This is a genomic window from Streptomyces humi, from assembly GCF_001005085.2.
GTDB classification, from domain to species: Bacteria; Actinomycetota; Actinomycetes; order Streptomycetales; family Streptomycetaceae; genus Streptomyces; species Streptomyces humi.
The window spans coordinates 1-113,935 of the sequence record NZ_LBMU02000003.1; the positions used below are offsets into that span (position 1 = coordinate 1).

Sequence of the window (113,935 nt, forward strand, 5' to 3'; positions counted from 1 at the left end):
GGGTGGGGTGGGCTCCGGGGAGGGCGGATGGGTGTCGGGGGGCGGGGGGCGGTGGCCGAGGAGGATCGACTGGTGGGTCGTGTGCAGGGCCGGGCCGGGGGGCGTGCCCAGTTCCTCCGCGAGCCATCGTCGTACCGTGGCGAAGCAGTCCAGGGCCTCCGCGCCGCGCCCGGCGTCGTACAGGGCCCGCATCAGCATGTCGGCCAGCGGCTCCACCAGCGGGTACTCGGCGAGCAGGTCGGTGAGCGGGCCGATGACGGCGTCGGGATCACCGCGGCGCAGCTCGATCCGGGCCCAGCCGACCGCGGCGTCCACCCGCTGCCGCCGCCAGGCCTCGCGCATCCGCGCCGCCCACTGCCCGTGCAGTCCGCTGAGCGGCTCCCCGCGCCACAGCCCGAGCGCCTGGCGCAGCAGCGCGGACCTGGTGTCGTCCGGCTGCTCCGCCGCCTGGGCACGGTCGACGAGCTTGCGGAACCGGTGCACGTCGACCTGTTCGGGATCGGCGTCCAGCACGTAGCCGCTCGACCGGCGCAGCAGCGGCAACGGCCGCGTACCGCGGTCCCCGGCCTCCGCGCAGACCCGCCGGATGCCGGCGATGTGGGCGTGCACCGCCCGGCGTGCCGCGTCCGGCGGGCCGGCGTCCCAGACCCGGTCGATGAGCGCGGCCACCGTGACGGGCCGGCCGGTCTCCACGGCCAGTACGGCCAGCACCGTACGACGCTGCGGGGGCCCCACCTCCACCGTGCGCCCCCCGGCCGACAGTTCCACGGGCCCCAGTAAGTGCACCTGCACCATGCTGTTCGCTCCCCCCTGCCCCGCCCCCGCCCCCGCGGTCGACCCCATCTTTCACCGTCCCCCCTTATTTCCGACAAGCAATCGACAACGTTTCTGCACATGACCTGATGCGAACCTGCTGGCGTACTGGCCGAGCAGACGCCCGATGCGGGGACCCGGCACGGGCGACGGGGGTGAACGGCTTGAACGGACCAGGTGGGACAGGTACGGCCGCGGCGACCATGACCTCGTCGCCGGGGGCCGCGGGCCGCAGCGTGCTGGAGGGCGCCTTCGGTCTCCTCGAAGCGGTGGAACGGGCCGGGGAGGCGGGGCTGACGAGGCTGGCGGCGGAGTGCGGGCTGCCCAAGTCGACCGCCCACCGGCTCCTCGAACAGCTGGCCGAGCTGGGGGCGGTGGAACGGCATCGCGGCGGCTACCGGATGGGACCGCAGATGTACCGGCTCGGACACCGGTGGCAACCGAACCCGGGGCTGCGGTCCGCCGCCCGGCGGCCGATGCACGAGCTGGCCGAACTGACGGGCGCCGCGGTGGGGATCTGCGTGCTGTGGAAGGGGCAGGCCCTGGTCCTGGAATGGGTGCCCGGCAAGGGGGCCGGGCCGGCTGTCGTGGCCCGCCGCGGGACCACCTGGCCGTGGCGCGCGGCGGCCGGCAAGGTCCTGATGGCCACGGCCGGACCCGTCACCCTGCCCTGCCCGCCGCCCAGGTCCTGGGCGCGGGAGGCCGCCGGCATCCGGGCCCGCGGCGCCGCCTTCGACCGGGAGGAACTGGTACCGGGGGTGTGCTGCGCGGCCGTACCGCTACCGGGCCGGCCGGGGCGGGCGCCGCTGACGTCCCTGTGTGTGGTGACCGATCCCGCACACCGTCTGGAGCGGATCGCCGACGCCGCCGCGCGCACCGCCCAGGTCATCGGCAACGGGCTGCGCGGCCGGTGACCGACGGGGCGCGGGGTGTCCCGGAGCAGGACCCCCCGTCGTTGTGGCGGAACCGGGACTACAACCTGTGGTGGTCGGGCACCGCCGTGTCCGCGCTGGGCACCGGCGTCTCCAGGCTGGCGCTCCCGCTGCTGATGCTGGCCGTCACCGGTTCCGCGGCGGCGGCCGGCGTGGTCGGCACGTGCGCGAGCGCCGGTCTCACCGCGGGCCTGCTCCCGGCGGGCGTGGCCGCCGACCGCTGCTCACGCCGGGCGCTGCTGACGGGGGCCTCGCTGACCCAGCTCGCCACGACGGGAACGGTCTGCTGGACGGTGGCCGCCGGGCACCCGTGGCTGCCGCTGATCGCCGCCCTGGCGCTGGCGCAGGGCCTGGCGTCGGCGGTGTTCGCGGGCGCGGCGGCCCCGCTGGTGCGGCGGATCGTCCCGCGGGCACAGCTCAGGGCCGCCTTCGCACGCGCCGAAGTACGCGACCACAGTGCGGAGTTGGCCGGGGCGCCGCTCGGCGGGACACTGTTCGCGCTGGCCCGCTGGGTGCCGTTCCTCGCGGACGCCCTGTCGTATGCGGCCGTCACCGTGGCCTGCCTGCTGATCCGTACGCCGCTGGGCCCGGACCCGGCCGAACGGGCCGCCAGGCGACCGCCGTCGGGCCGGGACCTGGGCGCCGGTCTCGCGTTCGTCCGGGGGGTGCCGTTCCTGCGGTACACGCTGGTGTGGTCGGCGCTGATGAACCTGCTCTTCACCGGGGTGGCCTTCATGTTCGTCGTGGCGCTGCGGCACCACGGCGCCTCGTCCGCGCAGATCGGCTCGGCCGAGGGGATCGCGACGGCGTGCGGGCTGGGCGGCGCGCTCGCCTGCGGGTGGGTCGTACGGCGGGTCAGCGGCCGCCGGCTCGTCCTGCTCGTCTCCTGGATGCTGGTGTTCGGCGTCGCCGGGCTCGTCCCGCTGGCCGCGTGGCCGTGGGCGGCGGGCCTCTGCCTCGGCGCGAGCATCGTGTTCGTCACCCCGCTGAACGCCGTGTTCGGGGCGGCGATGGTGGCGGCGGTGCCGGACGCGATGGCCGCGCGGGTGCTGACGTCGGTGAACATGGCCGTGCAGTCCTGCGGCTGGCTCGCCCCCGTGCTCTGCGGGGCACTGGCCGACGCGTTCGGCGTCGCGGTTCCGCTGCTCGCCATCACGGTCGGCCTGGCCCTACTGGCAACCACCCACCATCTGGCCCCGACCGCGGTCCATCTGGACGGACCGCACGAAACCGGCGACGGGATCGGGGACGAGGACATGGCCGGGGCCAGGGCCGAGGCGGAGGTCGAGGCCGACGAATCGGGCGACGGCGCCGGTGCGCGTCACGGTACCGGCCTCGGCACCGCGAAGCCTCGCGTCGAGCCGGACGGACAGCCCGGCGATGACGCATAGCGTCAGGCAGCCGTGCGTGGTGTCACGGGGCTTTGGAGGCCGCCACTATCACGCATGTGTAGTCCGTGCGGATCTCTCCGCCCTCCTCGGCGTCGAGGTGGGCGGCCACCGCGCGGAGCAGCCGGCGCCGGGTGGACCACGGCAGGGCCAGGTGGCGGCTCTCGGTGCCGAGGAGCGCGCAGAACTCCCGGGATGCGAGACGGCTCTGCCAGGGCACCGCGATCTTCGTCACCGCGAACCCGTGGGTGCGCAGCTCGTCGGCGTACGCGTCGGCGTCGGTCTCCGTGAGGTCCTGCCGGCCGCCCTGCCCGACCGGCAGCCCGTCGGGCAGCGCGGCCGCGTAGACCCGGGTCAGGCCCGCCTCGGCGGACGGCGCGTAGGAGCCGAAGTTCCAGGCGAGCAGGATCCGCCCGGCCGGGCGCAGGCACCGCGCCGCCTTGGCCGTGCGGTCCCCGGCGCGCAGCCAGTGCCAGGCCTGACCGCAGGCCACCAGGTCGAATCGGCGGCCGCGCGGGTCCCAGGTCTCGAAGGTGCCGACCTCGACGGCGAGCCCGTGCGCCGCGGCGACGGCCGCCATCCGCGGGTCCGGCTCGACTCCGGTGACCCGGTGGCCGAGGGCGGCCAGCGCGCCGGCGAGTTTGCCGGTCCCGCAGCCGACGTCCAGCGCGGTGCCCGGCGGCCCGCCGCCCAGGGCGGTCCAGGCCTCGGTCAGGGCCCGGCCGGGGTAGCCGGGGCGCAGTCGGTCGTAGTCGCGGGCCCGGGCACCGAAGCTGGTGGGCGCCTTGGCCCGTACCGCACGGTGGATCATGTCCATCCTCCGATCAGGTTCACGAACGTGGACGGCGGCAGGAACAGCACGTAGGTGCCCACCGAGGCGAGACTGAAGGGCACCAGCCGCTTGGGCAGCATCGCGGTGAAGGCGGCGTGGGTGAGCAGTCCGAGCAGCGCCCCCGCGTACCAGGTCGCGGGGACGATCAGCAGGACCGGCAGGGCGGCCTCCACCGCGATCGTCGTCAGCGACGGAAGGCGCCAGCGGCGGGCGACCAGGGACGGCTCACCGGTCGCGAACCGGCGGGTGAACCAGTCGGGGAAGTAGTACTCACGGCGTCCCGCGGGCAGTTCGTCGCGCAGGGCCGCGAGCTGCGCGAAGACCTTGTGCAGGGTGTCCCCGCTGGTGAACTGGCGGGACGCGGCCTTGAACCAGGCGCTGCTCCAGTACAGCTGGAACACCAGGACCACCGCGGCGAACTGCGGCCAGGACAGGCTTTCGCCGCCGTGCGCGCGGGGCGGGTCGAGGAAGCCGGCCGGGGAGCCGGCGTCCAGGAGCGACTGGAGGCTCAGATAGGCGTCGGCACCCCGGGCGAAGACGAACGGCAGGCACATCACCCCGAGGAACACGGTGTTGAACTTGCGGTCGAAGGTGAACTCGAACACGCACCAGGCGGCGACCACCGCCGCCGCGAGCGGGGTGAGGACCCCCGCGCACAGGCACAGTGCCGCCACCGCCCGGGCGACGTAGAACACCTTGTACGCGGCCGGACTCAGCAGCAGCTTCACCGCCATCTCGTCCCGCTCGTAGCGCCAGCGCACCAGGGACTTGGGGCGCTCGTCGAAGAACCGGGCCATGCCGTACACATGGTCGGCGACGATCTTCCACACCAGGGCCGTGCCCAGGATCAGGCGGAAGCAGCACAGTGCGGGGCCGGCCGTGGCACCGTGCACCGACAGCAGGTCAGGCACGGACGACCCGGCCGTTCCTGACCGCGATCCGCAACTGGTCGAAGGGCACCAGGAGCACCCCCTCCCCGGCGACCCGGCAGCCGTGCACCTCGTCGAGGTAGCTCACCAGGGAGCCGAGCGCGTCGGCGGAGCTGAAGTGGTCCTGGCGCAGTTCGTGGTCCCACGGGGAGACCGGCCGGCCGTCACGCACGTCGTACAGCCGGACCCGGTAGGCGCAGATGTGGGAGAACATCGCCCACGAGCCGAACGAGCCCGGCGGGGTGAAGAACCCGCGCCACACCAGCCAGGCCACGGCCGCGCAGGCGAGGATCCCCGCGGCGATGTCATCGACCATCGTGTCTCCCCCTGTTCACAGGACCATGGACGGCACCGGCCACCGGTCCATCAGGTACGGCGCCCACCAGTGCGCGTCGCCGAAGGTGAGGACGAGGCGTTCGGCGCGCAGGGCGGTGAGGACCTCGGGGTCGACCTCGTCCGTCCGCTGCCTCTCCAGCAGGGCCACCGCCTGTGCGTAGACCGGCCGCACCAGGTCGAACCGTTGCAGCACGCCGCCCCGCCGGTCGCGGATCTGCACGAACCCGGGACCTCGGCGCCACACGCAACGGCCCAGGTAGAAACGGGTGTTCCACTGGGCGAGGCGTTCGGCGGACCGGGGACCGTCCAGGGAGACGGGGGGCTGGAGGTGCGACAGGTCGTGCGCCGTCAGGGCGGGCAGGGCCCGGCGGCCGGCGCGCAGGTGCCAGCGCACCAGCAGGCCGCGGGCGGTGGCGACCCGGACGAAGTCGAGGGCGCGCAGGTCGCGCGGGTCCGGGGAGCGCAGCGAGACGGGCTCGTCGAGGGCGGTGCACCGCACCCCGCTCCGGTAGAGGTCGTGCACCTGCTCGCCGACGGGCCCGTACGGCGTGGCCGACGGAACGGGCGGCGTCGGCGGGGCGATCAGGAGATCTTCACGCATGTGGGCTCCTCGGCCAGTTCCAGGGCCAGTTCGGGTCCGCCGGTGTCCTCCGACTCGCGGCGGATCCGGCAGATCAGCTGGTTCTCGTGCTCGGTGGCGACATGGACGGCACGGTCGCCCTCGATGAAGACCAGTCCCAGGCGGCGCCAGTCGGCCAGCAGGGCCTCGACCCGCTCCCGGTCCCAGGCGGTGCCGGACGCCGCCGTGCGGCGGACCAGCTGATCGGCGGACCGGGGGTCGTGCAGCGCCCGGAAGAGCCCGACCTCCGTGGCGTCCCGCAGGGTCATGGTCCGCCAGGCGAAGTGCGGCCGGGAGTTGGTCAGTTCGATGCGGTCGCCGAGGTCGACGTAGGAGAGCCGGCTGTGGATGTAGTTGGCGCCCCACTCGTCCAGCGCCTGCTTGAGCCGCTCCGCCACCTTCGCGTCCACACCTCGCCCGGGAGTCTCGAACACATAGGCCAGATCGGCGAGTTCGGACTCGGGGAGGTCGTAGGTGACGAAGTACTGCTTGTGCGGCCGCCGTTCGGCGAAACCGAGTTCGGGGCGGTCGAAGTACGGGCTGAAGCGTTCGAGCGCGATGCGGTTGACCCCGTTGGACGGATGCAGGTGGTGCAGCGCGGGCAGCTGCTCGATGACCGGCAGGTAGTCCTCGGCGGTCTCGCCCGGGAATCCGTACAGGTAGTTCCAGGCCACGGAGAGGCTGTTGCTCTCGGCGTCCCGCAGGAAGCGCACGTTGTGGGTGCCGCTCACCCCCTTGTCCATGATCCTCAGGACGCGGGTGCTGAGACTCTCGATGCCCGGCTGGACGCTGACCACCCCGGCCCTGCGCATCCGCTCGATCTGCGACAGCTTCATGTTCGACTTGACCTCGTACTGGATGCGCAGGTCGAACGGCGCGTCGGCGAGCCGGTCCAGGACCGAGTCGAGATAGGACATCTCCAGGATGTTGTCCACCGCGTAGAAGTCCAGTACGCGGTGGCGTTCGGCGAGCGTGAGGATCTCGTCCAGGTAGGTGCCCGGGCTCTTGCTGCGGAAGGTCATCGCCGAGCCGTTGAGCCCGCAGAAGGTGCAGTGGTGCTTCTCGCCCCACCAGCAGCCGCGCGCTCCCTCCACGGTGAGCACGGTCTCGTACCAGGACTGCACGCGGGAGCGCCGCAGCCGCTCGAAGTACGGGTCGTAGTCGGGGCAGGGTATCTCGGACGGCGCCAGCAGCCGCTCGGCCGGCGGGTTGCTCACGCTCCTGCCGTCGTCGTCGCGTCGGCACAGGCCGGCGATGCCCGAGGTGTCGCCGTCGCCCTCGACCGCCGCGACGAGTTCGGGGAACGTGCGCTCCGCCTCGCCCCGTACGACGTAGTCGAGGAAACCGAAGTTGCGGTGCAGCGCCTCCCCCTGCGGGCCGTCGCAGTTGGCGCCGCCCATGACGGTCCTCACACCGGGGGCGAGCTCCTTGACGCGGCGCAGCAGCGCGAGGGAGGCCACGTTCTGCTGGAACGTCGAGGTCGCTCCGACGAGGCCGGGGCCGTCGGCCACGATGCGCCGGGCCATCGCGTCGACGAAGTCGGGGACGGTCCGGTGCAGCCGCAGGGACACCTCCATCTGGTCGGCGGTCATCGCCTTCCCGAAGGCGCCGCGGAATGCGTCGACCCGCCAGGACGTGTCGTCGTAGAGAGCGGAGGAGAACACCCAGTCCCCGCATCCGAGGAAGTAACTGTGCAGCGAGAAGAAGCTGAACTCGGCTGCTCCCAGGCCTCCTTGTTCGTGCATCCAGTCGGCGAAGTCGATGTTGGCGTAGACGGTCTCGACCTCGGTCCCCGGACGGGTGTCCGCGATCCTGCGCGAGAGGATTCCGAGCGCCAGCGAAGGGGTCGCCGTGGTGGCCCACGGCATGCAGACCAGGGTGACCTTCATGTGCCCTCCAGTGAGATCCGGCGCTTCACGCGGGCGAAGCGCCGGCCGAAGCACAGGAACAAAGGGAAAGGATCAGTACTTCGTGACGTAGACCATCACCGAGATGAACGTCGACCGGGCGTCTTCCTGGGACGGTGCCTGCGGATCGTTGTTGACGACGACTTTCTCCACGGTTCCTCTTCTCCTGTCCGGGGACGCGCTTCCGGTGCGGTGGTGGCAGCGGACGCACCGGAAGCGCCGGGCGGCCTGTGGCGGAGGAAGGGCGTCAGAACTTGACGGTGATCCCGACCTCGACCTTGACCGACTCCCGCTCGTTGCTCTGCGGGTCACTGGTGACGACGGTCTTCTCCATGGCGTACCTCCCCTCGGCCTTTCCGGGTGCCGGGCACGCCGAGTGCCGCACAGCCGTGCCGGCAGGCGTACATCGTCGTAGTCAGCGTGGTACGCCTCGGGCGCCCTGTCGCGAACCGTCCCGTTCAACGGACCGGACGTTGACGCACGGCACACGTACCGTGAGGCTCATGACCACAGTGACTCTCCTGCACCCCGGCGCCATGGGCGCCAAGGTCGGCGCCGAGGCACGCCGTACCGGCACCCGGGTGCTCCATGTCCCGGCCGGCCGAGGCGCGGCCAGCGTCGGGCGGGCGCGTGCGGCCGGTCTGGAGGCGGCCGAGTCGCTCGGCGCCGCCCTGGACGTCAGCGACCTGGTGCTGTCGATCTGCCCACCGCACGCGGCGGAGGACGTCGCCAGGGAGGTCCTCGGCCACGCGTTCCACGGTGTCTACGTCGACGCGAACGCCATCAGCCCCGACCGGGCCCGCCGTATCTCCGATGCCTGCCTGGACCGTGGCGTCGTCATGGTCGACGGCTCGATCATCGGCGCTCCCCCCGGCGCGGGAGCCCAGCCCCGGCTCCACCTGAGCGGCGACCGGGAGGCGGTCGGCCGGGCCGCCGCGGTGTTCGAGGGCACCGCCGTGCTGGCCAGGCCGCTGGACGCCGGGATCGGTGCCGCGTCGGCCCTGAAGATGGCCTTCGCGTCCTTCCAGAAGTCCGCCCGCGCGCTCGCCGCCGTCTCGCACGCACTCGCCGCGAGCCACGGCGTGGGCGACGAACTGGCCCTGGAAGCCGAGTCGATCACCCAGGGCATCCTCGCCGACGTGGACTACCTGCCCAGCCTCGCGGCCCGCGCCTGGCGCTGGGCCCCCGAGATGGAGGAGATAGCCGCCACCCTGCGCTCCGCCGGCCTGCCGCCCGCCCTGGCCGAGGCCAGCGCCACGGTGATGCGCCACTGGACCTCCGACAAGGACCGCTTCGACCTCCCCCTGAAGGACGTCCTGTCCCACCTCCACACCCCGGACGACCCGGCGCCGGACCGCACGCCGGAGTGAGCGTCTCCCCGGCTCCGGCAGGTCGTCCCCACCGGGCGGCGCGTCCCGGGAAGTCGACCGGCAGCACAACGCGCACGGCGAGCCGGCAGCACAACCCGCACGGCAAGCCGGCAGCACAACCCGCACGGCGGGCCGGCAGGCGCAGCCGACCGGCTCAGGGACGTTCTCCGCCCCGCAGTGGGCGCCACGCGGCAGCAGGGGCCACGGGTCAGCGCCGGACGAGGGACCGGATCTCGTCGGCGATCAGCTCCGGATCCTCCTCGGCCATGAAGTGGCCGCACGAGACCGTACGGTGGCGCAGGTCGTCGGACCAGGCACTCCACAGCCCCTGGGCGTGGTAGCCGAGGGCCGCGCCCCAGTCCTGCTGGAGCACGGTGACCGGCATGGCCAGCCGGCGGCCCGCTTCCCTGTCCGCGGTGTCGTGCGCCACGTCCACGCCGGCCGAGGCCCGGTAGTCGGCGACGACGGAGGGCACGGCCGCGGCGGAGGCGGCGAGGTAGTGGGCACGGACGTCGGCGGGGACGGCGTCCGGGGCGAGGGTCCAGGCGTCGAGGAAGTGGCCGAAGAAGGCGTCGGCGGACGCCTCGATCATCCGCTCCGGCAGGCCCGGGGGCTGGGCCATCAGATAGAGGTGGAAACCGACCGCGCCGGTCACCCCGCGCAGGGCGTCCCACATGTCGAGGGTCGGCAGGACGTCGAGGAACAGGGCGTGGGACACCGCCTCCGGGTGGTCCATCGCGGCCCGGAAGGCGACCAGGGCACCCCGGTCGTGGCCGGCCAGGGCGAAGCGGTCGTGACCCAGCCGGGCCGCGAGACGGACGACGTCCCGGGCCATGGTCCGCTTGGAGTAGGTCTCCGGCCCGTTCTCGGCGGGCTTGTCGCTGGCGCCGTAGCCGCGCAGGTCGGGACAGATCACGGTGTGGTCGGCGGCGAGGCCGGCGGCGACGTGCCGCCACATGAGGTGGGTCTGCGGGAAACCGTGCAGCAGCACGAGGGGGCTGCCGGTGCCGCCGACGGCGGCGTTCAGCGTGACGCCGTCACCGACCGGCACGCGCCGCTCGGTGAATCCGGGAATGCTCGGGTGTGTCACAGCGACTCCTGTGGCTCGTGGCAGAGTGGACATCCCGGACCTCCGGCCTCGGCGGACCGGGGCACCCGGGACGGCACCCAGGTTGTGGCCCCCGGATCAGCGATCGATGAGCGAACACGCGGCACCCCGGCACGGCGCCGCCCACGAAGGGACGACGCCGTGGGCGTGGAGTTCGAACCGGGGGGCGGGGAGCACGGATCGGTGGACGCACGGTCCGAGCCGGAGGACGCACGGTCCGAGCCGGAGGACGCACGGTCCGAGCCGGAGGGCGTGCACTGCGGGCCGGGGGATGGCCGCTACGAACCGGTCGGCGGGCGCCACGAACCGGTCGGTGGGGAGTGCGAGCCGGTCGGCGGGCGCCACGAACCGGTCGACGGACGCCACGAACCGGTCGGTGGGCGCCACGAACCGGTCGGTGGGGAGTGCGAACCGGTCGGCGGTGGCCCTGGGGCTGTCGGCGGAGAGTCCGAGCCGGAAGGTGTGCCGGGGGGTGTGCGGTTCGGGGTGTTGGGGCCGGTCGCCGCGTGGAGGGTCGACGGCGCGCCCCTGCCGCTCGGTGCGCCGCGCCACCGCGAGGTGCTGGGACGGCTGCTGGTCGCCCGGGGCCGGGTGGTGCCCGTCGGCCGGCTCGTGGCCGACCTGTGGGAGGGCGAACCCCCGGCCGCAGCGGTCGGCGCGGTCCGCACCTTCGTCGCGGCCCTGCGCCGCGCCCTGGAACCCGCGCGTCCGGCCCGCCGACCGTCCCGGCTGCTGGTCACCGAAGGCCCCGGCTACGCCCTGCGCGCCGGACGCGACACGGTCGACGCCTGGCGGTTCGAGGACACCACGGCCCGCGCCGCCGCGGCCCCGCCGCACGCGGCGGTCGCCCTGTGGGACGAGGCACTCGCCCAATGGCGCGGGCCGGTCCTCGCCGACTTCGCCGGCGTCGCGTGGGCCGCCGCCGAACAGGCCCGCCTGGAGGCCCTGCGCCTGGACGCCGTCGAGCGCCGTGCCGACGCCCTGCTGGCCACCGGCGCCGCCCGGGACGCCGTCGCCGACCTGCGCGCCCACCTCGCCGCACACCCCGGCCGGGAGGACGGCTGGGTTCTGCTGGCGACCGCGCTGGACCGGTCCGGGCGCCGCGGCGAGGCCCTGGACACGCTGCTCCGCGCCCGCCGGGCCCTCACCGGCGCGTACGGCCCCGGCGGCGCGGCCGCCCTGGCCCGCGCCGAAGCCCGCATCCTCAGCGGCACCACCGTCCCCGTGGCCGAACCGGCCGGAGCGGCGGACGGCGTCTGGGACCGCGCGGCCGCCGCGTGGGACCGCTCGGTGCCGGCCCGGTCCCGGGCCCGGCTGTACGCCACGGCCGGCCTGCTGCGCGACCTCGCGGTGACCGGCGCCGACGGTCTGGAAGAGGCCCGCGAGCACCGCCGGGACCTGGTCGCGGCGGCCGAGACGACCGGCGACACCGAGCTGGCCGCGAGGATCATCGGCAGCTACGACGTCCCCGCCGTGTGGACCCGCGCCGACGACCCCGGGGGCGCGGGCGAACTGGTCCGCGCCGCCGCCCGCGCCGCCGCCCGGCTCGGCCCGGACGGGCCGCCCGCCCTGCGGGCCCGGCTGCTGTCGGTCGTCGCGGTCGAGTCACGCGGCGACGCCGCCGCCGACACGGTTCTGCCCCGGGCGGCCGACGCCCCCGCGGCCGAACCGTGGCGGCTGCGCGCGGAACGGGCCGCCGAGGAGGCCGTCCGTCTCGCCCGGCGCCTCCAGGACCCCGCGCTGCTCGCGTTCGCCCTGAACGGTGCCTTCATGCAGTCCTTCGCCGGCTGCGGATCGGCCGCCCGCCGAGACGTCCTCGGCGCCGAACTGACCCGGCTGGCGACCGACCACCAACTGCCGAACCACGAGGTCCTGGGACGCCTGATCCGGCTTCAGGCGCTCGCCGGACTCGGCGATTTCGCGGCGGCGGACGCGCAGGCCGAGGCGATCGACCGGCTCGCCCACCGCAACGAACGGCCGCTCGCCGGGGTGTTCACCGCCTGGTACCGGGCACTGCGCCGCTGCGAGACCGACGGCAGGCCGGCCGCGCGTACCGCGTACGCCCGGGTCCTGGCGGAGACCGCCGACTGCGGGATGCCCGGCCTCACCCGGGGAGCCGCCGTCCTCGTCACGCTGGTCCCGGTCATGCGGGGTGACGCCCGGCCCGACCCGGACGACTTCGCGGACCTGGACCCGGGCCCGTACCGGCCCTGGCTCGACCCGCTGCTCCTGGCCGCCTCGGGCGCCGCCGAACAGGCCCGCCGGGCACTCACCGAGGTGCCCCGCCCACCGCACGACCTCCTCCAGGAGGCGCTGTGGTGTGTACTCGCCCGTGCCGCCGCGTCCGTCGGCCACCTGCCGGTCCTGCGCCGCGCCCGCGCCGAACTGGCCGCCGCCGCAGCGGAGTCCGCCGGCGCCGGCAGCGGCCTGATCTCCTTCGGCCCGGTCACCCACCACCTGCGGTCCACCGACAGGGCCCTCGCCGCCCACGCCCCCTGAGCCCCGGACGGTCACGCCCCCTGAGCCCCGGTCACGCCTCCTGAGCCCCGCCCACGCACCCGGGCAGCGAACCCGGAACTCGTGATCCGGCGCTGATCCGCACGGCCACCCGGTTTTGACCGTCTCCGGCCGGCCAGCGGACGGACCCGCTCTCGCTCTCACGGATCCGCTCACGCTCAAGGCCGCCGGGTGGCCCGGTGCACGAAGGCGGGTGGCAGATTCGCCCACACCGTCCTCGATCGTTCCAACCGGTCGAAACGGCGTGCCAGTTCGGCGGTGAAGTGACGGGCGGGCGGCGTCCAGGCCGCGTGCAGGTAGGCGAAGGTGGTGAACCAGCCGCCGGGCGCGAGGACTTCGGCCACGGCGTCCAGGACGTACCCGCGCCGGTGCTGCGGCATGACCGTCCACGGCAGCCCGGAGACCACCGCGTCGACCGGTTCGCCTGCCACGACGGCCAGCTCGGCCGCCGATCCGTGCACCACGGTCAGCCGGGTGTCCCGCCGGGTGGCCGACAGCCGGGCGGCGAGCACCGGGTTGAGCTCGACGGCGACCAGCCGTGCGCCGGGGGCCAGCCGGGCGAGGATCGCGTCGGTGAACACCCCCGTCCCCGGGCCGAGTTCGGCAACGGTCCGGGCCCGCTCCAGGCCGATGCCCGCGGTCATCGCGTACGCCAGCCTTCGTGAACTGGGCGCCACGGCACCGGTCATGAGGGGCCGTCTGAGGAACTCGGAGGTGATCGACATGGCGGCCATGCTGGAAGCGCCCGGGGTGGCCGCACGTCGTATCCCCGGCCGCTGCCCGTACGACTGCGGGAGGACCCGGTGACGCCCGCCAGGACGATGCCGGGCAGCGGGCCCCGGCCGTAGCGTGAGGCGGTGCACCGGCTCATCGAGACCCTGCCCCGCCTGCGGCGCGGACATCCGTGGCTGACGGACGTCCTGCTGGTCGTGCTGGTCGCCGTGCCCCCGGTGATCCGCCCGCAGCCGGGCTGGCGACCGGTCTGGGTACAGGCGGTCGTGTACGCCGCCCTGGTACTGCCCCTGCTGTGGCGCCGCCGCCGGCCGGTGCTCGTCGCGGCCCTGGTGACGGCCGCGTTCTGGGCGCAGTACCTCGGACAGGTGTGGGGACGGGAACCGGGACGCGGCGCCGTCGCCCTGGCCGCGGTCCTGGCCACCCTCACGGTACGCGGCCTGCGCCGGGCCGCCGCGGCGACGGTGCTCTGTGCCGCCGGCTGCGTACTGCTGTGGATTCCCGCCTGGCAGCGGGACCACGGGGGCCCGGGTGCCCGCGGTGCCTGGCTCACCCCGCTCGCCGTGGCGCTCCTGCTGGCCGGGGCCTGGGTGTTCGGCGAGTACGTCCGTGCCCGGCGCGCCTATGTCGCCGAGTTCGAGCGGCGGGCCGCGCTCGCCGAGTCGGAACGCCTCGCCCTGGCCCGGTTCGCCGTCGCCGAGGAGCGGGCCCGCATCGCCCGCGAGATCCACGACGTCCTCGCGCACAGCGTGAGCGTGATGGTGCTCAACGCCGAGGGCGGCAGGCTGATGCGGCACACCGACCCCACGGTCGTCGACCGCACCTTCGGCGTCATCAGCGCGACCGGCCGCGACGCGCTGGACGAACTGCGCCGGCTGCTGGAGGTGCTGCGGACCCCCGACGCGGGCTCCTCGTCCGACGCCCCCGGACCTGGGCCGGGCAGGGCCGGCGAGTCCCTCTCGGCCGATCTGCGGCGGCTGGTCGGGCGCCTCGACACGAACGGCACGCGCGCCCGGCTGGACCTGCGCGGAGAGCCGGGCGGCCTTCCGGCGGATCTCACCGTGCAGACGTACCGCATCGTGCAGGAGGCACTCACCAACGTGGTCAAGCACGCCCCGCCGAACGCCTCGATCCACGTACGGGTCGACACCGGTACCGCGGGACCGGGGCGCCTGGTCCGCATCCGGGTGGAGAACTCGGCCGGAACGGGAGCCGGAACGAGGACCGGAACGGGAGCCGAAGCGAAGACCGGAGCGGGAGGCGAAGAGGGAACCAGAACGGGAGCCGGAACCAGGGCCGGAGCCGGAGGGGAAGGGGGAGCCGGAGCCGGAGACGAAGGGAGGGGCGGAGCCGGAGGCGTTCCGGGGCGCCCTGCCCGGCTGGGCGCCCGCGGTCACGGACTCACCGGCATGCGCGAGCGCACCGCCCTGTACGGCGGGAGCGTCGACGCCGGACCCACACCCGACGGGGGCTACCGGGTCACCGCCTGCCTGCGCCCCACCGGGCCCGAACCCACCCCGGCGACCCCATGACCGGCCCGGCCTCCACGCCGTCACCGTCGCGGGTGCTGATCTGCGACGACCAGCAACTGATCCGGATGGGACTGCGCATGGTCGTCGACAGCCAGCCCGACCTCACCGTGGTGGGCGAGGCCGCCGACGGCGACGCGGCGATCGCGGGTGTGGCCGCCCTGGAGCCGGACCTCGTCCTGATGGACGTACGCATGCCGGGCCTTGACGGACTGGCCGCGACCGAACGCCTCTGCGCGGAACCGGATGGCCCCCGGATCCTCGTCGTCACCACCTTCGACCTCGACGAGTACGCCTACGCGGCCCTGCGTGCCGGCGCGAACGGCTTCCTCGTCAAGGACGCCCCCGCCGAGGAGATCCTGGTGACCGTCCGGGCGGTGCTGCGGGGCGAGGTCATGGTGGCGCCGTCCCTCACCCGGCGCCTGGTCGAACGCTTCGTCCTGCGGTCCCCCACGTCCGTGCCCGCCCAGCGCAGCCGCCTGGCCGCGCTCACCGAGCGGGAACGCGAAGTCCTGGCCCTGGTCGCCCGGGGACTGGCCAACGGCGAGATCGCCGACCGCCTCTTCGTCGGCGAGACGACCGTCAAGACCCACCTCGGCCGCGTCCTCACCAAACTCGGCCTACGCGACCGCGTCCACGCGGTGATCTTCGCCTACGAGAGCGGGCTGATACGGGCCGGGGACTGAACGGCGACGGCCCACCGCCGCGTCCGTCCGCGGGTCCTGTCGGTCAGGCCAGGGGGTCCTTCCGGCCGACGTCGAACCTGCGTACCTCATTGCGTATACACGGGCCCCACTTGGTGAGGAGCGCCGTGACCTCCGGTGTGGCCACGTGTCCGCGAGGAAGACAATGGGGCAATTGGGCACTTTCGTCCAGCAGATCGAACCCAGGTGCAAGCTGTCCCCGGCCAACAGACCGACAACGTGAACCGGCTCCAGAAGATCAGGCTCGCACGTCCCGCTGCTGAACTTCCTTGAGCACTTCGGCCACCGTCGCGAAGTCGTCGTCCACGTGGAGAACGGTGTGCCCATGGTGGACAGCTGTCGCACACACCAACAGGTCAATCGCTCCAGCCGCGCGGTGCTGACCCCGCTGGGTCAGCTTGTACTGGGCGGTGTCGACCCAACGCCAGGCGTTCTTCGGAACCGGAGAGAGCGAGCAGAGCGCGTCCAGTTCCTCTGCGAGCTCGTCCCGGTGGGACGGGCTGGTTGCCGAGTAGAGGAATTCGGCCCGCGTCGGCTCGCAGAGGTGGAACACCCCGGCGGCGATGTGTCCCTCCCAGGGGCGCAGCGCACCTGGGGTGCGAAACAGGTGCCACAGAGCCGAGGTGTCCATCAGATACGTGATCACTCGAAGGCCTCGCGTCGCGCACGCTTCTCCGCGTCACGCGCCGCCGCGGCCTGCTCGAACTCACCACGCGCACCCCGCGCGGCCAACTTCTCCGCGGCCTCAAGCCGCTTGATCCGCGCCACATAGTCCCGAAGGGCCGCGTTGACGGTCTCCTTCTTCGTCGTGGCGCCCATGAGCCGCATGGCCTCGGCCAGCGCCTCGTCGTCGAGATCAATCTGCGTGACGGACATCGGACACCTCCAACATCCACGATGTATGCATCCAAGATACATCACCAACATCGAGCGCGGCCATCGATCACAAACAGACCACGCGAGGGAGGCGCGCCGGGCGTCATGACGTTCACACGGGCCCGCTTCTCACTGCGGGGCGAGCCGACAGAGGCCTGCCCGCCACCGACACGAAATACCCCATAAGCGCCATGCCCGACTTAACCGGAATCGGCGTCCAGAATTTGTCCAGATGATCATGAAATCGTGATCACGCCAGGGTCGCCAGGACCCTCATACCCTCGCCCCGACCAAGAAAGTGCTTGGTCAGAACGGTTCTTCTCGCACAGCGAGTGGTGGGGCGGGTGGGACTCGAACCCACGGCCGACGGATTATGAGTCCGCTGCTCTAACCGGCTGAGCTACCGCCCCATAGCGGCGTGTCGCGTACATGTGTGCGCGCCGTCTGCCGCAGCATAGCCGCTCATACGATCTCCTGCCTCGGATGGTCGGCGAACTGCGACGTTCATGACCTTGAGGACATCGTCGCAGGCCCGGCGGTTCCCGGGGACATGAAAAAGGACCCCACAAGGGGTCCTCGTTCAGCATGCTCCCCCGACTGGACTCGAACCAGTAACCTGCCGGTTAACAGCCGGCTGCTCTGCCAATTGAGCTACGGAGGACCGAGCTCCCCCGACTGGACTCGAACCAGTAACCTGCCGGTTAACAGCCGGCTGCTCTGCCAATTGAGCTACGGAGGAATGCCTCGTTGCATCGAACGTACCTACCTGGGTATTCGCCAGGGGGCGGGCGCTCGCTGCGACACATACATTAGCGCAAGCAGGGGGGTGCTCCGCCAATCGGTACTCCCCAACACCGGAAGGGTCGCCGTCATGCGCTACAAGCTCACGTTCGTCGTCGGGCTCGCCCTGGGTTACGTGCTCGGCACGCGTGCCGGACGCGAGCGCTACGAGCAGCTGAAGAAGTCCGCCCGCCAGGTCGCCCAGAACCCGGCCGTCCGCAACACCGCCGAGACCGCCGCCCAACAGGGCCGCGTCTACGCCGGCAAGGCCATCCACTCGGTGAGCGAGAAGGTCGGCGACCGGATGCCCGACTCGGTGACCGCCCGGGTCCGCTCCCTGCGTGAACGCAACCACCCCGACGGATCCGACGACTGGGGCACCAGCAACACGTAGGCCCACTTTCCGGCGCGCCGTGCTGCCACCCCCTGGGGGCGCGGGGAAGTGCGCGACCAGTCACGACGCACCGGCACCCGCACCGCGGTCCGCACCCCGCTGTGGCTCGTCGGCCGAACCACAGCGGAGCGTGCGGCAGAATTTCGGTCATGGGGATAGTCGCCGGGTTGGACAGCTCACCCGATTTCACTCGCATCGTGGTCTGCGACACGGACACCGGTGCGGTGCTCCGCCAGGGATACGCACCGCACCCGCTCGACACGCCGGACGGCGGCGCCGGGCGCCCCAGTGACGTCGACCCGCAGGCCTGGCTGCTGTCCCTCGGGGAGGCGGCCGGCGGCGGTCTCCTGGAGGGCGTGCAGGCCATCGGCGTGTCGGCCCAGCAGAACGCGCTCGTCCCGCTCGACGCCCAGGGCAACACCGTGCGCCCGGCCATGGTCGGCGGCGACAAGCGCGCCCAGGTCGCGGCGGCCGACCTGATCGACGCGCTCGGCGGCCGGGAGGCCTGGGCGCAGGCGGTGGGCTGTGTGCCGCAGGCGGCGCAGCCGGTGACCAAGCTGCGCTGGCTGGCCAAGAGCGAGCCGGAGAACGCCCGGCGTACCGCCGTACTGCTCCAGGCACACGACTGGCTGGTCTGGCAGTTGCTGGGCCGGCCGGTGCGCAGGACCACCGATCGCGGGGGTGCCTCCGGGACCGGGTACTGGTCGGCGGCCACCGGCGGGTACCGGCCCGACCTCGTCGAACTCGCCCTCGGTCACCAGGCCATGCTGCCCGAGGTGATCGGTCCCTCCGACGCGGCCGGTACGACCCCGGAAGGGCTGCTGATCTCCGCGGGGACCGGCGAGACCATGGCCGCCGCGTTCGGGCTGGGGCTCGGGTTCGGGGACGCCGTCGTGTCGCTGGGGGCCTCGGGGTCGGTCATGGCCGTGCATCCGGAGTCGCTCGCCGACACCTCCGGGATGATCACGTCGCTCGCCGACGCCACCGGGATGCACCTGCCGGTGGTGACCACCCTCAACGCCGTCCGGACCCTGCGCGGCACCGCCGAACTGCTCGGGCTGCCCGACCTGGAGAGCCTGTCCGACCTGGCGATGAAGTCGACGCCCGGGTCGCACGGGCTGGTCATGCTGCCGTACCTGGAGGGCGAGCGGACGCCGAACCTGCCGCACACCGCCGGGACGCTGGCCGGGCTGCGCCGGGAGTCCATGAAGGCCGAGCACCTGGCGCGGGCCTCCTTCGAGGGGATGCTGTGCGGGCTCGCCGACGCGCTCGACGTGCTGCGCGGCCGCGGAGTGGAGGTGCGGCGGGTCTTCCTGCTCGGCGGGGCCGCCGAACTGCCCGCCGTCCAGGCGGCGGCACCGATGCTGTTCGGCGCGCAGGTCGTCGTACCGCAGCCGGCGGACTACGCGGCGATCGGGGCGGCCCGGCAGGCCGCCTGGGCGCTCGGCGTGTCGCAGGGCACGCTGGATCCGCGGACCCCGCCGGTGTGGCAGGGCGCGGCGGCCCAGGTGCTGGAGCCGGGTGACGAACTCGCGGTCGGGCAGGCGGTGCGGCAGCAGTACGTGTCGGTGCGGGAGCAGACGCATCCGGGGGCGTTCCGGGCGTGAACCGGCAGCGCGGACCTACGCTCTCGGGTTAATCGGTTGAGGTAACGCGGGTGGAGTGTCGGACGATAGGGGCCTAGGGCAAGCGATCCCGCACGTTCGGGCAAGCGCGACCCCGCCTCCACCGCCGACTCCGAGAGACGTAGCGTGCTCATACGACTTCTGCGGACCTATCTCAGGCCCTACAAGAAACCCATCTCCATCCTGGTGCTGCTGCAATTCCTACAGACCTGCGCCACTCTCTACCTGCCCACGCTCAACGCGCACATCATCGACAACGGCGTGGTGAAGGGTGACACGGATTACATCCTGTCCTTCGGCGCGCTGATGATCGGTATCTCGCTGGCCCAGGTGGTGTGCAACATCGGTGCCGTCTACTACGGCGCCAGGACCGCGTCGGCGCTCGGCCGGGACGTGCGCGCGGCCGTCTTCGACCGGGTGCAGTCCTTCTCCTCGCGTGAGGTGGGTCACTTCGGCGCGCCCTCGCTCATCACCCGTACGACGAACGACGTACAGCAGGTCCAGATGCTGGTCCTGATGACGTTCACGCTGATGGTGTCCGCGCCCATCATGTGCGTCGGCGGCATCGTGCTCGCCCTCGGCCTGGACGTCCCGCTGTCCGGGGTACTGGTGGCGGTCGTACCCGTGCTGGGCGTCTCCGTGACCCTGATCGTGCGCCGGCTGCGGCCGCTGTTCCGGGCGATGCAGGTGCGCCTCGACACGGTGAACCGGGTGCTGCGCGAGCAGATCACCGGCAACCGGGTGATCCGCGCGTTCGTCCGCGACGAGTACGAGCAGGGCCGGTTCGGGAAGGCCAACAAGGACCTGACCGAGATGCAGCTGGCCACCGGCAACATGCTCGCGCTGATGTTCCCGATCGTCATGACGACGGTCAACGTGTCGTCGATCGCCGTGGTCTGGTTCGGCGCGCACCGCATCGACAGCGGCCAGATGGCCATCGGTGACCTGACCGCGTTCCTCGCCTACCTGATGCAGATCGTGATGTCCGTGATGATGGCCACCTTCATGTTCATGATGGTGCCGCGCGCCGAGGTCTGCGCCGAGCGCATCGAGGAGGTCCTGGACACCGAGTCCAGCGTCGTCCCGCCGCTCGCCCCGGTCACCGAACTGCGCCGGCACGGCCACCTGGAGATCCGGGGCGCCGGCTTCTGCTATCCGGGTGCCGAGGAGCCGGTCCTCAAGGCCGTCGACCTGGTCGCCCGGCCCGGCGAGGTGACCGCCGTGATCGGCTCCACCGGCAGCGGCAAGTCCACCCTGCTCGGTCTGGTCTCCCGCCTCTTCGACGCCACGGAGGGTCAGGTCCTCGTGGACGGGGAGAGCGTGTCGGAGCTCGACCCGAAACTGCTCGCGGGGACGGTCGGCCTGGTCCCGCAGAAGCCGTACCTGTTCGCGGGGACCGTGGCCACCAACCTGCGCTACGGCAACCCGGACGCCACCGACGAGGAGCTGTGGCACGCGCTGGAGGTGGCGCAGGCCAAGGGCTTCGTCGAGAAGCTGGAGGGCGGGCTGAACGCCCCCATCGCACAGGGCGGTACGAACGTCTCCGGCGGCCAGCGGCAGCGGCTCGCCATCGCCCGGACGCTCGTGCAGCGCCCGGAGATCTACCTCTTCGACGACTCCTTCTCCGCCCTCGACTACGCGACCGACGCGGCCCTGCGCGCCGCGCTCGGCCGCGAGACCGCCGAGGCGACCGTCGTCATCGTCGCCCAGCGGGTGGCGACCATCAGGGACGCCGACCGGATCGTCGTCCTCGACGAGGGACGGGTCGTCGGCACCGGCCGCCACCGTGAACTCATGGCCGACAACGAGACCTACCGGGAGATCGTGCTCTCCCAGCTGACGGAAGCGGAGGCTGCCTGATGGCCGGGCCCATGGGACGCATGATGGGCGGGGGCGGCCCCGACCAGCGCTCGATGGACTTCAAGAACTCGGGCAAACGGCTGGTCGCCCGGTTCCGACCCGAACGCGTCACGATCTACGTGCTGCTGGTCTGCGTGGTCGCGAGCGTCGCCCTCAACGTGATCGGCCCCAAGATCCTCGGCAGGGCCACCGACCTGGTCTTCGCCGGTGTCATCGGCAAGCAGATGCCCGCCGGCGCCACCAAGGACCAGGTGCTGGCGGGCATGCGCGAGCGCGGCCAGGGCACCGTCGCCGACATGCTGAAGAGCACCGACTTCACCCCGGGCAAGGGCATCGACTTCGGCCAGGTCGGCGACGTCCTGCTCATCGCGCTCTGTACGTACCTGGTCGCCGGCCTGCTGATGGCGGTGGCGACCCGCCTCGTCAACCGGTCCGTGAACCGCACGATGTACCGGATGCGCGAGGAGGTCCAGGGGAAGCTGTCCCGGCTTCCGCTGTCCTACTTCGACAAGCGCCAGCGCGGCGAGGTGCTCTCCCGCGCGACCAACGACATCGACAACATCGGCCAGACGCTCCAGCAGTCGATGGGCCAGCTCATCAACTCGGTGCTGACCATCGTCGGCGTGCTCGCCGTGATGTTCTGGGTGTCCTGGCTGCTGGCCCTGGTCGCGCTGGCGACGGTGCCGCTGTCCTTCCTGGTCGCCACCCGCATCGGCAAGCGTTCCCAGCCGCATTTCGTGCAGCAGTGGCGCTCCACCGGCAAGCTGAACGCGCACGTCGAGGAGATGTACACCGGGCACACCCTGGTGAAGGTCTTCGGCCGGCAGGACGAGTCCGCCCAGCAGTTCGCCGAGCAGAACGACGCGCTGTACGAGGCCGGGTTCAAGGCGCAGTTCAACAGCGGTGTGATGCAGCCGCTGATGATGTTCGTGTCGAACCTGAACTACGTGCTGGTGGCGGTCGTCGGCGGCCTGCGGGTCGCGTCGGGCGCGCTGTCCATCGGTGACGTCCAGGCGTTCATCCAGTACTCCCGGCAGTTCTCGATGCCGCTGACCCAGGTCGCCTCCATGGCCAACCTGGTGCAGTCCGGGGTCGCTTCGGCGGAGCGGATCTTCGAACTCCTCGACGCGGAGGAGCAGGAGGCCGACCCGGTGCCGGGCGAGCGTCCCGCGGAGCTGCGCGGGCGGGTGGCGCTGGAGCATGTCTCCTTCCGCTACGACCCCGAGAAGCCGCTCATCGAGGACCTGTCCCTGACGGTCGAACCCGGGCACACGGTCGCCATCGTCGGCCCGACCGGGGCCGGCAAGACCACCCTGGTGAACCTGCTCATGCGGTTCTACGACGTCTCGGGCGGCCGGATCACCCTGGACGGCGTCGACGTCACCCGCATGTCCCGGGACGAACTCCGGGCCGGCATCGGCATGGTGCTCCAGGACACCTGGCTGTTCGGCGGCACCATCGCGGAGAACATCGCGTACGGCGCCTCCCGCGAGGTCACCCGGGGCGAGATCGAGGAGGCGGCGCGGGCGGCCCACGCGGACCGGTTCGTGCGCACCCTCCCCGACGGCTACGACACCGTGATCGACGACGAGGGCACGGGTGTCAGCGCCGGTGAGAAGCAGCTGATCACCATCGCGCGGGCGTTCCTGTCCGACCCGACGATCCTGGTCCTCGACGAGGCGACGTCGTCGGTCGACACCCGTACCGAGGTCCTGATCCAGAAGGCGATGGCCAAACTGGCGCACGGGCGGACGTCGTTCGTGATCGCACACCGGTTGTCGACGATCCGGGACGCGGACACCATCCTGGTGATGGAGAACGGTTCCATCGTCGAACAGGGTGCCCACACGGACCTGCTGGCGGCGGACGGCGCGTACGCCCGCCTGTACAAGGCCCAGTTCGCGCAGGCGGTGGCTGAAGTGGACTGACGTGGCGTCGGGCACGGGTGGGGACGCTCACCGGCGCTCGCGGGGTGCCTCCCCCAGCCTTCGGCCGGGGGGGGACCCCAGCGCCCACCCGTGCCGCCCCGGCGGCACGGCTGCCCGCGACTGGAGAGAAGCGGCGCCCGCACCCGGCGTCAGTCCAGATACCCCCTCAGCTGATCCGCGAACGCGTGGTCCCGCAGCTTGTTGAGCGTCTTCGACTCGATCTGCCGGATCCGTTCCCGCGTCACCCCGAAGATCCGCCCGATCTCCTCCAGCGTCCGGGGCCGCCCGTCGGCCAGCCCGTACCGCAGCTGAACGACCTTCCGCTCCCGCTCCCCCAGCGTCGACAGCACCGCCTCCAGGTGCTCCCGCAGCAGCAGGAACGCCGCCGACTCCACGGGACTCGCCGCGTCGCCGTCCTCGATGAGGTCCCCGAGGGCGACGTCGTCCTCCTCGCCGACCGGCGCGTGCAGGGACACCGGCTCCTGCGCCAGCCGCAGCACCTCCCCCACCCGCTCCGGCGCCAGCTCCAGATGCGCGGCGACCTCCTCGGGTGTCGGCTCGTACCCCCGCTCCTGGAGCATCCGGCGCTGTACCCGCACCACCCGGTTGATCAGTTCCACCACGTGCACCGGGACGCGTATCGTGCGGGCCTGGTCGGCCAGCGCGCGGGACATGGCCTGGCGGATCCACCAGGTGGCGTAGGTGGAGAACTTGTAGCCGCGGGCGTAGTCGAACTTCTCGACGGCGCGGATGAGGCCGAGGTTTCCCTCCTGGACCAGGTCCAGCATGGTGAGGCCACGGCCGACGTACCGCTTGGCCACCGACACGACGAGCCGCAGGTTCGCCTCGATGAGGCGGCGCTTGGCCATCCGGCCCATCACCACCAGCCGGTCGAGGTCCAGCGCCAGCTCGCTGTCCAGGTCCGAGGCGCCGCTCAGCCTCTCCTCGGCGAACAGACCGGCCTCGACACGCCGGGCGAGTTCGACCTCCTCGGCGGCGGTGAGCAGCGGGATCCGGCCGATCTCCCGCAGGTACTGGCGGAACAGGTCGGAGGAGGGGCCGCCGGTGTCGGCGCGGGCGGCGGGGGGCGGTTCCGCGGGTTCGGGCTCGGCGTCCGCCTCGCCGGCGTCGGCCGTGAGCTCCTCCGGGGGCGGTCCCTCCGGCTCGGCGGCGGGACCGGGCTCCGTCTCCGTCTCCGGGTGGAGCGCGACCCGGCTCTGCGGCGGAACGCCGGCGTAGACGTCGGTATCGGCTTCCGGCCCGTCCGTGAGCGTGCTGCTGTCCGTCTGGGTCAGGGTCTGGGTCTGCACGGGGGCGACCTCCAGGATGATCGCTGCCAGGGGGTGCGGCAGCGGTACTTCGGGGGCGGAGACGACGGCCTCGCCGCTGTCCGTCCCGTGAGCGACGAGGGGAACGGCGGGGGTGTGGGACCCGTCCGGGACGGGCCGGCCGCGCTCCGAGGACTCAGGCACCGCACCCCAGTGTGGGGTAAGACACATCGCCGCCACGAGGGGCGTGCGGTGACTTTTTGCGTCCGGTCCGTGACCGCGCGGTCACCCCGCCGGGAGGGCTCGCCTCAGAGGGCGGCGGGGCCGTGCTCGCGCAACGCCTGTCCGTACTGCTGGAGCACCCACAACTCGTTCTGCACGGCGGCGAGTTGGGCCGGGTCACCGCCGCTGCCGAGGCGGGTGAGGGTGATCTGGATCTCGTGGATGCGGCGGTCGACGGCGCGGCGGCGGACGGTCACGAGTTGTTCGCCGGCGTAGTTCTCGTCGACGGTGCGGCGCATGATCGCCTCGACGGCGAGTTCGGTGACCATGGCGCGCACGGTGTCGTCGGGGGCGATCTCCCGCACCCGCACCAGGTACTCCTGGGGGTCGTGGAGGCCCTGTGCGGCGCCGCCCGCCTCCATGATGGCCTGGCGTACGGCCGCGTAGGGCGCCGCGGTGAACTCGTCGATGCCGTACGCGTCGAACGCCGGGGAGACCAGCTCCGGGCGCTGTAGGGCGAGTTTCAGCAGCTCGCGCTCGGTGGCGTAGACGGCGTTGCGGAGGTTGAGGGCGGGGCCGGGGGCGGCGGGGCGCGCGGCGGTGTCGTACGACGCCTGCTGCGGGCCGCGGGCGGGGCCGGGGCCGGGGCCGCCGCGGCCGCCCTTCTCCCGGGCCCAACGGGCCAGCTGGGCCACCCGCTTGACCACGAACTGGGTGTCGAGGATGCCGAGCATGCCGGCCAGTTCGACGGCGACCTCGTGCTGGGCGCCGCTGTTCTTGATCCGGGCGACGATCGGGGCGGCCTCGTCGAGGGCCGCGGCGCGCCCGGCCGGGGTGTCCAGGTCGTACCGGTTCACCACCTGCCGGAGCGCGAACTCGAAGAGCGGGGTGCGGGGTTCGGCCAGGTCGGCCACCGCCTCGTCGCCCTTGGCGAGCCGCAGCTCGCAGGGGTCCATGCCGTCGGGGGCGATCGCGATGTACGTCTCCGCGGCGAACTTCTGGTCGTCCTCGAAGGCGCGCAGGGCAGCCTTCTGGCCGGCCGCGTCGCCGTCGAAGGTGAAGATCACCCGGGCGCTGCCGTTGTCCATCAGGAGCCGGCGCAGGATCTTGATGTGGTCGCCGCCGAAGGCCGTGCCGCAGGTGGCGATGGCGGTGGTCACCCCGGCCAGGTGGCAGGCCATGACGTCCGTGTAGCCCTCGACGACCACCGCCCGGCTGGACTTGGCGATCTGCTGCTTGGCGAGGTCGATGCCGTACAGGACCTGGGACTTCTTGTAGATCGCGGTGTCGGGCGTGTTGAGGTACTTGGGGCCGTTGTCGCTCTCGTAGAGCTTGCGGGCGCCGAAGCCGACGACCTCGCCGCCGATGTCCCGGATGGGCCACATGAGACGGCCGCGGAACCGGTCGATCGGACCGCGCCGGCCCTCCTGCGAGAGCCCCGACAGCAGGAGTTCCTTGTCGGTGAAGCCCTGGCCGCGCAGATAGCGGGTGAGGTGGTCCCAGCCCTGGGGGCTGTAGCCGACGCCGAAGTGCACGGCCGCGGCCTGGTCGAAGCCGCGCTCGGCGAGGAAGACCCGGCCGGTCTCGGCCTCGGGGCTGGTGGCGAGCTGCTCGGCGTACCAGACGGCGGCGATCTTGTGCGCCTCGACCAGCCGGATCCGCTCGCCGCGCTGGTGGGCCGGGTTGTACCCGCCCTCCTCGTAGCGCAGGGTGATGCCGGCCTGGGCGGCCAGCCGCTCGACCGCCTCCGAGAAGGAGAGGTGATCGACCTTCATCACGAAGGTGAGGGTGTCGCCGCCCTCCTGGCAGCCGAAGCAGTGGAAGAGTCCCTTGCTCGGGCTGACCTGGAAGGACGGCGACTTCTCGTCGTGGAACGGGCACAGGCCCTTCAGGTTCCCGCCGCCCGCGTTGCGCAGCTGGAGGTACTCGGACACGACGGCGTCGATCGGGACCGCGTCCCGTACCGCCTTCACATCCTCGTCATTGATCCGTCCGGCCACGGATGAATTCTACGGGGACGGTCCGACATCACTGAGGCACGTGCGGCGCCCCGTCAGTGGCGCGGGGAACCGCGCGGGTGACCACGCGCCACCCGCGCCCGCGGCCCGGCGGAACCCGGCACCCGGCTAGGCGAGCGAATCCAGCGCCACATGGGGGTCGGCCAGCGCGTCGAGATCCACCGGCGCCCCGGAGCGGATCAGCCTCTGGATCGGCTCTGTGACATCCCACACGTTCACGTTCATCCCGGCCAGCACCCGCCCCTCCTTCGCCCAGAACGCGATGAACTCCCGCTTCCCCGCGTCACCCCGGATGACGACCTGGTCGTACGAACCGGGCGGCGCCCAGCCGCTGTACTCCATGCCGAGGTCGTACTGGTCGGTGAAGAAGTACGGCACCCGGTCGTACACCGCGTCCCGCCCGAGCATCGACCGCGCCGCCGCCGGGCCGCCGTTGAGCGCGTTGGCCCAGTGCTCCACGCGGAGCCTGGTGTCGAACAGGGCGTGCGGGAAGGAGGCCACGTCGCCGGCCGCGTAGATGTCCGGGTCGGACGTGCGCAGCCGGGCGTCGACCACGATGCCGCCGCCGTGCGCCCGGTCGGCGATCTCCAGGCCCGCCGCCTCGGCGAGACCCACCCGGGGCGCCGCGCCGATCGCCGCCAGGACGTCGTGCGCCGGGTGCTCCTCGCCGTCGTCGGTGCGGGCGGCGAGGACCATGCCGTCCTGGCCGATGATCTCGGTGAGGCGCACCCCGAAGTGGAACCGGACGCCGTGCTCCCGGTGCAGCTCGGCGAAGACGTTGCCCAGCTCGGGGCCGAGCACGCCGTGCAGCGGGGTCGGTCCGTGCTCGATGACGGTGACCTCGGCGCCGTACGTCCGCGCCGCCGCCGCGATCTCCAGGCCGATCCAGCCGGCGCCCGCGATCACGAGGTGCCCGTTGTCCCGGCCGAGCGCCCCGAGGACGCCCTTGAGGCGCTCGGCGTGCGCGAGGCGGCGCAGGTGGTGGACGCCGGCCAGGTCGGTGCCGGGGATGTCCAGGCGGCGGGGCTCCGCACCGGTGGCGAGCAGCAGTTTGTCGTAGCGCACCAGGGTGCCGTCGTCACCGAAGCGGACGGTCTTCGCGGCGCGGTCGACGCGGTCCACGGTCTGGCCGAGGTGCAGTTCGACGTCGTTCTGCGCGTACCAGGCGGGCTCGTGGACGAAGACGCTGTCGCGTTCCTCCTTGCCGAGCAGGTACCCCTTGGAGAGCGGCGGCCGCTCGTACGGGTGGTCGCGTTCGTCGCAGATCAGTATCACCCGGCCGCTGAAACCCTCGGCCCGGAGGGTCTCGGCCGCCTTCGCTCCGGCGAGTCCGCCACCGACGATGACGAATGTCTGGTCCGCGTCGACCACTTGAAGCCTCCTCGTAAGGGTGCCGCCACATATGCCGCCCACATGCGCCGCACTGTGAGCCTCCCGCACGCAGCGTGATGCGGGAAGAGGGGGTGACCTTCGGTGCCCCGATCCTGCCCTGCCCAGGGCCCGGCCGGGCCACGGAGTGTCAGCAATTCTTCACATACGCCCCGTCAGCCTCGCATGCAACGACCGCGCGGAGGCGTCGGTGAGCGAGGCGATCTGATCGACGATCACACGCTTGCGGGCGTGGTCGTCACCGGCCGTGTCGAACAGCGCCCGGAACTGCGGGTCGAGGCCCTCGGGCGCGCGGGCGGTGAGCGCCTCGGCGAGCTCCGCCACGATGATCCGCTGCTCGGCACGGATCCGCTCCTGCTCGGCGCGCTGCATGACGTACCGGTGGGCGATCGACTTCAGCACCGCGCACTCCATCCGGGCCGCGCGCGGTACGACGAGTTCGGCGCCGTAGCGGGTGAGCCGGCCGGTGCCGTACCGCTCCCGCGTGGCGCTCTCCGCGGCCAGGCAGAACCGGCCGATGAGCTGGCTGGTGGCGTCCTTGAGGCGGGCCTGGGCGACCGCCGTGCCGTCGTAGCCGTGCGGCCACCACTCCTCGCCCTGGAGCCGGTCGAGGGCGGCGGCGAGTTCGGCGGGGTCGGTGCCGGCGGGCACGTATCTGCCTACGGCGACGGCGAAGACCTCCTGCCGTTCGGCCTCCGCGTACAGCCAGTCGGGGTCGATGTGGCCGGCGTGCAGGCCGTCCTCGACGTCGTGCACGGAGTAGGCGACGTCGTCGGACCAGTCCATCACCTGGGCCTCGAAGCAGGTGCGGGTGCCGGGGGCCTCCTTGCGGACCCAGTCGAAGACCGGCCGGTCGTCCTCGTACACGCCGAACTTCGGGGAGGCCGGGTCGGTGGGGTGCGCGCCGCGCGGCCACGGGTACTTGGTGGCGGCGTCCAGGGCGGCACGGGTCAGGTTGAGGCCGACGGAGCCCTCGGGGGTGAACCGTTTGGGCTCGATGCGGGTGAGCAGCCGCAGGGACTGGGCGTTGCCCTCGAAGCCGCCGCAGTCGTCGGCGAACTCGTTCAGCGCCTGCTCGCCGTTGTGCCCGAACGGGGGGTGGCCGAGGTCGTGGGAGAGGCACGCGGCCTCCACCAGGTCGGGGTCGCAGCCGAGGGCGGCGCCCAGTTCGCGGCCGACCTGGGCGCATTCCAGGGAGTGGGTGAGGCGGGTGCGGGGGCTGGCGTCCCATGCCTGGGCGGAGGTGCCGGGGGTGACGACCTGGGTCTTGCCGGCGAGCCTTCTGAGGGCGGCGGAGTGCAGGATGCGGGCGCGGTCACGCTGGAAGGCGGTGCGGCCGGGGCGTTTGTCGGGTTCGGGGGCCCAGCGGTCGGCTGACGCCGGGTCGTAGGCCGCGGAGGGTGCGGGTGCGGGTGCGGGGACTGCCATGGTTCGACAGTACGGGGCGGTAGTGACAAATGGGTGTTTGGTGCGCCTGCCCGCCTGCCGGGTTGGGGTGCGTTCGCGGCTGCCGGGTTGGGGTGCGTTCGCGGCTGCGGGTGGGTGGGGGCTGATCGCGCAGTTCCCCGCGCCCCTTTCGGGGCGGCCCGGTGGACCCGCCTTCTTGGGGGCGCGGGGAACTGCGCGATCAGCCACATCGCACCCGCAGCCACCCACACACCGGCAGCGTCCACGCACCCGCAGCAGTCCACGCACCCGCAGCAGTCCACGCACCCGCAGCGGTCCACGCACCCCTAGGCGGCCACGGTCTCCGGCGTTCCCAGTGCCCGCTCGTACCGGTGGAGGATCAGGGCGGCCATCGCGTCGTGGGCTCCCAGAGGTGCCGAGGCGATCCACGGGGCGGGTGCCGCGCACTCGGTGGCGAAGCGGCCGGGGGCCGTGAAGTAGGAGGCGACGGCGATGTGGCGGCGGCCCCTCGCCCGCAGGGCGGCGATCGCCTCCGGGACCGTCGGGGCCGCAGCCGAGGCGTAGGCCGGCAGGACCGGGACACCCAGGCGGGCGGCGAGCAGGCCAGCCATGCGGCTGGTGTCGACCCTGGCGTCGGGGTCACGGGAACCCGCCGCCGCCAGAACCACCGCGCTCGCGGGCCTCGGGCGCCAGCCCGCCTCCAGCAGGCGGGCCCGCAGCGTGTCGGCCAGGAGGGGGTGCGGGCCCAGCGGGGCGGCGACGCGTGTGCGGGCGCAGGCGGCGGCCGCCGCCTCCGGGATGTCCCGCTTGACGTGGTAGCCACGGCCTAGGAGGAGCGGGACGAGGACGGCCTCGGTCTCTCCGAGCGCGGCGAGGGTGTCCTGGAGCAGCGGTTCGTTCAGTTCGATGTGACCGAGGTGCACGGGCAGCCCGGGGCGCAGTGCCCGCACCCGGTCCTGGAGCGCCCGTACCGTGTCGAGCGCGCGCGGGTCGCGGCTGCCGTGGGCCACCAGGACCAGGGCGGGCGGGCCGGGGCGCGGGGAAAGGTCGGTCACCGTCATAGGAAAATCCTCACCGGAGGAGATTGCGCGGCCGTTGCCTGACCGTCACGACTGTTTTCCGGCGCTTCACGGTGCGGAGTCGCGCGGTGTGAGCGAACCGGAACGCCCCGGCCCGCGTCCTCCATCATCGAGGCCGACAGGGGGGGAAGACCCGTATGAAGCTCCGGCGACCGCGTCTGCCGCGCACCCGCGCCGGCCGGCGGCGGCTGGTACAGGGGGTGGTGGCCGGCTGTGTGCTGGCGCTGCTGCCCGCCACCTGGCTGTACGTGTCCACGGCGGACCGGCTGCGGACGGTGGCGGACGTGCCGCGCACCGACGTGGCCGTGGTGTTCGGCGCGGGTCTGTGGGACGGCGAGCCGTCGCCGTACCTCGCCCACCGGCTGGACGCGGCGGCGACGCTGTACCGGGCGGGCCGTGTCAGGGTGGTCCTCGTCACCGGTGACAACAGCCGCGAGGACTACGACGAGCCGGACGCGATGCGTGCCTACCTCACCCGGCACGGCGTCCCCGGCGGGCGCGTCGTCACCGACTACGCGGGCTTCGACACCTGGGACTCCTGTGTCCGGGCGAAGAAGATCTTCGGGGTGGACCGGGCCGTACTGATCAGCCAGGGGTTCCACATCCGGCGTGCGGTGGCGCTGTGCGAGGCGGCGGGGGTGACGTCGTACGGGGTCGGGGTCGACGACAAGCACGACGCGACCTGGTACTACGGGGGCACCCGGGAGGTCTTCGCGGCGGCCAAGGCGGCGCTGGACGTGGTGTTCGAGCCGAACCCCCAGTTCCTCGGGCGGAAGGAACCAGGGGTGGCCCGTGCGCTGGCCGGCGGCCGCTGACGCGGTCCTCAGGCCACCCGCAGACCGTTCACCGGGCCGGCGGTACCGCGCCCGCTGACCCGGTCGTCGGTGCGGCCGAGGTGTTCGAGACGGCCGTCGGGGGTCCAGCGGCCGAGGTCGCCGGTGCGGACCATGGTGCGGCCCGCGCCCAGGAAGGGGTCGGGGGCGTGCCGCCGGCCGTCCGGCGCGTCGTCGCCGGGCCGGCCGGCGGACACCCCGTCGCCGCCCGCCCAGATCTCCCCCGTCTCGCCGATGGGCAGCGGACGGCGGTCGGTGTCCAGGACGTACACCGTGGTGCCGGGGACGGGGCGGCCCGCGGTGGGGTGTTCGGCGGCCGGGTCGTGGCGGCCCATGGTGGTGACGAGGGCCGCCCCGGCGGGGCCGCGGCAGTGGAAGAGGGCGGCCCGGCGCGACCAGCGGTCGGCGAGCGGGCGCGGGCAGGGCTCCCCCGTGACGGCGACCGCGCGGACCCGCGGGCAGGCGGCCCGGTCCAGGCCGGCCAGTACGGCCGGGGTGACGATCAGGACGGTCGCGGTGCGGGCCGCGGCGGCCGGGTCCGTGCCCCGGACGACCAGGGTGGCGCCGCGGGTGAGGCAGCCGAGGATCTCCCAGACGGCCGGTTCGTCGGCGAGGTCAAGGAGTTGGGCGACCCGGTCACCGGGGCGGATGCCGAGGCCGCCGGGTTCGGTGAGCAGCAGGCCGGTGAGGTCGCGGTGGGTGAGCCGCAGGACGGCGGGACCCGGGGTGCCGGGGGCGGGGCGGACGCAGCAGCCGTCGTCGGGGTGCGGCGGCGGCACGGGCAGCGGTCCGGCCTGGTGCGGCACGGGGTCGTCCAGGGCGATCAGGCGGTGACCGTCGGGGAGCCGCAGACGCGGCACGTGTTCCTGCTGGGTGAGGACCACCCGGGTGCGGGCGGCGCGGACGACGCGGGCGAGCTGGGCCGGGGAGGTGCGGCCGGCGTCCTGGGGGACGTAGGCGGCGCCCGCCTTGAGGACGGCGAGCAGGCCGACCAGCATCGGGATGGAGCGGCGGGCGAACAGGCCGACGTGGTCGCCCGGCCGGACGCCCTCGCGGACCAGGCGGCCGGCGAGCACGGAGGCGTAGCGGTCGAGTTCGCCGTAGGTGAGGGTCGCGCCGTGGTGTTCGGCGGCGACGGCGTGGGGGTGGGCGATCGCGTGCCGCTCGACGGCTCGGTGGACGAGCGGTTCGTGGACGGATGCGTCGGCGCCGCGGCCGTACTGCCAGAAGAGCTGCTGGTCGCGAGGGGTGAGGTGACGCAGAGGCATGGCTCGGAAACCTCCTGGCCGGCTATTTCCAGTGGGGGGAGGCCGAGTCCGGGTGCGGCGGGGGCCCGGGCCGGGCCGGTGGGTCGAACGCCGTGCGGGTGGTGCGGGACAGCGGTGGTGCGGGACAGCGGTGGCGCGGGACAGCGGTGGCAGGGGACGACTGTAGTCCGGTCCCTTGCGGTCTCAACGGGGCGTGACCGGCCAACGCGGTACGGATTGAGCCACGGGGGTGCTCACCCGCAACGGGGTCACCGGCCGTCCGGGCCCGGTGGCGTCCGCCGCCCGTCCGGCGCGCGGTGCGAGAGCCAGTCCCCGGCGATGCGCCGGCCGTCCGCGCGCAGCCGCTCGGTCACGGTGGGCCCGGCGAGGTACACCCAGGCCCGGACGGCGGCCCCGTCCCGCAGCCGTACGACGTCCCGCTCGACGCGTACGTACAGGCTGGCCGGATCCCCCGGTACGCACTCCTCCAACTCGTCGAGCTCCAGGAGGAGTCGGGCGTACGCCTCGGGCCGGGCGGTGACGAGCTCGCCGCTGACCGGGTCCGCCGCGCCGGGTTCCTCGACGGCGTAGGGGTAGCCGGGTCCGTCGTAGAGCACCGTGCCGCCGAGACGGCCGGGTTCCTCCGTCTCCGTGCGGCCGCGCAGGAACGCGTCGTGGTTGAGCTGGCCGGGGCGGAGCGTGCCGTAGACGAAGAAAGGGAGGTGGCGGGGGTCACGGGTGGTCACAGGAAGGATTCTGCACCCACCCCGGTCCCCCACACATCTCCATGAAGGCGCTATGGACATGACATGTCATGGCCCCTTAAATCTGTCTCGTCATCAGCGCCACCCCCACGCCTTCGAGGCACTCCCCGAGGAGACTGATGAGCCGGACCCGGAACACCCGCGTTTCCCGTCTCGCCACCGCCGGCGTCGCCGCCACCACCGCGACCCTGCTGGCCGCCGCGCTCTCCCCCGCCGCCCACGCCGACGCCAGACCGACCCGGGCCACCGCGATCGCCCACGCGGCCGAGGCGCTCCTCCAGCACGCCGCCGGTCTCGGACTCACCTCCGCCGAGGGCACCTCGGTCCGGGACGTGATCGTCGACAGGAGCGGCGCCCAGCACGTGCGCTACGACCGGACGTACCGTCAGCTCCCGGTGCTGGGCGGCGACTTCGTGGTCCACCTGAAGGCGGACGGCGCCTACCGCGGCGCCGACCGGGCCACCCGGAGCACGATATCCCTGGCCTCGATCGTGCCCGGCATATCCGCGCCGAAGGCCGCCGACCTCGCGGTGAACGCGCTGCGGGCGGCGAACCTCGGCGACACGCTGAAGCAGGTGAAGGCCAAGCCGCAGCTGGTCGTCGACGCCCTGCACGGCACCCCGAAGCTGGCCTGGCGCACCGACGCCGTCGGCAAGGACTCGCTCGGCAACCCGGTCGCCCGCACCGTGCTCACGGACGCCCGCACCGGCGCCCAGATCGACGCCTGGGACAGCATCGAGACGGCGACCGGCGACGGCAAGTCCCTGTACAGCGGCACGGTCCCGCTGGAGACGACGCAGTCCGGGTCGTCGTACAACCTCACCGACCCGACCCGCGGCAACACGTTCACCGGGGACGCGGCCAACAAGACCGACCTGTGCATCTTCGGCATCTGCATCAGCCGGGCGCCCAACACGGTGTTCACGGACGCCGACAACCACTGGGGCACGGGCGCCACCTCGGACCGCTCCTCGGCGGCCGTCGACGCCCAGTACGGCACCAACGAGACCTGGGACTACTACAAGAACGTCCACGGCCGCAACGGCATCGCCGGTGACGGCAAGGGGTCGTACAACCGCGTCCACTACGGCAGCAACTACAACAACGCCTTCTGGGACGACAGTTGCTTCTGCATGACCTACGGCGACGGTGACGGGACCACCTTCGGGCCGCTGGTGGCCCTGGACGTGGCGGGCCACGAGATGACCCACGGGGTGACCTCCAAGACGGCCGCGCTGACCTACACCGGCGAGTCCGGCGGCCTGAACGAGGCCACCTCCGACATCCTCGGCACGCTGGTCGAGTGGTACGCGAACAACTCCGCCGACCCGGGCGACTACCTGATCGGCGAGAAGATCGTCCGCTCCGGCTTCGGCAAGACGGCACTGCGGTACATGGACCAGCCGTCGAAGGACGGGAGTTCGGCGGACTACTGGAGTTCCTCGGTCGGGAACCTGGACGTGCATTACTCCTCCGGTGTCGCGAACCACTTCGCGTATCTCCTCGCGGAGGGCAGCGGCGCGAAGACCATCAACGGCGTGAGCTACAACTCGCCGACGTACAACGGCTCGACGGTGACAGGGATCGGCCGGGACAAACTGGGCGCGATCTGGTATCGCGCACTGACGGTCTACATGACCTCCTCGACGAACTACGCGGGCGCGCGGACGGCGACCCTGAACGCGGCGAAGGACCTGTACGGCGCGGGCAGCGCCGAGTACATCGCGGTGGCGGCGGCCTGGAGCGCGGTGAACGTGAACTGAGCGGTCCGCCACGCACCTGACGGCGGCTGTCCCGGCGCGTTCACCGGCCGGGGCAGCCGCAACGCGTTCCGGACAAACGAGAACAAGGTGAATACCAGGAATTCAAGGAACAGCCGGGGCATTCATCCAACTCTCCGGACGGATTCCATGACGGAGATGTGTGAATTCCGTGACGGTCCGCCGAATTCCACAACTCCGTTGTCCTGACAAGCCCTTGCGGCAATTTCCCTCGTGCACTAACTAGATGAGACATGAACCTGTTCAGCCGCCCCCACACCGCCCGGCGCACCCCCACGGCCCCGTCCCGCCCGGCCCAGGGATCCTCCCCCCACGTCTCCGCGCCCCTTCTGCTGGACCCCGCGCTCGCCGCCCTCACCGGCGAGTGGACCATCGACCCGGCCCACAGCAGAATCGGTTTCTCGGTCCGGCACGCGATGGTGACGACCGTGCGCGGCTCCTTCGCCGAGTACAAGAGCCGGCTCTACTTCGACGGCCGTGACCCGTCCCGCTCCCAGGCCGAGATCATCCTGGCCACGGGCAGCGTCGACACCGGCGTGGAGCAGCGGGACGCCCACCTGACGGGCCGCGACTTCCTGGATTCCGCCAGGCACCCGCACATGCGCTTCCGGAGCACGGCGGTACGCCTCAAGTCCCCCGACGTCTACGTCATGACCGGCGACCTCACCATCAAGGACACCACCCGCCCGGTCGACCTGGAACTCACCTACATCGGCAACGTCACCGACCCCTTCGGCTACCAGCGCGTCGGCTTCGACGGCACGACCACCATCAACCGCATGGACTGGGGTCTGTCGTACAACTCCCGGCTGGCGGAGGGCGGTGCGATGGTGAGCGAGACCGTACGCCTTCAGTTCGACATCGCGGCGATCCGGATGACGCCGGAGGGCGCGGTCTAGTCACGGAACGGCGGCTCCGGCGGGTCACCCGTTCACTCCCACCGGCACCCGCCGTCCGTGTGCTTTTCATACATTTCCCTCCGCCTTCCCTTCATAGCCCTCCTGACCTGCCAGAACGCGCACACAACACCCCGCGCGGACCCCCTGTGTGACACCCGTTCATCCCACAGCTGACGGAATCTCGGGGAGCGGGTCCGGCCCGCCTGCCTTTACCTCGGAAGAGCAAGGGAGTGGACGAGCCCGACGAGGGAGCGAGGGAGCACCATGCGACGCACCGTCCGTCTGCTGACCGGGGCCGCGCTCGCGGTGGCTGCGGCCGGTGCCGCCGGCGCACCGGCGTACGGCGGCAGTTCCGGCAGCCTGGACGTGTACCCGTCGACCGCGGCGCCCGGCGCCCAGGTCACGGTGAACACGTCGGCGTGCGGGGAGAAGGGCTCGGCCGTCGGGGACGCCAGCTCGGTCGGCGCCGGTACGTTCACGCTCGCGCCCAGTACGCACGAGGGCGAGGCGATCGGGGAGTTCCGGGTACCCCCGAGCGCACAGCCGGGGACGTACGAGATCGTCGCGAAATGCGCCGACGGGACCCGTCAGGTCACCGGTGACCTGACGGTGGCGCTGACGCCGGCCGCGGGGCAGCTACAGCCCCACGGCAGTGTGAAGACGGGGGTCGGTGGTGCCCTTGGCACCGACCCCGTGCAGACCGCGGCGGGCGTGGCGGCTCTGGCCGTCGCCGCCGCGGGCGGTACCTGGCTCCTGCATCGCCGGGCGAGAGGCGATGCGTTCTGACGGACACCCTCCGCTGTCCGTCCGCCGGTACCGCACATCCCACCCCCTCCGGGTCCGACGCCCCTCGCGGCCCGGAGGGGGTAGGGGGTCACATGCTCGGTCGCCTTCGGAAGCCGCCTTCGGAAGAGGGATTCGCATGCGCAGGATCGGGGACACCGCGATAGCCGCGGTCACCGTCGTGGCCCTCGGCTCGGGCGTCTACCTGCTCGGTCCCGGTTCCGGACCGCACGACGCCCCGCCCCAGCCGGCCGCCGCCGAGGGCCGCCCCGACCCCGGCGAGGAGCGCCTGGAGGCGCCCGCGCTGTCCGCGTCCCCGCCCACCCGGATCCGTATCCCCGCCATCCGTGTGAACGCCCCCCTCATGGGCCTCGCCCTGACCGCCGCCGGCAGCCTCGACGTGCCGCCCGCCGGCGAGAAGAACCTCGCCGGCTGGTACGAGGCCGGCACCACGCCCGGCGAACGGGGCACCGCGATCGTCGCCGGGCACGTCGACAACACCGAGGGGCCCGCCGTCTTCTACGACCTCGGCGCACTCAAGCGCGGCGCGACCATCGAGGTGGACCGGCGGGACCGGTCCGTCGCCGTCTTCACGGTGGACGCGGTCGAGGTCTACCAGGCCCGGAACTTCCCCGACGAGAAGGTGTACGGCGCCGCGGAACGGCCCGAACTGCGGGTTATCACCTGCGGCGGCGGCTACTCGCGCACGACCGGCTACCAGGGGAACGTCGTGGTCTTCGCCCACCTCACCGGAAGCCGCTGACCGGCCGCCGCGGAGCGGACCGCAGACGTACACAACCGCTCCGGCCGGTGCGACCCCCTCGCCGGCCGGTGTCGCGGTGCGGCGGCGGGCCCGCGTTTCGCCCACCTCACAGGCCCTGTCGCCGCGCCCCGGGACCCCTCACACCCGTCCCCCGCCTCCGAAGAGGGCAGCGTTCCTCGCGGGAAACAGGGGTGATGCGGTCGGGTAACGTCCGCCGCGCACGCTCCTGGACATGACCTCGAACACGCGAGTGGCGGTGACCGGCTCCGGATCCGCGGGCGGCCACCCCGCCCGGCGCCTCGGGGAACCCGGCAGACCCGCACGACAGGGGTCACGCGCGCGGCCGAGGACGACGGCGGCGGCCGCGGCGCCCGTGCTGCCCGGCTCCCCCGCGCCTGCGCGGGTGCCCGCAGCCGTGCTCGGGCGCGCAACTGCTTCCGTGCCCGTGCTCGGGCGCCTAACTGCGTTCGTGCCCGTGCTCGGGCGCGTACCTGCGTTCGTGCCCGTGCTCGGGCGCCTAACTGCGTTCGTGCCCGTGCTCGGGCGCGCAACTGCGTTCGTGCCCGTACCTGCGCCCGTCCCTGCGCCCGTGTCCGCGCCCGTGTCCGTGCCATCCGGCGTGCCCGCACCCGCACCCGTGCCCCGGCGACGCCACCCGCTCACCCACGATGGAGGCTCCTGATGACCACCACCCCCGGGGCCACCCCCACGATCGTGCTCGTCGGCCACGGCATGGTCGGCCAGCGCTTCCTCGAAGCGCTCGCCGGGCGCGGCCTGACCGCCACCCACCGTGTGGTCGTGCTCTGCGAGGAGCCGCGTCCCGCGTACGACCGCGTCGCCCTCACCTCGTACTTCTCCGGCACCAGCCCCGACGAACTCTCCCTGACCGACATGCGGTTCGTCGAAGACCACGGCATCGAGCTGTACGTCGGCGACCCCGCGGTGGCCGTCGACCGGGAGGCCCGCACGGTGACGGCCGGGTCCGGCGCGGTGTTCGCGTACGACACGCTGGTCCTGGCCACCGGCTCGTTCCCGTTCGTGCCGCCGGTCCCGCACAAGGAGGCGGCCGGCTGCTTCGTGTACCGCACGATCGAGGACCTGCTCGCCATCGAGGAGTACGCGAAGAACGCCTCGACAGGTGCCGTGGTCGGCGGCGGCCTGCTCGGCCTGGAGGCCGCCGGCGCGCTGAAGGGCCTCGGACTCACTTCCCACATCGTGGAGTTCGCGCCCCGGCTGATGCCCGTCCAGGTCGACGAGGGCGGTGGCGCGGCGCTGCTGCGCACCATCGAGGAGATGGGCCTGACCGTCCACACGGGCGTGGGCACGCAGGAGATCGTGGTCGACGACGCGGGTGCCGTGACCGGCATGAAGCTGTCCGACGGCTCCGAACTCGCCACCGACCTGGTGGTGTTCAGCGCCGGGGTCCGGCCGCGCGACCAACTCGCGCGGGACTGCGGGCTGTCGGTCGGCGAACGCGGTGGCATCACCGTGGACGAGCAGTGCCGCACGGTGAGCGACCCGCACGTGTTCGCGATCGGCGAGTGCGCGCTGGCGGCGGACGGCCGGGTGTACGGCCTGGTCGCGCCGGGTTACGAGCAGGCCGAGACGGCCGCGGCGACAATCGCCTCCGACGAGGCCGCCTTCACCGGCGCCGACCTGTCGACCAAGCTGAAGCTGCTCGGCGTGGACGTGGCCTCCTTCGGCGACGCGCACGGCACGAGCGACGACTGCCTGGACGTCGTCTACTCCGACGCCCGCTCGGGCCTGTACAAGAAGCTGGTCGTCGGCCGGGACGGCACGCTGCTCGGCGGCATCCTGGTCGGCGACGCGGAGGCGTACGGCACGCTGAAGGCGTTCACCGGTTCGGTGCCGCCGGTCGCGCCCGAGTCGCTGGTGCTGCCGGCCGGCGCCGGGGAGGCCGTCCAGCTCGGCCCGGCCGCGCTGCCGGACGAGGCGATCATCTGCTCCTGCAACAACGTCCGCAAGGGCACCATCCGCGAGGCCGTCACCGAGCACCGCTGCACCACCGTGCCCGAGGTGAAGAAGTGCACCAAGGCCGGCACGACGTGCGGCAGTTGCGTCAAGGTCCTCGGGCAGCTGGTCACGGCCGAGCTGGAGGCGTCCGGCGTCGAGGTGGACAAGGGCCTGTGCGGCTGCTTCGCGCAGACCCGTGAGGAGCTGTACGAGATCGTCCTCGCGCTGCGCGTCAACACGTACCAGGAGCTCCTCGACCGTTACGGCCGGGAGGGCGCCCGGGGCGGTGACGGCTGCGAGGTCTGCAAGCCGGCTGTCGGCTCGATCATCGCGTCCCTCGCCCCGACGATCGGCGCCAGCGGCTACGTCCTGGACGGCGAGCAGGCCGCCCTCCAGGACAGCAACGACCACTTCCTCGCCAACCTCCAGAAGAACGGCTCGTACTCGGTCGTACCGCGCATCCCCGGCGGCGAGATCACCCCCGAGGGCCTGATCACGATCGGCGAGATCGCCCGCGACTTCGGTCTCTACACGAAGATCACGGGTGGTCAGCGGATCGACATGTTCGGCGCACGGGTCGAGCAACTGCCTCTGATCTGGATGCGGTTGGTGGACGCCGGTTTCGAGTCGGGGCACGCGTACGGAAAGGCCCTGCGGACCGTCAAGTCCTGTGTGGGCTCGACCTGGTGCCGGTACGGCGTCCAGGACTCGGTCCGGATGGCGATCGACCTGGAGCTGCGCTACCGGGGCCTCAGGTCGCCGCACAAGCTCAAGTCGGCGGTCTCCGGCTGCGCCCGCGAGTGCGCGGAGGCCCAGTCGAAGGACTTCGGCGTGATCGCCACCGCGGGCGGCTGGAACCTGTACGTCGGCGGCAACGGCGGGGCCACCCCGCGCCACGCGGACCTGCTCGCCCAGGACCTCTCCGACGCCGAACTGGTCCGTCTGATCGACCGGTTCCTGATGTTCTACATCCGCACCGCGGACCGCCTGGAGCGCACCTCGACGTGGCTGGAGCGGATCCCCGGCGGCCTCGACCACGTCCGTGACGTCGTGGTCGAGGACTCCCTCGGCATCTGCGAGGAGCTGGAGTCCCTGATGGCGGCGCATGTCGCCAACTACGCCGACGAGTGGGCGTCGACCATCGACAACCCCGAGAAGCTCGCCCGGTTCGTGTCGTTCGTGAACGCCCCCGACACCCCCGACCCGGTCGTCGGCTTCGTGCCCGAGCGCGACCAGATGAAGCCCGACCTGCCGTTGCTGTCCATCGGCATGCGCCCCGCCACTGACGTACTGGAAGGAAGCGCCCAGCGATGACCCTGGCCCCCGAGACCACCGACCTGAAGGTCCAGCTCCAGCTGGCGGACACCTGGTTCACGGTCTGCGACCTGAGCCTGCTGACCCCCGGCCGCGGTGTGGCCGCGCTGCTGCCGGACGGCCGCCAGGTCGCCGTCTTCCGCGACCGCACGGACCGCCTCTACGCCATCGACAACCGCGACCCCTTCGGCGGCGCGGCGGTCCTCTCCCGCGGCCTGACCGGCACCCACCAGGGCCGTCCGTTCGTCGCCTCACCCCTGCTGAAGCAGCGCTTCGACCTGGCGACCGGCGAGTGCCTGGACGACGAGACGGTACGGGTGACGGCGTACGGGGTGCGGACCGCCGTGTGAGCACACGGCCGGGCGGACATGTCGACCGACCGTCACCGCACCGTCGTTCCCGACCGCTGTTCCTGACCGCTGGTTTCTGACCTCTGTTTCCTGACCGCTGGTTTCTGACCGCTGTTTCCTGACCGCTCGTTCTTGACCGCTCGTTCTCGTTGAGCCTAGGCTCTGGCGCATGGCCAGGGCCAAGGAGTTCGACCCGGACGCCGCGCTGCTTTCGGCCCTGGAGCTGTTCTGGCGGCGCGGCTACGAGGCGACGTCCGTGGCCGACCTGGTCGAGCACCTGGGCATCGGGCGGGCGAGCCTCTACGCGACCTTCGGCGGCAAGCGCGACCTGTACCTGAAGGCGCTGGACCGCTACCAGCGGGACCGCCTCCCGCCGCTGCTGCGCGGCCTGTCCCTGCCGGGCCCGGCACTGCCCGCCGTGCGCGCGCTGGTCCGGCGGTACGCCGACGAGTCCGCGGCCGACGAACTGCGGCTGCGGGGCTGCCTGGTCACCAACACGGCGGCCGAACTGGCCCCGCACGACCCGGCGGTGGCGCGCAGCGTCGAGCAGGACTGGGACCGGGTCGAGACGGTCCTGCACACGGCCCTCGTCCGCGCCCAGGCCCAGCACGAACTCCCGGCCGACCGCGACCCCCTCGCCCTCGCCCGCACCCTGCTGGTCCTGCTCCAGGGCATGCGGGTGGTGGGCAAGGCATCGACGGACCCGGGCCGGGTCCGGGACGCGGCGGAGCAGGTGCTGCGCCTGCTGGACTGACGAACACCCCCGCGCTCGCTCCACGGCGCCGGGGGTTTCTCTGCGCCTCGCTGTCCGCCTAGTTTCCCACCTCTCTCCGCCTCACTCTCTGTCTCGCTTTCCGCCTCACTCTCTGTCTCGCTTTCCGCCTCACTCTCTGTCTCGCTTTCCGCCTTCATACTGAACCGATCATTCTGAAAAGGGGAGATCATGACTACGGGGAACCGCTTCTCGGGTCGTACGGCACTGGTCACGGGCGCCGGCACCGGTATCGGCCGGGCCACCGCCCTGGCGTTCGCGGCCGAAGGCGCCCGCGTGGTCGTGGCGGGCCGGCGGGAGGGGCCGTTGAAGGAGACCGCCGCACTGATCGAGGAGCGGGGCGGCGAGGCGGCGGCGGTCCCGGCCGACCTCGCACAGCCGGGCGACGCCGTGGCGCTGGTGGCGGCGGCCGTGGACCGGTTCGGCTCGCTGGACGTGGCCGTGAACAACGCGGGGATCTTCCGGGGCGGTGTGCCGCTGGCCGACCTCCCGGAGGCCGACTGGCACGAGCAGCTGGCGGTCAACGTGACGGGCGTGCACCTGGCGTTGCAGGCGGAGATCCGCCGGATGCGGACCCAGCCGGCGGGCGGTGCGATCGTCACCGTCTCCTCCAACTTCGGTGTCCACACCACGTCCGCAGGGGCCGCCGCGTACGCGGCGACCAAGGCGGCCGTGACCGCGTTGAGCCGGGGCGCGGCCCTGGACCACATCCAGGACGGGGTCCGGATCAACGTCGTCAGCCCCGGTGCGACGGCCACCTCCATGTCGCTGCGCGCGGGCGAGACGGACGCGGACCGCGCGGAGCGGGCGCGGGCGACCCTCCCGCTGGGCCGGGTCTCGGCGACGGCGGAGATCGCGGCGGCCGTGCTGTACCTGGCCTCGGACGACGCCGCGTCCATGGTGGGAACGGACCTGGTGGTGGACAGCGGCGCCGCGCTGTAACCACGGTCACCGCATAACCACCGTCACCGCATAACCACCGTCACCGCATAACCACCGTCACCGCGTAACCACTGTCACCGCGTCACCGCGTCACCGTCGGCCGCCGAACTCCCACTCGTGCACCTCCACGTGCGCGTACTCGGCCGACCGGCCCAGGACCTCGCGTGCCCGGTCCGGGTCCGGGGCCCGGACGAGCGCGGCCGTGCCCAGCCAGGTGCCGCCGTCGTCGGACGACAGCGGCCCGTAGGCGATCAGTTCGTCGCGGTCGACGTGGTCGGGCAGGCCGAGGTCCTCCTCGGCGGCCCGCCCGGGGCCCAGCCCCAGCACCAGATACCGGTCGCCGCCGGCCGGACCGCCCGGGAACTCCCACATGGTGCGTCCCAGCAGGTTGCGCCACCGCCGCAGCAGCACGTCCCGGTACACGCCGGCCTGGTGGTTGGGCTCGTCGAAGGCGAACGCGCGGGCGGCGGCCGGGTCCGGCAGACGGACGATGTGCACACTGCCGGTGGGTGTCTCCCCGTCGGCGCCGAAGGTCGGCCCCCGGGCGATCAGTTCGGCCGCGTACCGGTCCATGTACGACCAGTGCTCCTCGGCCAGCCCGGCACGCAGCGCCAGGGAGCCGGCCCGGTCGCGGTGGTAACAGAAGAAGTCCATACGCACGGACCCTGGCGCAGACGGGGCCATGCCTCAAGGCGGTTTTCCGGAGCTGCGGCCGCAGCGCCACCGCGACGGCCCGCTGTCGTAAAGTGCGCCGTGGTGGGGACGTGGAGTCCGTCGGAGGGGGACCTGCCATGAGCGCGTCGGAGAGCGGCCGGATCCGGGCGGTGCCGGACAGTCCCGAGCAGATGATCGCGGAGGCGCGGAAGGCGTTCTTCGTGATGTTCGGGCTGCTCGCGGTCGTGTGGCTGGTGCAGCTGGCCAACTTCGCCGACCACTACGCCCTCTCCCGTGACTACGCGGTGGTCTCGGGCGACGTCGGCACGCTGCCGGACATCCTGGTGGCGCCGCTGCTGCACTGGAGCTGGGCGCACATCGAGAGCAACTCCGGCCCGCTGTTCGTCTTCGGTTTCCTCGCCGCCTACCGGGGGGTGCTGCGGTTCCTCGGGCTGACCCTGCTGATCGCCGTGAGCAGTGGCGCCGTGGTCTGGTTCTTCGAACGCGGTGACGTGGCGACGGTCGGCGCCAGCGGCCTGATCTTCGGATACTTCGGCTACGTCGTCGTCCGCGGCCTCTTCGACCGGCACCTGATCGACACGCTGATCGGCGTGGTCATGGGCGCCTCCTTCGCCTACCTCCTCACCGTGGCCGTCCCCGGCACACCGGGCGTGAGCTGGCTCGGGCACCTGGGAGGCCTCCTCGGCGGCCTCCTGGGCGCCTGGCTGTTCCGCGACCGGCACACCCGCGCCCCGGCCCCCGCCCCCGCCGCGGCCCCGGCCGCACACCAGGCTCCCGGCGACCCCACCCGAGCCGCCCTCTACAAGGAACTCGACGACCTCGGCCTGCTCTGACCTGCCCGGTCCCGGAAGACGACGACGAAAACCGGGCTTGTCCCGAAACGCGGTGCACTAGGATCCCCGCCGGGCGAAGCCGTAGCGCAGAGGTCGACGCGCGCGGTCTCCAAAATCGCGAGGACGCCGGTTCGAATCCGGCCGGCTCCGCCTGCCCCGGCTCCGCGAAAGCCCCCACGGGCGAGACACGAAGAGGCGGCACCCCCGCACAGGGTGCCGCCTCTTTCTTGCGTGCCGGGGCCGTCGTCCATCGGTCTTGAGGGTCGGGGACGGACGACGGACCCGGGGTTCGAAGGAGGCCGTGGGGCCTCAGCGGTGGTCGCTGCCCGCCGACTGCGTCGCCGCCCGGCCCGCCTCCAGACGGGCCACCGGGATGCGGAACGGGGAGCAGGAGACGTAGTCGAGGCCCACCTCGTGGAAGAAGTGGACGGACTCCGGGTCGCCGCCGTGTTCGCCGCAGACGCCGAGCTTCAGGTCGGGGCGGGTGGCGCGGCCCGCCTTCGCCGCCGCCGCGACCAGGGAGCCGACGCCGTCCCGGTCGATCGTCTCGAAGGGGGAGACCCCGAAGATGCCCTTCTCCAGGTAGGCCGTGAAGAAGGAAGCCTCGACGTCGTCGCGGCTGAAGCCCCAGACCGTCTGGGTCAGGTCGTTGGTGCCGAAGGAGAAGAACTGCGCGGCCTCGGCGATCTGGCCGGCCGTCAGAGCCGCCCGCGGGAGTTCGATCATCGTGCCGATGGAGAGCTTGAGGCTGGTGCCCGTCGCCGCCTCGACCTCCGCGATGACCTGGTCGGCCTCCTCGCGGACGATCTCCAGCTCCTGGACCGTGCCGACCAGCGGGATCATGATCTCGGCGCGCGGGTCGCCCTTCGCGTTCTTGCGCTCGGCGGCGGCCTCGGCGATCGCGCGGACCTGCATCGTGAACAGGCCGGGGATGACCAGGCCGAGGCGCACGCCGCGCAGGCCCAGCATCGGGTTCTGCTCGTGCAGGCGGTGGACGGCCTGGAGCAGGCGCAGTTCGTTCTCGTGGGGTTCCTGGCGGGACTCCGCGAGGGCCACCCGGACCGAGAGCTCCGTGATGTCCGGGAGGAACTCGTGCAGCGGGGGGTCGAGCAGGCGGACCGTCACCGGAAGGCCGTCCATCGCCGAGAAGAGTTCGACGAAGTCCTTCTTCTGGAGGGGGAGCAGGGCGCGCAGGGACTCCTCGCGGTCCTCCTGCGTGTCCGCCAGGATCAGGCGTTCGACCAGTTCACGGCGGTCGCCGAGGAACATGTGCTCGGTGCGGCACAGGCCGATGCCCTGGGCGCCGAAGCGACGGGCGCGCAGCGCGTCCTCGGCGTTGTCGGCGTTGGCGCGCACCCGCAGCCGGCGCTTGCGGTCGGCGAAGGCCATGATGCGGTGGACGGCCTCGACGAGTTCGTCGGCGTCCTGGGCGCCCGCGTGCATCCGGCCTTCGAAGTACTCCACGACGGGGGACGGGACGACCGGGACCTCGCCCAGGTAGACCTTGCCGGACGAGCCGTCGATGGAGATGACGTCGCCCTCCTCGACCACGTGGCCGCCGGGGACGGTCATGCGGCGGCGCTTGGTGTCGACCTCCAGGTCCTCGGCGCCGCAGACACAGGTCTTGCCCATGCCGCGGGCGACCACGGCCGCGTGGGAGGTCTTGCCGCCGCGGGAGGTGAGGATGCCCTCCGCGGCGATCATGCCGTCGAGGTCGTCGGGGTTGGTCTCCCGGCGGACCAGGATGACCTTCTCGCCCGAGCGGGACCACTTCACGGCGGTGTACGAGTCGAAGACCGCCTTGCCCACGGCCGCGCCCGGCGAGGCCGCGATGCCCCGGCCGACCTGCTGGGCCTTCGCCTGCTCGTCGAAGCGCGGGAACATCAGCTGGGCGAGCTGGGCGCCGGTGACGCGCTGGAGGGCCTCGGTCTCGTCGATCAGGCCCTGGTCGACCAGCTGGGTGGCGATCCGGAAGGCCGCGCCGGCGGTGCGCTTGCCGACCCGGGTCTGGAGCATCCACAGCTGACCGCGCTCGATGGTGAACTCGATGTCGCAGAGGTCCTTGTAGTGGTTCTCCAGCGTCTCCATGATCTGCATCAGCTGGTCGTAGGACTTCTTGTCGATCTGCTCCAGCTCCGCGAGCGGGACCGTGTTGCGGATGCCCGCGACCACGTCCTCGCCCTGGGCGTTCTGGAGGTAGTCGCCGTAGACGCCCTGATGTCCCGAGGCGGGGTCACGGGTGAAGGCGACGCCGGTGCCGGAGTCGGGGCCCAGGTTGCCGAAGACCATCGAACAGACGTTGACGGCCGTGCCGAGGTCGCCGGGGATGCGCTCCTGACGGCGGTAGAGCTTGGCCCGGTCGGTGTTCCAGGACTCGAAGACCGCCTTGATGGCGAGGTCCATCTGCTCGCGCGGGTCCTGCGGGAAGTCCCGGCCGGCCTCGGCCTTGACGATCTTCTTGAACCTGGTGACGAGCTTCTTGAGGTCGGCCGCCTCCAGGTCCGTGTCGACGGTGACCTTCTTGGCGTCCTTCGCCGCGTCCAGGGCCTCCTCGAAGAGCTCGCCGTCGACGCCGAGGACCGTCTTGCCGAACATCTGGATGAGGCGGCGGTAGGAGTCCCACGCGAAGCGGTCGTCGCCGGCCTGCTTGGCCAGGCCCTGGACCGACTTGTCGGAGAGGCCGATGTTCAGGACCGTGTCCATCATGCCGGGCATGGAGAACTTGGCGCCGGAGCGGACCGAGACCAGGAGCGGGTCGTCGGCCTGGCCGAGCTTCTTGCCCATCCGGCCTTCGAGGGCGTCGAGGTGCGCACTCACCTCGTCACGCAGTGCCGCGGGCTCCTCGCCGCTGTCCAGGTAGACCTTGCAGGCCTCCGTCGTGATGGTGAAGCCGGGGGGAACGGGGAGTCCCAGGTTCGTCATCTCGGCGAGGTTCGCGCCCTTGCCACCCAGGAGGTCCTTGAGGTCCTTGTTTCCCTCGGTGAAGTCGTAGACGAACTTGGCTACGTGGGGTTCTTTGTTTTCCGACACGGGTCTCGACTCCCTCGAGGACGCGGTGGCTGCCCTGACGGCCAGGAACATACCCAGATCGAAGGCGTCTGGGTACGTCTACTTGCGTGTCATGCGCCCGTAACCGGTCGTCCGCCAGTGGATCGAAAGTCAAAGCTTGGCAAGCGGTAGGCCGGTTGTGTTTTCAGTTCTTGAACACATCATCACTCAGCGCCGCACTATTTCGCTCATGTGAGCGGCTGTGCCGCACGTCTGAGTTCGATCGATGAACGATCAAGGGGTGGCACTCGGTGCCACCCCTTGGAGAAGTGCAGTCGCCCATGATCCGCTCATCTGAGCGCAACCCTTATCAAGGGTGGCGAGAATCACGCTGCCACAGAGCGCCCGGGTTCACCATGCGGACAGCGGAACGGAACGGAAACGCGCCGGTCACACACCCAGCGCGAGCAGCCGCTCCTCCACCCGCTCCGGCGCGTACAGCTGCGCCACGACCAGCAGCCCGGCACCCACCAGCGCCGCCCGGTCCGCCAGCCGCGAGGTGACGACGTCCAGGTGGGCGGTGGAGCGGGGCAGCGCCCGCTGGTACAGCAGCTCTCGCACCCCGGTGAGGAACGGCGTGCCCGCCAGGTCCCCCGCGATCATCAGCACGCCGGGGTTGAGCAGGGTGACGACGGTCGCCAGCACGTCCCCCACCCGGCGCCCGGCCTCCCGCGCCAGCGCCGCCGCCTCCGGGTGGCCCGAGGCGAGCAGGTCGCGCACGTCCGAGCCGGAGGCCGCCGGCACTCCGGCCTCCGCCAGCCGCCGGGCCACCGCGCCACCGCTGGCGACGGCGGCGAGGCAGCCGTACGAACCGCAGCGGCACCGCACCTCGGCGCCCACCCGGATGTGGCCGATGTCCCCGGCGCCGCCGTCGACGCCCCGGTAGATCACGCCGTCCACCACGACCCCGGCGCCGATACCGGTGGAGACCTTCACCAGGACGAACGCCGAGCAGTCGGGGTGTCCGGTGCGCTGCTCGCCGTAAGCCATCAGGTTCGCGTCGTTGTCCACCAGGACCGGGACCGTGGGCGCGCCGGTGTGCTCCGTGAACGCCCTGGCCAGCCGACCCCGTATGTCGTAGCCGTCCCAGCCGGGCATGATCGGGGGCTGCACGACCCGGCCGGAGTCGGTGTCGACGGGGCCCGGCACCGCGAGGCCGATGCCGCAGACCTCGGTGGCGCGGTGGCCGGTCTTGGTCAGCAGCTCGGCGAACCAGTGGCCGAGTTCGGGGAGCACGGCCTCCGGGCCGTCCTGGATGACCAGGGTGCCGGAGTGCTCGGCGAGGATCTCGCCGCTCAGCGTCAGCACGGCGGCCCGGGCGTGCCGGGTCTCCAGGTCGGCGGCGAGCACCACCGCGTGCGAGTCGTCGAACTCGAGGGTGATGGAGGGGCGTCCGCCGAGCGGCGAGTCGACCGGGCCGCCGGCCCCCTCGCGCAGCCAGCCCGCACGGAACAGCCGGTCCAGGCGCTGGCCGACGGTCGCGCGGGAGAGGCCGGTCGCCTGCTGGAGCGCACCCCGCGTCACCGCCCGTCCGCTGCGCACCAGTTCGAGCAGTTCCCCGGCGCTCGCCTGGCCGCCGCCCCTGCCCGTTCTCCCCGGACGTCCGGTCATGCGCACCCCCTTGTGTTTCTCAAGCTTGCATTACATATTGAGTTTTGCGTGTTAAATAGACGTAACCCTACGGTAGCCACAGCCGAACCCGGCCGGCCGGACGTCTTCGGGGAGTCCCGAGTGGATCGCACTGCCCAGCTCACCACCTCCGCGCCCGATCGGGCGATTGCATACGATCCACCGCCCGCCGTGCCGAACGATCCGGCGTCCGTGCACGTCACGGCCGCGCGGGTGCTCGACGGGAACTGGACCGGCACCTCGACCGTCCCCTCCCGGCAGCTGTACCCGCACCAGTGGTCGTGGGACTCGGCGTTCGTCGCGATCGGGCTCCGGCACCTGTCGCCGCTGCGCGCGCAGACCGAGCTGGAGACGCTGCTGGCCGCCCAGTGGGGCGACGGACGGATCCCGCACATCGTGTTCAACCCCTCCGTGCCCCTCGACGCGTACTTCCCGAGCCCCGACTTCTGGCGCTCCTCGACCGCGGGACGCGCCGCGGGCGCCCCGCGCACCGTACAGACCTCCGGGATCGTGCAGCCACCGGTGCACGCGCTGGCCACCTGGCTGGTGCACCTCGCCGACCCGGGCCTGTCCCGGGCACGCTCCTTCCTGGCCGGCGTCTACCCGCGGCTCGCCGCCTGGCACCGCTATCTGCTGCACCGGCGGGACCTGGGCGGCGGCGGACTGGTCAGCGTGGTCCACCCCTGGGAGCAGGGCATGGACAACAGCCCCTGCTGGGACGCCCCCCTCGCCCGGGTCACCCCGGCGCCGGCCCGCTCCTTCCGCCGCGCCGACCTCGACCACGGCGCGGCGGAGGACCGGCCGACGGACCTGGACTACGGGCGGTACGTGCGGCTGGCGACCGATTACCGGGACGCCGGATACGCGGACCGCGCACGGGAGTTCGCCGTCGAGGACCCCGCGTTCAACGCGCTGCTCATCGCCTCCGAGCACGCCCTCGCCCGGATCGCACGGGAGCTGGGGGCGACCGGGACGGCACGGCACGCGCGGGCCGGGCGGCTGACGGCGGCACTGGTGGACCGGCTGTGGGACCCGGAACGCGAGATCTTCCTCTGCCGGGACCTGCGGGGCGGCGGGCTGATCCCCGAGCGCTCGGTCTCCGGACTGGTCCCGCTGCTCCTGCCCGAGCTGCCGCGCGAGACGGCCACCGCGCTGGTACGGACCCTGACCGGCCCGCACTTCGGCACCGCCAGCAGGCTGGTGCCCAGCTACGACCTGCTCGGCGAGGCCTTCGACCCGCACCGCTACTGGCGCGGACCCGCCTGGTCCAACACCGGCTGGCTGCTGGAGCGCGGCCTGCGCGAGCACGGCGAACGGGCGCGGGCGGACGCGCTCGCCGAGGCGGTCGTACGGACGGCCGCCGCGAGCGGGTTCGCCGAGTACGTCGACCCGCACACGGGTGAGGCGTGCGGTGCGGCCGGCTTCAGCTGGACGGCGGCGCTCGCCCTCGACCTGCACCACGGGCGGCAGGCACGGGCCGCCGAACAGCACGGCAGTCGGCACACGCGGCACGGTCAAAGTATGGACAAGGGCTGACAAAACGACGTGTCCTCGTGGTCTGCGGCACGTTCGACCTGGGTGACAAAGGAGGGGACCGGGGATGACGGACCGGCATCATCTGCTCGTGCACGGCGAGACGTTCGCCGCCGTGGACGACCGCGGCGACATCAGCGGCGTCCGGGGCGGCGGCTCCCCGGACGGGTTGTTCGTACGGGACGCCCGGCACCTGAGCCGCTGGCAGCTGACGGTCGACGGGGCGCTGCCCGAGGTGCTCAGCCCGGTCGCCGACGGGGACGGCACGCACTGTGTGCTGGTCCCGCGCGGCGGCCGCCAGGAGCCGCCCGCGCACACGCTCTTCCGTGAACAGGCCGTCGGGGACGGCTCGTTCGTCGAGTCCGTACGGGTCACCAGCAACCGCCCGGTGCCGACCACGATCCGGCTCGCGATCACCGCCGACGCCGACTTCACCGACCAGTTCGAACTCCGCGCCGACCACCGCACCTACACCAAGTCCGGTGCCGTGCGCTCCCGTCAGATCCTGGACGACGGGCTGGAGTTCGGCTACCGCCGGGGCGAGTGGCGGTCCTGTACGACGATCACCGCCGACCCGGCGCCGGACGGTGTGGAGGAGACCGGGACCGGTGCGCGGCGCATGGTCTGGACGCTGGAGCTGGCGCCCCACGGCACGACCGCGCTGGTCCTACGGGTGATAGGGCGCCCGCACGGTGACCGGCGGGCGCTGCGGGTGCCCCGCGACCCGGCCGCGTTGCACGAGCAACTGGTCAATGAAGAAGGCGAGTTCGTGGAAGGCGTCGCTTTCCCGACCGGGTGGCCGGAGCTCGCGGCGGCCTGTGCGCGGGGCCTCGCCGACCTCGCCACGCTCCAGGTACCGGCCACCGGACCGGACGGCGAGGAGCTCAGGGTCCCGGCGGCCGGGGCGCCCTGGTTCCTCACCCTGCTCGGCCGCGACGCCCTCATCACCTCCCTCTTCGCGCTGCCCTACCGCCCCCAGCTGGCCGCGGCCACCCTGCCCGCCCTGGCCGCCACCCAGGCGACCGAGGCCGGCGCGAACTCCGTGGCCCAGCCCGGGAAGATCGTCCACGAGGTACGGCACGGGGAACTCGCCCACTTCGGGCAGGTGCCGTACGGGCGTTACTACGGGTCCGTCGACGCGACCCCGCTCTTCCTGATCCTGCTCGGCGCGTACGCGGAGCAGACCGGGGACCTGGCCACGGCCCGGCGGCTGGAGCGCCCTGCGCGCGCGGCCGTGGGATGGATGCTGGACCACGGCGGGCTGACCTCGCGCGGCTACCTCGTCTACCGCGCCGACAAGGGCGGGCTCGCCAACCAGAACTGGAAGGACTCCCCCGGCGCGATCTGCTCCGCCGACGGCAGCCGGCCAGTGGGGACCGTGATGGCGGCGGGAGCCCAGGGGTACGCGTACGACGCGCTGCGGCGGACGGCGTGGGTGGCGCGGACGGCGTGGGCCGACGAGACGTACGCGGCGCTCCTCGAACAGGCGGCCGCTGATCTGCGGGACCGGTTCCAGCGGGACTTCTGGATGCGGGAGGTTGGGTTTCCCGCCCTCGCCCTGGACGGGGAGGGGCGGCAGGTCGACGCGCTCGCCTCGGACGCGGGGCACCTGCTGTGGTCCGGGCTGCTCGACAAGGAGTACGGGGAGCAGGTCGGGCGGCGGCTGCTGGAGCCGGACTTCTTCTCGGGGTGGGGGGTGCGGACGCTGGCCGCGGGGCAGACGGCGTACCACCCGCTGTCGTACCACCGGGGATCGGTGTGGCCGCACGACAACGCGCTGATCGCGCTGGGGCTGGCGCGGTACGGGCTGCACGACGAGGCGCGGGCCGTGGCGCACGGGCTGGTGGACGCGGCGACCGCCGGCGGGCACCGGCTGCCGGAGGTGCTGGCCGGGTACGGTCGCGAGACGCATCCGGAGCCGGTGCCTTATCCCCACGCGTGTGTGCGGGAGTCCCGGTCGGCGGCGGCGCCGCTGGCGCTGCTGACCGCGGTGGGGGGCGCGTAGGGGCGTTGTGTTTGCCCGGTGTTTGCCGAAAGGCCTGAACCGGGGTCTTCGGTGAGCCGTACGGAAAGTCGGCGCGGTCAGGCCTCCCCAGCGTTGGCCCGCCGGTTCCGTCTCACGGGTCGCGCACGGAAGGACCTCCGGGTTGCCTCAGCACACGAGCACACGCCAGTCATCAAGCACGACCGGGGAGACCGGGGCTGAGGCCGAGAAGATCGCGGAGAGGCCGACCGGGGCCGAGAAGGCCTCGGAGTCCGTGGAGGCCCCGGAGTCCATAGCGGTCACGGAAGCCGAAGAGACCCCGGGCGCGGAAGCCGAAGAGAGCCCGGGCGCGGATACCGAAGAGAGCCCGGGCACGGAAGCCGAAGAGACCCCGGGCACGGATACCGAAGAGAGCCCGGGCACGGATGCCGTCTCCGACGCGGCGGTGGAGCGGGAGGACACCGACTCCGGCGCCGCACCCGGGTCCGCCCCCGGACCCGCTGATTCCACCGGGGCCGACAAGACCGACGAGGCCGACAAGACCGAAGAAGCCGATCGGGGCGAAGAGACCGAAAAGTCCCCCGCCACGGATGGCGCACCCGGCGTGGGGGCCGTCGGCGAGGATGCTGCTGCGGGCCGGGAGGAATCCGGCTCGGAGGCCGCTCCCGGATCCGCCTCCGGGGGGCCGGGGCCGCGGGATCGGATCTGGCAGCGGTGGCGTGGGCGGCATCCCGGCGGTGCTCGGGTGGTTTCCGTGTCCCTCACCGTGGTCAGCGCGCTCGTCGTCTACGTCTGCCTGCTGATGCCGAACACGCTCAGCGGGCTGAAGGCGGTCACGTTCGTGCGGATACCGGCCGAGGCGGTCATGGGCGCGGTCGTGCTGCTGGCCCTGCCCCGGCGGCCCCGGCTGGTGCTGTCGGCGGTCGCCGGGGCGGTGGTCGGCGCGCTGACCGTCGTGGACTTCTTCAACATGGGGTTCGTCGACTACCTGGGGCGCCCCTTCAACATCATCCTGGACTGGTCGCTGCTGCCCGACGCCCGCGGCTACCTGAAGGACACCCTCGGCGGCACCGTCGAGCTGGCGCTCACCGTCGGGGCGGGGCTGCTGATCTTCCTGTTGATCGCGGCCGTCGCGCTGGCCACCGTCCGGGTCTCCAACCAGCTCACCCGGGTCCGGACGAAGGCCACCCGGGCCACCCTGATCGTCGGCACGGTGTGGATCACCTGCAACGCGCTGGGGCTGTCGGTCGCCGGCTCGCCGCTCGCCGCGCAGAAGGCGACCGCGGTGCTGAAGTCGCAGGTGCGGACCGTACAGCAGACGCTGAAGGACGAGGCGGAGTTCCGCAAGGTCGCCAAGGTCGACGCGTTCGGGAACACCCCGGGCGACCAGCTGGTGCCGGCGCTGCGCGGCAAGGACGTGGTCTTCACGTTCATCGAGAGCTACGGCCGCAGTGCCATCGAGGACCCGATCGAGGCACCCGGTGTGGACAGGACGCTGGACGCCCAGACCGCGATGCTGAAGAAGGCCGGTTACGCGGCGAAGAGCGGCTGGCTGACGTCGGCGACGTACGGCGGCAGCAGCTGGCTCGGCCACTCCACGACCATGTCGGGGCTGTGGGTCAGCAACCAGCAGCGGTACCGGACCGTGATGGCCAGCGACCACCTGAGCCTGACGAAGGCGTTCCGGAAGACCGGTGACTTCGACACCGTCGGTGTGATGCCGGGCATCCAGAAGGGCTGGCCGGAGCAGAGCTTCTACGGCCTCGACAAGGTCTACAACGCCTTCCAGCTCGGCTACAAGGGGCCGAAGTTCAGCTGGTCGACGATGCCCGACCAGTACGCGCTCCAGCAGTTCCAGAACCGGGTGCACAGCAAGAAGCCGGCCGACGGCAAGTCCCGGATGTCGCTGCTGATCCTGACCTCCAGCCACCAGCCGTGGGCGCCGATCCCGAAGATGGTCCCGTGGGACCAGCTGGGCGACGGCTCGGTCTTCGACGCCATCCAGAAGGCCGGCAACAAGGCGTCCGACGTCATCGCCGACACCACCAGGTCCCGCCAGGAGTACGGCAAGTCGGTGCAGTACTCGGTGACCGCGCTCACCCAGTGGCTACAGCGCTACGGCAACGACGACACGGTCCTGGTCTTCCTCGGCGACCACCAGCCGATCGCCCGGGTCAGCGGCAACCACGCCAGCCGTGACGTGCCGATCTCGATCGTTGCCAAGGACCCGAAGGTGCTTGACGCCATCGACTCCTGGAACTGGACCGACGGCCTGCGCCCGGCGCACGACGCCCCGGTGTGGAAGATGAGCTCGTTCCGCGACAAGTTCCTGACGGCGTACGGATCCACACCGCATCCCAAGAGCAACTAGCCCCCGGAAGTGTCCAGTTCGGCGTCCTCGGTGATGCCCGCGCAGTCGTAGGGGTCCTTCAGCCAGCCGTCCGGCAGCACCACGCGGTTGTTGCCGGACGTACGGCCGCGGGGGCCGTCGGCGCCCGTGGGCCAGGGCTGGTCGAGGTCCAGTTCGTCGAGGCCCGCGCGGAGTTCCGCCAGGGACGACGTGATGGCGAGGCGCCCCCGCATCTCGCTGCCGACCGCGAAGCCCTTCAGGTACCAGGCGACGTGCTTGCGGAAGTCGACGACGCCCTTGGCCTCGTCGCCGAGCCACTCGCCGAGCAGGGTGGCGTGCCGGACCATGATGTCGGCGACCTCGCGGAGGGCGGGCCTCAGGATCTCCTGCTCGCGGCCCTCGAAGGCGGCGACCAGGTCGGCGAAGAGCCACGGGCGGCCCAGGCAGCCGCGGCCGACCACGACCCCGTCGCAGCCCGTCTCGCGGACCATCCGGAGCGCGTCCTCGGCCGACCAGATGTCGCCGTTGCCGAGCACCGGGATCTCGGGGACGTGCTCCTTGAGGCGGGCGATGGCCTCCCAGTCGGCGGTGCCGCCGTAGTGCTGGGCGGCGGTGCGGCCGTGCAGGGCGATCGAGGTGACGCCCTCCTCGACGGCGATCCGGCCGGCGTCGAGGTAGGTGATGTGGTCGTCGTCGATGCCCTTGCGCATCTTCATGGTGACCGGGAGGTCCCCGGCGCCGGAGACGGCCTCGCGCAGGATCGCGCGCAGCAGGTTGCGCTTGTAGGGCAGGGCCGAGCCGCCGCCCTTGCGCGTCACCTTCGGGACCGGGCAGCCGAAGTTCAGGTCGATGTGGTCGGCGAGGCCCTCCTCCGCGATCATGCGGACGGCCTTGCCGACGGTGGCCGGGTCGACGCCGTACAGCTGGATCGAGCGCGGCTTCTCGGTCGCGTCGAAGTGGATCAGCTGCATGGTCTTCTCGTTGCGCTCGACCAGCGCCCGGGTCGTGATCATCTCGCTGACGAACAGCCCCTTGCCACCGCTGAACTCCCTGCACAGGGTGCGGAAGGGCGCGTTGGTGATCCCGGCCATGGGGGCCAGGACGACCGGCGGCTGAACAGTGTGGGGGCCGATCTGGAGCGGCGACGTGGGCTCGGGCATTCCCCCATTGTCGCGTACGGCGCGCGGTGCTCGGCCGGCCCTGTGGACAACCGCCCGCCGGCGTGCTCCGGCATGATCATGTATCACTCATTAGTTAGACGCACTATCGAAACGGGCGTACGATGGGGCCCATGCCCGAGCTGAGCCCCCGCCGCCGCATGCTCGTGCTCGCGATCTGCTGCATGAGCCTGCTGATCGTGAGTCTCGACACCACCGCCCTGAATGTCGGCCTGCCGTCCATGCAGCGTGAGCTGCACGCCTCCACGGCGGGACTGCAATGGACCATCGACGCGTACACCCTGGTCCTGGCCTCGCTGCTGATGCTCGCGGGCTCCACCGGCGACCGGGTCGGGCGCAAGAAGGTCTTCATGACCGGCCTGGTGGTCTTCTCGATCGGCTCGCTGCTCTGCTCGCTCGCGCCGAACCTGGAGTCGCTGATCGCGTTCCGCATGGTCCAGGCGGTGGGCGGCTCGATGCTCAACCCCGTCGCCATGTCGATCATCACCAACACCTTCACCGACCCGCGTGAGCGGGCCCGCGCGATCGGAGTGTGGGGTGCGGTGGTCGGCATATCCATGGCCGCGGGTCCGCTGGTCGGCGGCCTGCTGGTGGAGTCGGTCGGCTGGCGCGCGATCTTCTGGGTCAACCTTCCGGTGGGTCTGGCGGCGCTACTGCTGACGTTGCGCTTCGTGCCGGAGTCCCGGGCGCCGAAGGCCCGGCGCCCCGACCCGGTCGGCCAGGTGCTCGTCATCGCCCTGTTCGGTGCGCTGACGTACTCGATCATCGAGGCGCCGACGGCGGGCGCGGCCACGGTGGTCCCCTTCGCCGTGGTGGCCCTGGCCGCCCTGCTCGGACTGCTCTGGTACGAACCGAGGCGCGACCAGCCCCTCATCGACCTGCGCTTCTTCCGCTCGGCGCCGTTCAGCGGGGCCACGGTGATCGCGATCAGCGCGTTCGCCTCGCTCGGCGGCTTCCTGTTCCTGTCCACGCTGTACCTCCAGAACGTGCGCGGCCTCGACGCCCTGCACGCGGGCCTGTGGATGCTGCCGATGGCGGTCCCGATGTTCCTGTGCGCACCGCTGTCGGGCCGTCTGGTCGGCAGCCGCGGCCCTCGCCTGCCGCTGGTGGTCGCCGGGGTGGCGATGACGGCGAGCGCGGTGCTGTTCGCCGCGTTCGAGGCGGAGACCTCGAACGCCACCCTGATCCCCGGTTACATCCTGTTCGGCATCGGCTTCGGCTTCGTGAACGCCCCCATCACCAACACCGCGGTCTCGGGAATGCCGAGGTCCCAGGCGGGGGTGGCGGCGGCGGTCGCCTCGACCAGCCGGCAGCTGGGCCAGACCCTGGGTGTGGCGGTCATCGGCGCGGTGCTGGCCTCGGGGATCAGCGCGTCGTCGTACCGCGCGAGCTTCGTGACCGCCGCGCGGCCCGGCTGGTGGGTCCTCGCCGCCTGCGGCCTCGTGGTCCTGGTCCTGGGCGCCCTGACCAACGGCAGCTGGGCCCGCGGCACGGCCGAGCGGACCGCTCGGCGCCTGGAGTCGGCGGAGATCCGGCAGCCGGTGGGCGCCGGGGACCGGGTCTGACCCCGGCCGGAGGCGTCAGCAGGAACTGGTCATGCGCTGGTGGCGGGTCCTGACCGCCCGGTGGAGGGCGCCCAGGGCGAGAGCCTGGAGCAGGGCGGACACGACGACCGTGGCGACGAAGAACCAGTTCGGCATCTCCGCCGGGTCCCACGCGGTCCGGCCCAGCGCCCCGACGAGCAGGAAAGCGGGGAAGGTGACCAGCGGCGGCCAGGGCCACGCGGAGGCCGGGTCCCCCGAGGCGACGGGGTCGGCCATGGCCTTGGCGATGACGAAGGCGACCAGGGCCAGGTAGGCCACCGACACCCGGTTGCCGAGCGTCAGCCGTAGCAGCGTGCGGACAAGGCCAGGTCCCATCGGTCGCCCCCTGTGGTCGCGGTGTTCCGTCCCCTCCCTGCATGGTGGTTCGAACGGCCGTGCGCTGTCCTGAGTACCCGTACTCAACCCTGTCCGACGGCCGCCGTCAGCTCGTCCAGCCGCGCCAGCCGTTCCCGTGACTCCTCGTCCACCGGCACGTAGGTGACCATCCGGGCCCCGGACTCCGGGTTCAGCCACAGGTCCGTGTGGTCCATGGTGAGCAGCCCGACGTACGGGTTGAGGAACTGCTTGGTCTTGGTGTCGGGCACGGCCATCACCTCGTACCGCTCCCAGATGTCGCGGAACTCGGGGGACTCCGTCGTCAGTCGCTTGACCAGCATCTTCCAGGCCGGCTCGCCGAGGTGGCCGGCCATGGCCGCGCGGAGTTTGGCGGCCATGAAGCGCCGGGTCTCCTCCAGGTGGACGATCGACCGCCGCCACTCCGGGTGGGTGTAGGCGAGGATCATGGAGTTGCGGTCCTCGGGCGGGACCGCGTCCAGGTCGCCCATCAGCCGGGCGTAGGTGCGGTTGTGGTCGAGGATGTCGTAGCGGCTGTTCTGGATGCAGGCCGGGATGGGCTCCAGGGCGCGCAGCATCTCGCTCAGGGCCGGGGTGATGGTCGGGCAGCGCGAGGCCGGGGTCGGATCCACGGCGGCGGCCAGCTGGAAGAGGTGGGCGCGCTCGCTCGCGTCGAGCCGCAGGGTGCGGGCCAGGGCGTCCAGGACCTGGACGGAGACCTGGATGTCCCGAGCCTGTTCCAGCCAGGTGTACCAGGTGACGCCGACCGCGGAGAGCTGGGCCACCTCCTCCCGGCGCAGGCCGGGGGTGCGGCGGCGGGTGCCCCGCGGCAGGCCCACCTGTTCCGGGGCGATCCGCTCGCGGCGGTTGCGCAGGAACGCGGCCAGTTCATGGCGGCGGACGGCCGCGCCCCCGGCCGCGGACCGTGGCGCCGCCCCGGCCCTGGCAGCCGCCCCGCTCGCGGCAGCCGCCCCGGTCGAGGTCGTCGCGCCGGTCGTGGCCATCGCCCCGGTCGTGGCTGGCGTCCCGGTCGTGGCCGCCGTCCCGCTCGTCGTCGTCGCGCCGGTCGTGGTCGTCATGCCTCCAGACTGCCGCCCCGCGGATCCTGTTGCCAGGTACTTCTTGTACCAGGACAAGAAGACTCTGGTACCAGGCTGAGCGGCACCGCAGGCTCGGTGCCATGACCGACACCGTCACCGCTCAGACCCTGCGGTCCCCGGCCGCGCCCCCGGCGCTCGGCGGGCCCGGCCTGTTCACCGTGCTGCTGGCCGCGGCCCTGCCGCTCGTCGACTTCTTCATCGTCAACGTCGCCCTGCCCACCATCGGAACCGACCTGCACGCGGGCGAGGCCGTCCTGGAACTGGTGGTCGCCGGGTACGGCGTCGCCTACGCCGTGCTGCTGGTGCTCGGCGGCCGGCTCGGCGACCTGTTCGGGCGCCGCCGGCTCTTCCTCGCCGGCATGGCCGCGTTCGGGCTGACCTCGCTGGCCTGCGGACTCGCACCCGGCGCCTGGTCGCTGGTGGCCGCCCGGGTCGCCCAGGGCGCCGCGGCCGCCGCGATGCTCCCGCAGGTCCTCGCCACCATCCAGGCCGCCACCACCGGCGGCCGCCGCGCCAGGGCCATGAGCCTGTACGGCGCCACCGCCGGCCTGTCCATGGTGGCCGGGCAGATACTCGGCGGGGTGCTGGTCGCCGCCGACCTCTGGGGCACCGGCTGGCGTTCCGTGTTCCTCGTCAACGTGCCGGTCGTGATCGCCGGACTGGTACTCGGGACGCGGTTCGTGCCGGAGACCCGGTCGCAGCGGCCCGAGCCCGTCGACGGACCCGGGACCGTGCTGCTCGCGGTCGCCCTGCTCACCCTCCTCGCCCCGCTCACCGAGGGCCGGGCGGCGGGCTGGCCACTGTGGACCTGGCTGTCGCTGGCCGCGTTCCCGGGCGCGGCCGCCGCCTTCTACGCCGTGGAGCGCCGCGCCGACCGCGCGGGCCGCACCCCGCTGGTGCCGCCGAGCCTGTTCGAACTCGCCTCGCTGCGCCGGGGCCTGGTGCTGATGCTGCCGTTCTCGATCGGGTTCAGCGGGTTCATGTTCGTGATCGCCGTGGCCTTGCAGAGCGGGGAGCGGCTGGGACCGGTGGCGGCGGGGCTGGCGCTCGCGCCGATGGCCGTCGCCTTCCTGTTCGTCTCGCTCGCCGGGCCGCGTCTGATCGCCCGGTTCGGCAGCCGGGTGGTGACCGCCGGGTCGGCGCTCCAGGGGATCGGCGTCGCCCTCATCACGCTGGCCGCCTGGCGGGACTGGCCGCACCTGGACTTCGCCGGACTGCTGCCGGGGGTGACGGTCGCCGGTGCCGGTCAGGCCCTGCAACTCCCCAACGTGCTGCGGCTGGTGATGTCCGAGGTGCCGCCGGCGCGGGCCGGGGTGGGCAGCGGGGTGATGGTCACCACCCAGCAGTCCGCCCTCGCCCTCGGCGTGGCCACCCTGGGCACCCTGTTCCTCTCCCTGGTCCCGCGGCAGGGCGTGCGGGACGCCCTGGTCATCACCCTGCTGGTACAGCTGGGCCTGGTGGTGCTGACGGGACTGCTCAGCCTGCGGCTCCCCCGGCCGGTGGCCTGACCCTGCGCCACCCGGCCGCCCCCGGCCCACGGAATCCGCCCGGCCGCCCCCGGCCCACGGAATCCGCCCGGCCGCCGTCAGCTCGCTGGGCCGCCCAGCTCGAACCAGACGTTCTTGCCGGTGCCCAGCCGGGTGGTGCCCCAGCGCCTGGCCAGGCGGTTCACCAGGTACAGGCCGCGGCCGTGCTCCTCGTCGGGCGAGGCCCGGCGCAGCCGCGGCAGCTGCGGGACGTCGTCGCCGACCTCGCAGCGCAGCACGTCGGTGCGCAGCAGCCGCAGACCGATCGGGCGGGAGGCGTGCCGTACGGCGTTGGTGACGATCTCGCTGACCAGCAGTTCGGCGGTGTCGGTGAGGTCGTCCAGGTCCCAGGCGGCGAGCGCCTGCCGGGTGAGCCGGCGGGCCCGGCCGGGGGCGGCGTTGTCGGGGTCCAGGGTCCAGTACGCCACGTCGCTGGGCGCGATGCCGTCGAAGCGGGCCGCGAGCAGCGCGATGTCGTCGTCCCGGTCGCCCGGGCCGAGCATGTCGAGCACCTCGTCGCACAGCGCCTCAAGCGGCGGCGGCCGGTCGGGGCCGGTCAACTGGGCGGTGGCGGCCAGTTTTTCGCGTAGCTGCTCGATCCCGGTCCACACGTCGCGCAGCCGGGACTCCACCAGTCCGTCGGTGTAGAGGAGCAGGGTGGCCCCGGCGGGCGCCTCCAGCTCCACCGCCTCGAAGTCGATGCCGCCGACGCCGATCGGGGCGCCCGGCGGCACCGCGAGGACCTCGGTCTTGCCGCCGGGGTGCAGCAGGATGGGCGGCGGGTGACCGGCGTTGGCGACCGTGATGCGGTGCGAGACCGGGTCGTAGACGACGTACAGGCAGGTCGCCATGCGGTCGGTGCCGAGGCGCTGGGCCTGTTCGTCGAGGTGGTGCAGGACCTCCTGCGGGGGCAGGTCGAGGCCGGCCAGGGTGAGCGCGGTGGTGCGCAGCTGGCCCATGACGGCGGCCGAGGTCATGGAGTGCCCCATGACGTCGCCGACGACCAGCGCCACCCGGCTGCCGGGCAGCGGGATCGCGTCGTACCAGTCGCCGCCGACGCGTGCGGTCTCGGCGGCGGGCAGGTAGCGGACCGCGAGCCGGACACCGGTGGGGCGGGGCAGACTGTGCGGGAGCATCGCGCGTTGCAGCCGGTCGGCGATGAAGGCCTCCCGGCTGTACAGCACGGCCTTGTCGACGCCGAGCGCGGTGTGGGTGGCCAGCTGGGCGGCGACCAGCAGGTCGGCGGGCTCGAACGCCGGGCGTTCCGGGCGGCGCAGGAAGACCACCGCGCCGGTCACCCGGCGGCGGCCGCGCAGCGGGGCGAGGATCGCGTGCGTGCCGGCCCAGCCGTTCAACGCGCTGTCCTCACCGACGAGTTCGCTGAGCGCGGCGCGGGTCGGCGAGTTGTCGGCGAACACCGGGCGGACCCCGCGCAGCACCTCGGCGAGGGCACCGCCGGGTACCACCTCGCTCCAGTCGGAGGCGTCCAGGTCGTCCTGCTCGTCGTCCACGGTCTCGGCCGGCCAGACCAGGCCCTCGGCGCCGGGGCCCTTCATCCGGTCGGTGCGGCGCAGTCGCAGCACGGCGGGGCCGGTGGGGCGTTCGTCGCCGACCGGGAGGGGGTCGCGCAGATAGACGAGGGCCGCGTCGGAGTACGTGGGCACGGCGGCCCGGCACAGGCCGAGCACGATCTCGTCGGTGTCGAAGCCGCGGGCGATCCGCCGGGTGGCGGCGCCGACGTAGCGGAGGCGGTCCTCGTCCGGGGCCTTCAGCGCGGTGGCGGGCCTCACCTGCGGGATCGCGGTGGCCTCGCGCACCCCGAGCGCGGCCTGCGCCGAGAGGGCGTCCGCCAAAGCGATGTCGTCGTCCACGAAGTCCTCCCGGTCCGGGCGCCGCAGGAACACCGCCACGCCCACGACGGCGTCGGGTGCGCGCAGCGGGGCGAGCAGGACCCGGTTGCCCCGGGGGAGCCGGGGTGCCTTCCCCAGCAGCTCGCGCAGCGCCTCGTCGGTGTCGGGTCCTGCCGGGCCGGCGCCGCGTGTTCTGCCGCACCGCAGCATCCGGGCCAGCACGCCGTCGGGCGTCACCGACGCGGTGTCCGGGGGCATCCCGCCCATGGCGCCGCCGAGTTCGGCCGGTGCCGCGTCCAGCCGCAGGCGCAGTGGTTCGGAGCGGTCCGGCCGGCCGTCCTCCAGGTAGACGAACGCGCCGTCCGCCAGTTCGGGGACGACCGACCGGCACAGCTCGCGGACGACCTGGGCAGCGCCCTCGGCGCGCGCGATCCGGCGGCCGGCAACGGCCAGGAAACGTTGAGGATCCGGCAGCATCGCCTCTCCGTGCCGGTGGCCGCTTCACAAGGTCGCTTTCATCTTGAGCCAGGGTCAATGCCGTGTCCAGGGTTTCCGTCGGTAGACCAAGTCCGGCTCATGATCCGGCGGTTGGGGTGGCGACCGGAGCGTGACGCCGGCGACACCCACCGTGTGCCCGGTCCCGGCGCTCCGGCCTGCGGGGCAGCGCCGTGTGAACTGGGCGGAACACCCGTCGAGTTCGCGTGAACACCGGGGGCGTGCTCGGCAAAACCCCGTGAAGACGTTCCTGTTGATGTTGGTCTTGCTGCACACTCCTCCCGTCGACACGTGCCGAACAGCAGATCGGGCACAGACTCCGGAGGCGTCATGTCGCAGAACGACGAGAGCAAGGTCAGACGCTGGGACCAGCACGGCCGGGAGCACGTGGTCCGGGTGCGGCGCACGGGTGTGCAGCGCACGATCGAATGCGACACCTGCGGCTGGCGCAAGGGCGCGCAGTTCCTGCCCTGGCTGAAGGCCGAGGAGCACCTGGCGGAGGCCCACCAGGCCACCGTGGACCCGGCGGGGGCCGAACCCTCCCGATGAGTTTCCGGCGGGGCGGCAGTCGTACCCACGACCGCACCCACCGGAGGGACCACAGATGACCCCGACCCCGCTGCACGCCACCCTGCGCCGGTACGTCGACGACGGCACCGTTCCCGGAGCCGTCGGGCTCGTCGCCCGCGGCGACGACGTCGAGGCCGTGGCCGTCGGCACCACGGACGTGGAGGGCTCCGCGCCGATGACCCGGGACTCGATCTTCCGGCTCGCGTCGGTCACCAAGCCGATCACCGCCGCGGCGGTGCTGATGCTGGTGGACGACGGCCTGGTCGGGCTGGACGACCCGGTGGAGCGGTGGCTTCCCGAGCTGGCGAAGCCGATGGTGGTGCGCACGCCCGCCGGGCCCGTCGAGGACGTGGTGCCGGCGGCCCGCCCGGTCACCGTCGAGGACCTGCTGAGCTTTCGCGCGGGCTGGGGTCTGCCCGGTGACTTCTCGCTGCCCGCCGCGCAGGCCCTGCTCGCGGTGCAGCGGCACGACCTCCCCTTCCGGGAGTGGCCGGACCCGGACAGCTGGCTGGGCCTGCTCGCCGAGGTGCCGATGCTGCACCAGCCGGGCGAGGCCTGGCTGTACGGCACCGCGTCCGCGCTCCAGGGCATCCTGGTCGCGCGAGTGTCGGGCGGTACGCTGCCGGACTTCCTCGCGGAACGGCTCTTCGAGCCGCTGGGCATGCGGGACACCGCGTTCGAGGTGCCGGCGTCGAAACGGGACCGCTTCACCTCGTTCTATCACCGCGCCGAGGACGGCGGCCTGCGGCTGGCCGACACCCCGGACGGCGACTTCAGCGGCCTGCCGCGGTTCCCTTCGGGCGGCGGCGGCCTGGTCTCCACGGCCGACGACTGGCTGGCCTTCGGCCGGCTGCTGCTGAACGCGGGCGCCACCGCGGACGGCCGCCGGCTGCTCTCCGCGACCTCGGTGAGCCGGATGACCACCAACCACCTGACGGCGGCCCAGCGCGACGCCGCCGGCCTGTTCCTGGAGGGGCAGGGCTGGGGGTACGGCGGCCAGGTCGACGTCACCCCGGCCGACCCGTGGTCGGTGCCCGGCCGCTACGGCTGGGTCGGCGGCACCGGCACCACCGCGCACGTCGTCCCGGCCACCGGCACGGTCACGGTCCTGCTGACCCAGGCGGCCATGACGGGCCCGACGCCGCTCCAGGTGATGCGGGACTTCTGGACGGTCACCTCATAGGACGGCCGTTACGGCATTCGGGTGACATGGAAGGTAAGAATCAGGAGGTCAGGGCAGCCGCTGCCACCTGCGGGACTTACCGGACCGCAGTCTCCTGCTCACCGCTTCCGAAACTGCCCGGGTCGCCACCGCGGGCGGCCCGGCCAAGCCTGGAGGGGACCCCCCGTCACCCGACAGGAGCACTCCATGCGCACCACTCAGCGTCAGATGTCCCGGGCCCTCGCCGCCGGCGCCCTCTCGCTGGCCCTGCTGTCGGCCGGCAGCGCCGGAGCCTTCGCCGCGGAGACCAAGGCGAGCCCCTCCCCGTCCCCGATGGCCTCGATCTCGATCAAGGCCACCAAGTCCTCGGTCACCACCGGTGAATCCGTGACCTTCACGGGCCGTACGTCCGGTCTGAAGGTGGGCTGGCCGCTGGTGCTCCAGCACGAGAAGAGCGGCAAGTGGATCCCGCTCAAGGTGAACACAAAGATCAAGAACGGCAGTTCCTACTCGCTGACCACGTCGTTCAAGGCGAAGGGGACCCAGCACCTGCGGGTCGCCGCGGTCGGCAAGAAGGTCTACTCGCCGACCGTCACGGTCAACGTCACCTGAGGCCGCGGACCAGCAGGTCCACCAGGGACGCGAAGTCCCCGTCGGCCTCCGGCCGCTCCCACTCGCGGGCGTAGCCCGGGTCGTGGAAGCGGCCGGTGGCCTGGAAGACGACGCGGGCCGCGGCGGCCGGGTCGGAGACCGTGAAGGTGCCCGACGCGGTCCCGTCCGCGATGATCCGGGTCAGCTGGCCGGTCAGGTCGGCGATGTGGCCGGCGACCGCCGGTCCGTTCTCGTCGACCAGCACCATGTAGGTGGCGAACAGTTCGGGGTCGTCGCCCGCCTTGCGCCGCTTCGCCTCGAACAGTGCCGCGAGCCAGGCCCGCAGCCGGTCCTCGGCGGCCCGGTCCTCGGCCACGATGCCGGACAGCGCGGCAGAGGTGCGGTCCAACCACCGCTTGGTCACCGCTTCACGCAGCGCCGCCTTGGTACGGAAGTGCCGGTAGACGGTGCCGTGGCTGACACCGAGGGCGCGGGCCACGTCGACCACGGTGGCCTTGGCCGGGCCGTGCCGGCGCAGCACCTCCTCGGTCGCCTCGAGGATGCGTTCGGCGGTGAGGGTCGGGGGCGGGGACGTGGCTGCCATGACCTAGACGGTACCCGGACGGTGGTTCGCGCTGCCCGGAGCCGTGATCACTGCTCGGTGCCCAGGGTCGCCATCTGCGCGGCCGGGTAGCGGGTGCCGGCCGCCGCGTCCGCCGGGACGGCCTCCTCGATCGCCGCCAGGTCGGCCGCGTCCAGGGTGACGTCCAGGGCGCCCAGCGACTCGGAGAGCCGCTCGCGGGTGCGGGCGCCGACGAGCGGCACGATGTCGTGGCCGTGCTGCGCGCCGCGGGAGAGCACCCAGGCGATGGCGATCTGCGCGACCGTCACGCCCTTCTCGTCGGCGATCCTGCGCAGCGCCTCGACCAGGTCGAGGTTGTGCTGGAGGTTGTCGCCCTGGAAGCGGGGCGAGTGGGCCCGGAAGTCGCCGGCGCCGAACTGCCGGTCGCGGGTGAAGTGGCCGGAGATCAGCCCCCGGGACAGCACGCCGTACGCCGTGATGCCGATGCCCAGTTCGCGGGTGGTCGGCAGGATCTCCCGCTCGATGTCCCGGGTGATGATCGCGTACTCGACCTGGAGGTCGGAGATCGGCGCGGTGGCGGCGGCCCGCCGGATGTTCTCGGCGCCGGCCTCGCTGAGCCCGATGTGCCGGACGTACCCGGCGTCGACCAGTTCCTTGATGGCACCGACCGTCTCCTCGATCGGCACGTCGGGGTCGACGCGGGCGATCCGGTAGACGTCGATGTGGTCGACGCCGAGGCGCTGGAGGGAGTAGGCGGCGAAGTTCTTCACCGCGGCCGGCCGGCCGTCGTAGCCGAGCCAGCTGCCCTCCGGACCACGCAGCGCGCCGAACTTCACGCTGAGCAGGGCCTGTTCGCGGTGGGCGGCGGGGGCGCTGCGCAGAGCCTCGCCGATCAGCATCTCGTTGTGGCCCATGGCGTAGAAGTCGCCGGTGTCGAGCAGGGTCACGCCGGCTTCGAGGGCCGCGTGGACGGTGGCGATCGACTCGGCGCGGTCGGCCTCGCCGTACAGCGCGGACATGCCCATGCAGCCGAGGCCGAGGGCGGAGACCCGGAGGCCGGCGGATCCGAGGGGGTGGGTGTGCATCGTCATGGCACCACCTTGGCATGACAGCTGACAGATTTCAATATCTGTCATTCCAAACATCACACCCGTCCCGGCGGGACGGCCAGGATCCCGCCGAATGGTCCAGACCTATTGACGGGAGGTCTGGACCACGAGCACTGTCATGCATACGACATGTCAGCGACCCGCCCCGACCCCACCGGGAGGAACCGCATGCTCCGCCGCGCCCTGAGCCTGCTCGCCGCAGCGCTCGCCACCGCCTGTCTGACCCAGCTGCCCGCCGCCGCCCCCGCCTCCGCCGCCGACACCTGCGCCCTCAAGTCCCGCCCCGCGGGCAAGGTGCTACAGGGTTACTGGGAGAACTGGGACGGCTCCGCCAACGGCGTCCACCCGCCGTTCGGCTGGACCCCGATCACCGACTCCCGGATCGCCGCCCACGGCTACAACGTGATCGACGCGGCCTTCCCCGTGATCCGTTCGGACGGCACCGCCCTCTGGGAGGACGGCATGGACGCGGGCGTGAAGGTGGCCACGCCCGCGGAGATGTGCGCGGCGAAGGCGGCCGGGCAGACGATCCTGCTGTCGATCGGCGGCGCGGCGGCGGGCATCGACCTCAGCTCCGCCACCGTGGCCGACAGGTTCGTCTCGACGATCGTCCCGATCCTGAAGAAGTACAACTTCGACGGCATCGACATCGACATCGAGACCGGCCTGGTGGGCAGCGGGTCCGTCACCCAGCTCTCCACCTCGCAGTCCAACCTGGTCCGCATCATCGACGGCGTCCTGGCCCGGATGCCGGCCGGCTTCGGCCTGACGATGGCCCCGGAGACGGCCTATGTCACCGGCGGCAGCATCACGTACGGGTCGATCTGGGGCGCCTACCTGCCGATCGTCAAGAAGTACGCCGACAACGGCCGCCTGTGGTGGCTCAACATGCAGTACTACAACGGCAGCATGTACGGCTGCGCCGGCGACTCGTACGCGGCGGGCACGGTGGCCGGCTTCACCGCGCAGACCGACTGCCTCAACAAGGGCCTGGTCGTGCAGGGTACGACGATCAAGGTGCCGTACGACAAGCAGGTCCCGGGGCTGCCCGCGCAGTCGGGCGCGGGCGGCGGGTACATGGCACCGTCCCTGGTCTCCCAGGCCTGGAGGCACTACGGCACCTCGCTCAAGGGCCTGATGACCTGGTCGGTCAACTGGGACGGCTCGAAGAACTGGACGTTCGGCGACAACGTGAAGGCGTTGCAGGGCCGTTGAGTCCGCTCGGTGCCGGGGTGGCCCGGGCGGGGCGGCGGAAGCCGAGCCGACCCTCCGTTCGACAGACCCCGCCCCGGCTCCGAGAATGGAACTGCCGGCGCGCAGTCACCGGCGGCGCCTGCCACCGGCCGTTCCGTGCGGTGCTCCCGCGCCGCCGAGGAGGCCTGCCATGACCATCCGGATCGCCACGTTCAACATGGAGAACCTCTTCCGCCGGCCCACGGCCTTCCGCCTGGAGAACCCGGCCGACCGGGAACAAGTCCTCGCCGACTTCGCCACGTTGGTCGCCCTCCTCGACAAGCCGGCGTACGCGGACGCCGACAAGGCGGAGATGGTTCGGATCATCACGACGTACCGGGCGTACGACGTCGTCGCCGACCCGAAGGACCCGAAGGGGCCGCCGCCGATCGTCATCAACCAGTCCCGCCCGGGGAAGCACACCAGCCTGTTCGAGACCTCCGGGCCGCCGAAGAGCCCGCACGTCGAGATCACGGCCACCGGCCGGGGCTCCTGGACCGGATGGGCCGAACTCGGGCAGGACGACCTCGACATGACGACGGTGCGGAACACCGGCCGGGTGGTCTCCGAGGTCGACGCGGACATCCTGCTGACCGTGGAGGTCGAGGACCGGCTCACCCTGGAGCGCTTCAACACGGACATCCTGGCGAAGGCGTTGGGCAGACGGCCGTACCCGTACAACCTGCTGATCGACGGCAACGACCCCCGGGGCATCGACGTCGGGATCCTCAGCCGTCACCCGATCACGTCGGTCAGGTCCCACCTCTTCGACACCGACCCGGCACACCCCGCCGACCGCCTGTTCAGCAGGGACTGCCCCGAGTTCGAGATCCAGCTCGACGGAACACCGCTGGTGATCCTCGGGAACCACCTCAAGAGCAAGTTCCGGGACGACCCGGAGCTGCGGCTGGCCCAGGCGACGCGGGTCGCGGAGATCTACGAGGCAGCGGCGGAGCGCACCCCGCACGTCCTGGTCGCCGGGGACCTCAACGACGACCCGGAGAGCGACGCGGTCGCGCAGCTGCTGGCCACCGGTCTGCGCGACGTGATGAGCCACCCCTCCTACCACGGGGAGCCCGGCACTCACGAGCCGTGCACCCGGCTCCAGGACAAGATCGACTACCTGCTGCTCCCGCCGCCGCTGTGGCACGAGGTGCAGCACGTCGGCCTGGAGACCCGGGGCATCTTCGCGGACGGCATCAAGTCCTTCGACACGGTGACGTCGAAACTCACCGAGGCGTCCGACCACGCGGCACTGTACGTGGACCTGGACCTGTGAACGCCGAGTTCCCCGAGCCCCGTTGGGGCGCGGGGAACCGCGCGGCCGGCCGGCGACTGCCCGCGGCCGGCTCACGGCACGGGCCGGGCGGACGCCGGCCCGCTCAGACGCCTAGCACCCGACGAGACGCCCGGCGAGGTAGCCCTCGATCTGGTCCAGCGAGACGCGCTCCTGCTTCATCGTGTCGCGCTCCCGCACCGTCACGGCGTTGTCCTCGAGCGTGTCGAAGTCGACGGTGACGCAGTACGGCGTGCCGATCTCGTCCTGGCGGCGGTAGCGGCGGCCGATGGCGCCCGCGTCGTCGAACTCGATGTTCCAGTTCTGCCGCAGCGCCTGCGCGAGACCCTTGGCCTTGGGCGAGAGCTCCGGGTTGCGGGACAGCGGGAGCACCGCGACCTTCACCGGGGCCAGGCGGTGGTCCAGGCGGAGCACCGTGCGCTTCTCCAGCTTGCCCTTGGCGTTCGGCGCCTCGTCCTCGACGTAGGCGTCGAGCAGGAAGGCGAGCATCGCCCGGCCGACACCGGCCGCCGGCTCGATGACGTACGGCGTCCAGCGCTCCCCGGCCTCCTGGTCGAAGTAGGAGAGGTCCTGGCCGGAGGCCTTGGAGTGGGCGCCGAGGTCGTAGTCGGTGCGGTTGGCGACACCCTCCAGCTCGCCCCACTCGTTGCCGCCGAACTGGAAGCGGTACTCGATGTCAGCGGTGCGCTTGGAGTAGTGGGAGAGCTTCTCCTTCGGGTGCTCGTACCACCGCATGTTCTCCTCGCGCAGGCCCAGGCCGGTGTACCAGTTCCAGCGCTGCTCCATCCAGTACTCCTGCCACTTCTCGTCCTCGCCCGGCTTGACGAAGAACTCCATCTCCATCTGCTCGAACTCGCGGGTGCGGAAGATGAAGTTGCCGGGCGTGATCTCGTTGCGGAAGGACTTGCCCATCTGCGCGATGCCGAACGGCGGCTTGCGGCGCGAGGTGGTCTGCACCTGGGCGAAGTTGGTGAAGATGCCCTGCGCGGTCTCCGGACGCAGGTAGGCGACGGAGCCGCTGTCCTGGGTCGGGCCGAGGTGGGTGGAGAGCAGGCCCGAGAACTGCTTGGGCTCGGTGAACTGACCCTTGTTGCCACAGTTCGGGCAGTTCACGTCCGCCAGGCCGTTCTCCGGCAGGCGGCCGTGCTTGGCCTCGTAGGCCTCCTCCAGGTGGTCCGCGCGGAACCGCTTGTGGCACGCGGTGCACTCGGTCAGCGGGTCCGTGAAGGTGGCGACGTGACCGGAGGCCACCCAGACCTCGGGGGCCAGGATGACGGACGAGTCAATGCCGACCACGTCCTCGCGGGACGTCACCATGTAGCGCCACCACTGGCGCTTCAGGTTCTCCTTGAGCTCGACACCCAGCGGCCCGTAGTCCCAGGCGGCGCGCTGGCCGCCGTAGATCTCACTGCACGGGAATACGAAGCCTCGGCGCTTGCTCAGGCTGACGATGGTGTCGATCTTGTCGGCGGCCACGGTGCTCTCTTCATTACGACGACGGGCGACGAAGCGAGACGCTTCAGAGCGAATGCTTCAGCGTACCGGCGGGGGCTCCCCCTCGACCAAATCGGATCCCCTTTACCGGCCTCCCACCGGGGGCTTGTTGACAACGGTTTCCATGTTTGTTGAAAATGACTCTCATGAACGTACGACGAGGCCTGATACCCGCGGCCGCCGCGACCACCGTCACCGCACTCGGCATAGCCACCCTCACGGCCTGCGGCGGCGCCGCCACGGCGGCCCAGACCGGCAAGTTCGACGTCGTCGCGTCGTTCTACCCGATGGCCTTCCTCGCCGACCGGATCGGCGGCAGCCACGTCCACGTCACCAGCCTCACCTCGCCCGGCCAGGAACCGCACGACCTGGAGATCAGCCCCAAGCAGATCGTCGGGATCGAGAAGTCCGACGCGGTCCTCTACCTCAGGAACCTCCAGCCCTCGGTCGACAACGCGGTCGCCCAGTCGTCCGTCAAGACCAAGATCGACGCCGCCTCCCTGACCACCCTGGAGAAGCACGGCAACGAGGTCGGCGGGCACGCGGCCTCGCACGACTCCTCGAAGAACGAGGAGCTGGCCGGCGAGGACCCGCACATCTGGCTGGACCCGGTGCGCTACGCCCAGGTCGCCGAGGGCGTCGGCAAGGCCTTCGAGAAGGCCGACCCGGACCACGCGGCCGACTACCGGAAGAACACCGCGGCCCTGGTCAAGCAGCTGGACGCGCTGAACACCCGGTTCGAGAAGGGCCTCGCGCACCCGAAGTCCAAGGTCTTCATCACCACCCACGCCGCCTTCGGCTACCTCGCCGAGCGCTACGGCCTCACCGAGGAGGCCGTCAACGGCCTCGACCCCGAGTCCGAGCCGAGCGCCGCCCGGGTCAGGGACCTGGAGACCATGGCCAGGGCCGACGGCGTCACCACCGTGTTCTACGAGACGCTCGTCAGCGACAAGACCGCGAAGACCATCGCCTCCGACGCCGGCCTGAGGACGGACGTCCTCGACCCGATCGAGGGCATCACCGGCAAGTCCCGCGGCAAGGACTACTTCGCCGTCCAGGAAGCCAACCTCAAGGCACTCCAGCAGGCGCTGGGCGCCAAGTGACAGGAGACGACGAGATGACCGGCGAGCCCGTCATATCCCTGCGCGGGGTCACCGCCGAGCTGGGCGCACGCCCCGTGCTGCGGGGCATCGACCTGACCGTGCGGCGCGGTGAGGTGGTCGCGCTGCTCGGCGCGAACGGCTCCGGCAAGTCGACCGCGATCCGTACCGTCATCGGCCAGGTGCCGGTGAGCGGCGGCGAGATCGAACTGTTCGGCACGCCCCGCCGCGCCTTCCGGGACTGGTCGCGGGTGGGCTACGTCCCGCAGCGCACCACCGCGGCGGGCGGCGTCCCCGCCACCGTCACCGAGGTGGTGTCGGCCGGCCGGCTCTCCCGCACCCGCTTCGGCCTCTTCCGCAGGGCCGACCACGAGGCCGTACGGGACGCGCTCGGCCTGGTCGGGATGGCGGACCGGGCCAAGGACAACGTCGAGGCGCTCTCCGGCGGCCAGCACCAGCGGGTGCTGATCGCCCGCGCCCTGGTCGCCCGCCCCGAACTGCTGATCATGGACGAGCCGATGGCGGGCGTCGACCTGGCCAGCCAGGAGATCCTCGCCCGGACCCTGCGCGAGCAGGTCGAACAGGGCACCACGGTCCTGCTCGTCCTGCACGAACTGGGCCCGCTGGAACCCCTGATCGACCGCGCGGTCGTGCTCCGCGACGGGTGTGTCCTGCACGACGGCCCGCCGCCGCGCGCCGTCGGCCAGCATGCCCTGCCCGGCCACGACCACGTCCACCCCCACGACGAGCACACGCCACTGCGCACGGGACTGCTGAGCTGATGGACTTCCTGAACTACGCCTTCATGCAGCGGGCCCTGCTCGCCGCCGTCCTGGTCGGCATCACCGCCCCCGCCGTCGGCATCTACCTGGTCCAGCGCCGCCAGGCCCTGATGGGCGACGGCATCGGCCATGTCGCGATGACCGGCGTGGGCCTCGGCTTCCTGCTCTCCACGTCCCCCGTGTGGATGGCCACGGCCGTCTCCGTGCTCGGCGCGATCCTGATGGAACTGATCCGCTGGTACGGCCGCACCCGCGGCGACATCGCCCTCGCGATGCTCTTCTACGGCGGGATGGCCGGCGGGGTGATGCTGATCAACCTGGCGCCGGGCGGCTCCAACGCCAACCTGATGTCGTACCTCTTCGGCTCGCTGTCCACGGTGTCCGAGTCGGACGTGACCGCGATCTGCGTGCTGGCGGCGTTCGTCCTCGTGGTCACCCTCGGTCTGCGCAGGCAGCTGTTCGCGGTCAGCCAGGACGAGGAGTTCGCGCGGGTCACGGGCCTGCCGGTGCGGGCCCTGAACCTGCTCACGGCGGTCACCGCGGCGGTGACGGTGACCGTCGCGATGCGCGTGGTGGGGCTGCTGCTGGTGTCCGCGCTGATGGTCGTCCCGGTGGCCGCCGCCCAGCAGTTGAGCCGCAGCTTCGCGGCCACCTTCGCGATCGCCGTGGCGATCGGCGTGACGGTGTCGATCGGGGGCACGATCACGTCGTACTACCAGTACGTGCCGCCGGGCGCGACGATCGTGCTGCTGACCATCGCCGCGTTCTTCGCGCTGAGCGTGCTGGCCGCGCCGCTGGCCCGGCGGCGCGCCCGTGCGGCCGCGGCGCGGACGCCCGCCGGAGACCCGGCGGAGTGCGCGATTCCGGCCGGCCGGGGGAGCGCCGACGAGGTCGGCGTCTGAACGCCCGCACCCCGGGCTGGCACAATGGCCCGGCAGAGGCGAAGAGGTGAGGAGGCAACCGGTGACGACCGCTGGACCGCCCGTGAAGGGCCGCTCGACCCGTCAGCGGGCAGCCGTGGCGGCGGCCCTGGACGAGGTCGAGGAGTTCCGCAGCGCGCAGGAACTGCACGACATGCTCAAGCACAAGGGCGACTCGGTCGGCCTCACCACGGTGTACCGCACGCTCCAGTCCCTCGCCGACGCCGGTGAGGTGGACGTACTGCGCACGTCCGAGGGCGAGTCCGTGTACCGCCGCTGCTCCACGGGCGACCACCACCACCATCTCGTCTGCCGGGTCTGCGGCAAGGCGGTGGAGGTGGAGGGGCCCGCCGTCGAGAAGTGGGCCGAGGCCATCGCCGCCGAGCACGGGTACGTGAACGTGGCCCACACCGTGGAGATCTTCGGCACCTGCGCGGAGTGCGCGGAGGGCTGCTGAGCTACGCGCGCGCGAGGTGCCGGTCGAGGATCGCGCGCAGCCGGTCGGTGTCGGCGGGGTCCGTGAGGCCCCGCTTGGGCAGCACCGTGAAGCAGGAGACGTTCTTGTCGTCGCTGTACGTGATGAAGGCGTCCCCGGTCTCCCGGTAGCGGGGCTGCGCCGACCAGTTGACCGACGTCGTGCTGTTGTCGTTGGCCACCGTCAGCCCGGCGTCCGACACGGTCGCGCGGAACGCGCCGTTGCGGGCGGCGAGCTTGAGGAAGGCGCGGGCCTGGAGCCGGGGCGTGCACAGCATCAGGGCCACGGCCAGGGGCATGAGAATCAGCAGGAACCAGTCGGGTTTCTCGCGCCCCGCCACCGAGAGCGAGGCGTTCAGCACGAAGGCGAACGCGATGAGACCGACGGCCCAGCGCCGTACCCATCTGCGCCGCCGCAGCCGCTCGCGTTCCCGCAGCGCCCCCTGGAAGTCCCCCACGACGTGCCGGTAGGCCAGCTCCACCGCGCCCTGCCCGGCGTCCCGCCCCATGTCCATGACCATGAGGCGGGATCGTACCGGCCCGGATCAGCCGCGGTCGAAGCACTTCTCCAGCTCGTCGAGGTCGTAGAACGTGCTGTTCTTCGCGATGGGCTCGCAGCCCTGCTTGAACGCGGTCTCCTTCTCGTTGTAGAGCATCCGCACCAGGTAGTCGTCGCCCTTGCGGAAGACGTCCCACTGGATGTTGGAGGCGAGGGAGGCGACCTCGGCGCCGCGCCACGGGTTGTTCCTGTAGGTGTAGGTGCTGCCGGGGGCGGCGGCCCGCCCGCTGCCCGGCAGCCGCATCAGCGCGGCCAGCGGGATGATCTCCTCGGCGTGGGTGAAGCGGAGTTCCGCGCCCAGCGTGCTGGTGCCGTCCCGCTTGGCCTCGACCTGCTCGAAGAGGTCGTCGAGGAGGGGCTGGGCCATCTTGTAGGTGATGTCGCTGTCCGAGAAGCTCGGGCCCTTCTCGTAGAAGTCCTCGGCGTCGCTCAGGTAGCCGAACCAGGCCGCGTCGCGCGGGGCGATGTAGCGGCCGAAGTCCCAGCCCTTTCCGTCCGGGCTCTCCTCGCTCATCGCGGGCGCGATGGCGTAGAGGTTGTAGACGGCGGTGGCGGCGGTGAGGTCGTCGGCGGTGGCGGCGAACTCGCCGTCCACGACGCGCTGGACGAACGCCGGCTTGAAGATCCTGCCGAGGACACGGGCCGCCGCCCGGTGCGAGGCCGGCTGGTCGGTCACCGACTTCACGGTGGTGGCGAGACGTTCGTCGCCCGCCAGCCACTTCTGGTAGTCGGCGCCGCCGGACGACTTGTGGAAGTAGAGCAGGTTCTTGTCGACGCGGGCGGGGCCGAACGCGGGCTTCAGCGCGGGGTCGGCGTCGGTGAGGGCGGTGGCGAAGACCGTACCGCTGTCGACGGCCCGGCCCTGGCCGGAGCTGACGACGTCGATCTTCTCGCCGTTCGCGGCGATGGCGGAGAACAGGCCCGGCAGGCGCTTCTCCAGGCGGACGGCGGTGGCGCGGAGCTCGTCCTTGCCGCGGCCGCTGAGGTTGCCGTAGCCGACCGCGCTCATGGCCGCTTCGAGGGCCCGCACGTCCGGGCCGAACGTCCGGCCGCGCGCGGTGAGCTGGCCGTCGGCGCGGGCCTGGTTCCAGAGCGCGAGGATCATGTCGCCGTCCTCGCCGTCGGTGGCGGAACGCGAACCGTGCCGGGAGACGTTCTCGGTGAAGACGGCGGTGTAACCGGCGGGCGGCTGCCGGTAGCCGCGCGGGTTCTGGCCCGGCGCGTACACGGCCTTGGTGCCGTAGCTGTCGCGGTGGGCGAGCCCGCCGTCCGTGGCGTGCGCGGGCAGCGCGGTGAGGAACAGGGCGCCGAGGGCGAGGGCGGGCGTGACGCGCTTCATGAGGGACCGTTTCAGACGCGGGAGACCGGGGGGTGGCCAGGCATGAACTCCCGCATCCTGGACGGCCCTCATGAACGGCGGGTGGCCGTCAGTTGCTCTCCTGGTTGCCCTCCACGGCCAGCAGCTCCTCGTTGGGGATCGCCCCGCCGAACCGCCGGTCGCGGGAGGCGAACTCGAGGCACGCCCGCCACAGGTCGCGGCGGTCGAAGTCGGGCCACAGGACGTCCTGGAAGACCATCTCGGCGTAGGCGCTCTGCCAGATCAGGTAGTTGGAGGTGCGCTGTTCGCCGCTGGGCCGCAGGAACATGTCCACGTCCGGCATGTCCCCGTAGTACATGTGCTTCTGGAGGGTCTTCTCGGTGATCTTCGACGGGTCGAGGCGGCCCGCCCTCACCTCCTCGGCGATCGCCTGCACCGCGTCGGTGATCTCGGCGCGGCCGCCGTAGTTCATGCAGAAGTACAGGGTGAGCTGGTCGTTGTCCTTGGTCTGCTCCTGGGCGACCTGGAGCTCCTTGGCGACCGACTTCCACAGCCGGGGCATCCGGCCCGCCCAGCGCACCCGGACGCCGAGTCCGTCGAGCTGGTCGCGGGACTTGCGGATGAAGTCGCGGTTGAAGTTCATCAGGAAGCGGACCTCGTCGGGCGAGCGCTTCCAGTTCTCGGTGGAGAAGGCGTACAGCGAGATGTTGCGGACGCCGATCTCGATCGCGCCCTGGAGCACGTCCAGCACCTGCTCGGCGCCGACCTTGTGGCCCTCGGTGCGGGGCAGCCCGCGCTCCTTCGCCCAGCGGCCGTTGCCGTCCATGACGATGGCCACATGGCTCGGGACCAGCTCGCCCGGGAGCTTCGGCGGGCGGGCGCCGGAGGGGTGCGGCTCCGGCGCGTTGTACTCGCGGCGCCGGCGTCCCAGGATCCCGCGTACGACCATGTGCTTCTCGTCTCCCTCTAGCTCTTCTCTACATACCTGAGCGAGCGCAGCCCCCGCTCCAGATGCCAGTGCAGATACGCGGACACGAGGCCGCTGCCCTCCCGGACGTGACGCGGCTCGGCCGCGTCCGCCGTCTCCCAGTCTCCCGTAAGCAGCGCCCCGAGGAGTACCAGGGTCTGCGGTGAGGGTACGACGCTGCCGGCCACCCGGCAGTCCACGCAGACGCTGCCGCCGGAGGCGACCGAGAAGAACCGGTTCGGGCCGGGCATCCCGCACCGGGCGCAGGCCGCGAAGCTGGGCGCGTAGCCGTTGACGGCCAGGGAGCGCAGCAGGAAGGCGTCGAGGACCAGGTGGGGGGCGTGCTCGCCGCGGGCGAGGGTCCTGAGCGCCCCCACCAGCAGCAGGTACTGCTGCACGGCCGGCTCGCCCTCGTGGTCGGTGAACCGCTCGGCGGTCTCCAGCATGGCCGTCCCGGCGGTGTACCGCGCGTAGTCGGCGACGATCCCGCCGCCGTACGGCGCGATGGTCTCGCTCTGCGTGCACAGCGGCAGCCCGCGGCCGACCAGTTCGCTCCCCCGGGCGAAGAACTGCACGTCGACGTGGGAGAACGGCTCCAGCCTGGCCCCGAACTTCGACTTGGTCCGCCGCACCCCCCGGGCCACGGCCCGCACCCGGCCGTGACCACGGGTGAGCAGCGTGATGATCCGGTCCGCCTCACCCAGCTTCTGGGTGCGCAGCACGATGCCGTCGTCGCGGAACAGGCTCATGGGCCCATTCTGCCCTGCCGCCGCGGTGTGCCGGGCCCGGCCGGAACCTTCAAGGGACCTCGCCGCGGCTGCGCGCGTTGGCGTGGGCGGTGGCCGCGCTGAGCCGTTCCGCCTGGGTGGCGACGCGTACGGCATCCGGGTGGGCGTCCCACTCACGGCCTCCCCCGTACGGCCGCAACTGCACGTAGGGGCCCTCGTGCCCCATGACGATGCCCAGCCGTCCGGTACGGGTGTCGACGGCGCAGGAGCCGATGGGGAGGTTCTTCGCGTTCACCTCACTGGGCTCCCCCGCCCCTGCCGATTTCACGCTTCGCATCACTGAGGTGGCGCTGCGTGCCTAGACTCGGCCGGAGACTGTACCCGGACCGCGTCCCGGGGCGGCCCCCTACATCAGCCCGGCCCCCGCGAGGAACTTGGCCACGCACTCGGTCTCCGTCTCCGACAGCGGTACCTGGGGCTCGGCCGTCGCCGGGCAGTCGATCACCCCGCGCAGGTACAGCGCCGTCTTGAACGCGCCCAGGGCCGCCGAGCTCGCGCCCATCCGGGCCGGGTCGCCGGCGCCGGTCATCCGGAAGAGGCCGCACAGCCGCTCCTGCTCGGCCCGCGCCCGCTCCCAGTCGCCCGCGCGGCACCGGCGGTACAGGCGGACGTAGCCGTCCGGGTCGACGTTGGCGAGCCCCGGTACCACCCCGTCGGCGCCCAGCGCCAGCGCCGAGTCGACGGTCAGCTCGGAGCCCGTCAGCGCGCCGAAGCCGGGCAGGCCGCGGCTGCCGACGACGACCTCGCGGAAGCCCGCCAGGTCTCCGCTGGAGTCCTTGAGACCGGCCAGCACCCCGTCGGCGGCCAGTTCGAGGACCAGACCGGCGGGGAGCTTGGTGTGGACGGCGGACGGGATGTCGTAGGCGATCACGGGGACGGGCGAGCGGCCGGCGACCAGGCGGAAGTGACGGGCGATCTCCGCGGGGTGGGTGCGGGTGTAGAAGGGGGCGGTGACCACGATCCCGTCCGCGCCCGCCGCCGTGACGGAGGCGACGTGGTCCAGGACCCGGGGTGTCGTCATGTCGATGACGCCCGCCAGGACCGGGAGCCGGCCGGCCGTGTGGGACACCACCGTCTCCGTGACCAGCCCGCGCTGCCGGTCCGTCAGGTAGGCCGCCTCCGACGTCGAGCCGAGGACGAACAGTCCGTCCACGCCGGCCGTCACCAGATGGTCGACGAGCCGGCGCAGCGACGGGACGTCCACCTCGCGGTCCGGGGTCAGGGGCGTGCAGACGGGCGGTACGACTCCGGTCAGCGGGGCGGAAAGGGGCATCAGGTCTCCCGGGGCAGGCTGCGGCTCGGCTGGTCCTCCTCCAACGGATGGTGACAGCGGTAGCGGTGACCGGGCCGTGACGCGGCCGCGAAGTCAGGCATGCGGGCGGCACACGTGTCGTCCGCCCGCCAGCAGCGGGTGCGGAACGGGCACCCGGACGGCGGCCGGGTCGCCGAGGGGACCGGGCCGGTCAGCGGGATCGGGTCGACGGGGCTCAGCAGTCCTGGGGTGGCCGAGAACAGGGCGCGGGTGTACGGGTGGCGGGCGTCCCCGGTGACCTCGGCGGCCGGGGTGTCCTCGACGATCCGGCCCAGGTACATGGTGATCACCCGGTCGCTCATCCGCCGTACCGTCTGGATGTCGTGGGAGACGAAGACCATCGCGAGGCCGAGGCGTTCACGCAGGTCCAGCAGGAGGTTCAGGATCTGGGCGCGGACCGAGACGTCCAGGGCGCTGGTCGGTTCGTCCGCCACCACCAGCGGCGGGTCGAGGGCGAGCGCGCGGGCGATCGCGACGCGCTGGCGCTGACCGCCGGAGAGCTGGCCGGGCAGCGCCTCGGCGAGCGCCCGCGGCAGCCCGACCAGGCTCATCAACTCCTTCACCCGGTCGTCCCGTTCGGCCTTGGTGCCGCGTCCGTGGACGTCCAGCGGGTCGCGCAGGACACGGCCGACGGGCAGCCGGCGGTTCAGGGCGGTCGAGGGATCCTGGAGGACCAGGCCGGTGCCGGCGCCGACGGCGCTGCGGCGTTCGGCCGCGGACATCGCCCACAGGTCACGGCCGTGGACGGTGACCGTGCCCGCGGTCGGCCGCTGGATGCCGACCAGCACCTTGGCCAGTGTCGACTTCCCGCACCCCGACTCGCCGACCACGCCGACCGTCTCGCCCGCCGCCACGCTGAGGTCGGCGTCGGTCAGCGCGTACACCCGGTCGCCGCCGAACAGGCCGCCGCCGCGGGCCCGGTGCACCACGTGGACGCCGGACAGCCCCACCAGGCTCATGTCACCGCCTCCGTGCCGGCCAGGTCGACGGCCGGGTGGTGGCAGGCCGCGGTGTGGGCGGGGGTGCCGAGCAGGGACGGCGGTGTCGTACGGCAGACGTCGCCCGCCGCGGGACACCGGTCGCTGAACCGGCACCCCGCGGGAAAGTCGGCGGGGGCCGGGACCACGCCCCTGATCTGGGTGAGGCGGGCGGCGCCGGACTCCAGGGAGAGGACGCTGCCGAGGAGGCCGCGGGTGTAGTGGTGGGCCGGGGAGCCCACCAGTTCGGCGGTGACGCCGGTCTCCACGATCTGGCCGCCGTACATCACCACCACCCGGTCGGTGACGTCCGCGACCAGGGCCAGGTCGTGGGAGACCAGGATCAGCGCGAAGCCGAGTTCCTCGCGCAGGCGCAGGAGGAGTTCCATCACCTGGGCCTGGACGGTGACGTCGAGGGCGGTGGTGGGTTCGTCCGCGATGATCAGGCGCGGGTCGCGGGAGAGTGCCATCGCGATCAGGACGCGCTGGCGCTGGCCGCCGGAGAGTTCGTGGGGGTGGCTGCGGAGGGTGCGGGCGGGGTCCAGGCCGACGAGGGTGAGGAGCTCGGCGGGGGTGCGGTGGCCGCCGCGCCGGGTGAGTTGTCCGAGCTGGGCCTTGATGGTCATGGAGGGGTTCAGGGAGGACAGGGCGTCCTGGTAGACCATCGCGATCTCGTGGCCCAGGAGGCGGCGGAGGCGGCGGTGGGGGGTGAGGAGATCCGTGGGCGGCCGCGTGGGGGCCGGTCGCGCCCGCGCGGCGGCAGCCGCGTATCCGGTGCGGCCCCGCGTCCCTTTGGGGCGTGTTCCCTCACCGGCGTGGAAGTCGATTCGGCCCGCCACCTGTGCCGTCTTCGGTTGCAGACCCATGATCGTGAGAGCGGTGAGGGACTTTCCGCAGCCCGACTCCCCTACCAGGCCCAGCACTTCACCCGGGTGGATGTCGAAGCCGATGCCGTCGACGATGTGCACGCCCCGGTGGCGGTCCGGGAAGCCGATGGTGAGGTTCCGCACGGACAGGACCGGTGGGCCCTCCCGGGACGGCAGCGGGCGTGCCCTGGCGCGGAGTCGTTCCCCCGCCTCCGTCAGGCCCGGCAGCTCCAGGACCTCTCCTCGTTCGACGGTCTCCACCGGATCGGCCTCCGCCGGTTCCGTCCGCCTCGGGGCCGGCGACGCCCAGGCGTCCGAGACGCCCTCGGAGAGGAGGTTCAGGGCGAGGACGGTGAGGAGGATCAGCAGGCCCGGGAAGAGAGTGGCCCACCAGCCGCCGGTCAGGACCATGTTCTTGCCGTCCGCGATGACGCTGCCCCAGGACGGGTCCGGGGGGCGGACGCCCGCGCCGATGAAGGACAGGGACGCCTCGAAGACGATCGCCTCGGCGACCTGGACCGTGCAGAAGACCAGGACGGGAGCGGCGCAGTTGACCGCCACGTGGCGTACGACGATGTGCGGGGTGCGGGCGCCGATCACCCGTTCCGCGGTGACGTAGTCCTCGCCGTACTGGTCGAGGACGTTCGCCCGGACGACGCGGGCCACCGGCGGGGTGAAGAGGAAGGCGATCGCGCAGATCAGGACGGTGATGCCACCGCCGAAGACGGCGACCAGGACGGCGGCCAGGGCGATGCCGGGGAACGCCATCACCACGTCCAGGCAGCGCATCAGGCTCTCGTCGACGCCTTTGCGGGAGGTCGCCGCGAGCGCTCCGAGAAGCGCGCCGGCGGCCAGGGCGAGGCCGGTCGCGCCGAGTCCGATGGCGAGGGACCAGCGGGCGCCGTACATCAGCCGGCTGAGGATGTCCCGGCCGAGACTGTCCTGGCCCATCCAGTGGCCGGCGGAGGGGTGCCCGGTGCCGTCGGCGGGGGCCTGCTGGGCGAGGGGGTCGTCGGGGGCGAGGAGCGGGGCGCACAGCGCCACCAGGACGATCACGGCGAGGAAGGCGAGGGCCGCCCTCGACGCCGGCGGCAGTCTGCGCAGCCGTACGCCGGGCCGGGCCAGGACGGTGGCCAGGGCCGCGCGGGTGAACGTCGTCATGCCGCCTCCCGCAGACGTGGGTTGACGAACAGGTAGAGGATGTCGATGACGAGGTTGACGACGACGAAGCCGGTGGCGGTGGTCAGGACCACGCCCTGGACGACGGCGGGGTCACCGTTCTGGACCGCGTCGATCATCAGTTTGCCCATGCCGGGCAGGGCGAAGACGGTCTCGATGACGACCGCGCCGCCGAGCAGGTAACCGACCCGCAGACCGAGCACGGTCAGCGGGTTGACCAGGGCGTTGCGCAGGACGTTGCGGCCGACCACGACGGGGGGCGGCAGGCCGCCGCCGATCGCGGTGCGGACGTAGTCCTTGTCGAGTTCCTCCACCACCGAGGTGCGGACGATGCGGGTGAGCTGGGCGGCGACCGGCAGGGAGAGCGCGAGTGCGGGCAGCGCCATGGTCCGCAGCCAGCCGGTGACGGAGTCCTCGGGGTTGATGTAGCCGCCGGACGGGAACCAGCCGCGGTCGACGGCGAGGTACTGGATCATCAGCAGCGCCAGCCAGAAGGCGGGGGCGGCGACGCCGACCAGGGAGAGCACCCGGATGACCTGGTCGAGCCGGCGGTCGCGGTGGACGGCCGCGGTGACCCCGCCGGCGAGCGCCAGGACGACGGCGATGCCGAGGCCCAGGAAGGTCAGCTGGAGGGTGAGCGGGAGCGCGGTGAGGACCTGGTCGCGGACCGGGGTGCGGGTGAGGGCGCTGGTACCGAGGTCGCCGTGGGACAGGTCGCCGACGAAGTGGACGTAGCGCAGCGGGAGCGGGTCGAGGAGGCCGTTGCGTTCGCGGAAGTCGTGGAGCTGCCGCGGGGTGGGGTTGGCGCCCTGGAAGAACGCGGACGCCGGGTCGACGTCGGAGAAGCGCATCACCAGGAACACGAACAGGGCGATGCCGAGCAGCAGCGGCACCAGCAGGGCGACGCGGCGCAGCAGGATGCGCAGGACGGCGGTCATGCCGTCAGGCCCACTTGGCGGTGAGCACGTTGATACCGGGGTAGGGCTGGGCCCTCATGCCGGTGAGCCGGCGCGGGTCCCAGGCGGTGATCAGCTCGTTGTGGACGACCGGGTAGATGACGGCCTGTTCGGCGACGACGTCGATGTAGTCCTGGATCATCGCCCGCTTCCTGTCGGGGTCCGGTTCGCGGGTGGCCGCGTCCATGTCCTTGAAGAGCCGCTTGGCGACGGGGTCGTCGGCCCAGCGGGCGTAGCCCGTCCAGAGGTTCTCGGGGCCGTAGTTGTAGTGCATGATCAGGTCGGCGTCGAGGCCGAACTGGTTGGGGTTCGAGACGGCGGCGACGACCTGGTAGTCCTGTTTCTGGTCCATCTTGGTGAACACGGCCGTGGTCTCCTGCGGGGACAGGGTCGTGGGGACGCCGATCGCGTCCCAGGACGACTTGATGGTGGGCAGGCAGTCGACGATCCAGCTCACGTTGACGGCGAGCAGGTCGATGCGCAGTCCGCTGACTCCGGCGGCCCTGAGCAGCGCCTTCGCCCGGTCCGGATCGTGGCCGTAGACCGTCCTCGCCCTGCGGTAGGCGGGGTTGGCCTCGTTCAGGAACGAACTCGCCGGTCTCCCGTGGCCCTTGAGGGCGACCTCGACGATCTTCTGCTTGTCCACGGCGTAGTGCAGGGCCTGCCGGACCCGGACGTCGTCGAAGGGTTCGTGCCTGGTGTTGAACATCAGGAACAGGTTGTTCATCCCGGCGCCGCCGCCGACCGACAGGCCGCCCTGTTCGAGGCGGGGGATGTTGGCGTAGGGGATGTTGTCGGAGATCTGCGCGCCCGCGTCCACCCCGGAGATCCTGGCCACGCGGGAGGCGGCGTCGACGATCGTCAGCCAGTTCATCCGCGGGAAGGCGGGCCTGCGGGGGCCGTTGTAGCGGTCGTACGCGGCGAAGGTGGTGTTCGACTTCGGGTGGTGGCCGGTCTGCCGGTACGGTCCCGAGCCCACCGCCAGTCCCCTGATCGCGTCGTCCCAGGCGCCCGGCCGGGCGAACACGTGCTTCGGCATGATCTTGGCGAGGGTGAGGCGGGCGATGCCGTCCGGGAAGGGGAAGCGGAGCACCAGGTCGACGGTCCGGGTGTCGACCCTGCGGGCCTCCTTCAGCCAGCTCGCGAAGAAGCCCTGGGCGAGGGTCGGGGTGGCCGGGTCGAGGATCCGGTCGAAGACGAAGACGACGTCGTCGGCGGTGACCGGCCGCCCGTCGTGGAACGTGGCGCCGGGGCGCAGGGTGAACCGCCAGGTGGTGGCGTTCGGGTCGGCGGGCAGCCGGGTGGCCAGCGCCGGGTAGGGGGCGCGGGTGATCGGGTCGGTGTCCGCGAGGCCCTCGTAGATGTGGTTGTTGGCGGCCATCGCGAACGCGGAGGCGGTCTGGGTGGGGTCCCAGCTGCCGTCGTTGCCGTAGCCGATCACGGCGGTCAGGGTGCGGTCCGCACCGGTGCCGCCGAGGTCGATCGTGGACTTCGGCCCGCAGGCGGTCAGCGAGGCGGCGGCGCCCAGGGCGCCCGCCTGTTTCAGGAACGTCCTGCGGGCGTGGGTCGCCTGGTCGCGCACGGTGCCTCCGGCGTGGGGGGAAGGAGACGTCGGACGTCCTGTGTAAGCGCGACCATAAGAGTGGGTTCAGGGACGGTCAAGGCAACGCACGCGAATGGCGTAAACCACCAGAGGTGGGACCAATGGCACCGCCCAGCTCGGCGAGCGACCGCTCGTCACCACCGGCCGCCCCGGCCTGCCCGGCCCCACCCGCTGCCGCGATCTCCAGCCGCCGGCGCAGCGGTCCCAGTCGCACCGGGCGACCGGTGCCGAGGGGCGGAGACGGCGGACCTACGGCAGGGTTTTCTCGTACGACGGGTCCTGGTCGGAGTCGTAGACGAGCTTGCCGGCCGCGTCGTAGCCCTTGAGATGCGGGGCCCTGGTGACCTGCTCGTGCAGGGTGCCGGTGGCGACGAACCAGCCGTGGTCGAGGACCACCTGGCCCGCGCTGTCGCCGTAGGAGGCGGTCATCCGGGTCACCGAGGCGCGGTGGCCGCCGATGATCCCCCAGCGGAACGGCAGTTTCCAGGCGCCCTTGTCGATGACCGACTGCTGGTACAGCTTGCCGCTGTTCATGTCCGGCGCCACGGATGTCCCCGCGTCACCGAAGGGGTCGCCGACACTGGTGTTCAGGCCGGAGGCCGCGCCGTCCTTGACGGTGCAGATGAGCCGGGCCGGCACCGGCTTCTCGCGGACCGCCACCACGGAGTAGCCGTCGCCGGGGGCGTTGGAGTCGCCGGTGCTGCGCATCGCCAGGATGATCCGGTAGTCGGCCGGCTTGCCCAGGTCGGTGTAGGTCGGGTCCTTGGGCAGGCGGTGCGCCTTGTTGTAGTCGAGGCACGCGCCGAGTCCGGCGGCCGCCTGCTCGAAGGTGATCCCGTCCAGCAGCTGGTGCGCCGCGGACGCCGGGCGGGCCGGGTCCGTCGGGGTCGCCACCGGTGCCGAGGTGGTCGGGGCCGAGGTGGTCGGGGCCGAGGCCGACGCGGTGGCCGGGCCGGACGGGGTGGCCTCGCCGGTCGGGGCCGGGCGGGCGCTGGAGAGCACGGTGGGGGCGGGGGCGGCCGGGTCCGGGGCGGCGGTGCCGCCCAGCGCGTACGCGCCGACCGGGACCGCCGCCAGCGCCGCCAGCGCCGCCCCGGTCACGCCCATCCGGCGGCGCCGCTCCACCAGGCCCCGCCGACGGATCTCCGGGTACGGCACCGGCGACGGCCGCACCCGCGCCGCGTCCCCCGCCAGCAGCCCCCGCAGGCGCTCCTCGAAGTCCGGCTCCGCTCCGCCGCCCTGCGTCTCTTCGCTCACCTGGTGCCTCCCTGCGCGGGCGCCGCGTGGCTCATGGCCTGCGCGAGCCCCGGAATCGTACGCAACTTGGCCAGGCCCTTGGACGCCTGGCTCTTCACCGTGCCCGGGGAGCAGCCGAGCACGTCGGCGACCTCCGCCTCGGACAGGTCCTCCCAGTACCGCAGCACCACCACCGCACGCTGCCTGGGCGGCAGCTGGGCCAGCGCGGCGAGCAGGGTGCCGCGCTCGTCGGCGCGGGACACGGCGTCGTCGTACTGCGCGCGCTCCGGTGGGGCGGCGGTCAGCGCCTCGGTGACCCGGCGCTTGCGGAACCTGTCGCTGTTGCAGCTGACCAGCATGCGGCGGACGTAGGCCTCCGGGCGGTCGGTCCGTGAGACGCGGCGCCACGACCGGTACGCCTTCGCCAGCGCGGTCTGCGTGAGGTCCTCCGCGTGGTGTGGATCTCCGGTGAGCAGATAGGCGGTCCGGACCAGATGGGTCCACCTCGCTCTGACGAATTCCTGGAACTGGGCCTCTAGTTCGGCCTGCATCGGGCCACCCCCTCGCCCTCCAGACCACCGGAGACCCCGATTCGGTTGCCCGCCGGACGGAGCGACGCGGACGGCGCCTAGGGCGTCCTGAGCCGGCGGAACTCGATGGTGTCGTACGCCGTTCTCGTGCCCGTCTCGTACAGCACCCCCACCGTGCCCTTGGCCACCTCCACCAGGTCCGAGTAGGCCGCCTTGAGGCCGGAGAGGGTGGTGACCCGGTCGAAGGTGATGCCCTCGTCCGCACTGGTCCACAGGGCCATGGCCTTGCGGGCCGTCGGCACCGACGGAGCCGAGAAGAGCAACGGAGCTTCTTTGCCCGGTAGTTGCAGGACCGATCCCTCGACCACGGGGACCTGCCGGAGGGTCGGCTGCACGGTGAACCCGGCGTCCAGGGTCTCGGCACCGTCGCTGGACCAGGCGTCGAGCCGGTTGCCGGGGCTGGAGCCGTTCTGGTCGCGGGCGTTGAAGTAGAGGCGGCCGTCGGGCAGCTCGGCGGCGGTCGTCTCGTTGGCGTTGTCGTGACCGCTGTAGGAGTCGTCGACGAACCCGAGGTGCCAGTTGCGGCCGTGGTCGTCGCTGTAGAGGGCGTGGCCGCCGTAGTACCGGGCCTCCCGGCCGGTGTCCGGGGAGCCGGCGCGCGGGGCGGCGGAGTGGTCGGCGGCGACCACCAGGCGGCCGCGGTGCGGTCCCCGGGTGAGTGCGACGGCGTGACCGGGGCCGGTGGCGTACCAGCGCCAGCCGGCCGGTTTCACCTGGGCGGTGATCTCGTGCGGGTTGGTGAAGTGACGTCCGTCGTCCCGGCTGCGCTGCACGAACACCCGGCGGCTCTGCTCCCTGGTGACCTGGCCGCGCATGATCTGGTCCTCGCTCACCGAGCCGTCGTTGTAGGAGGTCACCAGGACGACGTCGCCGCTGACCGGGTCGACGACGGGCGCGGGGTTGCCGCGGGTGTTCCCCTTGCCGTCGGCCACCACCCGCAGCGGGTCCCAGGTGCAGCCGCCGTCGGTGGAGCGTCTCAGCACGACGTCGATGTCACCGCTGTCGCCGGTGGTGGAGTGCCGGCCCTCGGCGAAGGCGAGCAGGGTGCCGTGCCAGGTGCGGACGACGGCGGGGATGCGGTACTGGGCGTAGCCGTGCTCGCCGGAGACGTACGGCACGGAGGACTCGCAGGTGGCCGCCCAGGCCCTGGGCTCGACCGTGAACGCCCCGAGAAGCAGGGAGCCGGCCAGGGCGATACGGCTGACGCGGGTCACAGGAGACACATGGGTCACTCTTCCATGTTCCGGCCGCCCGCGTTCCCCGCACTTCCGCAACGGCCAAACGGGTCACGTGGTTTGGCGTCCCGTCAGGTCCGCCCGCCGGTCAGGAGGGGGTGCGGGCGGCGGCCAGCAGCCGGGTGACGTCGTCGGCGCAGATGGTGAGGGCCGCGCCGACGGTACCGAGGACCTCGCGTTCGGGGTGGGTGTAGGGGCCGTCGGCGAGGGCGATCCGGGCGCCCTGGAGGAGCAGGGACTCGCGTCCCGCGGGGGCGAGATGCGGGGCCAGCGGGTCGAGGGCCTCGTGCAGCTCTATGGCGAGGCTCGCGCCGCCCGGCTGCTCGAAGACCCGGCCGGTGTCGGCGGCGAGGGCGTCCACGAGGGCGCCGAGCTGGTCCTCCGTGGCGTCCTCGAAACCGGCGGCGCGCACCGCGACCGCCGCCGCCTCCAGGGACGCACGCGAGCAGGTGCCGCCCGCGGCGAGGACGGCGAGGGCGACGGTGTGCACGGCGTCGCGGAGCATCGCCGAGAAGCGGGAGGTGGTGGGGTGGTCGAGGACGTCGGTGCCGTAGTGGTGACGGCAGGCGGCGCACTCCACGACCGGGCCGGTGGTGCCGCGGGGCAGCACGGGCACGCCGAGCAGGGTGAAGCGGCGGCGGCCGGTGAGCCGCTGGTAGTTGCGGTCGCCCCCGCAGCCCGGGCAGAAGAACTCGCCGTCGCCGACGGGAGTCCATGCGGTGCGGGTGCCCAGAATGCGGGCAGGCCTGACGTCCCGGCCGTCTCGTCCCCGTACTGGCAGCACGTCGCACCTCCGTAACGCCGTGGCAACATCGCCACCGCTGGCGTGATGTTAGCCACAGGGAGGAGGCGGAGTCAGTACCGCGTACGAGACCTTTCCGTGATCTTCATGGCCGGATGGCCGAGAAACAGCGGGACCCTGATCACCGTAAGCGGTGATCAGGGTCCCTAAACCGCCGGTCAGGGGGGTTATCGTGCCGCGCGGTTGACGGCGGAGACGACCGCCTTCAGCGACGCACGCGTCGTGTTCGCGTCGATGCCGATTCCCCACAGAACCTTGCCGTCGATCGCGCATTCGATGTACGAGGCGGCCTGCGCGGAGGCGCCCTCGCTCATCGTGTGCTCCTGGTAGTCCAGCAGCCGTACGTCGATGCCCAGGCCCTGGAGCGCGTCGAAGAACGCGGAGATCGGGCCGTTGCCGGAGCCGGCCAGGACGGTGTCCTCGCCGTCGACGGTGGCCTCGACGGTCAGGGTGTCCACGCCGTCGGTGTCGGTGGTCGACTGGCCCGTCCTCACCTGGATCCGGCCCCAGGGGTTCTCCGGGTTGGGCAGGTACTCGTCCTGGAAGACCGCCCAGATGTCGGAGCCGGTGACCTCGCCGCCCTCGGCGTCCGTCTTGGCCTGGATGATCTTCGAGAACTCGATCTGCATCCGGCGCGGCAGGTCCAGCTTGTGGTCGTTCTTCAGGACGTACGCGATACCGCCCTTGCCGGACTGCGAGTTGACCCGGATGACCGCCTCGTAGGAGCGGCCGACGTCCTTCGGGTCGATCGGCAGGTACGGCACCGCCCACTCGATGTCGTCGACGGTGACGCCCTTGGCGGCCGCATCGGCCTCCATGGCGTCGAAGCCCTTCTTGATGGCGTCCTGGTGGGAGCCGGAGAAGGACGTGTAGACTAGGTCGCCCACGTACGGGTGGCGCGGGTGGACCTCCATCTGGTTGCAGTACTCCCACACCCGGCGGATCTCGTCGATGTCGGAGAAGTCGATCTGCGGGTCGACGCCCTGCGAGAACAGGTTCATGCCCAGCGTGACCAGGTCGACGTTGCCGGTGCGCTCGCCCTGGCCGAACAGGCAGCCCTCGACTCGGTCGGCGCCGGCCATCAGCGCCAGCTCGGCGGCGGCGACGGCGGTGCCGCGGTCGTTGTGCGGGTGGACGGAGATGCAGACGTGCTCGCGGCGCGACAGGTTGCGGCCCATCCACTCGAAGCGGTCGGCGTGCGTGGACGGCGTCGAACGCTCCACCGTGGCCGGCAGGTTGAGGATGATCTCGCGGCCCGGACCCGGCTGGTAGACGTCCATGACCGCCTCGCAGACCTCCAGCGCGAAGTCCAGCTCGGTGTCGGTGAAGATCTCCGGGCTGTACTGGTAGCCGAACTCCGTCTCCGGACCCAGCAGCTTCTCGGCGTACTCCATCACCAGGCGGGTGCCGTCGACGGCGATCTGCTTGATGTCGTCCTTGGAACCACGGAAGACCACCCGGCGGAAGACCGGGGCGGTGGCGTTGTACAGGTGCACGGTGGCCCGCCGGGCGCCCTTCAGCGACTCCACGGTCCGCTCGATCAGGTCCTCGCGGGCCTGGGTCAGTACGGAGATCGTCACGTCGTCCGGGATCGCGCCCTCTTCCTCGATGATCGAGCGCACGAAGTCGAAGTCGGTCTGACCGGAGGCGGGGAAGCCGACCTCGATCTCCTTGTAGCCCATCTTGACCAGCTGGTCGAACATCCGGCGCTTGCGCTCGGGCGACATCGGGTCGATCAGGGCCTGGTTGCCGTCGCGCAGGTCGGTGGAGAGCCAGCGGGGAGCCTGGGTGATCCGCTTCCCGGGCCAGGTGCGGTCCGGGATGTCCACCTGCTCGTAGCGGCCGTACTTGTGGATCGGCATGGTGCTGGGCTGCTGGCGGTTCGCCATGATTGCGGGGCTCCTAGTGGGTGTCCGGAAGAGGACGGCCGACGACGCAACACGAAGCTCCGCGGGGAGGGAGTCGACCTGGACTACAGGCCCTCGCCGCGGCAGCTAAGAAGAAGCAGCCCGAAACGCATGATGCGACCACTGTAACGGAGCCCCCCGGAGCGAACGGTTCTGTATCAGCATGCGGGACCACGGCGCCCCCGGAACGGTGCGGGGCTGCGCGACCAGCCACTCCCAGCCCGCACCGCATAACACAGAGCAACCACCCATAGCGAAACCATCCCCATATTTCACCAATCATGGTTGCACCTAGTGACACACAGCTAACGCAGTGCCATCGTGCCGAGCATGACGACCAACGGGGGCTACAGGCCCGTCTTCTGCACCATCGTGCCGCCGCACATCCTCGACCACCTCGCCACCCACGAGGACCAGGCACTCGCCGACTCCGCGCTGCGCACCCTCCAGCACGACTCGGCCCAGCGCACCCGCCGCCGGGTGACCGCCGTCCGCACCGCGGCCGTCGCCGCGGTCACCCCGGCGCCCGGGACAGCGCAGCCGCACCGCACGATCTACGACGCCGGCCACCGCACCGACCTCCCCGGCACCGAGGTCCGCGCGGAGGGCTCCGAGCCCGGCCAGGACGCCGGCGTCAACCGCGCCTACGCGGGCCTCGGCGCCACCTTCGACCTGTACCTGAAGGCGTACGCGCGCGACTCCATCGACGGCGACGGCCTGCCGCTGAACGCGAGCGTCCACTACGACGTCGACTACGACAACGCCTTCTGGAACGGCGAACAGATGGTGTTCGGCGACGGCGACGGCCAGATCTTCACCGACTTCACCAGCTCCGTGGACGTCATCGGCCACGAGCTCACGCACGGCGTCACCCAGTACACCGCCAACCTGGAGTACTACGGCCAGTCGGGTGCCCTCAACGAGTCGGTCTCCGACGTCTTCGGCTCGCTCATCAAGCAGTACTCCCTCGGGCAGACCGCCGACCAGGCGGACTGGCTGATCGGCGAGGGCCTGCTCGCGCCCGGGGTGCACGGCGTGGCGCTGCGCTCGATGAAGGCCCCGGGCACGGCGTACGACGACCCGCGCCTCGGCAAGGACCCGCAGCCCGCGACCATGCAGCACTACGTGCGGACCAGCCGGGACAACGGCGGCGTGCACATCAACTCCGGCATCCCCAACCACGCCTTCTACCTGGTCGCCACCGCCCTCGGCGGCAACGCGTGGGAGAAGGCCGGGCAGATCTGGTACGACGTGCTCACCGGCGGCGAACTCGCCTCGGACGCCGACTTCGCGGACTTCGCGAAGCTCACCGTGGCGGCGGCCAAGGCCCGCTACCAGGACGGCGCGGAGACCAAGGCGGTGCTCGGCGCCTGGGCACAGGTGGGGGTGCCGACCGCCTGAATCCGTACTACACAGGGACCCATGCGTATTCAGGTGAGGCGTACGGGCGGGTTCGCGGGCATCGAGCGCCGGGCCGAGGTGGACACCTCGGGCCGGCCCGACGCCCATGAGTGGCAGGCCCTGGCCGAGCAGGCGCTCGCGGCCGGCCGGGGCACGCCACCGCCCGGGGTGCCGGACGGGTTCGCGTACGAGATCACGGTGGACGGGCGGACGGTGTACGCGGCCGACCCGCGGCTGACGGACGGCCAACGCGAACTGATCTCACGGGTGCTGAAGGAAGGCGCGTGAACCGGTCGGGTAACGGGTAGGTCCCGCCCGGGTGTTGGCGGCATGCGACAGTTCACGCCAGGCCGTTGACTTCTGTTACCGGGGGTAAGGATGATCCCGGCCATGGCGACTGACGCGGTCCATCCGACCCCCTCCCTCCCCCGCTTCCCGGACGGCTTCCTCTGGGGTGTCTCGACCTCGGCCCATCAGATCGAGGGCGCGGCCGACGAGCGCGAGCCGTCCGTGTGGGACGTGTTCGAGGCGGAGCCCGGCCGGATCAAGGACGGCTCGACGGCGGCGGTGGCCTGCGACCACGTCCACCGCCACCGCGAGGACGTGGCCCTGCTGGCCGGCCTCGGCGTGGACGCGTACCGCTTCTCCGTCTCCTGGCCCAGGGTCCGGTCGGCGGGCGGCCTGGACTTCTACGACCGGCTCGTCGACGACCTGTGCGCGGCGGGCGTACGGCCGGTCCCCACCCTCTTCCACTGGGACCTGCCGTCCGCCCTGGAGGAGAAGGGCGGCTGGCTGGAACGGGACACCGCGGCCCGCTTCGCCGACCACGTCTCCACGGTCGCGGACCGGCTCGGCGACCGGGTACAGAAGTGGATCACTCTCAACGAGCCCGCCGAACACACCCTGTTCGGCCATGCGCTGGGCGCTCACGCCCCCGGCCGGCAGCTGATGTTCGACGCCCTCCCGGCGGCCCACCACCAGCTTCTCGCGCACGGTCTGGCGGTACGGGCGCTGCGCGCGGCCGGCGCAGGCGACATCGGCATCGCCAACTCGCACGGCCCGACCTGGCCGGCCTCGCGGGAGCAGCCGGACCTCGAGGCGGCCGCCTTCTACGACCTCCTCCTCAACCGCCTGTTCGCCGAGCCGGTCCTGCTCGGCGAGTACCCCGACGGCATGGGCGACCTGATGCCCGGCGACGTCGCGGCCGACCTGTCGGTGATCGCCGAACCGCTGGACTGGTACGGCGTCAACTACTACTCCCCCACGAAGGTGGGCGCCCCGCAGGGCACCGAGATCGAGTTCGGCGGGCTCACCCTCCCCGCCGAACTCCCCTTCTCCGTCCAGGACATCGAGGGCGTCCCGGTGACGGACTTCGGCTGGCCGGTGGTCCCGGACGGCCTCACCGAACTCCTCACCGGCTTCCGCGACCGCTACGGCGACCGGCTCCCGCCCGTCGTCATCACCGAGAACGGCTGCTCGTACGAAGGCCTCGACGACCAGGACCGGATCGCCTACCTGGACGGCCACGTCCGGGCGCTGCACAAGGCGATCGAGGCCGGGGTGGACGTGCGCGGCTACTTCGTCTGGTCGCTCCTCGACAACTTCGAGTGGGCGGAGGGCTACGAGCGCCGCTTCGGCCTGGTGCACGTCGACTACGCGACGCAGCGGCGGACCCCGAAGGCGTCGTACGGGTGGTTCCGGGACGCGCTGCGGGCACAGAGATGACGACGACCCGCGACCCGGCCGGGGAGCCGGCCGCCCTGGCGGAGCCGGTGGCGAGGGTCGGCCGGTCCTGGACCTGGGCGCTGTGTCTCGCCAACGGGGCGATCTGGGTGGGCTGGTACGGCCCGCTGCAAATCCTGCTCGCCTCCCAGGCCAAGGACTTCGCGCCCGGCACCGGGATGTCCAAGGAGACGATGCTGGCCTGGGTGACGGGCGCCGGCGCCGTGGTCTCCCTGCTGGCGAACCCGCTGTTCGGGGCGCTGTCGGACCGGACGACGTCCCGGTGGGGCCGGCGCACCCCGTGGATCGTCGCCGGTACGGCGGGCGGGGCGCTGTCCCTGCTGCTGCTCGCGGGCGCCGGCGGCATGGGGACGATGGTGCTCGGCTGGTGCCTGGTCCAGCTGACGCTGAACGCGGCGTTCGCGGCGGTGACGGCCGCGGTGCCGGACCGGGTGCCGCGGCTCCAGCGCGGCTCGGTGGGCGGCTGGCTGGGCGCCGCGCAGATCCTCGGGGTGGTCGGCGGCACCGGGCTGGCGACGGCCACCGGAGGTGTCGCGGCGGGCTATGTGGCGTGCGCGGTGTTCACGGCGGTGGGCGTACTGCCGTACGTGCTGCGCCACCCGGACCTGCGGCTGGCGCCGGCGGACCGGCCGCCCTGGTCCTGGCGGGGCTTCCTGGCGGGCTTCTGGCTGAGCCCGCGCCGCCATCCGGACCTGGGCTGGGCCTGGCTGACCCGCTTCCTGATCAACCTCAGCAACGCGCTGGTGCTGCTGTACCTCCTGTACTACCTGCGGGACCGGCTGCACCACCACGACCCCGAACAGGGCGTGCTGGTCCTGACCGCGGTGAACGGGCTGACGCTGATGGCGACCGTCGTGGTGGGCGGGGTCTGGTCGGACCGGGTGGGGCGGCGCAAGCCGTTCGTGGTCTGGTCGGGGATGCTGATGGCGGCGGCGACCGCGCTGCTGGCGGCCTGGCAGACCTGGCCGGGCGCGATCGTCGCCGCGGCGCTGCTCGGCATCGGCTTCGGGGTGTTCACCTCCGTGGACTTCGCGCTGATGACGGACGTCCTGCCGAAGGCCCTGGACCGCGGCAAGGACCTCGGCGTGATCAACGTCGCCAACGCCCTGCCCCAGGTGGCGGCGCCCGCCCTCGCCGCGCCGATCGTGACGTACCTGGGCGGCTACCGGATGCTGTACCTGGTCGCGGCGGTGATCGGACTGGCGGGAGCGGGACTGGTGGGGCGCATACGGGGGGTCGACTAGCCCCCGCCCGGCGCCGGGGGCCGGTGCCGGGAGGCCGGTGCCGGGAGGCCGGTGCCGGGGGCCCGTGTCAGAGGGCCCGTGTCAGAGGGCCCGGCGTCAGAGGGCCCGGCGTCAGAGGGCCCGGCGTCAGAGGGCCCGGCGTCAGAGGGCCCGGTGTCAGAGGGCTCCGGCGTCCCGGGCGGTCCAGACGCTGGGATAGATCGGCCGGAAGCCGAGGTCCCGGCGGATCCGCTGGTTCGACATGATCCCGAACCAGGGGTCGGGGTCGGTGCGGCCGTACAGGCCGTCGGGCACCTCGACGCCGTTGAGCCGGTGCAGCTCCACCGTCGTGACCGGGGCGTCGTCGGCGATGTTGTACACCGGGCCGTTCACCGCGGGCGCGTACAGCAGCCGCAGCAGCCCCTGCGCGACATCCGCGTGGTGGGCCATCTGGAGCCGCTGCGCGGGCGCCCAGCGCGCGGCCCAGTGCATGACGTTCGCGAGGTGCGGGTCGCCCTCGCCGTAGACGAAGGGCAGCCGTCCGATCCGTACCTCCATCTCCCCGCCGAGCGCGAGCAGTTCGCGCTCGGCGCTGATCTTGGACTCGGCGTAGGCGCCCCACATCTCGCCGCCGGGCCGGCTCTCGTCGTCCTCGGTCAGCGGGCGGCCGCGTCCGGTGCCGTACACGTTCCCGGTGCTGACCTGCACGAACCGCCGTACCCCGGCGCCCGCGGCGGCCCGCCCGAGCGCCACGGCCGCGTCCCGGTTGACCGCCCAGGCCTCCTCGTCGGGAACGCCCCGGAAGGCGGCCGCCACGTTCACGACGGCGTCGGCCCCGGCCACCGCCTTCCCCAGCGCCTCCTCGTCCCGCAGGTCCCCGGCGACGACCTCGGCGCCCAGTGCCGCGAACGGCTCCCCGCGGGCCGCGTCCCGGACGAGCACCCGCACCTCCTCGCCCGGCTGCCGCTGGGCCAGCAACCGGGGCACGAGCCGCCGCCCGACCTGTCCGGTGGTACCGGTGACAAGAGTGATCATGGCCGTCTCCTTCGTTCTGGTGCCACCACCCTCCGCCGCGCCGGCGACGACCGGGAGAGACCTCCTGATCAGGGGATCGACGGTCCCTGGATAAGCCGGCCGCCGCGGGCCACCCTGGAGAGGTGAACCGTCCCGAACTCGCCGACTTCCTGCGCCGCTCCCGCACCCGCCTGGACCCCGCCGACGTGGGCCTCGCGCCCGGCGCCCGGCGGCGCACCCCCGGGCTGCGACGCGAGGAGGTGGCCGCGCTGGCCGGCATGTCCGCCGACTACTACGCCCGTCTCGAACAGTCCCGGGGCCCGCGGCCCTCCCGCCAGATGCTGACGGCACTGGCCCGCGCGCTGCGACTGACCGAGGACGAACGGGACCACCTGTTCCACCTGGCCGGCGAGGAGCCGCCGCGCCGGGCGGCGGCGAGCACCCACGTCGGGCCCGGCCTCCTCCTGGTCCTGGACCGGCTGCACGACACCCCGGCGCTGGTGACGACCGACTGCGGCGAGGTCCTGGCCCAGAACGCGCTGTCGCGGGCGCTGAGCGGGGACGTGCTGGCCCGGCCGCCGCGCGAGCGCAACCTGCTCCGCCGCTACTTCCTGGACCCGGCCTCCCGTGACCTCTTCCCGCCGGAGGACCGCCCGGTCCGGGCCCGCGAACACGTGGCGAACCTCCGCGCGGTGGCCGCGGCCCGCCCCACCGACCCGGCACCCGCCGCCCTGGTCGCCGAACTCCGCTCCGGCAGCGAGGAGTTCGCGGAGCTCTGGGCCGCACACGAGGTGGCGGTGCGCCGCGCGGCCACGAAACGCTTCCTGCACCCCGCCGTGGGCCTGCTGGAACTCGACTGCGAGGTACTCCTCAACGCCGGCACCCACCAGCAACTCGTCATCCACACGGCCCGCCCGGGCACGGAGTCGTACGAACGCCTGCGACTGCTCAGGGTGGTGGGCCTCCAGAACATGACCCCGAGCCCCGCCTGACCCGTGCCGGGCGCCGGGGCGGGTCGCCCTAGAACCCCAGTCGGCGCAGCTGCTTGGGGTCGCGCTGCCAGTCCTTGGCGACCTTCACGTGCAGGTCGAGGAAGACCGGTGTGCCCAGCAGCGCCTCGATCTGCTTGCGGCTCTTGATGCCGACCTCCTTCAGGCGCTTGCCCTTGGGGCCGATGATGATGCCCTTCTGGCTGGGGCGCTCGATGAACAGGTTGGCGTGGATGTCCAGGAGGGGCTTGTCCGCGGGGCGGTCCTCGCGCGGGAGCATCTCCTCGACGACGACGGCGATGGAGTGCGGGAGCTCGTCGCGGACGCCCTCCAGGGCCGCCTCGCGGATCAGTTCCGCGATCATGACCTGTTCGGGCTCGTCGGTGAGGTCGCCCTCCGGGTAGAGCGCCGGGCCCTCGGGCAGGAGCGGGACGAGCAGGTCGGCCAGCAGGCTCACCTGCTTGTCGCCGACCGCCGAGACCGGCACGATCTCCGCCCACTCGAAGCCCAGCTCCCGGCCGAGCTGGTCGATCGCGATCAGCTGTTCGGCGAGGGTCTTGGAGTCGACGAGGTCGGTCTTGGTGACGACGGCGACCTTGGGGGTCTTCTTGATCCCCGCGAGTTCCTTCGCGATGAAACGGTCACCGGGGCCGATCTTCTCGTTCGCCGGCAGGCAGAAGCCGATCACGTCGACCTCGGCCCAGGTGGTGCGGACCACGTCGTTCAGCCGCTCGCCGAGCAGCGTGCGCGGCTTGTGCAGGCCCGGGGTGTCCACGAGGATCAGCTGGGCGTCCTCCCGGTGCACGATCCCCCGGACCGTGTGGCGCGTGGTCTGCGGCTGGTTCGCGGTGATCGCCACCTTCTGCCCGACCAGAGCGTTCGTGAGGGTGGACTTGCCCGCGTTGGGGCGCCCGACGAAACAGGCGAAGCCCGCCCGGTGGACGGTCTCCGACGATTCCGACGGCTCGGTTGACTGGCTGCGAACGCTCATGCCCCCCATTCTCCCTGATCCACGACACCCCGCCGCACCGTGAGATCCCGGTAACCCGGACGCAACGAAACGTCACGGAAACACAGCCGTACGCGACCGGAAACGGGAACCGGTGACCCTCTGACGAGCCCCCACGACGTTGGAGACGCCCGTGTACCTCGCCGCCGCGCATGCCGACACCGGTGACACCGCCTGGCTGCTCGCCGCCACCGCCCTGGTCCTGCTGATGACCCCGGGGCTGGCCCTGTTCTACGGCGGCATGGTCCGCACCAAGAGCGTCCTCAACATGCTGATGATGAGCTTCGTGTCGATCGCCCTGGTCACGGTGGTGTGGCTGGCGGGTGGCTACTCGCTGGCCTTCGGGGACGACGCCTGGGCGGGGCTGATCGGCGGCCTGCGGCACGCGGGCATGAGCGGTCTCGGGCCGGACAGCGTCCAGGGCAGCGTGCCCACCCTCCTCTTCGCCACCTTCCAGCTCACCTTCGCGATCGTCACGGCCGCGCTGATCAGCGGCGCGGTCGCGGACCGGGCGAAGTTCGGGGCGTGGCTGGTGTTCGTGCCGGTGTGGGCGGTGCTCGTATACGTTCCCGTCGCGCACTGGGTGTGGGGCCCCGGTGGCTGGATCGCGCACCACCTGGGCGCCCTGGACTTCGCCGGCGGCCTGCCCGTCGAGATCACCTCGGGCGCCTCGGGCCTCGCGCTCTGCCTGGTCCTCGGCCCGCGGCTCGGCTTCAAGAAGGACGCGATGCGTCCGCACAACCTGCCGATGGTGATCCTGGGCGCCGGGCTGCTCTGGTTCGGCTGGTTCGGCTTCAACGCGGGCAGCGCGCTCGGCGCGAACGGTCTCGCCGCCGCCGCGTTCCTCAACACCATGGCGGCCGGCTGCACGGGCCTGCTGGGCTGGCTCTTCGTCGAGCAGAAGCGCGACGGCCACCCCACCACCCTGGGCGCGGCCTCCGGCGCGGTCGCGGGGCTGGTCGCGATCACCCCGTCCTGCGGTTCGGTCTCCCTGCTCGGCGCGCTCGTCGTCGGCCTCGCCGCGGGCGTGGTCTGCTCGTACGCCGTCTCCTGGAAGTTCCGGCTGGACTACGACGACTCGCTCGACGTCGTCGGCGTCCACCTGGTCGGCGGCATCATCGGCACCCTCCTGATCGGCCTGTTCGCCGAGAAGGCGATGACCGGCGGCACCGAGGGTCTCCTCTACGGCGGCGGGCTCGCCCAGCTGGGCAGGCAGGCGGTGGCCGTCGTGGTCGTGGCCGTGTACGCCTTCACGGTGACGTACGGCATCGGCAAGCTGCTGGACCGGACGATGGGCTTCCGGGCCAGCGAGGAGCAGGAGCACACCGGCCTCGACCTTACGGTGCACGCCGAGACGGCTTACGATCACGGGGTCCTGGGCCATGGCGCCCCGGTCTCCCACTCCGTCCTTCCCGCCGCTCAGAAGGTCAGCACCCAGCCATGAAGCTCATCACCGCGATCGTCAAGCCCTACCGCCTCGACGCGGTGAAGACCGCGCTTCAGGAGCTCGGTGTGCACGGTCTGACCGTGACCGAGGCCAGCGGGTACGGCCGGCAGCGCGGCCACACCGAGGTGTACCGCGGCGCCGAGTACCGGGTCGACCTGGTGCCCAAGGTCCGCATCGAGGTCGTCGTCGAGGACGCCGACGCCGAGCCGGTCATCGAGGCGGTGGTCAGGGCCGCGCAGACGGGGAAGATCGGGGACGGGAAGGTGTGGGCACTGCCGGTGGAGACGGTCGTACGGGTCCGGACGGGCGAACGCGGCCCCGACGCGCTCTGAGGTACCGGGCGGGCGACGGCAGGCCGCGGCCCCGGCGCAGCCGGGCGAAGAGCGTGCCCCCCGCCACCCCGGCGGCGAACACCAGCGCCAGCACCAGCCACGGCAGGGCCAGGAAGGACGCGCTCGCCGACTCCGTGGTACCGGTCGCGCTGGCCGTCAACGTCACCTTTCCCCAGTCCAGTTGGGGTGCGTCCGGCCAGGTGGCGGTGAGCCGGACCCGCTCCCCCGGCAGCAGTTCGGAGGGGATCCCGGTGAGCGTGCGGCTGAGCAGCGTACGGCCGAACAGTCCCTCCGCGCGCAGCCGTACCTGGGGGTTCAGGGTGACGTTCCCGGTGTTGTGCAGGGTGTAGGTGATGGTCGCCGTGCTGTCGCCGAGGCCGGGGACCAGCGGCTGGTGATGGCCGACGTGCACGTTCTCTACGGCGACGGCGGGCAGCGTCGGACCGTTCACCCGGAGGTAGACGCGGGCGCCGACGGCCCGCCGCACGCCGAGCGCGAGCGTGCCCGTGCCCGGGTCGACGCGCTCGTCCAGGGCCACGATCGCACCAGGGTGGTCGCCGGGCTCCGCTCCCCGCGGCACCCGCAGCGTGAAGGGGACCGTCACCGTCCGGTGCGGGGGCACGGTGACCCGTGCCTTGGAGAGCTTCGCCCAGAGTCCCACGCCCCGCATCCGTTCGGTCACCGTCCGGACGGCGAAGCCACCGTCCCGCGCGGTGTTGTAGGCGTCGGCCGCGTACAGCCGGAAGGTCAGCGGCTCGCCGGTCTTGTTGGCGACGGCCACCTTGTCGGTGAGGGTCTGCCCGGGGTCGAGGGAGAGATAGAAGTACGGCCGCGCCGCGATCTTCGAGGCGACTGGGTAGACGGACCAGCTGCCGTTGTCGGCGGCGCGCGCGGGGGACGCCGTGAGGAGGGCGCCGAGGAGCAGGCTCAGGAGGAGGACATACGGCTTGGCGCGACGACGCATGGGTGCGGACCCCCGGTCGGAAGCGGTCGGTAGCAGTTCTGTCAGTCAGAAGCTGCCAGAACTGCTGTGAGCGGTCTGGTGGTGGCCGGTCGTGTGCGCGTCCGGCCACCACACGGTGGAGTCGGCTCAGGTGAGCGTCAGGGTGAGGACTCCGGAGTACGACCCCGGAGGCGTGAACGCCGGTACGTCCAGGGAGAGTCCGGCGTCGACGGTGAACTGGCCGCCGGTGAGCGTGCCGTCCGGGGCCGACGCGAGGGTCGCCCCGGAACTGCCGACGGTGCCCGCCGAACCGGCCGCACAGGTGCTGGGGCTGCCCGCCTTGGTGGCGCAGGCGGGGGTCCAGCTGAGTCTGCCCGCGTCGATCTTGGCGCCGGGACCCGTGAAGTCGGTGACCTTGCCGGTGAGCGACCAGCCGGCCGGACCGCCACGGAAGTCCTTGACGGTGACGGTCTGCAACGCGCCGGTGGAGGCCCCGCCCTGACCGAAGTCGACCGCCGACAGCGCGACGGAGTCCCCGGCCTGGGACATGGACAGCGTCCCCGCCTTGACGGTGGTGGTCAGCTTCTGGCTGCCGTCCGGCACGGGGGTGGTGTCGTTCACGACGTAGGCGGCCGGCCCGGCCCCCAGGTCGTCGCTCCAGGCACTGCCCTCGTACGCCACGATCCCGGTCGTCGTCCTGTCGTTGACGACGAGCGGAGCGCTGAAGCCGCCGTCGCTGCCCGCGGTGGCGGTCGCCGTGTCCGCGGTCTGGCTGGAGCCGGACCGTCCGGCGAGCGTCACGGTGGCGCCCGGGGTGAAGTTCTGCCCGCTGACGGTCACGCTGTCACCGGGGTTCCCGGAGGCCGAACCCAGGCTGATGGCACGGTTGTTGACCGGGGTGGTGGAGGTCGCCGTGACGGTCTCCGACACCGGGGCGGGCGGGTTGGTGACCGTGCACGGGGTGTCCAGCTCCAGGATGTAGCTGGTGTGGATGTTGTAGTCGCCGGGCGAGAGCGTGATGGCACCCGGCGAGGTCACGGTGAACGTCCCGGTCATCGAGAACGACGGGAAGGTCCCGTAGCCGGGTACCGGGTCGTTCTTCTTCGGCCCGGTCACCGTCACGTCGCCCGTCTGCGCGCCGCCCAGGGTCACCTTGCCCGTCGGCGTCATGATGTCGGCCGGCAGGGCGAGGGCGGTGGGGTTGTTGGCGGCGGGCGTGACCACGGTGTAGGTCACGGTGACCGTGTCGCCGACCTTCGGGGCGGTGTTGTCCACCGCGATGTTGGCGGTGGTGGTGCCGTCGATCGGCGGGAGGCCCGCGACGGCGGGCGGGATGCAGTGCGTGGCGAAGTCGACGTTCGTCCCGGCGGCACCGGCCGGGCAGGCCAGCGCGCCGCCCGCCGTGACCGCGAGCGCGGTCGCCCCGAACAGTGAGATCCAGCGCCACCGTCGGGATCTTCGTGATCCTGGGGGTGAACCCATCTTTGCCCCCTCCTGAGGGTTGCGGGCGCAGCGGCTCCTCTGCGCCGACAGGGGGCCATTGATGTGGAGGGCGCGTGAGAAGTCAATGGAGATGCCGCAGAAAACTGACGGTTCATCAGCTTCTGCGGCATCCGGAACGAACCCGTCAGCGGGCTCAGAACACGAACGGCCCGGGTGACTGGGCCGCGCTCGACGTACAGGTGACGGTCACGCCGAAGATGACCATCTTCAGCGAGCCCTTGTAGAAGTCCAGGCTGTCACCGGAGGCCACCGTACCCGGCAGCGGGCCGACGGTGACCGCGGAGCCGGCGGCCATCGCCGGGTTCACGGTGCCGCTGAAGACCCGGCTGGCTCCGGTGGAGTTGGACATGGTGAGCGTGGAGGCGATGGAGTTCGCCGACAGGGCCAGCGGGGTGGTGATCGCGCTGGAGGTGAGCGTGAGGGTGGCGGAGGTGCCGCTCTGGGTGGCGGTGAGGGTGGCCGCGCCGCCGCCGAAGATGCCGCAGCTGGCGGTGACGGTCGCGGTGGTCGGGGTGACGGCGGCGGCCGAGGGTGCGAAGGCCAGCGCCGTTGCGGCGAGGGCCCCCGCCGCGAGTGCCGCACCGGTGGTGATTCGTTTCATGGGGACAGTGCTCCCTTCCCGTTGCAGGTTGCGTGGGAATGCCATGTGGGGATGGCGACGCCCCCGATTCGGGTGGATGCGGGCACACCGCGGGACGCCGTGTCCGACGCCCCGCCCAGAATCTGACGGTCCGTCGGAACGTACGGTCCCCATTGATGCCCCGGAGACCCAGACCGACAAGGTTGAATTCCGGCCTACCTGCGGGGGCGCCTTGGCGGAGGGGTGGTTGCGGTGATCGCGCGACCGCCGATGGGCGGGGGCCTTGAGGTGGGACCAGCACAAGCGTCCCCAAAGGGGCGCGGGGAACTGCGCGAGCGACCACGACGGCGCCGCAGGCGATTCACACGCCCCGGCCCACCCGAGTCAACGACCGGCCGCGCCCCTTACCGGACCTGACCGGTCCCACCCAAGGGGCGCGGGGAACCGCGCGAGCAACCACGACGGCGCCGCAGGCGATTCACACCCCGGCCCACTCGAGTCAACGAAGCCCCGTCCCTTTTCGACGGAGTCAGTCGAGGCCTCGTCTGTCGGCGGACCGAGTCCGGTGGGTCAGGCGGAGACAGTGGCCCGCACCGACCCGTCGGCCCCCGCCAGCAGTACCGGCGTCCCCGGCCCCCCGAGATCCCGCACCGCGGCCAGGTCCTCGGCGTCGATCTCCCCCGCCGCCGAGACGACCGCCGCCGCCTCCAGCGACTCCGCTCCCGACGCCACCGCCATCGCCACCGCCGTCCGCAGCGCGCTCAGCTTCAGCGAGGCCAGCTCCACGGTCCCCGCCACATACGTACGGCCCGTGGAGTCCCGTACCGCCGCCCCCTCGGGCACGCCGTTGCGGGCCCGGGCCGAGCGGGCCAGGGTGACGATCTTGCGGTCCTCGGGGTCAAGCGCGTTGCTGTCGGTCATGCCCCGAGCATACGAACCCCACACTTGACCCGGTCAACCCGGAACCGACCCGGCCCTGTCGGACCCGGCCCGGTCGGACCTACCCGACCGGGACCGGCCCGGTTCACGGCCGGTCGAGGCGCAGCCGCTCGGCCCTCGGCAGCCCGGCCACGACGAGGTCGTACGAGTCCTCGATCAGCTCCCGCACGAGCCGGTCGGGAAGCCCGCCGTCCACGGTCACCGTGTTCCAGTGCCGTTTGTTCATGTGGTACCCGGGCGCGATCAGCCCCTCGTGGTCGGCGCGCAGCCGTACCGCGTCCTCGGGGTCGCACTTGAGGTTGACCTTGAGGGGCTTCGCGTCGATCCAGCTCAGCGCGAACATCTTGCCGAGCACCTTGAACACGGAGATGTCCGGGTTGAAGGGGAAGTCCTCCACGGCCGCGTTGAAGGACAGGCAGTGGGCGCGCAGCTGGTCCGGGGTCACTCGGTGCCGTCCCCCTCCGGGTCGTCGGCCGCCGGCACCGGCTCCACCAGCACCGTCACGATCTTGTTCCGGCGGCCGGCGGCCGACTCCGCGGTCAGCGCCAGCTTGCGGCCGTCGGGGAGTTCGACCTGCGCGGAGGCCCCGGCGATCGGCACCCGGCCGAGCGCCTTGGCGAGCAGCCCGCCGACGGTCTCCACGTCCTCGTCGTCGTACTCCTCCAGGCCGTACAGCTCGCCGAGGTCGGTGATGTCGAGGCGGGCGGTGACCCGGTAGCGGTCCTCGCCGAGATCGGTGACCGGCGGCAGCTCACGGTCGTACTCGTCGGTGATCTCGCCGACGATCTCCTCCAGGATGTCCTCGATGGTGACGATCCCGGCCGTGCCGCCGTACTCGTCGATGACGACGGCGACGTGGTTGCGTTCCTTCTGCATCTCGCGCAGCAGGTCGCCGGCGTTCTTGGTGTCGGGCACGAAGAACGCGGGCCGCATGGCGGTGGAGACCAGGTCGGACTCGGCGTCCCGGCTGATGTGCGTCTTACGGACCAGGTCCTTCAGGTACACGATCCCGACGATGTCGTCCTCGCTCTCCCCGGTGACGGGGATCCGGGAGAACCCGGACCTGAGGGCGAGGGTGAGGGCCTGCCGGATGGTCTTGTACCGCTCGATGACGACGAGGTCGGTGCGCGGCACCATGACCTCCCGCACCAGGGTGTCCCCGAGTTCGAAGACGGAGTGCACCATCCGGCGCTCGTCGTCCTCGATCAGCGACTCCTTCTCGGCGAGGTCGACCAGCGCGCGCAGTTCGGCCTCGGAGGCGAACGGCCCGCGCCGGAACCCCTTGCCGGGGGTGAGCGCGTTGCCGAGCAGGATGAGGAGATACGGGATCGGGCCCATGATCCTGGCCAGCGGCAGCAGCACGTACGCGGCGGCCGTCGCCGTGTTCAGCGGGTGCTGGCGGCCGATGGTGCGCGGCGAGACGCCGACGGCGACGTACGACACGAGGACCATCACGCCGATCGCGGCGAGCAGCGCCTGCCAGGTGGCGGGGATCTCCTGGAGGCAGGCGTAGGTGACCAGGGCCGCCGCCGCCATCTCGCAGGCGACCCGGACCAGCAGGGCCACGTTGAGGTAGCGGGTGGGGTCGGCGGCGACCTGGGCGAGCTTGGCGCTGCCGCGCCGCCCGGACTTCACCGCCTCCTCGGCGCGGAAGCTGGAGACACGGGCGAGGCCGGCCTCCGCGCAGGCGGCCAGCCAGGCGACGACGACCAGCGCGATCGCGCCGAAGACGATCTGCGGACTCATACGGATACGACCCGGCCCCCGGTCAGGAGACGGTCGGCGCCGGGGACGGGCCGGTGAGGCCCTGCTCCGCGCGCCAGCCGTCCACGATGGCCGCCTGGAGGCCGAACATCTCGGCCTTCTCGTCGGGCTCCTCGTGGTCGTAGCCCAGCAGGTGCAGCACTCCGTGGACGGTGAGCAGCTGGAGCTCCTCGTCCATGGAGTGCTGGGTGTCGGCCTCGGCCCCCTGCTTGGCGGCGACCTCCGGGCAGAGCACGATGTCGCCGAGCAGCCCCTGCGGCGGCTCGTCGTCGTCCTTCGACGGCGGCCTCAGCTCGTCCATCGGGAACGACATCACGTCGGTCGGACCCGGCAGGTCCATCCACTGGATGTGCAGCTGCTCCATGGCGTCGGCGTCCACGACGATCACCGAGAGCTCGGAGAGCGGGTGGATGCGCATCCGTGCGAGTGCGTAGCGGGCGATGTCGAGGATCGCCTGCTCGTCGACCTCGGTTCCGGACTCGTTGTTGACGTCGATCGACATGGCGCGGTGCTTGTCTACTTCCCCTTGTGCCCGGACTTCGAGCGGCCGCCCTGGTGCGCGCCGTTCTCCGTGCCGTGCTTGCTGTCGTACTTCTCGTACGCGTCGACGATACGGCCCACCAGCTTGTGCCGTACGACATCGTGGGACGTGAGGCGGGAGAAGTGCACGTCCTCCAGGCCCTCCAGGATGTCCTGCACCTGGCGCAGACCGGACTTGGTGCCGTTCGGCAGGTCGACCTGGGTGACGTCACCCGTGATCACGATCTTCGAGTCGAAGCCGAGCCGGGTCAGGAACATCTTCATCTGCTCGGGCGAGGTGTTCTGGGCCTCGTCGAGAATGATGAAGGCGTCGTTGAGGGTGCGGCCGCGCATGTATGCGAGCGGCGCGACCTCGATCGTCCCGGCCGCCATCAGGCGCGGGATCGAGTCCGGGTCGAGCATGTCGTGCAGCGCGTCGTACAGCGGGCGCAGGTACGGGTCGATCTTCTCGTAGAGCGTGCCCGGCAGGAAGCCGAGCCGCTCCCCCGCCTCCACGGCCGGCCGGGTCAGGATGATGCGGTTGACCTGCTTGGACTGTAGGGCCTGCACCGCCTTCGCCATGGCCAGATACGTCTTTCCGGTACCGGCGGGGCCGATGCCGAAGACGATCGTGTGCTTGTCGATCGCGTCGACGTACCGCTTCTGGTTGAGGGTCTTGGGGCGGATGGTACGGCCGCGCGAGGACAGGATGTTCTGGGTCAGAACCTGGGCCGGGGTCTCCTCCGGGCCCTCCCCGTTCTCACTCGCCCGCAGCATGGCGATCGAGCGTTCCACTGCGTCCTCCGTCATCGGCTGCCCGGTGCGGAGCACCAGCATCATCTCGTCGAACAGGCGCTGGACGAGGGCGACTTCGTGCGCCTCGCCGACCGCGCTGATCTCATTGCCCCGGACGTGTATGTCGGCCGCCGGGAAGGCCTTCTCGATCACGCGCAGCAGGGAGTCGCCGGATCCCAGCACGGTGACCATCGGGTGCTGGGCGGGAACCTCGAACTGAGCTCGGGCCTGCTGCTGCGCGGGAGTGTGAGCTGTGGGTGTCTGAGTCATGGGCCGGCGCTTAAGGCCTGCGGTTCCTCCTCATCACGGCCGCGTAGCTGAGGGCGGCCTCGCGGTATCAAGCGTACGACGCGGGACTGACAACGCCGTAGGCCTTTTCGCCGGGAAGGGCGCCCCCGTTGCCGCGATGAGCCCTGCATGCGCTCCGGCCCACCAGGGCAGAATCCGAACGGCCGTCCATATGTCCTGACAGATTCCGTCAGCGTTCATCAGCGTTCTTCGGTGTTCATCAGCGTTCATCAGCGTTCTTCGGTGTTCTTCGGTGTTCTTCGGTGTTCTTCAGCGTTCTCAAGAAAGCAGGGAGCCGTGCAGCTGCGTCTGCCCACGTCGGTGTCCGAGGCCCGGGAGTGCCTGGCGGAGGGGGCGATACCCGTCGGTGGTGCGACCCTCGTGTGGGCCGCGTGGCAACGGGACGGCTTCCCGGAACAGGCGGTGTCCCTGCGGAAGGTGCCGGAGGCGACGGCGGTCGGGGGCGGGGTGCTGGGCGGCGCGGTGCTGCTGGGCCAGGTGGACGACCGGGTTCCGCAGGTGCTGCGGCACGCGGCGAAGGGGGTCGGGACGGGGGCGGTGCGCCGGGCGGCGACGGTCGGCGGGAACCTCGCCGGGTCCAGCCTGCGGGACCTGCTGCCGGCGGCGATGGTGCTGGACGCGCGGGCCGACGTGCTCACGGCGGACGGGGTGTACGAGGTGGAGCTGGCGGAGGTGGTGGCCAAGTCGCCGGTGCTGCTGGCGCTGCGCTGGCGGGAGCCGGTGGCCGGGGTGTACGCGAAGGTGCCGGATCCGGCGGGCGGGGAGGTGCCGAGCATCGTGGCTGCGGCGCTGGACACGGAGGGTGTGCTGCGGGTGGCGGTGCGCGAGGGGTACGCGGTGAGCGGGGGGAGTGCGGGGGCCGACGGGGGCGGGCTGGAGGAACTGTTCGCCGGGGAGCTGTCGGGGGTGTCGGAGGCGGGGCGGGAACTGGTGCGCGAGCAGGTTTCCAGGGTGCGGGGAGAGTAGGCGGGGGCGCCAAGGTCGTCACTCGGCCGCGGGTGGGTGGGGGTTGCTCGCGCAGTTCCTCCCCCTGCCTTCGGCCGGGGTCCCCCCCCAGCGCCCCTGACGGGGCAGTCACACCCGCGATCTCCGGTCACCCCCGCTGCGGGCATGCGTGCCGCCAGGGGCGGCACGGGTGGACGCAGCGGCATCCCGCGAGCGCCGGTAACCGCGAAACCCCCGTCCCCAGCCCCCGCTCACCCGCCGCACTCGCAACCGGCCCCGCTCACCGCACCCGCACCCGCACCCGGCCCCGCTCACCCCGCCCCGCCGAAGCCGATCGTCGGTACCGCTCTTCTCAGGGGCCAGGGCCGTACCTGGTCCTCCTCGGGCACCAGGCCCTCCAGGAACGCGTACCGCCGCAGCGCCGCCGGGTCCTGCCCGGCCACCGACTGGACCTTCCGCCACCACGCGCCGATCTCCGACCAGCCCGGCGCGGACAGCGAACCGCCGAACTCCTGGACGGACAGCGCCGCCGTGAGGCCCGCGAAGGCGAGGCGGTCGGCGAGCGGCCAGTCGGCCAGCGTGCCGGTGACGAACCCGGCGACGAAGACATCGCCCGCGCCGGTCGGGTCCAGGGCCTCCACGGCGATCGCCGGCACCTGCGCGGACTCGCCGGTACGGCCGTCGACGGCGTACGCGCCCTCCGCGCCGAGGGTGACGACCGCGAGGGGCACGTACGCGGTGAGGGCGTGCGCGGCGGCCCGCGGGCAGTCGGCGCCGGTGTACCGCATCGCCTCCTCCGCGTTCGGCAGGAACGCCTCGCAGTGTTCGAGGTCGGCGAGCGCGGCCAGGTCCCACTCCCCGGTGTCGTCCCAGCCCACGTCGCCGAAGATGCGGGTGCCCTCGGCGGCGGCGCGGGCGATCCACGGGTTGCGCTTGCCCGGCGTGAGGGAGGCGACCGCGGCGCGCGCGTGCGCGGGGTGGCCGGGTGCGTTCTGCTGCCGGAACAGGGTGTCGGCGGGCGGCTCGTGCCCGTGCGAGACCATGGTCCGCTCCCCCTCGTACGCCATGGAGACCGTCACCGGCGAGTGCCAGCCGCGCACGGTGCGGGACGGCGAGAGGTCGATGCCCTCGCCCTGGGCGAGCGTGTCCCAGCAGTACTCGCCGTAGTGGTCGTCGCCGAAGGCCGCCGCGAGGGACGTCCGCAGGCCGAGGCGGGCGAGGGCGGTGGCCATGTTGGCGATGCCGCCGGGGCTGGAACCCATCCCCCGGGCCCAGGACTCGGTACCCCGGACCGGGGCGGAGCCAAGGCCGGTGAAGATGATGTCGAGGAAGACGGTGCCGGTGAGGTAGACGTCCCAGGGCGGGTCGCCGGGCGCGCGCAGGCCGGCCAGCGGGTCGACCTGTGCGGCGCAGTGCGGTGCTGTTGCTCCCCTGTCGTCGTCGAGGTACTCCGGTTCCTCTCCGGCGAACGCGTTGGACGCGGTCACGGTGCGCTCCCTGACGTGGTGCGGATCCGGCCAGTGTGCACCATGTCACGGGAGCGGCGGCCGTTCTCGTCGTACGACCGCCCGGACGGACACCCCGGTCCGCGCCGCTACCAGCGGGGCACGGCCGGTGTCGTCCACCCCGGTTCGGCCACCCGCATCGCCGCCGCGTCGTCGCGGTCGCGGAGCGTCCCGTCGTCGTCCAGCCAGCGCCGGTGCAGCCGTCGTACCTTCTCGTGGTCGAGTTCGACGCCCAGGCCGGGCGCGTCGGGGACGGTGACCCGGCCGGCGTCGAAGGTGAGGCGTTCGGTGAGGACGTCCTCGGTCTGCCAGGGGTAGTGGGAGTCGCAGGCGTGGTGGAGGTCCGGGACGGTCGCGGCCACGTGGGTCATCGCGGCGAGACTGATCCCGAGGTGGGTGTTGGAGTGCATGGAGACGCCGACGCCGAAGGTCCGGCAGACGGCGGCGAGTTGCCGGGTGTTGCGCAGCCCGCCCCAGTAGTGGTGGTCGGAGAGCACGATCTGGACGGCGCCCTTGGTGAACGCCTCCTGGATCTCCCCGAACGTGGTCACGCACATGTTGGTGGCGAGCGGGACGTCCGTGCCGGCGGCCACCTCGGCCATCGCCGGGGTGCCGAGCGCCGGGTCCTCCAGGTACTCCAGGACGTCCCCGAGCTCCTTCGCGACCTTCAGCGAGGTCTCCACCGACCAGGCGCCGTTGGGGTCGAGGCGCAGCGGGTGGCCGGGGAACGCCTCGGCGAGGGCCCGTACGGCCGCGATCTCCTCGTCGGGCGGGAATACCCCGCCCTTGAGCTTGAAGGAGGTGAAGCCGTGGCGCTCCGTGAAGCGGCGGGCCTGGGCCACGACCCCGGCGGGGTCGAGCGCGGCGCCCCAGTCGTCGGTCTCGGCCGGCACCCCCGCCGGATGCGCGGCCCACTTGTAGAACAGGTAGGCGCTGTACTCGACCGAGTCCCGGACCTTGCCGCCGAGCAGCGCGTGCACGGGCAGCCCGAGGGTCCTGCCGAGGGCGTCCAGGCAGGCCACCTCGAAGCCGGAGACCACGGACAGCCGCAGTTTGTCGGCGGTCTGCACACCGCGCAGCCCGCCGACGTCGACCTGCCCGGAGACCCGGGCCGCGTCCACGGCGACCTCGTCGGCGACGGTGAACAGCCCGTTCAGATCGCCGGCCTGCCGTCCGCGCAGCCGCTCCGCGAACGGCCGGGCCAGCTCCAGGTACTTGGTGTCGCCGTAGGTCTCGCCGACGCCGACCACCCCGTCCGCGGTCTCCACCTCCACGATCAGGCGGGGCGTGTACGGCTGGTGGACGCCCTGGGTGTTCAGCAGCGGCGGGTCGGCGACCAGGATCGGGGTGAGCCGGACGTCGGTGATCGTGAGGTTCACAGGGAGGCTCCTACGAGGTCGAGTCCGGCGCGGAGCAGCGCCCCGAGGTCGGCGAGGTCGGCGGGCGAGGGGTCGGTGAGCGGGGCGCGCACCGGTCCCACCGGCCGGCCGCGCAGCCGGGCCGCGGCCTTCACGAGTGACACGGCGTACCCGGGGACCCGGTCGCGCAGTTCGACGAGCGGCACGTAGAAGTCGCGCAGCAGCTTGTCGACCGTGCCGTGGTCGCCGTCGCGGAGGGCGGCGAAGAAGGCGTCGGCGATCTCGGGGGCGAAGGCGTGCACGGCGGAGGAGTAGGCGGGGACACCGACGGTGGCGTAGGCGCGGGCCTGGATCTCGGCGGTGGCGGCGCCGTTGAAGAAGAGGAAGCCGTCCGGGGCGGCGAGGGTGAGCCGCTGGAGCCGGTCGAGGTCGCTGTGCCCGTCCTTGAGCCCGATCACGCCGGGGATCCGGGCGATCCGGGTCAGCGAGGCGGCCGTGTAGGCGACCTGGCCGCGCTGGTAGGCGACGAGCGGGAGCGAGGTCCGGGCCGCCAGCCGCTCCAGTTGCGCGACCAGTCCGTCCTGCGGGGCGGCCACGAGGTAGTGCGGCAGGACGAGCAGGGCGTCGGCACCGGCCTCCTCGGCGACGCGCGCGAACCGGGCGGCCTGCGCCCAGCCGTACCCCACGCCGGCGACCACCGGCATCCGCCCGGCGGCCTCCTCGACCGCGACGGTCACGACGCGCCGGTACTCGTCCTCGTCCAGCGAGAAGAACTCCCCGGTGCCGCAGGCCGGGAAGAGGGCACCGGGCCCGGCGGCCAGCTGCCCGGCAACGTACTCCCGGAACCCCTCCTCGTCGAGGGCCCCGTCGGGGTGGAACGAGGTGAGCGGGAACGACAGCACCCCGCCCGCCATCCCGTCCCGCAGCCTGCGCACCACGCTCTCCGGCTGTCCGGCCACCGCATCCATCTCCCCATGTAGACGTCATCCACGTATGAAGACAGAGACTAGATATGCGAACGCACCCCGTCAACGGCGCACCCCGCCCCCGCCCCCTTACGATCTGCACATGTCCGAGACAGCAGGCGTCCGCGAGGTGAAGTCCGCGGCGCGCACGGTGGAGCTGCTGGAGCTGCTCGCCGACCGCGCCGACCGCCCGGCCCGCCTCCAGGAACTCGCGGACGAACTCGGCGTGCCGCGCAGCTCGATGTACGCGCTGCTACAGACCCTGATCGCACGCGGCTGGGTCCGCACCGACAGCACCGGCTCCCTCTACGGCATCGGCATCCGCACCCTGCTGACCGGGACCAGCTACCTGGACTCCGACCCCCGCGTCCGCCTGGTCCGCCCCTATCTGGACGAGGCCTCCGAGGCGCTCGGCGAGACGATCCACCTGGCCCGCCTGGACGGCCGCGACGTGGCGTACCTGGCGACCCGGGAGTCCCACGAGTACCTGCGCACGATCAGCAGGGTGGGCCGCCGTCTCCCGGCCCACGCGGGCGCCCTGGGCAAGGCCCTGCTGGCGGAACGCCCCGACGCCGGCCTCCCCGAGGGCCCGTACGAGTCCCTGACCCCCAACACCCGTACGACCCGGGCCGCCCTCGCCGCCGACCTCGCCGGGGTCCGCGCCCGCGGCTACTCGGTCGACCGCGAGGAAGGCGTCACCGGCATCACCGGCTTCGGCTTCGCCCTGCGCTACGACACCCCGCCCCAGGACGCCATCAGCTGCTCGGTACCGGTGGCCCGCCTGACCCCGGAACATGAGACCAGGATCGTCGAAGTGATGCAGGAGACCCGCACAAGAATCGAGTCGGCGACACCGGGCGGCACAGTCAACTGGCGTTGACAAAGCGCCCCGAAGGGGCGCGGGGAACCGCGCGATCAGCCACAGCGCACCCGCATCCGCGAACGCACCGGTCTCCCCACGGCGCGCGGCGCTCCTACCCCACCCCCCACCCCCGAAACAGAACATGACCCACATCACACCCCCCGCGCTTCTTCGATCCCCCCGCGCTTGATACAAATTGCCCGCGCGTTCCTGTCCCTCGACGGCCTGCGCCCAACCCCCTTTCTCCACCGCTCCTTTCGCATGCCCTGGGAACGCCCGTGTCCGCCCCCCGCACCACCCCCTGGCCCCTCGTCGCCCTTTTCACGGCCGGGTACCTCGCCCCGTACCTCCTGCCGACCACCGTCGGCAGACTCGACTCGGGGCTCCCTCTCACCCCCACCGAGGCCGGCGCCGTCGGCAGTGCCCTGCTGCTGGCCTCCGCGGCCGCCGGCTTCCTGCTGGCGTCCCGCGTGGACCGCGTCGGCCCCCGCGTCCTCGCCCGGACCGGCCTGCTGCTCGCCGCCCTCGGCTACGGCGGCGCGGCCCTCACCTCCCACGTCCCCGCGGTCGTCGCCGGCGCGCTCGTCGGCGGCTTCGGCTCCGGCACGGTCACCGCGGTCGCCGCCACCGGGATCGCCGCCCAGAAGGACCCGCACCGCGTCACCACCCTCGGCCTGCTCGCCGTCTCCGCCCTGGCGGGTGCCGTCTACCTGACGGTCCCGCACCTCGGTCCCGGCCACGCGCAGCCCCTCGCCGCGATCGCGCTCACCGCACTCGCCGTCTGGCCGCTGACCGCGCGGCTCACCTCCCGTACCGCCCGGACCGTCGCCGTGACCAGCGGTCCACGCCTGCCCCACCTGCGGTCGGGTCTGCTGCTGGCCGCCGCGATGCCCTGCTGGTCGGCCGCGCAGAACTCGCTGTGGGGTGTGAGCGGCCGGATCGGCCTCACCCAGGCGCACCTGAGCGAGGCGACCGTCGGCGCGGTGTTCGCCGTCGCGCTCGGCTTCGGCCTGCTGGGTGTGGTCGGCGCGGGCGCGCTCGGCCCACGCCTCGGCCAG

Annotated in this window: 100 protein-coding genes and 4 tRNA genes (1 of these 104 cut by a window edge); 45 read left to right on the forward strand and 59 right to left on the reverse strand. The window is 72.2% G+C overall.

The window, feature by feature from the left end; translation table 11 throughout:
• Positions 1-795 (reverse strand): AfsR/SARP family transcriptional regulator (locus AAW13_RS01175; protein ID WP_240528493.1); only part of this gene is annotated, 795 nt, incomplete at its 3' end.
• 221 nt (positions 796-1,016) lie between these two features.
• On the opposite strand from AAW13_RS01175, the gene AAW13_RS01180 reads away from it, so the two are divergent.
• On the forward strand, positions 1,017-1,727 hold the full coding sequence (locus AAW13_RS01180) for an IclR family transcriptional regulator (RefSeq protein WP_046729911.1): 711 nt from the start codon (positions 1,017-1,019) through the stop codon (positions 1,725-1,727).
• On the forward strand, positions 1,724-3,136 hold the full coding sequence (locus AAW13_RS01185) for an MFS transporter (RefSeq protein WP_071659379.1): 1,413 nt from the start codon (positions 1,724-1,726) through the stop codon (positions 3,134-3,136). The genes AAW13_RS01180 and AAW13_RS01185 overlap by 4 nt, the downstream gene beginning before the upstream one ends.
• 22 nt (positions 3,137-3,158) lie before the next feature.
• On the opposite strand, the gene AAW13_RS01190 is transcribed toward AAW13_RS01185, so the two are convergent.
• The 6 genes from AAW13_RS01190 to AAW13_RS45720 all read right to left on the reverse strand — a co-directional run bounded on the left by AAW13_RS01190 (position 3,159) and on the right by AAW13_RS45720 (position 8,141).
• On the reverse strand, positions 3,159-3,944 hold the full coding sequence (locus tag AAW13_RS01190; RefSeq protein WP_052768569.1) for a class I SAM-dependent methyltransferase: 786 nt from the start codon (positions 3,942-3,944) through the stop codon (positions 3,159-3,161).
• Positions 3,941-4,876 (reverse strand): hypothetical protein, encoded by a 936-nt coding sequence (locus AAW13_RS01195; protein ID WP_046729909.1) that lies wholly within the window; start codon positions 4,874-4,876, stop codon positions 3,941-3,943. Before AAW13_RS01195 ends, AAW13_RS01190 begins: the two co-directional genes overlap by 4 nt.
• On the reverse strand, positions 4,869-5,210 hold the full coding sequence (locus AAW13_RS01200; protein WP_046729908.1) for a hypothetical protein: 342 nt from the start codon (positions 5,208-5,210) through the stop codon (positions 4,869-4,871). Before AAW13_RS01200 ends, AAW13_RS01195 begins: the two co-directional genes overlap by 8 nt.
• A 15-nt stretch (positions 5,211-5,225) precedes the next feature.
• Positions 5,226-5,831 carry a DUF5825 family protein gene (locus AAW13_RS01205; protein WP_046729907.1) on the reverse strand — a complete coding sequence of 202 codons (606 nt, stop codon included), beginning with the start codon at positions 5,829-5,831 and terminating at the stop codon, positions 5,226-5,228.
• Positions 5,813-7,738 carry a RiPP maturation radical SAM C-methyltransferase gene (locus tag AAW13_RS01210; protein WP_046729906.1) on the reverse strand — a complete coding sequence of 642 codons (1,926 nt, stop codon included), beginning with the start codon at positions 7,736-7,738 and terminating at the stop codon, positions 5,813-5,815. Before AAW13_RS01210 ends, AAW13_RS01205 begins: the two co-directional genes overlap by 19 nt.
• 265 nt (positions 7,739-8,003) lie before the next feature.
• Entirely contained in the window at positions 8,004-8,141 is a 138-nt protein-coding gene (locus AAW13_RS45720) for a hypothetical protein (RefSeq protein WP_165941401.1), read from the reverse strand.
• 118 nt (positions 8,142-8,259) lie between these two features.
• Between AAW13_RS45720 and AAW13_RS01215 the strand changes: the two genes are divergently transcribed.
• The gene (locus AAW13_RS01215; RefSeq protein ID WP_046729905.1) at positions 8,260-9,126 is read left to right on the forward strand and encodes an NAD(P)-dependent oxidoreductase; all 867 of its coding nucleotides are present in this window, start codon (positions 8,260-8,262) and stop codon (positions 9,124-9,126) included.
• A 208-nt stretch (positions 9,127-9,334) separates the two neighbouring features.
• On the opposite strand, the gene AAW13_RS01220 is transcribed toward AAW13_RS01215, so the two are convergent.
• Positions 9,335-10,249, reverse strand: coding sequence for an alpha/beta fold hydrolase (locus tag AAW13_RS01220; RefSeq protein ID WP_071659380.1), 915 nt, complete (start codon positions 10,247-10,249; stop codon positions 9,335-9,337).
• A 459-nt stretch (positions 10,250-10,708) separates the two neighbouring features.
• Between AAW13_RS01220 and AAW13_RS01230 the strand changes: the two genes are divergently transcribed.
• Positions 10,709-12,733 (forward strand): AfsR/SARP family transcriptional regulator, encoded by a 2,025-nt coding sequence (locus AAW13_RS01230; RefSeq protein WP_240528494.1) that lies wholly within the window; start codon positions 10,709-10,711, stop codon positions 12,731-12,733.
• Positions 12,734-12,909: 176 nt separating this feature from the next.
• Here AAW13_RS01230 and AAW13_RS01235 read toward each other — a convergent pair whose 3' ends face one another.
• Positions 12,910-13,476, reverse strand: a complete 567-nt coding sequence (locus AAW13_RS01235) for a class I SAM-dependent methyltransferase (RefSeq protein WP_046729920.1) — start codon at positions 13,474-13,476, stop codon at positions 12,910-12,912.
• A gap of 132 nt (positions 13,477-13,608) precedes the next feature.
• Between AAW13_RS01235 and AAW13_RS01240 the strand changes: the two genes are divergently transcribed.
• The gene (locus AAW13_RS01240) at positions 13,609-15,015 is read left to right on the forward strand and encodes a sensor histidine kinase (RefSeq protein WP_052768568.1); all 1,407 of its coding nucleotides are present in this window, start codon (positions 13,609-13,611) and stop codon (positions 15,013-15,015) included.
• The gene (locus tag AAW13_RS01245; RefSeq protein ID WP_046729903.1) at positions 15,012-15,698 is read left to right on the forward strand and encodes a response regulator; all 687 of its coding nucleotides are present in this window, start codon (positions 15,012-15,014) and stop codon (positions 15,696-15,698) included. Before AAW13_RS01240 ends, AAW13_RS01245 begins: the two co-directional genes overlap by 4 nt.
• Positions 15,699-15,954: 256 nt before the next feature.
• Here the strand turns inward: AAW13_RS01245 and AAW13_RS01250 are convergent, their stop codons facing one another.
• The 5 genes from AAW13_RS01250 to AAW13_RS01270 all read right to left on the reverse strand — a co-directional run bounded on the left by AAW13_RS01250 (position 15,955) and on the right by AAW13_RS01270 (position 17,331).
• Positions 15,955-16,362 (reverse strand): PIN domain nuclease, encoded by a 408-nt coding sequence (locus AAW13_RS01250; protein ID WP_046729902.1) that lies wholly within the window; start codon positions 16,360-16,362, stop codon positions 15,955-15,957.
• The gene (locus AAW13_RS01255) at positions 16,359-16,592 is read right to left on the reverse strand and encodes a type II toxin-antitoxin system VapB family antitoxin (protein ID WP_046729901.1); all 234 of its coding nucleotides are present in this window, start codon (positions 16,590-16,592) and stop codon (positions 16,359-16,361) included. Before AAW13_RS01255 ends, AAW13_RS01250 begins: the two co-directional genes overlap by 4 nt.
• Before the next feature lie 333 nt (positions 16,593-16,925).
• Positions 16,926-17,002: transfer RNA gene (locus AAW13_RS01260), tRNA-Ile, on the reverse strand.
• 178 nt (positions 17,003-17,180) lie between these two features.
• A tRNA-Asn gene (locus AAW13_RS01265) sits at positions 17,181-17,253 on the reverse strand.
• A gap of 5 nt (positions 17,254-17,258) precedes the next feature.
• Positions 17,259-17,331 (reverse strand) — tRNA-Asn (locus AAW13_RS01270).
• Positions 17,332-17,463: 132 nt separating this feature from the next.
• Between AAW13_RS01270 and AAW13_RS01275 the strand changes: the two genes are divergently transcribed.
• The 4 genes from AAW13_RS01275 (at position 17,464) to AAW13_RS01290 (ending at position 23,179) form a co-directional block, all read left to right on the forward strand.
• Positions 17,464-17,766: a hypothetical protein gene (locus AAW13_RS01275; protein ID WP_046729900.1), complete on the forward strand. Its 303-nt coding sequence runs from the start codon at positions 17,464-17,466 to the stop codon at positions 17,764-17,766.
• Between the two features lie 149 nt (positions 17,767-17,915).
• On the forward strand, positions 17,916-19,373 hold the full coding sequence (locus AAW13_RS01280) for an FGGY family carbohydrate kinase (RefSeq protein ID WP_046729899.1): 1,458 nt from the start codon (positions 17,916-17,918) through the stop codon (positions 19,371-19,373).
• Positions 19,374-19,517: 144 nt separating this feature from the next.
• Positions 19,518-21,251 (forward strand): ABC transporter ATP-binding protein, encoded by a 1,734-nt coding sequence (locus AAW13_RS01285; protein WP_046729898.1) that lies wholly within the window; start codon positions 19,518-19,520, stop codon positions 21,249-21,251.
• Entirely contained in the window at positions 21,251-23,179 is a 1,929-nt protein-coding gene (locus AAW13_RS01290; RefSeq protein WP_046729897.1) for an ABC transporter ATP-binding protein, read from the forward strand. The genes AAW13_RS01285 and AAW13_RS01290 overlap by 1 nt, the downstream gene beginning before the upstream one ends.
• A 149-nt stretch (positions 23,180-23,328) precedes the next feature.
• Here the strand turns inward: AAW13_RS01290 and AAW13_RS01295 are convergent, their stop codons facing one another.
• From AAW13_RS01295 to AAW13_RS01315, 5 genes are all read right to left on the reverse strand, one after another.
• A complete protein-coding gene (locus tag AAW13_RS01295) occupies positions 23,329-24,651 on the reverse strand; it encodes an RNA polymerase sigma factor (protein WP_046729896.1) in 1,323 nt (440 codons plus the stop codon).
• 104 nt (positions 24,652-24,755) lie between these two features.
• The gene (dnaG, locus tag AAW13_RS01300; RefSeq protein ID WP_046729895.1) at positions 24,756-26,669 is read right to left on the reverse strand and encodes a DNA primase; all 1,914 of its coding nucleotides are present in this window, start codon (positions 26,667-26,669) and stop codon (positions 24,756-24,758) included.
• 126 nt (positions 26,670-26,795) lie between these two features.
• Positions 26,796-28,058 (reverse strand): NAD(P)/FAD-dependent oxidoreductase, encoded by a 1,263-nt coding sequence (locus tag AAW13_RS01305; protein WP_046729894.1) that lies wholly within the window; start codon positions 28,056-28,058, stop codon positions 26,796-26,798.
• A gap of 159 nt (positions 28,059-28,217) precedes the next feature.
• A complete protein-coding gene (locus AAW13_RS01310; RefSeq protein ID WP_046729893.1) occupies positions 28,218-29,504 on the reverse strand; it encodes a deoxyguanosinetriphosphate triphosphohydrolase in 1,287 nt (428 codons plus the stop codon).
• A 305-nt stretch (positions 29,505-29,809) separates the two neighbouring features.
• Entirely contained in the window at positions 29,810-30,544 is a 735-nt protein-coding gene (locus AAW13_RS01315) for a sirohydrochlorin chelatase (RefSeq protein ID WP_046729892.1), read from the reverse strand.
• A 155-nt stretch (positions 30,545-30,699) separates the two neighbouring features.
• On the opposite strand from AAW13_RS01315, the gene AAW13_RS01320 reads away from it, so the two are divergent.
• A complete protein-coding gene (locus tag AAW13_RS01320) occupies positions 30,700-31,377 on the forward strand; it encodes a SanA/YdcF family protein (RefSeq protein ID WP_046729891.1) in 678 nt (225 codons plus the stop codon).
• 8 nt (positions 31,378-31,385) lie between these two features.
• Here AAW13_RS01320 and AAW13_RS01325 read toward each other — a convergent pair whose 3' ends face one another.
• Both AAW13_RS01325 and AAW13_RS01330 read right to left on the reverse strand, forming a co-directional pair.
• Positions 31,386-32,663, reverse strand: coding sequence for an AMP-binding protein (locus AAW13_RS01325; RefSeq protein WP_052768567.1), 1,278 nt, complete (start codon positions 32,661-32,663; stop codon positions 31,386-31,388).
• Positions 32,664-32,911: 248 nt separating this feature from the next.
• On the reverse strand, positions 32,912-33,388 hold the full coding sequence (locus tag AAW13_RS01330) for a gamma-glutamylcyclotransferase family protein (protein ID WP_046729890.1): 477 nt from the start codon (positions 33,386-33,388) through the stop codon (positions 32,912-32,914).
• A gap of 137 nt (positions 33,389-33,525) precedes the next feature.
• Here AAW13_RS01330 and AAW13_RS01335 point away from each other — a divergent pair, with 137 nt between their 5' ends.
• The 8 genes from AAW13_RS01335 (at position 33,526) to AAW13_RS01370 (ending at position 42,984) form a co-directional block, all read left to right on the forward strand.
• Positions 33,526-35,169 (forward strand): M4 family metallopeptidase, encoded by a 1,644-nt coding sequence (locus AAW13_RS01335; RefSeq protein WP_046729889.1) that lies wholly within the window; start codon positions 33,526-33,528, stop codon positions 35,167-35,169.
• Between the two features lie 251 nt (positions 35,170-35,420).
• Positions 35,421-36,086 carry a YceI family protein gene (locus AAW13_RS01340; protein ID WP_046729888.1) on the forward strand — a complete coding sequence of 222 codons (666 nt, stop codon included), beginning with the start codon at positions 35,421-35,423 and terminating at the stop codon, positions 36,084-36,086.
• A gap of 264 nt (positions 36,087-36,350) precedes the next feature.
• Positions 36,351-36,872, forward strand: a complete 522-nt coding sequence (locus AAW13_RS01345; protein WP_046729887.1) for a hypothetical protein — start codon at positions 36,351-36,353, stop codon at positions 36,870-36,872.
• Positions 36,873-37,008: 136 nt separating this feature from the next.
• Positions 37,009-37,632: a class F sortase gene (locus tag AAW13_RS01350; protein WP_046729886.1), complete on the forward strand. Its 624-nt coding sequence runs from the start codon at positions 37,009-37,011 to the stop codon at positions 37,630-37,632.
• 681 nt (positions 37,633-38,313) lie between these two features.
• A complete protein-coding gene (nirB, locus tag AAW13_RS01355; RefSeq protein WP_046729885.1) occupies positions 38,314-40,920 on the forward strand; it encodes a nitrite reductase large subunit NirB in 2,607 nt (868 codons plus the stop codon).
• Positions 40,917-41,270: a nitrite reductase small subunit NirD gene (nirD, locus tag AAW13_RS01360; protein WP_046729884.1), complete on the forward strand. Its 354-nt coding sequence runs from the start codon at positions 40,917-40,919 to the stop codon at positions 41,268-41,270. Before nirB ends, nirD begins: the two co-directional genes overlap by 4 nt.
• A 169-nt stretch (positions 41,271-41,439) precedes the next feature.
• Positions 41,440-42,024 (forward strand): TetR/AcrR family transcriptional regulator, encoded by a 585-nt coding sequence (locus AAW13_RS01365; RefSeq protein ID WP_046729883.1) that lies wholly within the window; start codon positions 41,440-41,442, stop codon positions 42,022-42,024.
• A 189-nt stretch (positions 42,025-42,213) separates the two neighbouring features.
• Positions 42,214-42,984 (forward strand): SDR family NAD(P)-dependent oxidoreductase, encoded by a 771-nt coding sequence (locus tag AAW13_RS01370; protein WP_046729882.1) that lies wholly within the window; start codon positions 42,214-42,216, stop codon positions 42,982-42,984.
• Between the two features lie 90 nt (positions 42,985-43,074).
• Here the strand turns inward: AAW13_RS01370 and AAW13_RS01375 are convergent, their stop codons facing one another.
• Positions 43,075-43,638: a YciI family protein gene (locus AAW13_RS01375; protein WP_046729881.1), complete on the reverse strand. Its 564-nt coding sequence runs from the start codon at positions 43,636-43,638 to the stop codon at positions 43,075-43,077.
• Positions 43,639-43,775: 137 nt separating this feature from the next.
• Between AAW13_RS01375 and AAW13_RS01380 the strand changes: the two genes are divergently transcribed.
• Positions 43,776-44,492, forward strand: coding sequence for a rhomboid family intramembrane serine protease (locus AAW13_RS01380; protein WP_046729880.1), 717 nt, complete (start codon positions 43,776-43,778; stop codon positions 44,490-44,492).
• A 75-nt stretch (positions 44,493-44,567) separates the two neighbouring features.
• Positions 44,568-44,642: transfer RNA gene (locus AAW13_RS01385), tRNA-Trp, on the forward strand.
• A gap of 159 nt (positions 44,643-44,801) precedes the next feature.
• Here the strand turns inward: AAW13_RS01385 and ppdK are convergent.
• Both ppdK and AAW13_RS01395 read right to left on the reverse strand, forming a co-directional pair.
• The gene (gene ppdK / locus AAW13_RS01390) at positions 44,802-47,522 is read right to left on the reverse strand and encodes a pyruvate, phosphate dikinase (protein WP_046729879.1); all 2,721 of its coding nucleotides are present in this window, start codon (positions 47,520-47,522) and stop codon (positions 44,802-44,804) included.
• A 408-nt stretch (positions 47,523-47,930) separates the two neighbouring features.
• Positions 47,931-49,151, reverse strand: a complete 1,221-nt coding sequence (locus AAW13_RS01395) for an ROK family transcriptional regulator (protein ID WP_206306125.1) — start codon at positions 49,149-49,151, stop codon at positions 47,931-47,933.
• 120 nt (positions 49,152-49,271) lie between these two features.
• On the opposite strand from AAW13_RS01395, the gene AAW13_RS01400 reads away from it, so the two are divergent.
• From AAW13_RS01400 to AAW13_RS01410, 3 genes are all read left to right on the forward strand, one after another.
• A complete protein-coding gene (locus AAW13_RS01400; RefSeq protein ID WP_046729877.1) occupies positions 49,272-50,705 on the forward strand; it encodes an MGH1-like glycoside hydrolase domain-containing protein in 1,434 nt (477 codons plus the stop codon).
• A gap of 64 nt (positions 50,706-50,769) precedes the next feature.
• Positions 50,770-52,707 (forward strand): amylo-alpha-1,6-glucosidase, encoded by a 1,938-nt coding sequence (locus AAW13_RS01405; protein ID WP_046729876.1) that lies wholly within the window; start codon positions 50,770-50,772, stop codon positions 52,705-52,707.
• A gap of 781 nt (positions 52,708-53,488) precedes the next feature.
• Positions 53,489-55,057, forward strand: a complete 1,569-nt coding sequence (locus tag AAW13_RS01410; RefSeq protein ID WP_420855421.1) for a sulfatase-like hydrolase/transferase — start codon at positions 53,489-53,491, stop codon at positions 55,055-55,057.
• On the opposite strand, the gene dusB is transcribed toward AAW13_RS01410, so the two are convergent.
• On the reverse strand, positions 55,054-56,196 hold the full coding sequence (gene dusB / locus AAW13_RS01415) for a tRNA dihydrouridine synthase DusB (RefSeq protein WP_046729874.1): 1,143 nt from the start codon (positions 56,194-56,196) through the stop codon (positions 55,054-55,056). The genes AAW13_RS01410 and dusB overlap by 4 nt on opposite strands.
• Positions 56,197-56,327: 131 nt before the next feature.
• On the opposite strand from dusB, the gene AAW13_RS01420 reads away from it, so the two are divergent.
• A complete protein-coding gene (locus tag AAW13_RS01420) occupies positions 56,328-57,779 on the forward strand; it encodes an MFS transporter (protein WP_046729873.1) in 1,452 nt (483 codons plus the stop codon).
• A 15-nt stretch (positions 57,780-57,794) separates the two neighbouring features.
• On the opposite strand, the gene AAW13_RS01425 is transcribed toward AAW13_RS01420, so the two are convergent.
• Together AAW13_RS01425 and AAW13_RS01430 are read right to left on the reverse strand one after the other, a co-directional pair.
• Complete coding sequence (locus AAW13_RS01425; RefSeq protein WP_046729872.1) at positions 57,795-58,133, reverse strand: SCO4225 family membrane protein; 339 nt, start codon at positions 58,131-58,133, stop codon at positions 57,795-57,797.
• 83 nt (positions 58,134-58,216) lie between these two features.
• On the reverse strand, positions 58,217-59,155 hold the full coding sequence (locus tag AAW13_RS01430; RefSeq protein WP_079178671.1) for a helix-turn-helix transcriptional regulator: 939 nt from the start codon (positions 59,153-59,155) through the stop codon (positions 58,217-58,219).
• Positions 59,156-59,331: 176 nt separating this feature from the next.
• On the opposite strand from AAW13_RS01430, the gene AAW13_RS01435 reads away from it, so the two are divergent.
• On the forward strand, positions 59,332-60,759 hold the full coding sequence (locus AAW13_RS01435) for an MFS transporter (RefSeq protein WP_046729871.1): 1,428 nt from the start codon (positions 59,332-59,334) through the stop codon (positions 60,757-60,759).
• A gap of 77 nt (positions 60,760-60,836) precedes the next feature.
• Here AAW13_RS01435 and AAW13_RS01440 read toward each other — a convergent pair whose 3' ends face one another.
• A complete protein-coding gene (locus AAW13_RS01440) occupies positions 60,837-63,104 on the reverse strand; it encodes a SpoIIE family protein phosphatase (RefSeq protein ID WP_240528496.1) in 2,268 nt (755 codons plus the stop codon).
• Between the two features lie 348 nt (positions 63,105-63,452).
• Here AAW13_RS01440 and AAW13_RS01445 point away from each other — a divergent pair, with 348 nt between their 5' ends.
• The 3 genes from AAW13_RS01445 to AAW13_RS01455 all read left to right on the forward strand — a co-directional run bounded on the left by AAW13_RS01445 (position 63,453) and on the right by AAW13_RS01455 (position 65,466).
• Entirely contained in the window at positions 63,453-63,671 is a 219-nt protein-coding gene (locus AAW13_RS01445) for a hypothetical protein (protein WP_046729870.1), read from the forward strand.
• A 55-nt stretch (positions 63,672-63,726) separates the two neighbouring features.
• Positions 63,727-64,875: a serine hydrolase domain-containing protein gene (locus AAW13_RS01450; RefSeq protein ID WP_046729869.1), complete on the forward strand. Its 1,149-nt coding sequence runs from the start codon at positions 63,727-63,729 to the stop codon at positions 64,873-64,875.
• Between the two features lie 186 nt (positions 64,876-65,061).
• Positions 65,062-65,466 (forward strand): hypothetical protein, encoded by a 405-nt coding sequence (locus tag AAW13_RS01455; protein ID WP_046729868.1) that lies wholly within the window; start codon positions 65,062-65,064, stop codon positions 65,464-65,466.
• Here AAW13_RS01455 and AAW13_RS01460 read toward each other — a convergent pair.
• Both AAW13_RS01460 and AAW13_RS01465 read right to left on the reverse strand, forming a co-directional pair.
• Positions 65,459-66,049, reverse strand: coding sequence for a TetR/AcrR family transcriptional regulator (locus AAW13_RS01460; RefSeq protein ID WP_046729867.1), 591 nt, complete (start codon positions 66,047-66,049; stop codon positions 65,459-65,461). The genes AAW13_RS01455 and AAW13_RS01460 overlap by 8 nt on opposite strands.
• Before the next feature lie 47 nt (positions 66,050-66,096).
• The gene (locus tag AAW13_RS01465) at positions 66,097-67,119 is read right to left on the reverse strand and encodes an aldo/keto reductase (protein WP_046729866.1); all 1,023 of its coding nucleotides are present in this window, start codon (positions 67,117-67,119) and stop codon (positions 66,097-66,099) included.
• A gap of 186 nt (positions 67,120-67,305) precedes the next feature.
• Here AAW13_RS01465 and AAW13_RS01470 point away from each other — a divergent pair, with 186 nt between their 5' ends.
• Together AAW13_RS01470 and AAW13_RS01475 are read left to right on the forward strand one after the other, a co-directional pair.
• Positions 67,306-68,352, forward strand: a complete 1,047-nt coding sequence (locus AAW13_RS01470; protein ID WP_046729865.1) for a chitinase — start codon at positions 67,306-67,308, stop codon at positions 68,350-68,352.
• A gap of 169 nt (positions 68,353-68,521) precedes the next feature.
• Entirely contained in the window at positions 68,522-69,649 is a 1,128-nt protein-coding gene (locus AAW13_RS01475) for an endonuclease/exonuclease/phosphatase family protein (RefSeq protein ID WP_052768566.1), read from the forward strand.
• 111 nt (positions 69,650-69,760) lie between these two features.
• Here the strand turns inward: AAW13_RS01475 and AAW13_RS01480 are convergent, their stop codons facing one another.
• Complete coding sequence (locus tag AAW13_RS01480; RefSeq protein ID WP_046729864.1) at positions 69,761-71,143, reverse strand: glycine--tRNA ligase; 1,383 nt, start codon at positions 71,141-71,143, stop codon at positions 69,761-69,763.
• 164 nt (positions 71,144-71,307) lie between these two features.
• Here AAW13_RS01480 and AAW13_RS01485 point away from each other — a divergent pair, with 164 nt between their 5' ends.
• From AAW13_RS01485 to AAW13_RS01500, 4 genes are all read left to right on the forward strand, one after another.
• A complete protein-coding gene (locus AAW13_RS01485) occupies positions 71,308-72,264 on the forward strand; it encodes a metal ABC transporter substrate-binding protein (RefSeq protein WP_046729863.1) in 957 nt (318 codons plus the stop codon).
• 14 nt (positions 72,265-72,278) lie between these two features.
• Positions 72,279-73,043 carry a metal ABC transporter ATP-binding protein gene (locus AAW13_RS01490; RefSeq protein WP_046729862.1) on the forward strand — a complete coding sequence of 255 codons (765 nt, stop codon included), beginning with the start codon at positions 72,279-72,281 and terminating at the stop codon, positions 73,041-73,043.
• Positions 73,043-73,945 (forward strand): metal ABC transporter permease, encoded by a 903-nt coding sequence (locus AAW13_RS01495; RefSeq protein WP_046729861.1) that lies wholly within the window; start codon positions 73,043-73,045, stop codon positions 73,943-73,945. The genes AAW13_RS01490 and AAW13_RS01495 overlap by 1 nt, the downstream gene beginning before the upstream one ends.
• 61 nt (positions 73,946-74,006) lie before the next feature.
• Positions 74,007-74,420, forward strand: a complete 414-nt coding sequence (locus AAW13_RS01500; RefSeq protein WP_046729860.1) for a Fur family transcriptional regulator — start codon at positions 74,007-74,009, stop codon at positions 74,418-74,420.
• 1 nt (position 74,421) lies between these two features.
• Here the strand turns inward: AAW13_RS01500 and AAW13_RS01505 are convergent, their stop codons facing one another.
• From AAW13_RS01505 to leuA, 15 genes are all read right to left on the reverse strand, one after another.
• Positions 74,422-74,958 (reverse strand): YcxB family protein, encoded by a 537-nt coding sequence (locus AAW13_RS01505; protein ID WP_052768565.1) that lies wholly within the window; start codon positions 74,956-74,958, stop codon positions 74,422-74,424.
• 24 nt (positions 74,959-74,982) lie between these two features.
• The gene (locus AAW13_RS01510) at positions 74,983-76,335 is read right to left on the reverse strand and encodes a histidine-type phosphatase (protein WP_046729859.1); all 1,353 of its coding nucleotides are present in this window, start codon (positions 76,333-76,335) and stop codon (positions 74,983-74,985) included.
• Between the two features lie 88 nt (positions 76,336-76,423).
• Positions 76,424-77,263 (reverse strand): isoprenyl transferase, encoded by an 840-nt coding sequence (locus AAW13_RS01515; protein WP_046729858.1) that lies wholly within the window; start codon positions 77,261-77,263, stop codon positions 76,424-76,426.
• A 17-nt stretch (positions 77,264-77,280) separates the two neighbouring features.
• On the reverse strand, positions 77,281-78,030 hold the full coding sequence (gene recO / locus AAW13_RS01520; RefSeq protein WP_046729857.1) for a DNA repair protein RecO: 750 nt from the start codon (positions 78,028-78,030) through the stop codon (positions 77,281-77,283).
• 49 nt (positions 78,031-78,079) lie between these two features.
• Entirely contained in the window at positions 78,080-78,346 is a 267-nt protein-coding gene (locus tag AAW13_RS01525; protein ID WP_046729856.1) for a hypothetical protein, read from the reverse strand.
• Positions 78,347-78,415: 69 nt separating this feature from the next.
• Entirely contained in the window at positions 78,416-79,342 is a 927-nt protein-coding gene (locus AAW13_RS01530; RefSeq protein ID WP_046729855.1) for a dihydrodipicolinate synthase family protein, read from the reverse strand.
• The gene (locus AAW13_RS01535) at positions 79,342-80,340 is read right to left on the reverse strand and encodes an oligopeptide/dipeptide ABC transporter ATP-binding protein (RefSeq protein WP_046729854.1); all 999 of its coding nucleotides are present in this window, start codon (positions 80,338-80,340) and stop codon (positions 79,342-79,344) included. Before AAW13_RS01535 ends, AAW13_RS01530 begins: the two co-directional genes overlap by 1 nt.
• A complete protein-coding gene (locus AAW13_RS01540; protein ID WP_046729853.1) occupies positions 80,337-82,385 on the reverse strand; it encodes a dipeptide/oligopeptide/nickel ABC transporter permease/ATP-binding protein in 2,049 nt (682 codons plus the stop codon). The genes AAW13_RS01535 and AAW13_RS01540 overlap by 4 nt, the downstream gene beginning before the upstream one ends.
• Positions 82,382-83,341, reverse strand: coding sequence for an ABC transporter permease (locus AAW13_RS01545; protein ID WP_046729852.1), 960 nt, complete (start codon positions 83,339-83,341; stop codon positions 82,382-82,384). Before AAW13_RS01545 ends, AAW13_RS01540 begins: the two co-directional genes overlap by 4 nt.
• A 4-nt stretch (positions 83,342-83,345) precedes the next feature.
• Positions 83,346-84,941, reverse strand: coding sequence for an ABC transporter substrate-binding protein (locus AAW13_RS01550; RefSeq protein WP_046729851.1), 1,596 nt, complete (start codon positions 84,939-84,941; stop codon positions 83,346-83,348).
• Between the two features lie 270 nt (positions 84,942-85,211).
• Positions 85,212-86,219 (reverse strand): hypothetical protein, encoded by a 1,008-nt coding sequence (locus AAW13_RS01555; RefSeq protein WP_046729850.1) that lies wholly within the window; start codon positions 86,217-86,219, stop codon positions 85,212-85,214.
• Positions 86,216-86,749 carry a SigE family RNA polymerase sigma factor gene (locus AAW13_RS01560; protein ID WP_046729849.1) on the reverse strand — a complete coding sequence of 178 codons (534 nt, stop codon included), beginning with the start codon at positions 86,747-86,749 and terminating at the stop codon, positions 86,216-86,218. Before AAW13_RS01560 ends, AAW13_RS01555 begins: the two co-directional genes overlap by 4 nt.
• A 77-nt stretch (positions 86,750-86,826) precedes the next feature.
• A complete protein-coding gene (locus tag AAW13_RS01565; protein WP_079178672.1) occupies positions 86,827-88,002 on the reverse strand; it encodes a sialidase family protein in 1,176 nt (391 codons plus the stop codon).
• A 109-nt stretch (positions 88,003-88,111) separates the two neighbouring features.
• Positions 88,112-88,807 carry a TerB family tellurite resistance protein gene (locus tag AAW13_RS01570; protein WP_046729848.1) on the reverse strand — a complete coding sequence of 232 codons (696 nt, stop codon included), beginning with the start codon at positions 88,805-88,807 and terminating at the stop codon, positions 88,112-88,114.
• 185 nt (positions 88,808-88,992) lie between these two features.
• Positions 88,993-90,714: a 2-isopropylmalate synthase gene (gene leuA, locus AAW13_RS01575; RefSeq protein ID WP_046729847.1), complete on the reverse strand. Its 1,722-nt coding sequence runs from the start codon at positions 90,712-90,714 to the stop codon at positions 88,993-88,995.
• Positions 90,715-91,062: 348 nt separating this feature from the next.
• On the opposite strand from leuA, the gene AAW13_RS01580 reads away from it, so the two are divergent.
• The 4 genes from AAW13_RS01580 to AAW13_RS01595 all read left to right on the forward strand — a co-directional run bounded on the left by AAW13_RS01580 (position 91,063) and on the right by AAW13_RS01595 (position 95,120).
• Positions 91,063-92,133 (forward strand): M4 family metallopeptidase, encoded by a 1,071-nt coding sequence (locus AAW13_RS01580; RefSeq protein WP_046729846.1) that lies wholly within the window; start codon positions 91,063-91,065, stop codon positions 92,131-92,133.
• A gap of 21 nt (positions 92,134-92,154) precedes the next feature.
• Complete coding sequence (locus tag AAW13_RS01585) at positions 92,155-92,421, forward strand: protealysin inhibitor emfourin (protein ID WP_046729845.1); 267 nt, start codon at positions 92,155-92,157, stop codon at positions 92,419-92,421.
• Positions 92,422-92,511: 90 nt separating this feature from the next.
• Complete coding sequence (locus AAW13_RS01590) at positions 92,512-93,858, forward strand: GH1 family beta-glucosidase (protein ID WP_420855420.1); 1,347 nt, start codon at positions 92,512-92,514, stop codon at positions 93,856-93,858.
• Positions 93,855-95,120 (forward strand): MFS transporter, encoded by a 1,266-nt coding sequence (locus AAW13_RS01595; RefSeq protein ID WP_046729843.1) that lies wholly within the window; start codon positions 93,855-93,857, stop codon positions 95,118-95,120. The genes AAW13_RS01590 and AAW13_RS01595 overlap by 4 nt, the downstream gene beginning before the upstream one ends.
• Positions 95,121-95,276: 156 nt before the next feature.
• Here the strand turns inward: AAW13_RS01595 and AAW13_RS01600 are convergent, their stop codons facing one another.
• Complete coding sequence (locus AAW13_RS01600) at positions 95,277-96,134, reverse strand: NAD-dependent epimerase/dehydratase family protein (protein ID WP_046729842.1); 858 nt, start codon at positions 96,132-96,134, stop codon at positions 95,277-95,279.
• Between the two features lie 122 nt (positions 96,135-96,256).
• On the opposite strand from AAW13_RS01600, the gene AAW13_RS01605 reads away from it, so the two are divergent.
• Positions 96,257-97,105 (forward strand): helix-turn-helix transcriptional regulator, encoded by an 849-nt coding sequence (locus AAW13_RS01605; RefSeq protein ID WP_046729841.1) that lies wholly within the window; start codon positions 96,257-96,259, stop codon positions 97,103-97,105.
• A gap of 28 nt (positions 97,106-97,133) precedes the next feature.
• On the opposite strand, the gene era is transcribed toward AAW13_RS01605, so the two are convergent.
• On the reverse strand, positions 97,134-98,102 hold the full coding sequence (gene era / locus AAW13_RS01610) for a GTPase Era (RefSeq protein WP_071659382.1): 969 nt from the start codon (positions 98,100-98,102) through the stop codon (positions 97,134-97,136).
• 142 nt (positions 98,103-98,244) lie between these two features.
• On the opposite strand from era, the gene AAW13_RS01615 reads away from it, so the two are divergent.
• Together AAW13_RS01615 and AAW13_RS01620 are read left to right on the forward strand one after the other, a co-directional pair.
• Positions 98,245-99,555, forward strand: a complete 1,311-nt coding sequence (locus tag AAW13_RS01615; protein ID WP_046729839.1) for an ammonium transporter — start codon at positions 98,245-98,247, stop codon at positions 99,553-99,555.
• Entirely contained in the window at positions 99,552-99,890 is a 339-nt protein-coding gene (locus tag AAW13_RS01620; protein WP_046729838.1) for a P-II family nitrogen regulator, read from the forward strand. The genes AAW13_RS01615 and AAW13_RS01620 overlap by 4 nt, the downstream gene beginning before the upstream one ends.
• Here the strand turns inward: AAW13_RS01620 and AAW13_RS01625 are convergent.
• The 8 genes from AAW13_RS01625 to AAW13_RS01660 all read right to left on the reverse strand — a co-directional run bounded on the left by AAW13_RS01625 (position 99,784) and on the right by AAW13_RS01660 (position 107,203).
• Positions 99,784-100,854: a DUF7507 domain-containing protein gene (locus AAW13_RS01625; protein ID WP_046729837.1), complete on the reverse strand. Its 1,071-nt coding sequence runs from the start codon at positions 100,852-100,854 to the stop codon at positions 99,784-99,786. The two genes, AAW13_RS01620 and AAW13_RS01625, sit on opposite strands and share 107 nt — an antisense overlap.
• 126 nt (positions 100,855-100,980) lie before the next feature.
• Entirely contained in the window at positions 100,981-102,315 is a 1,335-nt protein-coding gene (locus AAW13_RS01630) for a WxL domain-containing protein (RefSeq protein WP_071659383.1), read from the reverse strand.
• 154 nt (positions 102,316-102,469) lie between these two features.
• Positions 102,470-102,937, reverse strand: coding sequence for a hypothetical protein (locus tag AAW13_RS01635; RefSeq protein ID WP_046732880.1), 468 nt, complete (start codon positions 102,935-102,937; stop codon positions 102,470-102,472).
• Between the two features lie 549 nt (positions 102,938-103,486).
• Positions 103,487-103,837, reverse strand: coding sequence for a cytidine/deoxycytidylate deaminase family protein (locus AAW13_RS01640; protein ID WP_046732881.1), 351 nt, complete (start codon positions 103,835-103,837; stop codon positions 103,487-103,489).
• A gap of 103 nt (positions 103,838-103,940) precedes the next feature.
• Positions 103,941-104,300 carry an MmcQ/YjbR family DNA-binding protein gene (locus AAW13_RS01645; protein ID WP_046732882.1) on the reverse strand — a complete coding sequence of 120 codons (360 nt, stop codon included), beginning with the start codon at positions 104,298-104,300 and terminating at the stop codon, positions 103,941-103,943.
• Positions 104,297-105,601 carry a hemolysin family protein gene (locus AAW13_RS01650; protein WP_046732883.1) on the reverse strand — a complete coding sequence of 435 codons (1,305 nt, stop codon included), beginning with the start codon at positions 105,599-105,601 and terminating at the stop codon, positions 104,297-104,299. The genes AAW13_RS01645 and AAW13_RS01650 overlap by 4 nt, the downstream gene beginning before the upstream one ends.
• 22 nt (positions 105,602-105,623) lie before the next feature.
• Entirely contained in the window at positions 105,624-106,121 is a 498-nt protein-coding gene (gene ybeY / locus AAW13_RS01655; protein ID WP_046732884.1) for an rRNA maturation RNase YbeY, read from the reverse strand.
• A gap of 14 nt (positions 106,122-106,135) precedes the next feature.
• A complete protein-coding gene (locus AAW13_RS01660; protein WP_046732885.1) occupies positions 106,136-107,203 on the reverse strand; it encodes a PhoH family protein in 1,068 nt (355 codons plus the stop codon).
• 315 nt (positions 107,204-107,518) lie between these two features.
• Here AAW13_RS01660 and AAW13_RS01665 point away from each other — a divergent pair, with 315 nt between their 5' ends.
• The gene (locus AAW13_RS01665; protein ID WP_046732886.1) at positions 107,519-108,208 is read left to right on the forward strand and encodes an FAD binding domain-containing protein; all 690 of its coding nucleotides are present in this window, start codon (positions 107,519-107,521) and stop codon (positions 108,206-108,208) included.
• A 290-nt stretch (positions 108,209-108,498) separates the two neighbouring features.
• Here the strand turns inward: AAW13_RS01665 and AAW13_RS01670 are convergent, their stop codons facing one another.
• From AAW13_RS01670 to AAW13_RS01680, 3 genes are all read right to left on the reverse strand, one after another.
• A complete protein-coding gene (locus AAW13_RS01670) occupies positions 108,499-109,674 on the reverse strand; it encodes a carbohydrate kinase family protein (RefSeq protein WP_046732887.1) in 1,176 nt (391 codons plus the stop codon).
• A gap of 107 nt (positions 109,675-109,781) precedes the next feature.
• Positions 109,782-111,071, reverse strand: coding sequence for a glucarate dehydratase family protein (locus tag AAW13_RS01675; protein WP_046732888.1), 1,290 nt, complete (start codon positions 111,069-111,071; stop codon positions 109,782-109,784).
• A complete protein-coding gene (locus tag AAW13_RS01680) occupies positions 111,068-111,964 on the reverse strand; it encodes a 5-dehydro-4-deoxyglucarate dehydratase (protein WP_420855422.1) in 897 nt (298 codons plus the stop codon). The genes AAW13_RS01675 and AAW13_RS01680 overlap by 4 nt, the downstream gene beginning before the upstream one ends.
• A gap of 154 nt (positions 111,965-112,118) precedes the next feature.
• Between AAW13_RS01680 and AAW13_RS01685 the strand changes: the two genes are divergently transcribed.
• Together AAW13_RS01685 and AAW13_RS01690 are read left to right on the forward strand one after the other, a co-directional pair.
• Entirely contained in the window at positions 112,119-112,895 is a 777-nt protein-coding gene (locus tag AAW13_RS01685) for an IclR family transcriptional regulator (protein ID WP_046732890.1), read from the forward strand.
• A gap of 260 nt (positions 112,896-113,155) precedes the next feature.
• On the forward strand, positions 113,156-113,935 hold the 5' portion of the coding sequence (locus tag AAW13_RS01690) for an MFS transporter (RefSeq protein ID WP_046732891.1). Its footprint extends 411 nt past the window's final position; 780 of the gene's 1,191 nt are visible here — the first part of the coding sequence; the start codon lies at positions 113,156-113,158; the stop codon falls past the right edge of the window.

Excerpts from the sequence above, each read along its gene's own strand:
- AAW13_RS01470 (WP_046729865.1), top strand. The coding sequence starts at position 67,306 with ATGCTCCGCCGCGCCCTGAGCCTGCTCGCCGCAGCGCTCGCCACCGCC.
- AAW13_RS01315 (WP_046729892.1), bottom strand. The coding sequence starts at position 30,544 with ATGACGGTGACCGACCTTTCCCCGCGCCCCGGCCCGCCCGCCCTGGTC.
- AAW13_RS01510 (WP_046729859.1), bottom strand. The coding sequence starts at position 76,335 with ATGAAGCGCGTCACGCCCGCCCTCGCCCTCGGCGCCCTGTTCCTCACC.
- AAW13_RS01525 (WP_046729856.1), bottom strand. The coding sequence starts at position 78,346 with ATGCGAAGCGTGAAATCGGCAGGGGCGGGGGAGCCCAGTGAGGTGAAC.
- AAW13_RS01640 (WP_046732881.1), bottom strand. The coding sequence starts at position 103,837 with ATGACCGACAGCAACGCGCTTGACCCCGAGGACCGCAAGATCGTCACC.
- AAW13_RS01590 (WP_420855420.1), top strand. The coding sequence starts at position 92,512 with ATGATCCCGGCCATGGCGACTGACGCGGTCCATCCGACCCCCTCCCTC.
- AAW13_RS01275 (WP_046729900.1), top strand. The coding sequence starts at position 17,464 with ATGCGCTACAAGCTCACGTTCGTCGTCGGGCTCGCCCTGGGTTACGTG.
- AAW13_RS01205 (WP_046729907.1), bottom strand. The coding sequence starts at position 5,831 with ATGCGTGAAGATCTCCTGATCGCCCCGCCGACGCCGCCCGTTCCGTCG.
- AAW13_RS01680 (WP_420855422.1), bottom strand. The coding sequence starts at position 111,964 with ATGGCGGGCGGGGTGCTGTCGTTCCCGCTCACCTCGTTCCACCCCGAC.
- AAW13_RS01410 (WP_420855421.1), top strand. The coding sequence starts at position 53,489 with ATGCCGAACACGCTCAGCGGGCTGAAGGCGGTCACGTTCGTGCGGATA.
- AAW13_RS01505 (WP_052768565.1), bottom strand. The coding sequence starts at position 74,958 with ATGGTCATGGACATGGGGCGGGACGCCGGGCAGGGCGCGGTGGAGCTG.
- AAW13_RS01365 (WP_046729883.1), top strand. The coding sequence starts at position 41,440 with ATGGCCAGGGCCAAGGAGTTCGACCCGGACGCCGCGCTGCTTTCGGCC.
- AAW13_RS01425 (WP_046729872.1), bottom strand. The coding sequence starts at position 58,133 with ATGGGACCTGGCCTTGTCCGCACGCTGCTACGGCTGACGCTCGGCAAC.
- AAW13_RS01435 (WP_046729871.1), top strand. The coding sequence starts at position 59,332 with ATGACCGACACCGTCACCGCTCAGACCCTGCGGTCCCCGGCCGCGCCC.
- nirD (WP_046729884.1), top strand. The coding sequence starts at position 40,917 with ATGACCCTGGCCCCCGAGACCACCGACCTGAAGGTCCAGCTCCAGCTG.
- AAW13_RS01635 (WP_046732880.1), bottom strand. The coding sequence starts at position 102,937 with ATGAAACGAATCACCACCGGTGCGGCACTCGCGGCGGGGGCCCTCGCC.
- AAW13_RS01320 (WP_046729891.1), top strand. The coding sequence starts at position 30,700 with ATGAAGCTCCGGCGACCGCGTCTGCCGCGCACCCGCGCCGGCCGGCGG.
- AAW13_RS01515 (WP_046729858.1), bottom strand. The coding sequence starts at position 77,263 with ATGGTCGTACGCGGGATCCTGGGACGCCGGCGCCGCGAGTACAACGCG.
- AAW13_RS01420 (WP_046729873.1), top strand. The coding sequence starts at position 56,328 with ATGCCCGAGCTGAGCCCCCGCCGCCGCATGCTCGTGCTCGCGATCTGC.
- AAW13_RS01180 (WP_046729911.1), top strand. The coding sequence starts at position 1,017 with ATGACCTCGTCGCCGGGGGCCGCGGGCCGCAGCGTGCTGGAGGGCGCC.
- AAW13_RS01215 (WP_046729905.1), top strand. The coding sequence starts at position 8,260 with ATGACCACAGTGACTCTCCTGCACCCCGGCGCCATGGGCGCCAAGGTC.
- AAW13_RS01585 (WP_046729845.1), top strand. The coding sequence starts at position 92,155 with ATGCGTATTCAGGTGAGGCGTACGGGCGGGTTCGCGGGCATCGAGCGC.
- AAW13_RS01660 (WP_046732885.1), bottom strand. The coding sequence starts at position 107,203 with ATGACTCAGACACCCACAGCTCACACTCCCGCGCAGCAGCAGGCCCGA.
- AAW13_RS01405 (WP_046729876.1), top strand. The coding sequence starts at position 50,770 with ATGACGGACCGGCATCATCTGCTCGTGCACGGCGAGACGTTCGCCGCC.
- AAW13_RS01370 (WP_046729882.1), top strand. The coding sequence starts at position 42,214 with ATGACTACGGGGAACCGCTTCTCGGGTCGTACGGCACTGGTCACGGGC.
- recO (WP_046729857.1), bottom strand. The coding sequence starts at position 78,030 with ATGAGCCTGTTCCGCGACGACGGCATCGTGCTGCGCACCCAGAAGCTG.
- AAW13_RS01395 (WP_206306125.1), bottom strand. The coding sequence starts at position 49,151 with ATGACCGGACGTCCGGGGAGAACGGGCAGGGGCGGCGGCCAGGCGAGC.
- AAW13_RS01290 (WP_046729897.1), top strand. The coding sequence starts at position 21,251 with ATGGCCGGGCCCATGGGACGCATGATGGGCGGGGGCGGCCCCGACCAG.
- AAW13_RS01490 (WP_046729862.1), top strand. The coding sequence starts at position 72,279 with ATGACCGGCGAGCCCGTCATATCCCTGCGCGGGGTCACCGCCGAGCTG.
- AAW13_RS01200 (WP_046729908.1), bottom strand. The coding sequence starts at position 5,210 with ATGGTCGATGACATCGCCGCGGGGATCCTCGCCTGCGCGGCCGTGGCC.
- AAW13_RS01540 (WP_046729853.1), bottom strand. The coding sequence starts at position 82,385 with ATGACGACGTTCACCCGCGCGGCCCTGGCCACCGTCCTGGCCCGGCCC.
- AAW13_RS01530 (WP_046729855.1), bottom strand. The coding sequence starts at position 79,342 with ATGCCCCTTTCCGCCCCGCTGACCGGAGTCGTACCGCCCGTCTGCACG.
- leuA (WP_046729847.1), bottom strand. The coding sequence starts at position 90,714 with ATGGCGAACCGCCAGCAGCCCAGCACCATGCCGATCCACAAGTACGGC.
- AAW13_RS01475 (WP_052768566.1), top strand. The coding sequence starts at position 68,522 with ATGACCATCCGGATCGCCACGTTCAACATGGAGAACCTCTTCCGCCGG.
- AAW13_RS01340 (WP_046729888.1), top strand. The coding sequence starts at position 35,421 with ATGAACCTGTTCAGCCGCCCCCACACCGCCCGGCGCACCCCCACGGCC.
- AAW13_RS01460 (WP_046729867.1), bottom strand. The coding sequence starts at position 66,049 with ATGGCAGCCACGTCCCCGCCCCCGACCCTCACCGCCGAACGCATCCTC.
- AAW13_RS01190 (WP_052768569.1), bottom strand. The coding sequence starts at position 3,944 with ATGATCCACCGTGCGGTACGGGCCAAGGCGCCCACCAGCTTCGGTGCC.
- AAW13_RS01630 (WP_071659383.1), bottom strand. The coding sequence starts at position 102,315 with ATGGGTTCACCCCCAGGATCACGAAGATCCCGACGGTGGCGCTGGATC.
- AAW13_RS01580 (WP_046729846.1), top strand. The coding sequence starts at position 91,063 with ATGACGACCAACGGGGGCTACAGGCCCGTCTTCTGCACCATCGTGCCG.
- AAW13_RS01600 (WP_046729842.1), bottom strand. The coding sequence starts at position 96,134 with ATGATCACTCTTGTCACCGGTACCACCGGACAGGTCGGGCGGCGGCTC.
- AAW13_RS01545 (WP_046729852.1), bottom strand. The coding sequence starts at position 83,341 with ATGACCGCCGTCCTGCGCATCCTGCTGCGCCGCGTCGCCCTGCTGGTG.
- AAW13_RS01235 (WP_046729920.1), bottom strand. The coding sequence starts at position 13,476 with ATGTCGATCACCTCCGAGTTCCTCAGACGGCCCCTCATGACCGGTGCC.
- AAW13_RS01345 (WP_046729887.1), top strand. The coding sequence starts at position 36,351 with ATGCGACGCACCGTCCGTCTGCTGACCGGGGCCGCGCTCGCGGTGGCT.
- AAW13_RS01450 (WP_046729869.1), top strand. The coding sequence starts at position 63,727 with ATGACCCCGACCCCGCTGCACGCCACCCTGCGCCGGTACGTCGACGAC.
- AAW13_RS01535 (WP_046729854.1), bottom strand. The coding sequence starts at position 80,340 with ATGAGCCTGGTGGGGCTGTCCGGCGTCCACGTGGTGCACCGGGCCCGC.
- dusB (WP_046729874.1), bottom strand. The coding sequence starts at position 56,196 with ATGCCCGAGCCCACGTCGCCGCTCCAGATCGGCCCCCACACTGTTCAG.
- AAW13_RS01685 (WP_046732890.1), top strand. The coding sequence starts at position 112,119 with ATGTCCGAGACAGCAGGCGTCCGCGAGGTGAAGTCCGCGGCGCGCACG.
- AAW13_RS01350 (WP_046729886.1), top strand. The coding sequence starts at position 37,009 with ATGCGCAGGATCGGGGACACCGCGATAGCCGCGGTCACCGTCGTGGCC.
- AAW13_RS01245 (WP_046729903.1), top strand. The coding sequence starts at position 15,012 with ATGACCGGCCCGGCCTCCACGCCGTCACCGTCGCGGGTGCTGATCTGC.
- AAW13_RS01375 (WP_046729881.1), bottom strand. The coding sequence starts at position 43,638 with ATGGACTTCTTCTGTTACCACCGCGACCGGGCCGGCTCCCTGGCGCTG.
- AAW13_RS01310 (WP_046729893.1), bottom strand. The coding sequence starts at position 29,504 with ATGGCAGTCCCCGCACCCGCACCCGCACCCTCCGCGGCCTACGACCCG.
- AAW13_RS01485 (WP_046729863.1), top strand. The coding sequence starts at position 71,308 with ATGAACGTACGACGAGGCCTGATACCCGCGGCCGCCGCGACCACCGTC.
- AAW13_RS01255 (WP_046729901.1), bottom strand. The coding sequence starts at position 16,592 with ATGTCCGTCACGCAGATTGATCTCGACGACGAGGCGCTGGCCGAGGCC.
- AAW13_RS01380 (WP_046729880.1), top strand. The coding sequence starts at position 43,776 with ATGAGCGCGTCGGAGAGCGGCCGGATCCGGGCGGTGCCGGACAGTCCC.
- AAW13_RS01465 (WP_046729866.1), bottom strand. The coding sequence starts at position 67,119 with ATGACGATGCACACCCACCCCCTCGGATCCGCCGGCCTCCGGGTCTCC.
- AAW13_RS01280 (WP_046729899.1), top strand. The coding sequence starts at position 17,916 with ATGGGGATAGTCGCCGGGTTGGACAGCTCACCCGATTTCACTCGCATC.
- AAW13_RS01595 (WP_046729843.1), top strand. The coding sequence starts at position 93,855 with ATGACGACGACCCGCGACCCGGCCGGGGAGCCGGCCGCCCTGGCGGAG.
- AAW13_RS01625 (WP_046729837.1), bottom strand. The coding sequence starts at position 100,854 with ATGCGTCGTCGCGCCAAGCCGTATGTCCTCCTCCTGAGCCTGCTCCTC.
- nirB (WP_046729885.1), top strand. The coding sequence starts at position 38,314 with ATGACCACCACCCCCGGGGCCACCCCCACGATCGTGCTCGTCGGCCAC.
- AAW13_RS01495 (WP_046729861.1), top strand. The coding sequence starts at position 73,043 with ATGGACTTCCTGAACTACGCCTTCATGCAGCGGGCCCTGCTCGCCGCC.
- AAW13_RS01440 (WP_240528496.1), bottom strand. The coding sequence starts at position 63,104 with ATGCTGCCGGATCCTCAACGTTTCCTGGCCGTTGCCGGCCGCCGGATC.
- AAW13_RS01325 (WP_052768567.1), bottom strand. The coding sequence starts at position 32,663 with ATGCCTCTGCGTCACCTCACCCCTCGCGACCAGCAGCTCTTCTGGCAG.
- era (WP_071659382.1), bottom strand. The coding sequence starts at position 98,102 with ATGGGGGGCATGAGCGTTCGCAGCCAGTCAACCGAGCCGTCGGAATCG.
- AAW13_RS01210 (WP_046729906.1), bottom strand. The coding sequence starts at position 7,738 with ATGAAGGTCACCCTGGTCTGCATGCCGTGGGCCACCACGGCGACCCCT.
- AAW13_RS01560 (WP_046729849.1), bottom strand. The coding sequence starts at position 86,749 with ATGCAGGCCGAACTAGAGGCCCAGTTCCAGGAATTCGTCAGAGCGAGG.
- AAW13_RS01220 (WP_071659380.1), bottom strand. The coding sequence starts at position 10,249 with ATGTCCACTCTGCCACGAGCCACAGGAGTCGCTGTGACACACCCGAGC.
- AAW13_RS01430 (WP_079178671.1), bottom strand. The coding sequence starts at position 59,155 with ATGGCCACGACCGGCGCGACGACCTCGACCGGGGCGGCTGCCGCGAGC.
- AAW13_RS01445 (WP_046729870.1), top strand. The coding sequence starts at position 63,453 with ATGTCGCAGAACGACGAGAGCAAGGTCAGACGCTGGGACCAGCACGGC.
- AAW13_RS01620 (WP_046729838.1), top strand. The coding sequence starts at position 99,552 with ATGAAGCTCATCACCGCGATCGTCAAGCCCTACCGCCTCGACGCGGTG.
- AAW13_RS01650 (WP_046732883.1), bottom strand. The coding sequence starts at position 105,601 with ATGAGTCCGCAGATCGTCTTCGGCGCGATCGCGCTGGTCGTCGTCGCC.
- ybeY (WP_046732884.1), bottom strand. The coding sequence starts at position 106,121 with ATGTCGATCGACGTCAACAACGAGTCCGGAACCGAGGTCGACGAGCAG.
- AAW13_RS01455 (WP_046729868.1), top strand. The coding sequence starts at position 65,062 with ATGCGCACCACTCAGCGTCAGATGTCCCGGGCCCTCGCCGCCGGCGCC.
- AAW13_RS01335 (WP_046729889.1), top strand. The coding sequence starts at position 33,526 with ATGAGCCGGACCCGGAACACCCGCGTTTCCCGTCTCGCCACCGCCGGC.